The organism is Flavobacterium franklandianum (assembly GCF_007097365.1).
Lineage (GTDB): Bacteria > Bacteroidota > Bacteroidia > Flavobacteriales > Flavobacteriaceae > Flavobacterium > Flavobacterium franklandianum.
Map to the genome: position 1 here is coordinate 1 of NZ_VJZR01000006.1, position 115,343 is coordinate 115,343.

Consider the following 115,343-nt stretch of genomic DNA (forward strand, 5'->3'; position numbering starts at 1 on the left):
ATTGCTGGCGACCAAGTTCCAGTCACGCCATTATCAGATGTAGTTGGCAAAGGAGCTAACGTTTGACCCGAACAAATTGGTGCTACTTGCGTAAAAACTGCTATAATTGGGTTTATAATTACAGTCATTGTAGCTGTTGCTGTAGTTGGCGCGCATTGTCCCGAATTTGGTGTAAAAGTATACGTGTTAGTTGATGTATTGTTAAAAGCTGGCGACCAAGTTCCATTTACTCCATTTGTAGAAGTTGTAGGCAAAGGGGAAGTAGTTTCTCCTGAGCAAATGGTTTGTATAGCAGGAATAAAAACAGGTACCAAAGGGTTTATAGCAATATTTACTGTAGTTATTGTGGCACATTGTCCAGCTGAAGGAGTGAAAACATAAGAACCTGAAGCTGTATTGCTAACTGTAGAAGGATTCCAGATTCCGACAATTCCATTATTAGAAACGGTTTGCAAAATAGGCGAAGTATCGCCAGTACAAATGGATGATGGTAAAGTAAATTTTGGATCAACATTATTTAAAACAAAAATGGTAAAGGTTAATGAATTAGCACATTGACCAGAGTCTGGTGTAAAGATATAGGTTGTTGTTGTTGTATTATTTACAATTGCAGGATTCCAGGTTCCTGTAATTCCGTTTGTTGAAGTTGTTGATAAAATAGGAGCAAAACCTCCTTTACAAATAGCTGGTAGAGTTGCGTTAAATTCAGGGTCAGTTTTTACATTAACAATTACAGCTGCTGTATTTTGAATAGTTGAAACAGCATTAAGTGCATCTGTTACAATCAAAGAATAAACTCCTGCTGCCGATGGACTAATATTATTTATTACTGGATTTTCGTCTGTTGAAACATAGTCATTTGGACCAGTCCAACTATAAGTGTAAGGGGCAATTCCTCCGCTTGGATTTGCTCTTAGTGTTAAACTTTCACCTTCACATAATGATGAGGAAGAAGCAGTTGGATTTGATGTTGGATCTGCTAAACTGGTTTTTGGATTATTTATAAGTTTGGATGTTTCAGCATCTAAAAATATAGAAAACACATTGTTTTTTAAGCTAATTGCTGAAGAATTGAAGGAAAAAAAACTAAAAAAGATGGCGATTAACAAGTAATTTTTTTTCATTGACAATGGGGGAATTGGTTAATACATATTTGAAAAAGAATAATTTTTGAGCAGTTAAATAATAACCCAACATTAAGAATAATGAAAAAACAAACTCAATTAATATCAAAAATACAATTAATTTTCAAAATAACTATAGCGAATTTGCCAAAATAAATCCACTCGTCCAAGCGTTTTGAAAGTTAAATCCCCCAGTTACAGCATCAATATTCAAGATTTCTCCTGAAAAATAAAGATTTTCGTGCAGTTTGCTTTCCATAGTTTTGAAGTTGATTTCCTTTAAATCTATACCGCCTGCCGTAACGAATTCTTCCTTGAAGGTACTTTTTCCGTTGACATTAAAACTGGAATTCGTCAATTGATTGGTCAAGTTTTGAAGTTGCATTTTGGATAAATCAGCCCATTTGGTTTCCTCAGAAATATTCGAAGCAAGAACCAAACTTTCCCAAAGTCGATTCGGAAAGTCAAAAGGAGATTTCTTGGAAACCGCTTTTTTGGCGTGTTCTTGTTTTAAGTCTTTTAGGATTTTTTCGGTATCATCGGCATCAAGGTCGTTTAGCCAATTGACGAAAATGGTAAATTGATAATTCTTTTCGGATAAAATTCGTGCTCCCCATGCGGATAATTTCAAAATTGCCGGGCCGCTCATTCCCCAATGTGTTATTAATAAAGGACCGGTTGCCGTTAATTTCGTGTCTTTTACTTTTATTGAAACTATCGCCGAAACGCCTGGCAGTTCTTTTATTCTAGAATCTTTAATATTAAATGTAAACAAGGAAGGAACCGGGTTTATGATGGCGTGACCAAAATTCTGTAGCATTTCCCAAATTTTTGGGTTGCTACCGGTAGCGAGAATTAGTTTTTCGGTAATGTAATTTTCGGTTTGGGTTTCAATTTTCCATAGGTTGTCTTTTTTGAAAATGGATTGCACACTTTGACTAGTCAAAACTGCAATTCCCAATTTCTGGGAGGCTTGGAGAAAACAATCAATGATAGTTTGCGACGAATTCGAAACCGGAAACATACGTCCGTCGTCTTCAATTTTGAGTTCGACTCCGTGATTACTAAACCATTCTACAGTATCTCCAGAACAAAATTGATGAAAAGGCCCACGCAATTCTTTTTCGCCACGAGGATAAAATTTTACCAATTCGTTGGGTTCAAAACAAGCGTGCGTCACGTTGCATCTTCCTCCACCAGAAACGCGAACTTTAGATAATACTTCGCTTCCGCGTTCGAGAATGGCTACTTTTAGTTTCGGATTTTTCTCCACAATGTTGATTGCCGTAAAAAATCCAGCAGCGCCACCGCCTACAATTATAATGTCAAAATTTGAGTTCATTTTTAAACCATTAAGGGAATTAAGATTTATTAAGTTTAGTCATCTGCTAATCTAGTAAAATATTCATTTACTAACGGTTTTGTAGATTTTGTTATATTAGTGGTGTTGAAATTAATTAGTAACCCCTGTGGTACACTCAATAGCTTCATATAAGTCAATAGTTTTGCCTCGTCAATTGGATGGAATTTTTCAACTGTTTTTAACTCGACTATGACACAGTCATTTACTAATAAATCCAATCGCAATGGATTTGATAACTCTAGATCATAATAATCGATTTCAATATTTATTTGTTGTTGAACTTTGTATCCGTTTGTTTCAAGTTCATATTTTAAACATTCCTCATATATTTTTTCTAATAGACCAGGACCTAACTTTTTATGAACTTTTATTGCAAAACCGATTATTGCATAAGACAATTGAGTTATTTCTTTTTTTGTCATAAATGAAATTATTTATTTAATATACTTAATTACCTGGTTCTACTGGAAATGTTGTTCATATTCTTTTTTTTCAAACCATTAAGAAAATTAAGAAAGTTAAGAACACTGCAAATCTTAATTTTATTAATGAGCTTAATGGTTTAATATAATCATATTCTATCAGGGAAATCCGAAATGATTCCGTTTACATTGAATGATTTTATTTTTTGGATGTCTTCAAATGAATTTACTGTCCAAGGAAAAACTTCGAATCCATTTTCCAGCATCAAAGCTACATTTTCTTTGGTTAACAATCTATAATTGGGATGAATGGAAAAGGCTTTTGTTTTTTTGGCGAAAGCCAAAGCGTCTTCAACAGAGGCATCGGTCAAAACACCAATTCGGATTTTCGGATTTAACAACTGAGCTTCTTCCAGCATTTTCCAATCAAAATTGGAAATTAGGAAATTATTGTAATGCCACTTTTTATCTTTAATGTAAAGACTTATTAAGTCTAAAACGGGTTTCGAAGTGCCAATTCCTTTGAGTTCAATATTGATAAAACACTGTTTGTGGACTAGGTTTAAAACTTCTATTAATGTTGGAATTTCTTGAGAATTATTTATTAGGAATGACTTCAATTCTTTTAGAGACATTTTGTTTACTTCCCCTTTTCCGTTGGTGGTTCGGTCAATTGTATCATCGTGAATAACGATTATTTCTCCATCCGAGCTCAAATGTACGTCCAGTTCGATGCCGTCAACTTTCAAATCGATGGCTTTTTGGAAAGAAATTAAAGTGTTCTCGGGTTGATGACCTTTTGCTCCGCGATGACCAATTTTGAGAATGGAATTCATTTACATCAAATTTACCGCAAAGGTAATTAAGAAAAAACGCAAAGTTCTCAAAGCTTAAATATACTTTGAGAACTTTGCGAAAAATTATAAAAATAGTTGCTTACAGTTTTTCTAATAAAACAATGTCAAATTCTGTGTCAATAATTACTTTACCATTTGAAACCACGGCTACTTTCCCAGAATAAACATCTTTCAATTTTGTTCCATCCTTGAAAATAGTTCCCACCGAAATTTCTTTTTGCCCTTTTGGTAAATCCAAACCGACAACTACATTATCAGTGAAATTATCTTTGGTAAAAGTTCTACTAAAAACATAAGGGCTTGCCGAAATTTCTTGATGAATTCCAGCTCCAATTGATATATGATTTTTTCTGAAATTGCCCAGTTTTTGCCAATGCAAAAGCACTTTTTGAGTTTCGTTATTGGTTTTTATGTCTTCCCAATTCATCATCGAACGTAAAGTAGCATCGCCTGTTGTTCCCGGAATGTCTAGAGTACGAGCGCTTTCGTCACCATAATACACTTGCGAAATTCCCGGGGCAAGCAATAGTTTGGTGCCACTTTCGAATGTTTTTTCACGTTTCTTGTCATAAGGAGAACCGTCGTCGTGTGAAGAAACATAATTCATCACCGTATTTCCTTTCAAGTCATTTTGAAGGATTGAATTGTATTTTGAAAACAAAGGTTCATAATTCATTTTGGCTTCGTTTCTAAAGTCAAAATTGATTAAACCAGTAAAACCATTGGCGAAATAATCTACTTTTTTATCTCCAAAATCGTATAGTTTTTTGGCTCCAATATTGTAACCATAGACTTCGCCAACTGTAAAAAAGTCTTGGCTGTCTAATACTTTTTCAGGATTGTTATTCTTGAAATCTTCAAAAGCAACATCACAAACTTTCTTGAAATCAGCCCAAACGTCTTCATAAGTGTGTTTTACTGTATCCACGCGATAGCCATCAATTCCATAATCGGTGATGTAATCCGATAACCATTTCATAATGTAATATTTTGGTGCACGAGGATAACCTGTTTTGGCAAAAAAAGCATCTAATTCGGCTACTTCTTGTTCGTAACGACCTTCTTTTTTCCATTTTTCAATCAAAAAAGGTGGTAGAGCTACCGCTTCATTGCTTTCGGTTTTTACATCAGGAAGGTTTTCTACCAACGTGCAATTAATGTATGTGTCGTATGATTTATAAGTACATTTTGGAGAAGTTCTCACCCAATCATTTGGGTAGGCAGAATCTTCGGCAGTAACGGGTCCGGTGTGATTGATAACGGCATCAAGCATTATCCGAATTCCTTTTGCGTGTGCTTTTTGAATCAATTCGGCCAAATCTTTTTTGGTTCCAAAACTTGGATCCAATGCTGACCAATCTCTTGCCCAATACCCGTGAAACCCATAGCTATAACCAGTTCCTTCATCAACTCCATCGTGAATTTGTTCGACAACTGGCGTCATCCAAATGGCAGTTATGCCTAGTTTTTCAAAATACCCTTCGTCTAATTTTTGAATCACGCCACGAATATCGCCACCTTCAAAACCCCGTAATTTTCCCGTAGGTTTGTTTCGGTTATAAGTGTGATCGTTCGTTTTATCTCCATTGTTGAATCGGTCAATCAAAAGAAAATAGACATTGGCATTTTCCCAAACAAAAGGAGTTTTTGAGGATGATTGTGCTGTTTTAGTTGAGGAACAACTAGCGAAAAGCAGCGAAAGAAATGCGATTGAAAATAAGATATTTTTTTTCATTGGTCTTTTTTTTGAACCATTAAGAAAATTAAGAGACATTAAGTTGACCTTAATTTATTAATGGTTTTTGAATTTTATTATAATTGAATTTTAATTTCAACTCCAGTTCCTTTTTTCCAAGAAATTGGAATTTCTATATTATTTTTAACGGTTTTGAAATCAACAGTTTTTCCGTTTACGATTACTGATTTTACTTTTATATTGTGAACAATTAACGTAACATTTTTATCAGATGATTGAAAGTTTTTCCCAATTTCTGCATTCAATTTAATGACTACTAATTTACCATTGACATTGCCATTGACATTGCCATTGAAATTCAAAATTTCAAATGCTCCTTTTTCGAAAGCGTTTGCTGTTGTTCCGTCATCATTGTATAGTTTTCCTGAACTTTGAGTAGTTTTTGCATCAAAATAATAATGCAAATCGAAGTTTTTTAATGAATATTTGGATGTGTTTTGAATGGTTTTTATCATCGGGATAAAAGCGCTACCACGAACAAAAACAGGAATATGATCTTCGACAACTGCAATGGTTGATGTCGTTCCTGCCAATTGTTTTTTACCGGTATAGAAATCAAACCAATTGTTGTTTTTTGGAAAATAAATGGAAGTTGAAGTCACACCAGCTTTCGTTATTGGTTTAACTAAAAAGTCATTTCCCCAAAGATAGGTTTCGCAAACGGTTAATAATTTTTGATTATTGGGTTCTTCAAAAAATAATGGACGCATTAACGGCGTTCCTTTTTGGTTATTTTCAAAAGCCAAAGTATAATTGTATGGCAAAAGCTGATAACGCAATTCCACTAGTTTCTTGGCTTTTGCTTTGGTTATAATGTCTTTTCGAGCCACTTCTGAAGCGACTTCTTCCTGAGCGTGCGGACGAAATATCGGTTGAAATACTCCGTATTGCAACCAACGAATGTACAATTCATTGTCGAAATAATCGCCTGCAAAACCACCTAAATCCGAGTGCATATACCCCATTCCTTGCATTCCCATCTGTAGGGAAATTTCGGTTTGCGATTGCAATCCTCCCCAAGAACGGCTCACGTCGCCAGACCAAGGCATCATTCCGAATCGTTGCGAACCAGAATATCCGGCGCGCATTAATATAAACGGACGCTGATTTGGAAAATCTTTTTTGTAACCGTCGGCAATTAATTTGGCCCAATTGTGTCCATAAACATTATGGACTTCATCGGCTTTGCCACCAGCAGTTATGGCTTCGGATGGGAAAACTTCGGGTTCACCCAAATCGCCCCAAAGTCCACCAACGCCTTGATTGATTAAGTTTTTATAAATATTCCAAAACCAATCTTTTCCGTCGGGTTTGAAAATATCGATGATTCCCGTGTTTCCAAAGTAGAAATCATAAGTAAAAGGTTTTCCGGATTTATCTGTTGCCACTACTTTTTTGTCCACGGCTTCCTGCCATTTCTTGGAAGTGGTCAGTACAAAAGGTTCGGTAATAAGCACCGTTTTTATGCCTTTTGCATTCAAATCGGACATCATTTTTTCGGGATTTGGGAAGGTTTCCTTTTCCCAATCCAAGTTGCCCATTGTCCCTTTCATTGCTGCGCCAAACCAGTACAAATCCAGAATTATCGCATCGACAGGAATTTTATCGTCTTCGAATTTCTTGATGGTTTTCTCGACTTCTTCTTGTGAATGATAACCAAAACGACTGGAGAAATTTCCCAAAGTCCATCGCGCTGGCAAAGGTTGTTTTCCGGTTAAATCAGTGTAATTCGAAATCAAATCCGTCCAGGAATCACCCACAATTACTTGGTAGGTTTTTCTGCCTGAAATTGTTTCGTACGCCAAAGTATTATCTTTTTTGCTGTCTAAATCCAAGTAACCAATAGCCGAATTATCAAAATGAACAGCATACATTTTCGACGACAACACCATTGGAATACAGAAATTCATTAATTCTGCGTGGGTTTCGTATCCGTATTGGGCTCGGTTGTATAAAGCTAATTTATTGCCACGACGATTCATTCCTAAAGCGCGAGCACCACCGCCGTAAAGCATTTCGTCTGGTGAAATATTAAATTGCAAAACTTCGGTTGAATCCGCTTTTATGTTGCCTTTTACATTCTCAAGTGGAATATGTTTATGTTTGGAGTAGCCGTTTTTTTCGGAAAGAATAAGTTTTTGTTGGTTGAAATAAACTATTTGAAAAGGTGACTTTTGGATAGAAACTACTATTCCTTTAGTGTAAAGGTTTATAGAACTTGGTGTTTCGATAATCTTTGAAATACCCGTTTTTGGAACAGCTACTACTGCTTGAGAAATTGGATTGAAAGTTTCGCCATTTGGAATAAAAGAGGTTTCAATAATTTTATCTGAATAGGCTTTGAAGATATATTGACCATCGGAAGTGTTGATTTCTAAAGCGTTGTTGACTTCTTTGAAACTTTCAAATTTCCTATTTGCATTTTGAGCAAAAGAAAGTGAAGTTATGAATAATAAGAAAAAGAGTTTTTTCATAGTTTTATTTTTTCGACCATATAACGTATTTAAGGCCGTTTAAGTTTTTCTTATTTGACCTTAAATGCCTTATATGGTTCAAGTTTTTTATTTCAATTCCAATATCAAAGCTGATTTTGGTTCCAAAGTAATTTCTTTTGTAACGTCAATTATTTTATCGGTAATGACGTCTTTTCCGGTTTTGAAATTCCCAATATTTTCAACAAATCGATCCGTTTTTAGCGTTTTGGTTTCGCTACTGTTGTTGAATAAAACCATCACGCTTTGCTTCGCCAGTTCGCTAACGCTGGGGTCGGTAGCATTGTATCTGAAATAGACATACGTATTGTCTTCGGGAATGTAGTGCGTCATTTTGCCAAAGTGAACTACCGATTTGTTTTTTCTCCAATTAAAGAGCTTGGAAGTGAAATCGAAATATTCGTTTTGTCCTTGCGTTCTTCCTTCTTTGGTAAAAGCATTTATAGGATCGGCTTCCCATCCACCGGGGAAATCTTGGCGAATAGCGGCATCTCCTCCATCGTCTTTGTTTCCTGCCATTCCAATTTCGGAACCATAATACAATTGAGGAATTCCTCGCACTGTGGCAAGTAAACTCATTGTCATCTTGTATTTTTCAATGTCATTTTTGTAAACGTGATTGATGCGATTTGTGTCGTGATTTTCGGCAAAAATCAATAAATTATTCACATTTGGAAATAGAAAATCATTGGCAAAATTGTTGTAAACTTTTGCCATTCCACTTTCCCAGTTTCCATCTTCGTTGAAAACCGTTAAAAGAGCATCAGATAAAATAAAATCCATTACACTAGGCAAATGAGAATTGAAATTCTGAATTTTACCTATGGGACTGTCTTTTTGCCAATAGGAAAGTTGGGCTTGATCGCGCATCGAAATTTCGCCAACAATATTGAAATTCGGATATTCATCTGTGATGGCTTTGGTCCATTTTGTGATGGCGATTGGATCGGCATAATTGTAAGTGTCCACTCTAAAACCATCTAAATTGGAAGATTCAATCCACCAAATAGCATTTTGAGTAAGATAATTTAAAACCAATGGATTTGTTTGATTCAAATCAGGCATCGATGGAGCAAACCAGCCATCCATACATATTTTGGTATCGCTTTTGGATGCATTTATGTCGTGAATGACTGTTCTTCTATGGTTGGTTTGAGTGAAATTTTCAAACTGATGAATCCAATCTTGAGTGGGTAAATCTTTCATCATCCAATGCTGTAAACCCCAGTGATTGGTTACATAATCCATCACTAATTTCAGGTTTTTTTTGTGCATTTCAGTAGCTAATCGGGTATAATCTTCATTGGTTCCGTATCGAGGGTCTATTTTATAGACATCGGTTTGTGCATAAGAATGATAGGAATAAACCGCTTCGTTATCTTCGCAAAGTGGTGTAATCCAAAGGGTTGTTGCGCCCAATGCTGCGATGTAATCTAAATGATTGATGACGCCTTGAATGTCTCCTCCGTGTCTTCCTTCGGGCAATTCTCGGTTGTATTTTTCGGTGGTCAATTTGTCGCTATCATTCTTCAGATATCCGTTGGCGAAACGGTCTGGCATTATCAAATACATCATATCTGAAGCATCAAAACTTTTGCGCACGGCTGAGTTTTCTCTTCTTTGTTTTAGGGAATATTTTTGTGTAAAAATTACTTTTTCATTTTCTTTAAATAGGAAATAGAAGTCTTTTGGAGGAATATTTTTGGTGTTGATGGTGACAAAAATGTAGTTGGGGTTTTCGGTTCTTTCTACTTTTGTAATTGGAATTGAATTTGAAGTCGAAACGTTATATTTTGATATGTTTTTGCCATATACCATAATTTGTAATTCGGGATTGTGCATTCCGGCATACCAAAAAGGAGGTTCTATTCTTTCGATTTGTGCAAACATTGTTGAAGAAATTAAAAAAAATAAAAGTAGTTTTTTCATTTGACAAATAATTGAATTTATTTCAACTTTATTATTTAAACATATAAGGCATATAAGTTCATTTAAGTTTTCTTATCTGTCCTTATATGCCTTATATGGTATTGACTTTTTAACTAGACGACAACCAAACTATTTGGTTCCACCAAAACCGCATTTCCATTGATAAACACAGTCATTTCTTTCGAACCTTCGAGTGTAAGTTGGGTGTCGTGGTGATTCACAGCAACCTTCAAAATCTGGTTTCTGAAATTGATTTTAAAGGAATAACCCGTCCATTCTTTTGGTATTTTTGGAGAGAAATGTAGCGCATCATTTTTTACGCGCATTCCGCCAAATCCTTCTACAATACTCATCCAAGTTCCTGCCATTGATGTGATATGACAACCTTCTTCGACTTCTTTATTGTAATCGTCAAGGTCCAAACGTGAAGTTCTCAAATAGAACGTGTAAGCCATATCCATTTTGTCCAATTTGGCTGCTTGAATGGAATGCACGCAAGGCGAAAGTGAACTTTCGTGAACGGTAAACGGTTCGTAAAAATCGAAATGTTTTTCTAATTGTTCTCTCGTAAAATGATCTTCAAAAAAATAAAATCCTTGTAATGTATCAGCTTGTTTGATGTATGGCGAACGCAAAACTCTGTCCCAAGACCATTTTTGGTTGATTGGTCGTTGGCTTTTATCTAAATCTTTTACCAAAACCAATTCTTTATCTAAGAAACCATCTTGTTGCAAATAAACCCCGTATTTTTCGGAATACGGGAAGTACATATTGCCTGAAACTTTTTTCCATTCCTGCAATTCAGCATCGGATAATTTTACTTTTTCGATGATGCGTTTGTGGTCTGAAGGATATTCCAAAGACACTTTCAGGATTTGTTCGTGTGCATAATCGATACACCATTTAGCAATATAATTAGTATAGAAATTATTGTTTACGTTATTTTCATATTCGTTTGGGCCTGTAACTCCAAGAATGACATACTGATTTTTGTCTGTCGAAAAATTGGCTCGTTGATGCCAAAAACGCGCAATCCCAATCAACACTTCCAATCCTTTTTCCGGGATATAGCTGTAATCGCCAGTAAAACGATGGTAATTGAAAATCGCAAAGGCAATCGCACCATTTCTGTGGATTTCTTCGTGAGTGATTTCCCATTCGTTATGACATTCTTCGCCATTCATTGTCACCATAGGATACAATGCCGCTCCATTTTTGAAACCCAAATTGTCTTTAGCATTTTCAATGGCTTTGTCCAATTGATTGTAACGATACGTCAATAAATTTCTTGCCACTTGCTGGTCTTTGGTCGCCATATAAAACGGAATGCAATAAGCTTCGGTATCCCAATAAGTAGAACCGCCATATTTTTCGCCAGTGAAACCTTTTGGACCAATATTCAAACGAGAATCTTTACCAGAATAGGTTTGATTGAGTTGAAAAATATTGAAACGTATTCCTTGTTGTGCTTTCACATCGCCTTCAATAGTGATGTCTGACATTTCCCAAATTTTTGCCCAAGCTTCGATTTGCTCTTCTAATAATTGGTTATAACCTTTTGCTAAAGCTTCTTTTATTACGGCTTCTGCTGCTGCTACAGTATTTTCGTGATTTAAAGAAACAGTATAACCACCAATTTTTTGGATAGAAGATTTTTGTCCTTTTGCAATGATAACATCGAAAGAAAATTGAATTTTATCGGTGCCAGTTTTTATGTTAGAAGGAGAAATGTTGCCATTTTTACCATTTATAAAAATGCTGTTTTGCATAAAAGTAGTGGCCTTGAAATGGGTTTTGAAGGTTTGGGCGGTTACAAAAGCTTCGTTTCCGCTTCTTTTTACATCCATTGGTTCCCAGAATTTCTCTTCCCAGTTCGCATCTTCATTGCTTACTCCAGCGTCAACATAAGGTTTGTAAACTATTTTCGTGTCTTTGTTTAGAGCGGTGATTTCATAATTGATAATACCTACTTCGTCTAAATTCATACATAGAAAACGACGAATATTTACGCCAATTTCGGTTCCGTTTTGCAAAACAGCTTCAAAAGAACGGTTGTACCAACCTTCTTTCATATTCAACTCACGACGAAAGTTTTTAACTTCCGTACACGTATTCAAATCTAGGTTTTCATCGTTGATTTCAATGTCAATTCCAATCCAATTTGGTGCGTTTAGGACTTTGGCAAAATATTTTGGATACCCATTTTTCCACCAACCCACTTTGGTTTTATCGGGATAATAAATTCCTGCAATATAACTTCCTTGAAAAGTTTCTCCTGTGTAATTTTCTTCAAAATTCGCGCGTTGTCCCATAGCACCGTTGCCAATGCTGAAGAGACTTTCGGACGATTTTACGCTCTCTGCATCAAATCCTTCTTCAATGATTGACCAATTATCTGGTTTTATATAATCTTGGTTCATTTCTTCTTTTTGTTTAATAGTTGAAAAATTTAAAGAATTCGATTTTTTGAATTCTTTTTTTTCAATCATTTAATTGTTTATTAAATTGTCGATAAAGGTTTTATCCATTTGGGTAAAATCTTTAAATAAATATTTTGCTTCGTGCAAGGTGGAAGCTTCTCCAATTCCTACGCTAATCATTCCGCCAATGTTTGCGGCTTGAACTCCAGCAACCGAATCTTCGAAAACAATTGAATCTTCGGGTTTGGTATTCAATAATTTGGCGGCAAGCAAGAAAACTTCGGGATCGGGTTTGGCGTTCGAAACATCGTTTCCGTCAACAATAGCATCAAAGAAGTCAAGAGTTCCCGTTTTTTCGAGAATAGGTCTAGCGTTTTTGCTGGCTGAACCTAATGCTATTAATTGGTTGCGCTCTTTCAAATAGTTTAAAATAGGCATCACTCCTTGTAAGATTTCGCTTTCGTCCATGTCGACTAAATAGGACAAATAATCTTCGTTTTTTTGAATGAGCCATCTGTTTTTGGCTTCTTGCGAAGCAGTAACTTTCCCTATTTCCAGAATGATATCGAGCGAGCGCACACGGCTTACTCCTTTTAATAATTCGTTGTTTTCGTGTGTAAATTCGAACCCTAATTCATTGGCGATTTTTTCCCAAGCTAGAAAATGGTATTTTGCGGTGTCCACAATTACGCCGTCAAGGTCGAATATAAATGCTTTTGTATTCATTATTATTTTAATTTATTTAGCTGTTGAAATTCTTTCTTTAACAAAAAATACTGCCAAACCGGCTATCAACATTGAAACTCCTGCGATTACAATAATGGCCATTGGAAAACCTCCAAACAAAGCAATAATTGTACTTCCTAATAATCCCGCAGCGATTTGTGGAATGGTAATGGTGGCATTAAACAATCCCATATAAACTCCCATTTTATCTGCTGGAAGTGAGCCAGAAAGCATGGCGTAAGGCATAGCTAAAATGGCTGCCCAAGCCAATCCTACTCCTGAAATGGAAAGTAATAAAATGGTTTTGTCGTGTACAAAATACATCGATGCCAAGCCAATTCCTCCCATTAAAAGTGAAAAACTATAGGTTTTTTTTCTGCCAATTGATTTTGCAATTTTTGGGATTAGGAAAGAAAATAGGGCAGCAACTGCACTATAAAAGGCAAACAATACTCCTGTCCAATCTCCTGCTTCGTTGAAACCAATAGATTTTGGATCTAATGCTTCTGCTCCCCAAACCTGATTGGCAATGGCTCTGGTAGTGTAAACCCACATTAAAAACAGGGCAAACCAAGAAAAGAATTGTACAATTCCCAATTGCCAAAATATTTTTGGAGCGTTTTTTATCAATTTGATAATACTTGTCTTTTCGGTTATAGTTTCGGCTTCTAAGTCGATGTCGTTGTATTCTGCGTGTTCTTTTGGGGCATATTCTCTGGTTCTAAAAACAGTCCAAAGAACAGTTGCTAACAAAATAGCTCCTCCTATATAGAAAGACCAAATTACAGAAGCTGCCACTTTTTCGCCAGCTGCGGGAATATTTGCGACTCCTGCTTTGGCAAGAATCCATGGCAATAAAGAACCAAAAACGGCTCCAAAATTGATTAAAGCACTTTGCAAAGAATAACCTAGATTTTTCTGTTCGTCATTGACCATATCACCAACAAGTGATCTAAATGGCTGCATGGTTACATTAAATGAAGTGTCCATTAAGAGAAGCATTACGGCACCAAAAATTAATGGGGGTAATAAATAAGTAAAATATTCTGCATTTGGCATAAAAAACATTGCCAAAGCCGAAACTATTGCGCCAAAAAATATAAATGGAATTCTGCGTCCAAGACGTGTCCAAGTTTTATCGCTAGACAGACCAATGATAGGTTGAACAATTAGACCTGCGAGTGGAGCTGCCAGCCAAAAGTATCCAATGCTATGAACATCGGCACCGAGGGCTTCTAATATTCTGCTGGTATTACCATTTTGAAGTGAATATCCAATTTGTACTCCCAGGAATCCAAAGCTTAGATTCCAGATTTGCCAAAAACTTAATTTGGGTTTTTTCATTATCGTATATTGTTTTAAATGTACGATAAGCACCTTGCTTATCAAAACTTAACTTATTTTTCGAAGTAAAAGTAACAGTTTTGAATTGTGTAAATATATTAAAAGAAGTTAGAAGTTGGAAGTTAGAAGTTAGAAAAGTATTTATTTCAAAAACTACAACGTAATAGTGTGAATAAGTTTTTAATATCGATGACTATATCAATGAAAATGATAAAAATAAATGTGTTTTACAGCACAATAAAATATTGAAATTGCTAATGAAATTGAATTTTTTTAAAGCGTTGATTCTCGCTCTATTAAATGGGTTTCAATTACAACAGTTTTGTAGACTTCGTCCTTTTCTTCTATTTCTATTCCTTCTTCTTCGGCTTCCAATCTTTCGATAAGTATTTTTGCTGCCACACTGCCCATTTCTAATCCGTTTTGGCTTACTGTCGTTATGGTTGGCGTAGAATATTTAGATATAATTCCATCTGTAAAAGCAATAACTGCGAGGTCTTCAGGAACTTTTATCCCCATTTTATGAGCTATTTTGATGATGGTTACAGCAAATAACTCGTTTACCGCAAAAACAGCATCAAAGGCTTTGTTTTCTAGCAATTGAGCAATTGTGATTTCGCAATTTTCGACATTTTCAATTTTGATGATTAGATTTTCATCGAATGGCAAACCGTTATCTCTCAATGCTTTGATGTAGCCATCTGTTCTAAATTTTCCAACACTCACATAATCGACAGTGGTGACTAGGGCGATTTTTTTACGGCCTTTATCAATCAAATTTTGAACGGCTTCATAAGCGGCCAATTCGTCATTTATAATCACTTTGTCACAAAGGATATCGTTGGTCACTCTGTCAAACATTACGACAGGCATTCCTTGGCTGATTACTTCAGTTATATGGTGGAAATCGCCTTTGAATTGGGTTTCTTTGGAGAGTGACATTATAAATCCGTCGATGCTACCATTGGCTAGCAATTCCATATTTAGCACTTCTTTGTCGAAAGAATCGTCTGATAAACAAATGATGACACTGTATCCTTTTTCATTAGCAACATGTTCGATTCCATTGATGACGGTTGAAAAGAAATAATGCACAATTTCGGGAATAATAATTCCTATGGTTTTTGTTTTCCTGTTTTTTAAACTTAGTGCAATATTATTGGGTTTGTAATGATAAAACTTAGCAAAAGCCTGAACTTTGAGTCTGGTTTCTTCCCCAATTTCAAGACTGTTTCTAAGAGACTTGGAAACGGTAGAAATAGATACATCCAACTCTTTTGCAATTTGCTTTAGTGTTACTTTCTTTTTCATACGTGTAATTTAGTAAAAATCATTTTCGTAATAAAGATAAAATTTTATTTAGATTATGGCAATTTAGGTGTCAAAAATTTAAATAAAACAGAAACTTTTCAACACTATCACGTTTTCGTAACTGTTTTAATTTTTACCTTTGTTGGAACTGTTGATAATTATCTAATTTTGAAGTTCGAAGTAAAGGTAATTACTAACAATAACCTAATTAATTTAAACAAAAAGTATGAAAACAATTTACAAAAAGTTGTTATTTTTATTACTATTCTTGCCTTTTAGTGTTCTTGCACAAGAAACATTGAGCGGTACGGTTGTAGATTCAAATTCGAATCAGCCAATTCCAGGCGTAAATATAGTAATCGCTGGTTCTAATGCAGGGACACAAACTGATTTTGATGGAAAATTCAAATTAGCTAAATTAAACAAAGGCGATAAAATCGTTTTTTCTTTTATTGGATACACTAGCCAAACAATATCTTTTAATAATCAGCAAACATTAAATGTAAGTCTTGCAGAAGATTCTAACGAACTAAAAGAAGTTGTTGTGCAAGTAGGGTATGGTACTGTGAAAAAGAAAGATGCAACTGGAGCAGTTGCTTTGATTACTGCTAAAGACTTTAATAAAGGTGCCATTGTAAGTGTTGATGGTTTGTTAAACGGTAGAGCTGCTGGAGTAGTGGTTACATCTTCAGGAACTCCGGGTAACGATCCTGTGATTAGAATTCGTGGTGGATCTTCATTGCTAGCCAGTAATGATCCATTAATTGTTATTGATGGATTGCCAATAGATGGAGGTTTATCTGCCATAAATCCGAATGATATTGAATCTTTTTCTATCTTGAAAGATGCTTCAGCAACAGCGATTTACGGAAATAGGGGTTCTAATGGAGTTATCCTTATTACTACTAAAAAAGGGTCTAAAAAAGATATGCAAATTTCATTCAACACTTTTACTACCTTGAACACATTGGCAAAAAAAGTGGATGTTTATGGTGCTGATGATTATCGAGCATTGATAAATGAAAAAGCACCTCTAAAAGCAAATCTTTTGGGAACTTCAAATACCGATTGGCAAGATGAAATTTTTAGTGATTCCTATACTTCAGATATAAATTTATCTGTAATGGGTAATCTTTTCGAAACAATACCTTCTAGATTAACTATCGGAAATACGGATAACAGTGGTATTTTAAACACATCAAATTTTAAAAGATCTACGGCGTCTATTGCTTTGAATCCAAGTTTTTTTGATAATCATTTAAAAGTGAACCTAACTGGAAATTATTCTTATACTTTCAGAACTAATGCAAATGAAGGAGCCATAGGAAGCGCTATTTCTTACGATCCAACCCAATCAGTATATGATCCAAATTCAATTTTTGCAGGATATACAGAGTGGGTAGTTGGAGGATTACCAAAAGGAACTTCAAACCCCGTAAGTTTATTGAACGAGACAAGAAATGTTGGAAATCAGTTTCGATTTTTTGGAAATATTAATATAGATTATAAGTTTCATTTCTTGCCTGAATTAAGAGCTATTATAAATGCGGGTATGGATAAACAAGATGGAGACGGAAGTGTAACTGTAAACTCGTTATCTAGATCAGGGTTCAACAATAATCCGAATTTGCCAACTTCACAAATTGGATCTTACTCAGAAACTTGGTTTCGCAACAAGAACGAAAATTTAAATGCACAGTTGAATTATACCAAAGCATTCGGGAAATTAAATGTTGATTTATTGGCGGGTTACGAATACCAACAATTTGATTGGCAAAATTATTATTCAGGAAACAGAAACGTATTTGGTTTAGGAGTAGGAGAAGAAAACAGAGAAGATGTTTATACTGATCCAGGAAATAATTTGCAAGCCTTTTTCGGACGTTTGAATTTAGGATATAACGACAAATATTTGTTGACAGTCAATTTTAGACGCGATGGTTCAACAAGGGTTTCTCCAGTAAATAAATGGGCTAATTTTCCAGGAGTTGCTTTTGCTTGGAAAATAAAAGAAGAAAGTTTCCTTAAAGATTCTAAAACTTTTTCGGATTTAAAACTAAGATTAAGTTATGGTGAAACAGGGCAACAAAATTTAGGAAGTTCATTGGCTTGGATTAAAAAATACAGTACTTCTAATAATAACTATTATCAATTTGGCGATGAATTTGTTATCATTTCTAAACCTGACGGATACAACGAAAGTTTGAAATGGGAAAGAAGTGCAAAATACAATGCAGGATTGGATGTTGCCTTTATTGACAATAGATTGAAAGCTTCTATTGATGCTTATTTTTCTCAAACAACTGATTTGTTTGCTAATACTAAACTGGGTGCGCTTCAAAACTTAGGGGTTTACGGGCCTACAAATATTGGATCGCTTGAATCCAGAGGGCTTGATTTTGGCTTAAATTTTGATGCTGTCGAAAAAGACAATTTCACTTTTGGAATTAATTATAACCTTACTTATAATAAAACCGAAATTACCGATTTGGCAACCGATAACGACCCTCAGGGAAATGTTGGATTAGGCGCTTTTATACAAACACACACTATAGGATTATCTCCTTTTTCATATAGAGTTTACGAACAAGTTTATACTGCCGAAGGAAAACCAATGGAAGGTGTATTTGTAGATAGAAACGAAGACGGAAAAGTAGACAGTAGTGATCAGTATAATTATAACAAACCCCAGGCCGATGTAACGATGGGACTTATGCTGAACGGGACATTCTACAAAAACTGGGATTATTCTATGGCTTTCAGAGCAAGTTTTGGAAATTATGTGTATGATGATGTTAATGCAGGTAGAGCATTCTTGGGAACTATAAATGATACTTTCAATCAAACTATCAATAACTCTCCTGTAGATTATAGCAATACTAGTTTTATAGCAGCATCAAAACAATCGGATTATTACATTAAAGATGCTTCTTTCTTGAAATTAGACAACATTACTTTAGGGTATAATTTTAAATCTTTGTTTAACAACACAGATAATTATTCATTAAGATTATACGGAGGTGTTCAAAATGTTTTGACCATTACCGATTATAAAGGTATTGATCCAGAGGTTTTCAATAATGGAATTGATGGAACAATTTTCCCAAGAGCTAGAATGTTCATGTTGGGTGTGAATGCTAATTTTTAATATTAAAAAATAAATTAAAATGAAAAAATTACTAGAAATAAAGAATTTAAAATGGGTATTTATTTTATCTATCTTGTTTTCATTAAGTTCTTGCTTAGATGATTTAAATATAGCTCCTAAAGATGATGATCAATCCATTAGCGAAGCATTTTTTGCCAGCAATCCGGACTCTTACAAACAGTTTTTGGCAAAAATTTATGCTGGTTTTGTAGTTACAGGACAAGAAGGTCCTTCAGGACAATCTGATTTGGGTGGATCAGTAGATGAGGGATTTTCACAATACATGAGAGGATATTGGCAATGTCAGGAATTAACCACTGACGAAGCAATGATAGCTTGGGGTGAAAGTGATAACAAAACGATCAAAGACTTGAATTTTAATACTTGGGATAAAGACAACGTTTTTACCGAAGCATTTTTTGCCAGAGTATTTTTCCAAATAGGTTTGTGTAACGAATTTTTAAGAGAAACAAGTCCAGAAAAACTAAGCAGTAGAGGAGTAAGTGAAGACTTAAAAACTCAAATTACTAAATTCAGAGCAGAAGTTCGTTTTCTGAGAGCTTTAACTTATTATCACGGAATAGATATTTTTGGAAATGTTCCTTTTATGACAGATGCCGACTTTTTAGGAGTAAAACCTCCAATGCAAAATCGTGAATTTGTATTTGATTTTTTAATAAAAGAATTAGATGCTATTGATGCTGATTTAGCAGCTCCTAAATCTAATGAATACGGAAGAGCCGATAAAGCTGCTGCTTGGATGTTAAAAGCAAAATTATTGCTAAATTCAAAAGTATATACCAATAAAGAAAGAGGTGCCGAAGCACTTACAGCAGTTAATAAGGTAATTAGTTCGGGGTACATTATTATTGCTGATAGAACTAAATTATTCAAAGCTGACAATCATATCAATGGTGCCCAAAATGAAATTATTTTCCCTTTAGTTTCTGATGGTTTGAAATCTCAAACTTGGGGAGGGATGACTTATTTAGTTCATGGTTCCTGTGATAATGCTACTGGGGTATTATTAGGTGTAGATTCAGGATGGTTAGGGTATAGAGTTCGTAAAGAATTTGCTGAAACGGTTGGGACTAGTGACGCTAGAGTTACGTATGTTGCTGGAAATGTTGATCCAGCATCTATTACAAATCCAACGGTTGATACTAATCAAGACGCATTTAAACAAGGAAAAAAATTGACTAAGTTTACTAATGTAAGAGCAGATGGAGCCAAAGCTTCATCGGCAACCTTTCCTGATACTGATTTTCCTTTATTTAGAATGGGAGATGCTTACTTAATGTATGCTGAATTAGCCGCTAACGGTTTTGGTGATAAAACAGTAGCTATGGGGTATATCAATGATTTAAGAAAAAGAGCCAATATAAATGCCGCAACAGTAACTGCTAGCGAAGTAACGCCAGATTTAGTTTTGAACGAAAGAGCCAAAGAATTATACTGGGAAGGTTGCAGACGTCAAGATTTGATTCGATTTGGCAAATACTTAAGCGGATACAATTGGGAATGGAAAGGTGGAGTCCAAGCTGGAACTACTTTGCCTGAGTATAGACTCTTATTCGCTATTCCAGCAAATGAGTTAAGATCAAATTCTAATTTATCACAAAACACAGGCTATTAATATTCCCGTGTATTGATATTAAATAAATATATACAATGAAAAATATTTTAAAGATAACGGCTTTTGCATTTTTGCTTATTTCATTTGCTTCATGCACTGATACAATTGACCCAAAGGTTTCTCCTAATGGGTTCACGCTAAATGCACTGAATCCAACAGGTCCATTCGTTTTGTCTCCTTTAGATGGGGATAATTTATTGGCCACACTAACTTGGGGTCCTGCTGATAGTGGAGTTACTACAGTTTCTCCAAAATACACACTAGAAATTGCAAAAGCTGGTACGAATTTCGAAAAACCAATCGTAGCAAATACTCCTTCAACTGCCCTAACAGTGGTGTGGCAAGAAGGTTATATCAATGCAATCCTTTTAGCCAATGGATTTGTGCCAGATGCAGTGGCAGATATAGATATCAGAGTAAAATCGGTATTAGGAGAAAACACAAATAATTTTGTGCAATATTCTAATACGTTAAATATGAAGGTTACTCCTTTTGCTCAATTATTTTTGGCTTTTACAAAAGTGGGAGACAATCCTGCAAATGCGCCAAAAACAAAATCATCTAGTTTGTACACCAGTGATTGTGAAGGATATGCATGGTTGGAAGTAGGGACTTATAGATTTTACACTTCAGTAGGAGGCGTATTTCAATCATCAAATCCATATTATGGAGATAATGGTAGTGGCGCTTTAGTATTGAATGGAGCTGCTATTAATGTAACAACAGCAGGATTTTATTTGATAAAAGCAGATATTAGCAAAAGCCCAACAACTTATTCTTTGACAGTAAGTGAATGGGGAATATATGGTCTAGCAAAACCTAATCCAACCGGAGTAAATAGAAAAATGATTTACAATACAGCTACCAAAAAATGGGAACTCACTGTACTTTTAAATGGAGGTAAACCTTTCCGATTTAGAAATACAGCTTCTACCTTGATTTTAGGAGCATTTGACGAAACTAAAGTTGGGGCTAACTATGCCGGAACAGTTTTGAGTTACAACGGTAAAGATATTTATTTGGCGGGAACGACTGCTTCTACATATACCGTCACTCTGGATTTAAATACGCCAAGAGGGTATACTTATACGCTCGTTAAACAATAATTAAAAATCATTTAAAAAGGGCTGTTTTTTTGAACAGCCCTTTTTATAATTAAACGAATTTGGATATGAAAAAAATTATTTTTTTCTTTTTACTGATGACTACTGTTGGTTTCTCTCAAACCACAACAGTTCCATCACCTGCTTTGGCCGAAGGCCCAGTAACCATCAATTTTGACAAATCTGGAACTCCATTAGCCGCCACAACGGCTATTTATGCTCACATAGGTGTAAATGTTAATGGCACACGATGGCAAAATACTAAAGGAACTTGGGGAACTACTAATGCACCGCTATTGACTTTAGTATCTGGAACAACATATAAATTGGATTTAACTCCCGATTTATATACTTATTTTGGAGTGCCTACAACAAGTTCAATTACCGAAATTTGTGTAGTGTTCAGAAATGCGAATGGAAGTGTTCAAACATCGCCAGATATATTTATTTCTGTTGGTAATTTTCAAGCTACACTAACTTCGCCTGTTTTGTACAATACTATTATAAACTCTGGAAGCAGCTTAACTGTTGCGGCAAACAATACAAACGGGAATGCTAATTACAATTTATTTGCAAACGGAACAAGCATCAATACTTTTGTTGGTTCTTCGTATTCTTTTACAGATAATAATATACTTGCCAACAAAAGCTATGATTTACGAATCACACAAGGAGCCACCACCTTTTCGAAAAAATTTACAGTAATTGTAAATCCAGGAACTGTTTCTGAGACAATACCTGCAGGTTTAGTCGAAGGAATCAATTACAATACTGTCGACGCTACCAAAGCAACATTGGTTTTAGATGCGCCAGGAAAAGATTTTATTTATGTAGCTGGAAGTTTCAATAACTGGCAACCTGGAGCAACTTACGCCATGAAAAAAGATGCCACAGCAGGTTCAACTAAATTTTGGTTAGAACTCACAGGATTGGTTTCGGGAACAAATTATACTTACCAATATTGGGTGGTTGACGAGTCTCCTGTATCCGGTTCTCCAGTTTTAGTCAAAACAGCCGATCCCTATTCTACTTTGGTGTTGAATAAGGAGGATGATCCTTGGATTCCAGCAGGAAACTATCCAAATCTTCCGGCTTATCCAGCAGGCCAAGACAGAGAAGTTACCGTGTTGCAAACAGGACAAACACCTTATGCTTGGAGTGCTGCAACGACCAACTTTGTAAAACCAGAAAAAGACAAGCTAGTAGTTTACGAAGTATTGGTTCGTGATTTTGACGCCAACAGAAGTTATCAAAACCTGATTAACAAAATTGATTATTTCAAAAATTTAAAAATCAATGCTATCGAATTAATGCCAGTAATGGAGTTTGATGGTAACGAAAGCTGGGGCTACAACACTTCGTTTCATATGGCTTTAGACAAAGCGTATGGTCCAAGTTCTAAACTAAAAGAGCTTGTCGATTTGTGTCATCAAAACGGAATAGCAGTAATTCTGGATGTGGCTTTAAATCATGCTTTTGGAAGAAGCCCCATGGACAGAATGTGGATGAATGATCCTGACGGAGACGGTTGGGGAGGTCCAGCTTCTGATAATCCTTATTTTAATGTGTCTGCAATGCACAGTTATAATGTAGGAAATGATTATAATCATCAACTAACAAGAACGAAAACCTATGTAAAACGAGTAGTCAAACAATGGATCGAAGAATATAAAATTGACGGTTTTCGTTGGGATTTAACCAAAGGATTTACTCAAAATTGTCCCTCGGCTGTTGCTGGAGGTCAAGATAATTGTACAAATACTATTCAGCAAGATAGAGTAGACGTACTAAAGGAATATGTCGATTATTCTTGGAGTTTAGATCCAACTCATTACGCTATTTTTGAACATTTAGGAAATGACAACGAAGAGCAATTATGGGCAAATTATAGAATTGCTGAAACGCCAAGTAAAGGAGTGATGATGTGGGGCAAAATGACCAATGAATACAATCAATTGTCTATGGGGTATAATTCTTCAAACAATATTGAAAGAATGGGTTATGATGCACATGGTTTTACTGGAAAACGAGTTATGGGTTATGCCGAAAGTCATGATGAAGAACAATTAATGTACAAAAACGTAACTTTTGGTTTAAGTTCAAATCCTGCTCATAATGTAAAAAATTTAAATACTGCGCTATCCAGAATGTCAGCAATTGGTGCGGTTTCTCTTCTTGTTCCTGGGCCAAAAATGATTTGGCATTTTGGAGCTTTAGGTTGGGAAAAGTCTATTTGGACGTGTAATAATGGAACTGTAAACTCTGATTATGATGGTGGAGTTCCTCCGGGAGATTGCAAATTAGATACTAAGCCACAGCCTCAATGGGTAAACAATTGGCTGGGTGATATCAATAGAAATAAAATCTATTTTGATTGGGCAAAAATGATTAGCCTGAAAACTACCGAAGCTGTTTTTAATACCAATATTACTGCCAATAGTGGTTTTGATATTCAATCAGGAAATACTTTTACGCCTAAATTATTTATTTGGGATAATTCAATGTCTGCTACTCAATTAAAAAATGTAGTGGTGTTAACAAACTTTGATGTTAATTCTCAAAATGTCATTCCAAATTTTCCTTATATTGGAACTTGGTATAACTTAATGGATAACACTTCGTTTGAAGTGACAAGCACGACGGCAACAATTGCTATTGAAGCCGGTGGATATAGAATTTATGGCAATAAGCCTTCTACGTTAGGAACTGATACCTTCGAAGTAAATGGTGAAATATATTTGTACCCCAATCCAGCCACGAATTATTTTACGCTGAATGCCACTACTTCCAAAGTAGAAATATATTCTATTACAGGACAATTGGTCAAAAGTTTCAATGCAAATCAATCCAAAGAAAATCAATATCCAATTAGTGATTTGAATAGTGGAATCTACCTTGTAAAAGCAGTAGATGAAAACAACGAACAGAAAGTGATGAAGTTGTTAAAACTATAATATTCTTTTCCTCAAAAAATAAGGCTGTCCCCAAAAGACAGCCTTATTTTTTTGCTCTTTTTCGTTATTATTTTTGACAATATTAATAGTTGGTTTTAGATGGCTTATAAAAAAAACCAAAAATTAAAATCTTATCAACACGAAAACGTGGTAGTTGATTTTTTTTTGAAGTATTCATTTTTTATTCAGCTGTTTTTTATACTTTTATAAGATATTAATCTAAAAATAGTATCAATTATGAAAACAAAATTATTTTATTTATTTATTGCTGTGTTTTTATTTAGCTTCAGCGGTAAATCACAAACCTATCCAACAATTACCTTAATAGGTTCTGGAAATGGTGGATGGACTGATACGGCAGAAACACCGTTATTAACATCTGATGGGATTACCTATTCTTTGGTGGATAAAGTACTTACAGATGGGGAATTAAAATTCCGTGAAGGTAAATGTTGGACAACCGGATGTGCTCCTACTGTAACCAATACTTTTGGTTGGGGACCTACAGATGCTCAGTTTACAATTGATGGTGGTTGGCCTTCAGGAACAAATGCTACACCAGCAGATGGAGGAAAAAATATTGTAAGTAAAGCAGGGGTATGGACAATTACATTTGACAGAATAAATGGAACTTGGTCATTTGTACCAGGAACACCACTTCCTGTTATTAAACTTGTAGGAACTTCGGTATCAGCTGCAGGTGGAGCAAGTTTAACAACTGCAGATGGTATCATATTTACTGCAAAAAAAGTTACTTTGGTTCCTGGAACTTGTCAATTTAGTATCGATGCAGTTTTGGCTGGTGGTTTGACTTTCCCAACAGGTGATGCTTTATCGCCTACAGATATGATCCCTGTAAATACAACAGGAATTGATTATGATGTTACTTTTGATTACTCACTTTACAAATATACTTTTACTGTAGCAACTTTTCCTGGTATAAGTATCGTTGGAGATGGTACTGGTGTTGATGGATGGCCAGGTCAAGCTAATAATCCGGGACCTATTGACGTTCACCAAATGACTACAAATGATGGAGTTACTTACACTTTGAATAATCTTCCTATTGTTCCTGGTCAACTTTTGTTCCGAACTAATAATGGTTGGGATGTAAAATATGGAGATGCTCCTTTCCCTACAGGATCTGGAAATGGTGCAAATAATATTGTGGTACCAGCAGGAAATGCAGGGACATACAATGTTACTTTAAATGCAAATACTAAAGCATATGCTTTCACTAAAATTACCTATTCAATTGTTGGTACTGGAGTTGGTGGATGGCCAGGAGAAACTGGAAATCCTGGGCCAATTGATAATCATCAATTATCAACTGTTGATGGTGTAAACTATACTTCAACTGGTTTAGTTGTAATAGCTGGAGGTGCAAAATTCCGTCTAAACAATGCTTGGGCTGGTGGTGACTGGGGAGGAGATGGGTTTCCTGCAGGAACAAAAACTGGAAACAATATACCTACAGTTGCTGGAACTTATAACTTAACAGTTAATGTATTAACTGGAGCTTATGATTTTGGAACAGCTTTAGCTGTTACTAAATTTGATACTAAAAGTTTCAAAGCGTATCCAAACCCAACAAAAGGGAGCTGGAACATCACTTCAAATGACGAAATAACTTCAGTACAAGTATATGATGTACAAGGAAAAGCAGTTTACACAAAATTCGGAGCTTCTAAAGAAGTTTCTGTTAATGCTTCTGAACTTTCAAAAGGAGTTTATTTTGCAAAAGTGGCAACTGCAAATGGTGAATCTACACTTAAATTAGTGAAAGAATAAACCTAACTTAATAATTGAATTAATCCCTTACTGTAAATTACAGTAAGGGATTTTTTTTGGGAGAAACTTTTTAAGGTTTTATTGGTTTGTCAAGTCGAGCGCAGTCGAGACTCAATAACTGCTTTGATTCAATGAGAATTTTTAAAATACAAAAGACATAACAAAAGCAATTCTATCGTTTAAAAAATATTTTTATCACAAACAAAAGCACTATAAAAAGGGCAAAACCAATCAAAATCTTGAAATTCCCTTTGTAGAATACTTGGTGTAATTTGGCATCTTTTCTATAAGCATAAATCATTGCGATTATAAAAACAACAACAAAAAAACCGGCGAACAACATCTGACCTTGACTAAACATAGTATAAATTTTTGGGTAAATTTAGGAATTTGTTTAAGAAAAGTTACTAATTTGCCAACTCATTTAATCAAATAAAATTATGCAAAAACAAATCAACGCAGTCAAAGAGTTTCATACGACTTTCAAAATTGATTATAGTGAAAATCCAATAGCCGATTTGGGCGAAACTAAAAACCTTCTTCGTTACAATTTGATGAAAGAAGAAAACGAGGAATACCTTGAAGCAGTTCAGAATAATGATTTAATAGAAATTGCCGATGCTTTGGGCGATATGATGTACATTCTTTGCGGAACCATTATAGAACACGGATTGCAACACAAAATCGAAGAAGTTTTCGACGAAATCCAACGTTCCAATATGAGTAAATTGGATGAAAACGGAAAACCCATTTATCGCGAAGACGGAAAAGTAATGAAAGGTCCGAATTATTTCAAACCCGATTTCTCGAAAATACTTGGAGGAAGGTAACAGATTGCAGTTTTCAGTTAGCAGTAACAGAAGATTGCAGATAGCAGGAAAAAAAAGGTAGCAGATAGCAGTTTTCAGATAGCAGAAAAAAAGGTTGCAGATTTCAGATAGCAGAAAAAAAAAGTAGCAGATTTTAGATACCAGAAAAAAAGGTAGCAGATTTCAAAAATAAAAAAGCAGTTTAAAAATGAAATCAATCATCTTTAAACTGCTTTTACTATTTGTACTATTTATTAAAATCTGCTACCTGCAATCTGCATCCTGAATCCCTGCAACCTGAAATCTGCATCCTGCATCCTGCAACCTGCAACCTGAAATCTGCAACCTGCAATCTACACTTTAACAGTCCACCCAAAAGTATCTTCGGCGAGTTTGTGTTGAATGTTGGTCAATTTGTCTTTTAGTTGCAATGCAATTGAATTTTCGATTTTTGGTAATTCATAGTACACATCCTGATACGAAAATCCAATGATTGGGTTTACAACAGCAGCTGTTCCTGCGCCAAATATTTCTTTTAAAGTACCGTTTTTAGCACCTTCAACTAATTCTGAAACTAGAACGGGACGAACTTCTACATTGATTCCTTCGCGTTTTGCCAAGTCAATAAGACTTTTTCTGGTTACACCATCCAAAATTCTTTCGCTAGTTGGTGCGGTAAATAAAGTATCGTTTATTCTGAAAAACACATTCATTGTTCCAGCTTCTTCCAGTTTGGTATGCGTGGCGTCATCAGTCCAAATCACTTGTTGGAAACCTGCTTTGTTTGCTAAATTGGTTGGATAAAATTGTGCAGCATAATTCCCAGCCGCTTTTGCAGCTCCAATTCCACCATTGGCAGCTCTACTGAAATGTTCCGCAATCAATACTTTTACTTCACCAGAATAATACGCTTTTGCAGGCGATAAAAGAATCATAAATTTATAATCCTCAGACGGATTGGCAATTACTCCAGTTCCTGTCGCTATCATAAAAGGTCTGATGTACATTGTATTTCCTTTGCCTTTTTGAATCCAGGCTTCATCTAATTTCAATAACTGATGTAACCCTTCCATAAAGATTTCCTCTGGGACTTCTGGCATAGCCATTCTTGTTGCAGAGTTATTAAAACGGTGGTAGTTTTCATCAGGTCTGAATAACCAAACGGAATCATTATCATCTTTGTAGGCTTTCATTCCCTCAAAAACAGCTTGTCCGTAATGAAAAACTTTTGCCGAAGGATCTAATAAAAAGGGAGCATAAGGTTTGATAGTTGGTTTTTGCCATGCTCCATTTTTGAAATCACATTCAAATAAATGGTCGGTAAAAACTTCGCCAAAATGCAAATTATCAAAATCTATATCTTTTATTTTTGAAGTCGAAGCTTTTGTGATTTCTATTTTATTGGTTTGCGTTGCGCTCATAATTAGGTATTCATTTTAAACATATTTTAATAAAAGAGAGATGATTCAACAGGAATGAATCGTTTGCAAAATTAAACAAAAAACATCATATTAGTTATCAAAAAAATTGTATTTATGACATTAAACTGAGATTTATATATATTTCAAAAAAAATATAAAATGTGGAGTTGAATTTACGGAATATCTAATAAATAAGAAACATTAATGGGTATCCTAAATTGGATTTAATTAAATTTGACTTTTTTAAACCTTTACTCAAAACCAAAAAAACAACTAATCTTTGAAAAGAAATATAATTAAAACCCGAGACGGCTCTACAACCATACATATTGAAGAATGGGATGAGTGTTATCATTCTCGATTTGGAGCCATTCAAGAAGCGCAGCATGTTTTTATAAAAAAGGGGCTTTCATTGTTCGAAAACAAGTCGGTTTCTATTTTAGAAATTGGATTTGGAACGGGTTTGAATGCTTTTATCACTTTTTTGGAATATCCAAAATTCAATCAAAAAGTAAATTACGTGGGAGTCGAAGCCTTTCCCGTTTCTATAGAAGAAGCGGAAATGATGAATTATGTAGCGGAATTAAATGCTGAATCCTACAGCTTTATTTTTGAAAAATTACATCAATGCAATTGGGAAGAGCCTAATGATTTGAATGAAGACTTTGTATTTACAAAAAGGAAGCAATTTTTTGCAGACATTGATGATATTCAAAAATTTGACTTGATTTATTTTGATGCTTTTGGTTACGATGTGCAGCCCGAATTGTGGAGTGTGGCAATTTTCAAGAAAATGTTCCAAGCGCTCCAAGTAAACGGAGTTTTAGTTACTTATGCTGCCCGTGGAATAATAAAAAGGAATATGATTGAAGCTGGTTTTGCTGTCGAAAAGCACGAAGGAGCGCCAGGAAAAAGAGAAATGTTTCGTGCAAGAAAAGGGTGATTTTTTATTTTAAATTAAGCTATTTCATACAATAAAACCGCATCACAATTCATTGTTAATTTTTGTGTTTGTCAAAAACAATTGCCTATTTTTACAATGTTCTATTATCAATTCTAATCCTTAATCTATATTAATTATGTCTAAAGTAATGTTTGATTATACTAAAACAGTTCTAGAAAGAGTAAGTTTTGATGTCACACTATTTTGCAAAGAATTAGAAAAAGCAATAAAATCATTGTTACCCTACGAAATGGAGTTGTTGCGAGAATGGTTACTAAACTTCATCATCGAAAAACCAGAATTAAAACAATGTTTACTAATTGTGAACAACTAAAATAAAAAAGGCTGCCTCGAAAAGAGACAGCCTTTGCTTTTGAATTCAATATTTTTTACAATCTACCTTCTTTAATTTCATCTACAATTTCAGGATTTAATAAAGTACTCGTGTCTCCAAAATTTGAGAAATCACCTTCGGCTATTTTGCGCAAAATGCGACGCATAATTTTACCAGAACGGGTTTTTGGCAAGCCTGATACAAATTGAATTTTATCCAGCTTTGCAATTGGCCCTATGTGATCCGAAATATGTTGGTTGATCTCTTTGGTCAAGTTGGCTCTATCTCTATATTCTCCAGATTCTTTTAGGATAACAAAACCATACAAAGCATTTCCTTTGACATCGTGTGGAAAACCTACAACGGCACTTTCGGCAACTGCTGGATGTTCGTTTATCGCATCTTCGATTGGAGCTGTTCCCAGATTATGCCCAGAAACGATAATCACATCATCTACACGACCTGTAATTCTATAATACCCTACTTCATCACGCAATGCTCCGTCTCCAGTGAAGTATTTTCCTGGAAAAGCACTGAAATATGTGTCTTTATACCTTTGATGATCTCCCCAAATAGTTCTGGCAATTCCTGGCCAAGGAAATTTAATACAAAGGCTTCCAGTTACTTGATTGTCTTCTATTTCGTTGCGTTTTTCATCCATTAAAACCACTTGAATTCCTGGTAGAGGCAAAGAAGCGTATGTTGGTTTTGTTGGCGTTATAAAAGCTAAGGCTGAAATCAAAATTCCTCCAGTTTCTGTTTGCCACCAAGTATCAACGAGTGGACAACGTTTTCCGCCAACGTGGTCGTTGTACCAGTGCCAAGCTTCCTCATTGATAGGTTCTCCCACAGAGCCAATAACTTTTAGCGATTTTAGTGGATATTTTTGTACGTAGGACAAATTTTCTTTTGCCAAAGAACGAATGGCGGTTGGAGCGGTGTAAAACTGAGTCACTTTATGTTTTTCTATGATTTCCCAAAAACGACTAAAATCAGGATAAGTTGGAACTCCTTCAAACATGACTGTAGTTGCACCATTCAATAATGGACCATATAAAATATAGGAATGTCCAGTAATCCAGCCAATATCTGCAGTACACCAAAACACATCATTTTCTTCGTAATTGAAAACATTTTTAAAAGAATAAGCGGTGTAAACCATGTACCCAGCAGTAGTATGCACCATTCCTTTTGGTTTTCCTGTGGAGCCAGAAGTATAAAGAATAAATAAGGGATCTTCAGAATCCATTATTTCGGCTATGCAATTGTCTGACGCAGCTTCAGTAAGTGGTTGTAGCCATTGGTCACGACCTTCTTTCATTTTGATAGAAGAGTTGGTTCTTTTGACTACCAATACATTTTCTACAGAAGGACAATTTAGTAGAGCTTCATCGATGATTCCTTTCAAATCGATTGTTTTTTCGCCTCTAAATCCACCATCCGAAGTGATAACCATTTTGCATTCACTATCGTTGATTCTTGTGGCTACAGCCGAAGCTGAAAATCCAGCAAATACAACCGAATGGATGGCGCCAATTCTAGCACAAGCCAGAACCGAAACTGCAATCTCAGGAATCATTGGCAAATAGATACAAACTCTATCGCCTTTTTTTATGCCTTGTTCACGAAGCACATTAGCCATTTTTGAAACCCTTGAATACAAATCGTTATAGGTAATATGTTCCGCTGAATCATTGGGATTGTTGGGTTCAAAAATAATAGCTGTTTTTTCGCCTCGCTTTGAAAGATGTCTATCCAGACAGTTTTTTACAATATTGACCTTGGCATCAACAAACCATTTAATTTTAGCCTCAGCCATATCAAACTCAACTATTTTTTCAGATTCTTGGTACCAAGTAAAGTTTTCTGAAGCAATCTTACTCCAAAATTTTCTTGGCTCTCGAACAGATTTATTATAGTGTTTGAAGTATTGTTCTAAATTCTCGATTTTGTAGTAACTCATTATATTTTTATTTTTGGGTGTAAAAGTCTTAAATTAATTATGTTGGAAACAAATTTAAATTCTATTTCTGTAGAAGAGAAAGTAAAGATACTGATTTAACAACAAATTATGTTCAATATTATAAAGGCAATACTTTTCGCCCTATTTTTTCATTGATTACGATAGCTGCTCCTTCATAAAAAGCAAAAAAGCCACATAGAATCCCTTCGTAACCTGCAATCGTATGAATGGATTCATTACCAGTGAAACTTGCTGCAGAAAGAAGAGCAAACAAAATGACTAATGAGCCAAAAATAAGTTTGCCAATAGTATTTCCATTCAATGTTCCGATAAAGAAGGCTAAAGTAAATAAACCCCAAAGTCCCAAATAACAACCCATAGATGCACCGTCAGGTTTTGTAACTCCCATTAAAGGAAGAATCCAAATGGCAACTAGTGACAACCAAAAGAAACCGTAGGAGGTAAATGCCGCCATCCCAAAACCATTTCCTTTTTTCCATTCCATAATTCCTGCAATGACTTGTTGCGTTCCGCCAAAAAACAGTCCCATTCCCATAATCATTGAGTTGACTTCATAGAAACCCGCATTGTGAATGTTCAAAAGAATAGTAGTCATCCCGAAACCAAAAAGGCCTAATGGTGCTGGATTGGCTGTTGTGTCTTTGATAATTTGTTCCATAATAAAAGTAAGTTGTTTTTTGGTTAGAAATAATATAAATTTTTAAAATCCATCAATCTTTTAAAGATAGATTTCACAAATATATCAAACCTGTTGGATTTTTCGAATATTTTTTTGTAAGCCTTCCTACTTTCGAATTACGATAACAGAGTTGATTTTTAATTAATTTTGAAGTAAAAGAAGTTATGTTCCAAAAAATTTTGAAAATCAAAACGGATGTTATTGGTTTTTTTTGGGTTCTAAAAATTCAAATAGTGGAAGTCAGTTGCCGTAATTTCTAATATGATAATTATCATTTTTTTTTAGTTGTATTGCCTCTACCTTTGAATGAATATAAAAATAACATATAAAATTTAATAAAATGGCAAATGAAACAAAAGCCCCAAAATACGTCTATTCTTTTGGTGGTGGCAAAGCTGATGGCAATGAATCTATGAAAAACTTATTGGGAGGAAAAGGAGCGAATCTAGCCGAAATGGCAGGTCATCCTAATCTTATGTTACCTGTTCCCCCAGGATATACGCTCACTACCGAAGTATGTACCGCATATTACGACAATAAAAAAAAATACCCAGCTGAACTTCAAGCGCAAGCAGTTAAAGCCCTGGCAGCTGTAGAAAAAATAATGGGCAAAAAATTTGGCGATCTAAACAATCCGTTATTGCTTTCTGTTCGTTCTGGTGCTAGAAAATCAATGCCAGGAATGATGGATACCGTTTTGAATATTGGACTCAACGAACAAACTATAGAAGGGGTTATCAAACAGTCGGGTGATGCTCGTTTTGCCTATGATGCTTACCGTCGTTTGATTATGATGTATGCCGATGTGGTGATGGAAAAAGCCGCCGGAATTGAGCCAAAAGACGGAAAAGGAATTCGAAAAGTATTAGACGAAAAATTAGAAAAAGTAAAACACAAACAAGGATATCAATTTGATACCGATTTAACTGTAGCCGAATTAAAAGCATTGGTAAAAGAATTTAAAGCGACCATAATTAAAGTGCTTGGACAACCCTTTCCAGAAGATCCTAATGAACAATTATGGGGAAGCATTGGAGGCGTATTTAGCAGTTGGATGGGAAAAAGAGCTATCGAATACCGTCGCATCGAAAATATTCCACACCAATGGGGAACTGCAGTAAATGTACAAGCCATGGTTTTTGGAAATATGGGAGATTCAAGTGCTACGGGTGTTGCTTTTACTAGAAATCCAGGAAATGGAGAAGATTATTTTTATGGAGAATATTTAATCAATGCTCAAGGTGAAGATGTGGTTGCAGGTATTAGAACTCCAGCTCCAGTAAATGACAAATCTAAAAATGACCATAGCAGACTACTGCCAACTCTTGAAGAAATAATGCCTGTGGCTTACAAACAACTGTTCGAAATTCAAAACAGATTGGAAAATCATTACAAAGACATGCAAGATATTGAGTTTACTATCGAAAAAGGAACGCTCTATATGTTACAATGCCGAATCGGAAAACGTAATGGGGTTGCCGCTGTAAAAATTGCCAGCGATATGTACAATTCTAAATTAATTGATGCCAATACTGCCGTGATGCGAGTGGGACCAAACCAATTAGTCGAATTGTTATTACCGATGTTAAATCCAGAAATTCAAAAAATAACCAAAGCAGTAGCAAAAGGATTGCCTGCTGGGCCAGGTGGAGCAATAGGACGTGTTGTTTTCTCGTCTAATGATGCTGTTGAATGGGCTAGCCGTGGCGAAAAAGTAATCTTGGTAAGAGAAGAAACCTCTCCTGAAGATGTAGATGGAATGCACAAATCGCAAGCCATCTTGACCACAAAAGGAGGAATGACATCACACGCTGCATTAGTAGCCAGAGGTTGGGGAAAATGTTGTATCGTGGGTTGTAATGATATCCAAATAAATAGTGAAACCAAATCGTTTAGAGCCAACGATGGTACTTTTATCAAAGAAGGAGATTGGTTGAGTTTAGATGGAACAAAAGGGCTGGTTTACTTAGGAAGTATGGAATTGGTTGACGTAGATTTAGATAAAAATCAATCGTACAAAAACCTAATGAAATTGGTAGACAAAACCAAAGTAATTGGTGTTCGTACCAATGCTGAAACTCCAGGTGATGCGGAACAAGGTGCAAAATTTGGAGCCGAAGGAATTGGACTTTTCCGAACAGAGCATATGTTTTACGGCGAAGGAAGTGACCAACCTTTATTTTTATTACGCAAAATGATTGTGAGCAAAACCGAAAAAGAAAGAAGAGAAGCTTTGAATGGTTTGTTCAAATTTGTAAAAAAAGATATCAAAAGAACTTTAGGCGTAATGAGTGGTTTTCCAGTGACAATTCGGTTACTCGATCCGCCATTGCACGAATTTGTTCCTCACGATAAAGAAAAATTGATTCAGTTAAGCAAAGAATTAGGAATCAGTATGAGTGTTTTGAACCGAAGAGTTTTGGCGCTACACGAAAATAATCCAATGCTAGGTCATAGAGGTGTTCGTTTAGGAGTGAGTTATCCTGAAATTACCGAAATGCAAATTAGAGCGATCTTTGAAGCCTCGGCTGAGTTGATTCAGGAAGGTAAAAAAGCAATGCCAGAAATTATGGTTCCTGTGACTTGTTCGAAAAATGAATTAAAACATCAAAGAGCAATAGTGGATGCTGTTTACAAAGAAACTTGTGAAAAATTAGGCGTTAAAGAAATACCTTATTTATACGGAACAATGATCGAAATCCCTCGTGCCGCTCTAAAAGCTGATAGTATGGCCGAAGAAGCTGATTTCTTTAGCTTTGGAACCAACGATTTAACACAAATGAGTTTTGGTTTCAGTCGTGATGATATTGGTGGATTCCTTCCTAAATATCTTGACCTTGGAATTCTTCCAGACGATCCTTTCCAAACCATTGACCAAGAAGGGGTGGGAGAGTTGATAAAAATTGGAGTAGAAAGAGGCCGTAAAACCAAACCAAATTTAAAAGTTGGTATTTGTGGTGAACACGGTGGCGACCCTGAAAGTGTTGTTTTCTGTCACAAAATTGGGATGAACTATGTAAGTTGTTCTCCTTTCCGTGTGCCAATAGCACGATTAGCAGCAGCGCAAGCAGCTTTGCAATTTCCAAGAAAATAAATTTTAATTACCTGAATATTTATAATGAATGACGGCATCCTGAAAAGGGTGTCGTTTTTTTGTTTAAATCGGAAATAATTATTTAGGCTCAGGCATTAATTTATTTAAAAACCGTATAATTTAGGAGTAAAATTTAAAATTACCCGATCGCTCTGATATAACAAAATAATCTCTCGAACGATAGCGGATTTGTAACCCTAGCGGTTCGCTTTTATTGTTCTCCACTGACGCTACAATCCAACTAGAAACCTAAAATTTAACAATTATTAATAATAAAAATAAATTAATTAAATTGTTAAAAATATTAATATTATTTATTTTAAAATGATTATATTTGAGAAGTATTAAATTATATCGTTATGAAAACAAGAATTATATATTTTTGTATTGATATTTTTTTAGTTAGCTTTACTGCATCGGCACAATTTACAATCCTCCCGGATTTTAATTTCGAGAAAAAATTAATTGCTCTTGGCATAGATTCTGGTATTCCCGATGGAAAAGTTCTAACTGTAAATGTAAGAACAGTAAGTAATTTAAATGTATCAAGTAATTCAATTAGAGATTTAACTGGAATTCAAGACTTTACGTCATTGAAGGTTTTGTATTGTTACTCCAATCAACTCACTGTACTTGATGTTTCAAAAAATGTAGCGCTGACTGCTTTGTATTGTTACTCGAATCAACTCGCCGAACTTGATTTTGATGAAAATGTAGCATTGAAGTCTTTATATTGTTACTCTAATCAGCTGACCAATCTTGATGTTTCAAAAATTGTAGCGTTGACTTTTTTAAATTGTTCCTTTAATCTACTAAGCACTCTTGATATTACTAAAAATGAAGCTTTGACTGATTTATACTGTCAATCCAATCAACTAGTCACTCTTGATGTAGCAAAAAATTTAGCTTTAAGGGCTTTAGCTTGTCACTCTAATCAACTCAACGTTCTTGATGTTACTACAAATGGAGCATTGACTAATTTAATGTGTAGCTTAAATCAACTCACTACTCTAGATGTTTCTGAAAATGGAGCGTTGACTAATTTAGAGTGTTCTTTAAATCAAATTGCCAATCTTGATATTTCTAAAAATGGAGCATTGACTAATTTGGAATGTGAATCAAATCAACTCACTGCTCTTGATATTTCTAAAAATATAGCGTTGATTAATTTGGAGTGTAGTTCGAATCAACTTACAGCTATTGATGTTACTAAAAATATTGGGTTGACTGCCTTAGAGTGTAACTCGAATCAACTAAAGTATCTGGATGTCTCTAAAAATCTAGCACTAAATACTTTACTTTGCAACTCTAATCAACTCGCCTTTCTTGATGTTTCTAAAAATGTAGCTTTGACTAATTTATATTGTCACTCTAATCAATTAACAGCTCTTGATGTTTCTAAAAATGTAGGTTTGACTAATTTAGAGTTTTCCTCTAATCAACTCACAGCTATTGATATTTCTAAAAATGTAGCGTTAATTAATTTAGAATTTACCTCCAATCAACTCACCGCTCTTGATGTTGTTAAAAATGTAGCGTTGAAGACTTTATATTGTGGCTCCAATCAACTCACGGCCCTTGATGTTACTAAAAATGTAGCGTTGAAGACTTTATATTGTGGCTCTAATCAACTTACCGCCCTTGATGTTACTAATAGTTTAGCGTTGAAGACTTTATATTGTGGTTCTAATCAACTTGCCACTCTTGATGTTTCTAAAAATGTAGCCTTGGCTTATTTATATTGTCACTCTAATCAACTCGCTGCTCTTGACGTTTCAAAAAATATAGGGTTGCGGACTTTATATTCGGGCGCTAATAAACTCACGGCTCTTGATGTTTCTAAAAATGTAGTATTGAAAATTTTATATTGTCACTTTAATCAACTAACAGCTCTTGATGTTTCTAAAAATGTAGCGTTGACTAATTTAAGTTGTAGTTCCAATTCCCTATTGAGTTTGAATTTGAAAAATGGGAATAACACTGTTTTTGACAAAGGATATTTGTATTTCAAAGGTAACCTTAAGCTTACTTGTATACTAGTGGATGACAAAATGTATTCGGATATAAATTGGTCGACTTTAAAAGATACCGGGGCAAGCTATGAAACACTTTGCACAACTTTAGGACTCGAAAACACCTTTTTTAATGCCGTTTCTATCTACCCCAATCCAACCAAAGGAGAAATACATATTGACAATGTTGTTTTGCAAAAATCCAGTGTATATGATGTGTTGGGAAAATTGGTAAAAACGAAATCGTTTGGCGCAGCCACTAACAACACCATCGATTTGGAAAGTTTGACCAAAGGTATTTATTACCTTTATTTGCAAGCTGAAATCGCCAATATAACCAAAAAAATCATTGTAGAATAGTGTACCTCTTTTATATAGGGTGACCCGATCGCTCTGATAAATAAAATATTCTCCCGAACTATACCGAACAGACGAAGTAAATCATTGCTATCGGTATAAGTTTGAAAAGCAGTTTTAATCGTTCTGAAATCATACAGCTATAAAAAACAAAAAACCCACTCGTTTGAGTGGGTTTCGTGGTACCTCCAGTCCCGAAGCTTCGGGAGAACCAGGGACACATGGTTTTTTATTTTTTTGATAAAACATCTCCAAGAATAGAAGGATTGGCAATAATTTTTTTGATAAAATTTTTACTTTTCATTCTCTTAATAAAGTTTTCAAGAAAAACAGCTTCTTCTTTGTTTTGACAATTAAAGAGTAAGACTAATTCCCAATCATTTGCAATTTTTGTAAAAGAACCTGCATGGGAGTGTTGATTATGTTTTAGAATTCTTTCGTTTATATTATATGTTTCACCAACATAAAATTTAGCTGAAGATGGAGAATATAGGATGTAAAGTTGATACATACTCCAAAAGTAGTAATAAAAACAAAAAACCCACTCGTTTGAGTGGGTTTCGTGGTACCTCCAGTCCCGAAGCTTCGGGAGAACCAGGGACACATGGTTTTTTATTTTTTTGATAAAACATCTCCAAGAATAGAAGGATTGGCAATAATTTTTTTGATAAAATTTTTACTTTTCATTCTCTTAATAAAGTTTTCAAGAAAAACAGCTTCTTCTTTGTTTTGACAATTAAAGAGTAAGACTAATTCCCAATCATTTGCAATTTTTGTAAAAGAACCTGCATAGGAGTGTTGATTATGTTTTAGAATTCTTTCGTTTATATTATATGTTTCACCAACATAAAATTTAGCTGAAGATGGAGAATATAGGATGTAAAGTTGATACATACTCCAAAAGTAGTAATAAAAACAAAAAACCCACTCGTTTGAGTGGGTTTTGTGGTACCTCCAGGGATCGAACCAGGGACACATGGATTTTCAGTCCATTGCTCTACCATCTGAGCTAAGGTACCTTGCTAATAGCTCACTTTACTCTTATTTAATTTGGAGTTCACTAAACTTGTTTGCGGGTGCAAATATAGAATGATTTTTAATTTATACAAAACAATTATTAAAAAAAATCTATTCGTATCTTCGCAGCGTTAAATATAAATTATGATTCTAGCTGTTGATGTGGGAAATACCAGAATTAAAGCCGCTGTTTTTGAGGATAATACCCTTTTGGAATCTTTTGTTTTTCTAAAAACAGCGCTTGAAAAAAGTATTGAAAATATTTTAGAAAAGTATAAAAATACAACTCATTTAGTCATAGCATCGGTTTCAGATGTCGAAAAACAAGCATTTATTAGCTTTAAAGATGCGGTAAATATTCATTTTGTGTCACAAACCGATCCCTTTCCTTTTGTCAATTGTTATGAAACACCACAAACTTTGGGTATTGATAGAATGGTTCTAGCTGCGGGTGCAATACTTCAATATCCCAATCAAAATAGATTGGTGATAGATGCGGGGACTTGTGTGACTTACGATTTTATCGACGAAAACGATAATTATCTTGGTGGGGCAATCTCGCCTGGCTTGAGATTACGATACGAATCATTGCATCATTTTACAGCAAAATTACCCTTGCTGACTTTAGAAAAACCCAAACGTTTTATAGGTAAGTCTACCTCAGAATCTATTCATTCAGGAGTCGTTAATGGGTTAGTATTTGAAATTGAGGGTTGCATAGCCGAAATAAAGGGCCAATATTCAAAATTTATAATAATTTTAACGGGTGGAGACTCAGTTTTTTTGGCTAAACGATTAAAAAATACCATATTTGCCAATTCAAATTTCCTTCTTGAAAGTTTGAATCAAACATTTCAATATAAAATCAAAAATGATTAAAAAATTTCTAATAAGCTCTTGTTTATTGTTGTCATTAGTTGTGTTTTCACAAGAGGGTACGTCCTCACCGTATTCATTTTATGGAATTGGGGAGTCTAGGTTTAACGGAAATGTAGAAAGCCGCTCGATGGGAGGAATTTCAATGATTCCTGATAGTACACGAATCAATTTCCAGAATCCCGCTGGATATGGAAACTTAAAATGGACTAATTTCACACTTGCCGCAAGCAGTAGCAATACCAAACAAAAATCAGGAACATCTAGTGCAACCGCTAAAAGAACCACTTTAGATTATTTAGCTTTAGCAGTTCCGCTTGGAAAATTTGGAGCAGGTTTTGGTTTGATTCCCTATTCTTCTGTAGGATATAAAATAGAAAACATCTACCAAGATGGTTCTCAAAATAGTAAACGTTTCAATGGTTGGGGTGGCATGAATAGAGTTTTTTTAGGTACAGGATATAGAGTATTGCCTAATCTAAGTATTGGTGCAACCGCTTATTATAATTTCGGAAAAATTCAAACTAATAGTGTAGAATTCATACCTTATGTTCCAATAGGATCTCGTGAATTGAATGTAAGTGATTTGACAGGTTTAAATCTCAACTTTGGTTTGATGTATCAATACAAATTAAAAGATAAAATAACACTTTTTAGCAGTTTGACATACACTCCAAAAAGTACCTTAGTTTCTAACAACGACAGAACCATAAGCACAGTCACAATTAATTCAGACTTTGATTATACAGATGTTGATTCTTATGATACGGTTACTACCAAAACCGATTTGCAATTACCCCAAAAATGGACTTTTGGTTTGGGTATTGGAGATGTCAAAAAATGGGCTTTTGGGACTGATATTGCGTTTCAAGAAATTGGCAAATTATACAACACCTACAATACTTTAAACAATGTAACGTATAGTAAATATCAAAGATATGGCTTTGGAGGTTTCTACACGCCTACAACAAATCCGTTTTTTAGTTATGCCAAAAGAATCACGTATCGAGGAGGTTTTGTTTACGAAAAAACGGGATTAATAGTCAATTCTACCGCAATAAATGATGTCGGGATGACTTTAGGAGTTGGATTGCCCATTACAGGTTCTTTGTCTAATTTGAACGTTGGTTTTGAATTTGGAAAAAAAGGAACCACTTCAAATAATTTAGTTCAGGAAAACTATTTCATCTTAAACATAGGATTCTCGCTTAACGATAAATGGTTTGTAAAAAACAAATACCGTTAAGAGTTAAATCAAGGGTTAAAATCCTCTAATCTGTTCCCGTTTTGCAAATGAATTTTCTAAAAAAACACTCTTTCCGTTTCGCTGTTTTGCATAGTGCTGTGACACTGTTTTTGGGATGTGAAAGTAATTTTAAAGAAGTTCAAAAAAGTAATTTCTCGGAGTTTGTTCCCAGCGGTGAAGCCGAAAAAATAAATTTAAAATATACTGATTCTGGTCGAATTACTGCTGTTTTGGTCAGTCCAAAAATGATGGAATATGCCAATGTTACTTTTCCTTTTACTGATTTTCCAAAAGGAATAGATGTAACTTTGTATGACAAAAACAACAAAAGAACCATTATTTTAGCTGATTTTGCTACTTCTTACAAATCGACAAATATTATCGATTTGAAAGGAAATGTAAAAATCACTTCACAAGACGGACAAATTCTTGAAACAGACCAATTGTATTTTGACCAAAAAAACGAATGGTTTTTTACGGAAAAAAGCTTTAAATTTACAGATCCAAAAGGCACTTCAAACGGTCAGGGAATCGATTTTAGCAAAGATTTTAAAGTGATTAATTCACAAAAAATTGCTGGGGAAATTGAATCTGACCAATAAATATAACTTTTGCTATTAAAATCGCCATTAACAAAAATTTTGCGCAAGCAAACACGGATAAGTAAAAAGGCGATGCCATATATGACCGCTTAAAAATCAAAATTTACAGATATGAAATATTTAAAATACACTCCATACATTTATTTAGTAGCCGCAATCATTTTTGCAATTCGAGCCATTGAAATTTGGGATAATGAAAAAGATCAGGCGTATCTTTTTTTAGGAATTACAGTCCTTTCTATTTTTATGTTTTTTTTCAGAAGGAGATTTGCCAAAAAATTCGAAGATAGAAACAGTAAGTCCTAAATTATGGAAATTGGTATTATCGTTTGGTGTTTAATACTATGTGCTTTCTTTTCGGGAATGGAAATTGCTTTTGTTTCATCCAATAAAATTTACCTTGAAATAGAAAAAAAACAGGACAATTTCATTTCAAAAATTCTTTCAAAACTTACCGAGAATCCTTCAAAATTCATTGCTGCAATGCTCATTGGCAAAAACATTGCATTGGTTATATATGGATTTTTGATGGGCGATTTAGTGATGATTTGGATAGAAAATATAGGATTTCATTTTTCTGATTTTTGGAATGTTTTACTTCAAACAATTATATCTGCGATACTTATTTTGGCTACAGCCGAGTTTTTGTCCAAGGTCTTCTTCCAGATTTATGCCAATATATTAATCAAAGTTTTTGCACTTCCTGCTTATGGCTTTTACCTTTTCTTCTATTACCTTTCCTCGTCTATCATTTGGATTTCGGATGTTATTTTAATTAAATTCTTTAAAACCAAAGGCGATCAAGTGTCGTTGTATTTTAGCAAAGCCGAACTCGGAAATTATATTACTGAACAAATGAGTACAGTTGAAAAAAACGATGAAATGGATTCTGAAATACAAATTTTTCAAAACGCTTTAGATTTCTCAGGAGTAAAAGCGCGAGATATTATGACTCCCAGAACCGAAATTGTCGCTATGGATTTATTCGATTCTGTAACCGATTTAAAAGATTTGTTTATAGAAACAGGCTATTCGAAAATTGTAATTTTTAGTAACTCAATTGATGATATCGTAGGATATGTACATTCCTTTGATTTATTCAAAAAACCAAAAAACATCAACTCAATACTCATACCGGTTGAATTTGTTCCCGAGACTATTTTTATTAAAGACGCAATGAATTTGCTAACCAAAAAAAGAAAAAGCGTAGCCGTGATTCTAGATGAATACGGTGGGACTTCCGGAATTATTACCATAGAAGATATAGTTGAAGAGCTTTTTGGAGAGATTGAAGACGAACACGATTCAGATGAAGAATTAACTGAAGAAGAAGTAGAAGACGGTATTTATCTTTTTTCAACTCGATTGGATGTGGAGTATTTAAACCAAACCTACAAATTGGATATTCCCGAAAGTGATTCTTATGGAACATTGGGTGGTTTTATAGTAGATTCTACTAAAGAAATCCCTCAAAAAGGCGATATAATTACCATTGGAAACTACCATTTTATCATCGAAGAAGCCACCAACAAAAAAATAGAATTGGTTAAAATGACAATAAAAGAATGATTTTTTTTAGGAAATCAAATTTTCTTGTAAATTATAGCGCGACTATTATAATTATTAACTAGATAATTGTATTTTCGCAACCTGAATATAAAAATTAATAAAAATAAAAATGGCAGTTTTACAAAAAATTAGACAACGTTCCGCATTATTGATAGTAGTTATTGGATTTTGTTTATTTGCATTTATTGCAGGGGATGTTTTTACTAAAGGTAGCTTTGGTAAAAGTTCAAATGATGTAGGTAGTGTTAACGGAAAAGACATTCCATTTGAAGATTTTAGACTTAAAGTGAGCAATGTCGAAAAAAGTCAACAAGGAGTTACTCCTACAGCAGCAGCAAATAGAGTTTGGGACCAAGAAGTATCTATTGCTTTGCTAACCTCAGAATTTGACAAATTAGGTTTGAGAGTGGGAGCCAAGCATATAATGGAGGTTTTGAAATCAGATCAAAACATTGGTAAAAATCCAATGTTTTTGAATTCAGCAGGATTTTTTGACGAAGCTAAATTTAAAGAAGCCATCAAAACAAATCCAGAAATCGCTCAATATGTAAGTGGTAGAGAAAAAGATGCTGAGCTAAACGCAAAATATCAAATGTATGCTACAATGATAAAAGCGGGTACATTCACCACTGAAAGTGAAGGAAAATTCAAATACGAAATGGAAGCAAACAAAGTTAGTTTTGCTTATGTTGCCGGATTGTATTCTACCATAAAAGATAGCGATGTAAAAGTTGCTGACGACGAGATTGTAGCTTTCATGAAAAAGAATGAAAAAAAATACAAAGCAGACGAAAATCGTGAAATCGAATATGTTTTAATCGAAGACAAAGCATCTCCAGAGGACGAAGCTGAGATAAAAGCTAAAATCAACGGATTATTGTCAGGAAGTGTAGTTTACAACACACAAACTGGAAAAAATGATACTTTGTCAAGTTTTAGATCTGCAACAAATGTAATGGAATATGTAAACGCAAATTCTGACATTCCTTATGATTCTACTTATGTTGCCAAAAAAGATTTACCAGCTGTCGATGCTGATAAATTATACAATTTAGCTCCGGGCGAAATCTACGGTCCTTATATGTTCGGAAAATACTATTGTCTGTCTAAATCTATGGGTAGAAAAGTAGGAGTAAATGCAAAAGCAAGTCACATCTTGATTAGCTACGAAGGTACTCAGGTTCCAAATCAAAAAGAAAAAAGAACAAAAGAAGAAGCAAAAGCGAAAGCAGAATCACTTTTGGCTCAGGTAAATGCAAGTCCTGATAGTTTCTTAATGTTGGCTTTCACAGCTTCTGATGATTCCTCTTCGCAGCAAGGTGGTGATTTAGGTTATTTTGGTCCAAACCAAATGGTAAAACCATTCAACGATTTTGTTTTTAGCAATCCTATTGGTAAAGTTGGATTAGTAGAAACTCCTTTCGGTTTTCACATTATCAAAGTTACAGACAAACAAGATGGAATTCGTCTAGCAACAGTTGCTCAAAAAGTAGAAGCATCAGAAGCTACTTCGGACAAAGTATTTACTCAAGCTACTCAATTTGAAATGGATGCCGCCGAAAAAGATTTTGCAAAATCAGCAACAGCAATGAAACTTACAGTTTCGCCTCCAGTTACAGTAAAAGCTATGGACGAAGCTTTCGGACCATTGGGTAACCAAAGAAATATTGTAAGTTGGGCTTTTGAAGACGGAACAGATGTAGGTGCGGTAAAAAGGTTTGAAGTTGCCAATTTAGGTAACATTATTGCAAAAGTTAAAAAAATAAATCCAGAAGGATTAATGGCAGTTGATTTGGTTCGTTCATATGTGGAGCCAATACTTAAAAACAAGAAAAAAGCCGAATTAATCAAAGCAAAAATGACAGGAACTTCATTAGAAGCGATTGCAAAAGCTACTGGTTCAGCTGTACAACAGGCTACTGATGTTACTATGGAAAATCCAGTACTAACAGGTGGTGTGGGTCAAGAACCAAAAGTTGTTGGAAACGCCTTTGCATTAACAACGGGTAAGCTTTCAGCTCCAATCGAAGGAAATACTGGCGTTTATGTTGTGAAAAACACAAACACTGTAAAAGCACCAGCTTTGAAAGATCATACCGCTTATGTAGCCAAATTGAAAACGCAAAGTGCAGGAGATATAAACAGAGTTTTGCCAGCATTAAAAGACAAAGCTGAAATTAAAGACAACAGAAAACAATTCAATTATTAGATTGAAAGTGTAGTGTACTGAAAATTTAAAAACCCGTTTAGGAAACTAAACGGGTTTTTTTATAGAATTACTTCTAGTGTATTTGTCATTCCGACAAAGGAGTAATCTTCCCTTGTTGCTCACATTTGTTAAGATTTCTCCTTTGTTGAAATGACAAATAGCAGAGTTTTTTAATTTACATTTTGAAATTAAACAGGATTACAGAATCATATCTTTATAAGATATTATAGTTTTAAATCCTTTTCCAGTGAAATAATCAACAGGATTTTCTTTAGAAATCGCCAATACAAAATCACCGCCCCAAGCGCCAAGACTTTTTATGATACCATTAAAATCTGGAAACAAGGATTCTTTTATAGTTTGCATTTCGAGAATATTACTCATTTTAGCTTCGTGTTCTTCTAAAGCTATTGCAAATTCACGAATGGTTTTCGCCTTTAAAACAGCTGAGGTTATTTTGTTATTTTCTACAATTTCTTCGGCTAATTCCTTGTTTTTATTGTTATAATAAGAAGCGATAGCCGCTTTGCTGTTTTGCTTTTTATCCAAATAAACGAAGTGTAAATTTTCAGAAAATTTAGGTTCGAAAGTTACTTTTTCGACTATTGGACTGCCATTCTCCAAATGATACAAAATTGGACTGTTATTTTGAGCACAAGCAATATCATATCCGCTACCACCAAAACTATTGTTGAGCAAAACAAAGCCGTCAATCTTTAGCCATTGTGCAATATTATTGATTAAAGTGGAGGAAGTTCCCAAACCCCAATTTCTAGGAAAAGTCAATTGAGTGGTTATTTGATACCCTTCGGAATTGTCAATAAAATCAGGGTTTAACAAATAACTTTGATGTAAAATTCCGATTAAAGTGTTTTTTGCAGACTCAGATTCTTCGAGCGTGTTTTTTTTTAAAATGTCATGAAATGAAAGTTGGAAGTCGAGCCAAATACTGCCGTCAGCATCGTAACTAATCCATTTTATTTCTTTATTTTTTCCTTCTTCAATAATTAGGTTTTGTCCAAATTTGGTAGGCAGCGCGAATGCTTTGGCACCATCAAGAACCAGATATTCTCCCGTGATTAATAGTTTTCCGTTACTGTAAAATTCTTTTTTCATAAGTTTTGCCACGAAGGCTCAAAGTCGCAAATTTTTTTAAACGACTAATTAATTTTAAATAAAATCGGTGTTAATCTGTTGTATCCGTTTAATCTGTGGCCAATTTCTAAACAGTTCTTCTTAAAGTTTCAATATATTCAACAACAGCGCTATGTGAAACCACGTGATGCTTGAAATGTTTCCGAATCAAAACTCTTTCCTCATCATTAGCTTCAAATTGGTTCAGGATATTGTTCAAGTGCATTTTCATATGACCGTCCTGAATTCCGGTAGTAGTTAACGAACGCAAAGCAGCAAAATTTTGTGCCAAACCAGCAACTGCTACAAACTGCATCAATTCCTTTGCCGATGGATTTTCGAGCATTTCTAAAGATAATTTTACCAAAGGATGCAACGAAGTCAATCCGCCAACAGTTCCTAAAGCTAACGGAACTTCTAACCAAAAAGTAAAAATATCATTTTCGATTTTGGCGTGTGACAAACTCGAATAACTTCCGTTTCGAGAAGCGTAAGCGTGAATTCCAGCTTCTACAGCACGGAAATCATTGCCTGTGGCGAGCACTACAGCATCGATTCCGTTCATAATTCCTTTGTTGTGGGTTACTGCTCGAAAAGGTTCTACTTCGGCGATTTGAATCGCTCGAATGAATCTTTCAACAAATGCTTTTGGGTTTTCGATATGCTTTTCGGCTAAATCTTCAACTGGGCAAGAAACTTCGGCACGCACGATACAATTGGGAACATAATTCGAGAGAATGCTCATCACCACTTCGATGTCTTTCTCTTCTTCGGAAAAGGAATCATAATTTTGAGCTTCTTCTTTCAGTGTTTTTGCAAATTGCTCCAAACACGAATTGATAAAATTGGCGCCCATCGAATCTTTCGTTTCAAAAGTAGCGTGTAATTGATAATAATTGGGCAACAAATTAGTTTTGTCTCTCAATTCAATATCAAGAATTCCGCCACCACGTTTTTGCATGTTTTTGGTAATGCTTTCGGTGTTAGTGTAGAATTTTGTTTTAGTTTGGGCAAAGAATGAAGTCAATTTTGTAACATCGCCTTTGAAAATAAAGTGTACTTGTCCAATTTTTTCGGTATTGATAACGGTGGCTTTAAAACCGCCACGAGTGGACCAAAACTTAGCTGCTTTAGAGGCTGCGGCAACTACGGAACTTTCTTCAATCGCCATCGGAATGCTGTTGTATTTTCCGTTAATCAAAAAATTAGGCGCAACACCAAGCGGAATGTAGAAATTGCTTATCGTGTTTTCGATAAATTCATCGTGTAATTTCTGGAGTTTTTCGTCCGAATTCCAGTAGTTTTTTAGGATCGAAATGGCTTCTTGAGGATTAGAAAAGTATGCTGCGGTAATCCAATTTATTTTTTCTTCTTTGGATAATTTTGAAAATCCTGCGATAGTGTTTGGCATTGTGATTTGGTTCTAGTAGGAATATTTGTTTTTGATAATGCCAATAACAATAACTAATTGTTTTGCATCATCAACTTTTAAAGTTATAGTATAACCTTTATGTGTAATCCCGATGAGTATCGTCCTCGAAATAATAAGATTTTTTGTAATTGTATGGAAATTTTAAATCTTTTTTGATGGCAAGAATCAAATCTTTTTTAAATTTCCTAGAAGCTTCTGGTTTGTCTTTCGCTATGAAATTAATTATTTCGTTTAGTAAAAAATAAAATTTTTCAGAAAAATTAATTTTCATATTTAGAAATTGTTTTTTCTAGCATAGCATCTAATTCGTCAATATCGTATAATTTACTTTCTCCCGACTCAATTTTCTTGTCTTCGAGATGCAAGCTATTTCGATATTCATCAAAAGATATGTCCTCTATAATTTGACTATCTTCCTCAATAATATGCAATTCGCTTTTAGAAAAAGAATTCAAAAATTCGATTAGTTTTTCCTTTATGTTAGATTGAAATTCGATTTTGATCGTTTCCATATTCATTTTTTTATAGAATTCAAAATTAGTAAAAAATTGGTTTGTAACTGAGTTTTGCACCTCGTTTCTTTTTTTTAACATTTAACAGTTGGAATGTGAAATAATTGTAAAATTTTCACTAAAATTGGAATCGTTTAAATTAAAATATAATTAATGATTTCAAATAAGATTAACTTACTGTTTTTGTTGCTGTTAACTTCTGTTTTTGCACAACAAAAAATCACCGTCGAAGCTATTTATACCGGACAATTTGAAGCTAAAGGAATGGTCGAATTGCAATCGATGAAAAATACCAATCAATATACGGTTTTAAATTCTGATGAAGCCTCTGGAAGTTTGCAAATTGATGTATTTGATTTTGCTACTTTAAAAAAAGTAAACACATTAATCGAGACCAAAAATCAAAGTAAATTATTCGAAGGAATCGATAGTTATATTTTTAGTTCCGACGAAAAGCAGCTGTTGATTGCTAACAACAAGAATGAAATTTACCGCCATTCCTTTTCTGCCAATTATTTTCTGTATAATCTTGAAACCAAAGAATTAACTAAAATTCTAGAGCAAGTGCAAGAGCCAACTTTTTCGCCCGATGGAAAAATGATAGCGTATGTCAAGGAAAATAATATTTATATTTTCGATGTAGCTTCAAAAACCAACAGCCTAATTACAAGTGACGGAAAGAAAAATGAAATCATCAACGGTATTACTGATTGGGTTTATGAAGAAGAATTTGCTTTTGTGAGAGCTTTCGATTGGAGCAAAGACAGCAAGAAAATAGGGTTTATTCGTTTTGACGAAAGTCAGGTTCCAGAATATTCAATGTCAATTTTTGGAAAAAATTTATATCCAAAAATTGAAACTTTCAAATACCCAAAAGCTGGCCAAAAAAACTCATCGGTTTCTTTGCATTTATACACTGTCGATTCGAAAACCACCAAAAAAGTAGATTTAAGCCAATACAATGATTTTTATATTCCAAGGATTGAATGGACAAATGACGCCAATATTTTATCCGCAAAAATAGTAAATCGCCATCAGGATAATCTGGACTTGCTTTTTGTAGATGGAACAACGGCGGCTACAAAAGTGGTTTTGAACGAAAAAGATAAATCCTACATTGATTTTATCGATAAAGATAATTTGACTTTCCTGAATGACAACAGTTTTATTTGGACCTCAGAACAAGATGGTTTCAACCATATTTATTGGTACGATAAAACAGGTAAATTAATCAATCAGGTGACCAAAGGCAATTGGGAAGTGACCGAATATTATGGTTTTGATGAGAAAACGAGCACTATTTTTTATCAATCGACAGAGAATGGCTCCATCAACAGGGACGTCTATAGAATAAGTTTAGAAGGAAAAAACAAAACAAGATTGTCTCTAAATTTGGGAACAAACGGAGCAACTTTCAGTCCCAATTTTCAATATTTTATCAATTCCCTTTCGACGGCTGCTCAGCCAACGATCTATACTTTGAACGATTCTAAAACAGGAAAACAAATTCAGGTAATTGAAAATAACGAAGCTTTGGCATCCAAATTAAAAGCATCCAAATTGCCGCAAAAAGAGTTTTTTGTACTCAAAACAGAGAAAGGCAATGAACTAAATGCTTGGATTATGAAACCAAAGGATTTTAATCCCAATAAAAAATATCCTGTTTTTATGATTCAATATTCTGGACCAGGTTCGCAACAAGTTGTAAATGGATGGGGGAGTTATAACGAATATTGGTTTATGATGTTGACACAACATGGTTATATTGTAGCTTGTGTTGACGGGCGTGGAACAGGTTATAAAGGCGCTGATTTTAAAAAAGTAACCTACAAACAATTAGGGAAATACGAAGTCGAAGACCAAATTGATGCCGCCAAAATAATAGGAAATTATCCTTATGTCGATAAAGCACGAATCGGAATTTGGGGTTGGTCGTATGGTGGTTTTATGTCCAGTAATTGTATTTTGAAAGGAAATGACGTTTTCAAAATGGCGATTGCGGTTGCTCCAGTAACGAATTGGCGTTTTTACGACAGCGTCTATACCGAAAGATATATGCAAACTCCACAAGAAAACCCTAGCGGATATGACGACAATTCCCCAATAAATTTTGTAGAAAGATTGAAAGGAAAATATTTATTGATACACGGATCGGGTGACGATAATGTTCATGTGCAAAATTCCATGCAAATGATGGAAGCTTTGATCCAAGCCAATAAACAATTTGACTCCCAAATTTATCCCGACAAAAATCACGGAATCTATGGTGGATATACAAGAATACAATTGTTCAATAAAATGACTAATTTTATACAAAATAATTTATAAAATGTCGTCACAGTTTGTGATGATGGATCTAAGAGTAAAAAATAATTTATAACATAACCTTAACCAAAATAAATAATATGAGTGAAGCAGCAGTAAAAACAAGACATCCAAAAGGACTTTGGGTGTTATTTGGAACAGAAATGTGGGAACGTTTCAATTTCTATGGAATGCGGGCAATCCTAACATTATTCCTCGTGAATTCGTTAATGATGAAAGAGGAAGATGCTTCTTTGATATACGGAGGTTTTCTCGGATTGTGTTATTTAACTCCAATGTTAGGTGGTTTTGTAGCAGACCGTTTTTTTGGAAATAGAAATTGTATTTTATTAGGCGGTTTGATGATGGCGATTGGACAATTTTTATTGTTTGCCAGCGCTAGTGTTTTCGGTACGAATATCAGTTTGGCAACCACTTTAATGTGGTCGGCATTGGGAATTATTATTTTTGGAAACGGTTTTTTTAAACCCAATATTTCCAGTATGGTGGGAAGTTTGTATCCAAAACAAGAAAAAAGTAAACTAGATACTGCCTTTACCATTTTCTATATGGGAATTAACTTAGGAGCTTTCTTAGGGCAACTTATTTGTCCAATTGTTGGAGATGTAAAAGACGACGCCGGAATTCGTGATATTCACGCTTTCAAATGGGGATTCTTGGCAGCATCAATAGCAATGTTGATTGGAACTGCTGTTTTTTATGTATTAAAAAATAAATATGTTGTTACTCCGGATGGAAAACCACTTGGCGGATTACCATCAAAAAATGATGCTTCGGATTTTGAAGAGGGTGAATCTCAAAAAGCAGTTTTTTCCCAAAAAGCATTGATAATAGCCGGAATTATGTTTTTGACATTAGGAGCAATAATTCATTTTGTTTTTGACCAAAATTTAATTTACACCTTGATTTATTCTAGTGGTTTAACTTTGGCTGGATTAATTGTTTCGGATACTTCATTGACTAAAATAGAGCGAGATAGAATATTTGTAATATATATTGTTGCTTTCTTTATCATTTTCTTTTGGGCAGCTTTCGAACAAGCGGGGTCTTCTTTGACATTTATCGCTGATAATCAAACCGACAGAAACTTCTTTGGATGGAATATGCCACCGTCAATGGTTCAAATTTTTAATGGATTATTCGTGGTTGCTTTTGCCATTCCGTTTAGTATGCTTTGGGATTATTTGAGAAGCAAAGACAGAGAGCCAATTTCGCCAATGAAACAAGCTTTTGGATTGGCTTTGATTGCTTTGAGTTATTTCATCATCGCTCACAACGTAAAAGATTTAGGAAACAGTGGTCTTCTTGCCATCAAATGGTTGATTCTTTTGTATTTAATTCAAACCGCTGCAGAGTTGTGTTTGTCACCAATCGGATTGTCATTGGTTGGAAAATTATCTCCAAAACGTTTCTCATCCTTATTATACGGAGTTTTCTTTTTGTCCAATGCTTCGGGTTATGCATTGGCGGGAACTTTAGGCTCTATTATGCCAGCAACTGGAGATAAATTCATTAAAGCTAAAGAGCTAGGTATTGATTTGCAAGGTATTTTAGATAAAACGGTTACACCAACTGCGGAACAATTAAAACTCTTGGCAACTAATCAAATTAGTGATCATAATCCAGTTTTTGCAGGATTTGAAATCCACAACTTATTCGAATTCTTTATGGTTTTTGTAATATTGACAGGACTTGCAGCCATAATTTTATTTGCATTGACTCCTTTCTTGAAAAAAATGATGCACGGTATTCGTTAATAAAATTTAAAAAATATTTTTATATCTTTCAAACCTACAAGAGATTCCTGTAGGTTTGTTTTTTAATTGACATCGGATATGGAACAAAAATTAACTATCGAACAAATTCAAAATTTCAAAGGAAAGTCTGTCAAACAATTGGCAATTTATGCCTTGATTGCGGGATTGTTATTAATACTAATTTCGCCTTTGGTAAAAAAATTAATGCAGGAAGTAAAATAAATAATTATGTCTCAAAACACCACCGACCAGTTTTTTAAGAGCCCCGTTTTAGGGCATCCGCCAGGATTATTTATTTTGTTTTTTACCGAAATGTGGGAGCGATTCTCCTTCTACGGAATGCGTTCTTTGCTCATTTTATTTTTAACAGCTTCAGCAATGGACGGAGGTTGGGAATGGTCGCGAGAGAATGCATCCTCACTTTTTGGGTCCTATGTTGGACTTGTTTACTTATCGACTATGATGGGCGGTTATTTTGCCGATAAAAAAATTGGGTATCGATGGGCTGTGGTTATTGGTGCTTGTTTGATGACTTTAGGACACGCATCAATGGCGGTTGAAACTGAGTTTTCTATTTATCTCGGATTGATTTTGCTAGTTTTTGGTAATGGTTTTTTTAAACCGAATATGGTTTCTATTATTTCAGAAATGTACAAAGACCGTCCCGACAAAAAAGATGGTGCTTACACTTTGTTTTATATGGGTGTCAATGCTGGTGCCTTTTTCGGAATATTGCTTTGCGGGTATTTGGGCGAAAAAGTAGGCTGGAGTTATGGATTTGGACTGGCAGGTATTTTCATGTTCTTCGGAATGTTACAGTTTTGGTTGTCTCAAAGCATTTTTGGAGACATTGGCTTAAAGCCAAATGCAGCCAGCAAGGCAAAAATTGAAATATCGGATACCGACAAACGAAATCCGTTTACGCCAATTCAATTGGGATTAATTGGGATAATGGCAACTTTAGGATTGCTTTGGATTTTAAATGCTCCTGTTTCAAAAATTTCTGGTGGAGAAATAGATGTTTTTAGCTTTTTAGGCGAAAACGGAAATTCGATTGCGATTTTAACGGCTTTGATTTTATTTATATTGTTATTGGTTTACAGATTTACCCAATATTCCCAAATCACAAGAGAAAAATTAATGGCGGTTACGTTTTTTGCTTTTCTAACTATTTTCTTTTGGGCCATTTTCGAGCAATCACCTAACAGTTTAACGATTTTCGCTTCGGATTATACGAACCGAGTTTTGGAAGGCAATTGGAGTGTAGCTTTTTTGATAATAAATTCCTTGATGACCATTTTGCCATTAGGGATTATCACTTGGGTTTTAACGTTGTTGTTCAAGCAAACTTTCAAAACATATACCTTGGCTTCGGTGATTTTAAGCAGTAGTTTTGTCATTATTTGGATTATTGCTTTTTGGATGTTGGCCAGAGATTATTACACCGCAGGTTATTTGTCTTTATCTGATGAAACTTTAGCCTTTTTAAGAATCGAAAAAGTGACAGAACCATTAACCGAAGTTCCTGCAACCTGGTTTTCAACCTTGAACTCTTTGTTTATTATTTCATTAGCTCCATTATTTTCGAAATGGTGGGAAAGCAAATACAATCCTTCGGCAAATTATAAATACGGAATCGGAATGGCATTGCTCGCTTTAGGAATGGCGTGCATCGCTTTTGGAGCTAACGGGATTGAGCCTGGAGCCAAGACCGCTTCGGTAAGTATGATTTGGTTGATTTTGGTATATCTTTTCCATACGATGGCCGAATTGTGTATTTCGCCAGTGGGATTGTCTTATGTGAGTAAATTGGTTCCTGCCAGAATGATTGCATTTATGTTTGGAGTTTGGTATCTTGCAGTCGCCATTGGGATGAAAGGAGCCGGAATGTTTGGCGAAAACATCGATAAAATTGCCGATGAACACGGATTGAGTTACTTCTTTTGGATACTGACGCTGATTTCTGTTGTGGCAGGAGTTTTTGCTATTGCAATGAAACCTGTCATCAAAAAATTGATGCATGGAGTGAGATAATGGCATTATTTTTGAAAAGAAAAATGAATTAAATTATATAAAAAATGAGGAAAGTATTTATAATAGTATTAGTAGCTATGGGCTCTTTTGGAGTTCAAGCACAAGGATTAAAATGGGAGACCGACATCAACAAAGCGATATCGGTATCCAATAAAACTAAAAAACCAATGCTGCTGTTTTTCACAGGAAGCGATTGGTGCGGTTGGTGCATTCGTTTGCAAAAAGAGGTTTTGAAAACTCCGGAATTTTTAGCTTGGGCAAAGAAAAATGTAGTTTTAGTCGAATTGGATTATCCAAGAAGAACACCACAATCAGACGCGATTAAAGCTCAAAACAATGGTTTGCAACAAGCGTTCGGAATTCAGGGATTTCCAACCATTTATTTTGCTACGGCAAAGATAAAAGAAGGGAAACCAAGTTTTACGGGTATCGGTAGTACTGGTTATGTTGCTGGCGGACCTACTGCTTGGCTCGCTGTGGCTGATGGAATCCTGAAAACAAAATAATTTTCATTCCAAACTATAAAATCCCTTTTCGCCAGTAGCGTGAAAAGGGATTTTCTCTTTTAAGCAAGTAGCCTTCCATAGTTTTTGAATGTTTCTGTAATTCGAGGCATCAGCGATGACCATTTTGGGTTTGGAAGTTTGCAGAAAACGTTCGAGATTTATTTTGGGAGATTGAGTAAACACCACAATATCGGGACGAATGGCTGTCGGATAAACGCCTAAACTGTCCAAAATAAGGATTTTTTTTCCTTTAAAATAAATCAGGTTTTGAATTCTTTTTTTGGTTTTCAAATTACTAAAATTTCCCATCAAATAGGAGGTGAAAGTTTGATTTTTATTTGCTATTTCTAAAAGACTATCACAAGCATACAAAGTGATGTTGGCTCCATTTCGTTCTGCAATAAGCGTGTTCTTCTTCGAGTTGAAAATGATTAATTCACTTTGGTTTCTAATCGTCCAATGGGTTTGAAAGTAGGTAATTTGGAAAATAATTACAGTAATTAATACAAAAGCCAATCTGTTGAAGTTGGGTTTCTTGAACCAAATAATCGTGGCAATAATCAATAAATACAAACTCAATAGCAACTGCCAATTGAACGAAATATCCCGAAAGATGAATTGCTCTAAGGAAGCTATCGAGTTGATTATTTTATTTAAAATATAAATGCTCCACTCCAATGATTTGGCTAGAAAAACGGGAACAAAATCCAAAGCAGCCAAAACCATTACCAATACTCCCAAAGCCATAATCACACTCAAAAATGGAATAATTACCAAATTAGTCACAAAAAATAATCCTGGAAATTGATGAAAATAGTAAATGCTCAACGGCAAAGTACCAATTTGTGCCGCAAAAGAAACGGTCAATATTTCCCAAAAGTAATTGATGATTGTGTTTTTTGGTTTCCAAAGTTGAGCCAATAAAGGTTGCAACCAAAGTATAAAAAACAAGGCAACATAACTCAACTGAAAACCTACATCAAACAAAAACGAAGGTTGAACTAGCAAAATGAGCAGCATCGACACCAATAAAGTATGAAAAATATTGGTGCTTCTTCGCAGATACATTCCGATAGCGACAAACGAAAACATCGTAACCGAGCGAAGCACCGATGGCGCTAAACCAGCAATCAAACCAAAGGAAAATAATGAAAGCAAAATAATAATGAGCTTGATAAACGAACCACGTCTTGTATTGGGAAAAGGCTTCAAAAGTAACGTTACAAAGAGCAATATAAATCCAATATGCAATCCCGAAACCGACAAAATATGTACCGCGCCGGCAAATTGATAATCCCGGATAATCTCTGGTGAAATATCTTGTTGTTGTCCTAAAATTAAGGCGATGGCAACATTCAATTCGGTTTTGTTGAAATGAGTTTCTTCCAAGTTTCGAATGATTTTTGTTCGTAATTTCGAAGTATAATACCAAACATCTTTTTCGATGAAAGAACCGATTTTGATATTCGAAACATCGGCATACAACTGGGCATAAATTTGTTTGCCTTCAAGGTATTTGCCATAATCAAATTGGTTGGGATTTTTGGATGGACGGTTTTGGTATAAATTAGTATCGATTTGCAAACTAGTCCCAATTTCGAAAGGGTGATTTAAACTATCTTTTCGAATATTCAGTAGCATTCTTCCCGTATTTACTGAATCGTCAATCTTTTTCACAAGCACTATATAACGGTCGTTATAAGCCGAACTTCGCAGTTTTTCTCGAATGGTAACCGAGACCAAATGCGGTTTTTCGAAAATCGTTTTCTGATGAATGTAGTTGCTTTCCTGATAAGAATCCGTGTGGATGATTTGGGTGCTTGTGCCAATAGAAAAAGCAAGAAAATAGGTAGCAAGACCATAATAGAGTGTAAGTATTGCATTCCTTTTCGACCAGAAATAAGTAAAAACAAAAACACAAGTAGCGATAAAAAGAGTTGAAAACGCAAATGCAACATCAGGTTTGAAGTAATATCCAACCAGAATTCCGGCCAAAAAACCAATCGTAATTCTCGCTAAAGGGAATTGTAATACTTTCATATTGATAAAAGTACACATTTTTATTAACCAAAAACACATTCCTTTGCATTTGATGAAAAGTAAAAAGAAAGAGTTTCTTTTTGCAAAAAAATATTTTGAAACACATTCATATTTCCTTTTATCATAATAGTATTGCATTCATTTTAACAATCTGCGAAAAGTATTTACTTAGCACTACATTTCAGTTTCGTTTTATTTATATATCGTTATAAGTTAGCAACTTATCTAAATGAATTGTTAATAATTTAGTAATCTTAAAATTTTTAAATCAGATACTTTAGCCGTAGGTTTGATTCCCCCAACCTCTACTATTTAACCTCTTAATTTTTTTGGTAAAAAATGAAGCGAATTATAAAGCTCTATATACCACTTTATGAAATTAAAATTACTATTGATTGCGATTACGATTGGTTTGTTTGTGGGCTCTGCTGGGGTTTATGGGCAGGTAAACTATGTTAGTTGGAATTTCAACACAAATATTACAAACGCAAATTATTCAACTAATACAACTAATCAAAATGGTGCAAGATCTTCTGCATTAACAACTCCAACACTTTCAACTATTTCAATAAATGGCACTGGAATATCTGGAGCAAATGCATTTACTCTTCACAGATCTACGGGATGGCCAACAACTTTAGAAATTACAAAACACCTAGAATTTTCAATTACTTTAGCTGCTGGTCAAACCTTTAATAATACAACTTTGAATTTGTTAGTAGCTGCTGGTGTGAGTAACATAGGGACAGCACCACGAAATTATTTAGTTCAATATGGTTGGGGTCCTTCTCCAACTTTTGCGGCAGTAACAGGCGCAAATAATGCAAATGCAACACCTACTACCGGCGGAACTGTAACGCTATTAACAGCTGCTCAAACATCTAATAACGCAACAATACCGGCCCCTGGTAATACAACATCTACAATTTTAACTATTAGATTAATTGCTTATGGCTCTACAAGTAGTTCTGGAAATTTACAAGTTGGCTCAATTGCTTTAACAGCAGCTAGTTTACCTTCAACATCAGACACCACCCCACCAACTGTAACTACACTTTCTCCAGCAGACAATGCCACAGGAGTAGCCATTAATAGTAATTTGGTTTTAACTTTCGATGAAAACGTAGTTGTAGGAACAGCAGGAGATATTGTTATTTACAATTCAGACACTACAGTATTTGAAACCATACCCTATAATGATTCTCGAATAGTGTTTAATGGTACAACAGGAGTAACAATCAATCCTTTGGGTATATTTGTAAATAATGCTGGTTATTATGTGCAAATTGCTAACACTGCTATTAGAGATGTTGCATTAAACGCCTATGCAGGAATTAGCAACAATACCACTTGGAATTTTACAGCCGAGGCCCCCACTACAATTATATGGACAAACCCCATAACAGGAACAAATCCAGATACTGCAAATCCATACACAACTGGACAATCTTTTAATGGCAATATTACTGTTTCGGGAATAGGTAGAGGTAGCGGAATAGGCGCAAATAATGCGACCGACCGCTACAACGCAAATGATTGGAATTCTGGAACATTAAACACAAATGATTATTTTGAATTTACTTTAACCCCTAATGCTGGTTATGAAATAAATTTTATTAATTTTGTTTATACATCCGAAAGGAATAATACAAGTATTGCCAACTTTGCTTTTCGCTCAAGTGTTAGTACCTATACCGCAAACATAGGAACACCCACTTTTAATGGTACAACCATCAGTTTGAGTGGAGCAGCCTATCAAAATCGAACTACCGCAACTACTTTCCGGATTTATGCTTGGGGAGCCGATACAAGTACAAGAACATTCAGCATCAACGATTTTATTTTTAACGGAACGGTAATCCAAACCACCCTTGCTACTGATTATTTTAGAAGTAGAGCCTCTGGTACTTGGGCAACAGCTAGTAACTGGGAATCATCCAGAGATAATACTAATTGGATAACATCCACACTAGCCCCTACAAGTGCCGCCAACACTATTACAATTAGAGATCTTCATACAATCACTATTTCTGGCGCAGTTACCGCCGACCAAATAACAGTAGAATCAGGAGGAACACTTGTTTTAAATGGCGCAGATCTAACTTTAAATAATGGTACTGGAACAGACTTAACCATTGCCTCGGGTGGCACTTTTGATAATGGTGGAGAAAATCTAATAACTAGAACGGGTATACCAAGTATTAGTATAGGTGGTACATTTATTACTAGAGACGCTCAAGGTTTTGTGGGATTTAATACTGCGATTCCTGATATATCGACAACATTAAACGCTGGAAGTATTGTGGTATATGGTCTAAACGGCGATCAAGATGTGCAAGGATTAACAGCCCCCACTTATAGCAACGTCACTTTTTCAGGAACTGGCACAAAAACTTTGCTAAGCACAAATGCTGTTACTGGAACAGTTACAATAAAAGACGCTGCTATATTTAATAGCACTAGCTTTACCTTTGGTGGTGCAGAAACTAATTTGACAATGACAGATATAAGTCATTTAATAGTAAGTGGAGCAAGACCAGTACCTGACATGCAAGGAACATACACATTAACAGGCGGGACTATTGAATTCGCAGGAAATAGTAATTCACATACGGCAAGATCCCCAATAACCTATAATAATGTAGTGATATCAGGATCAAATGTAAATGGTAGTGCAGGGAATTATACTCTCAGAAATGGAGCAACTTTTACTGTTAATGCTGGTGGTGTTTTTACCGTATCCGATCAACGCATTATCGCTGGAGGTGCTTCTGCAACAATAAATATAAATGGCAGTTTTGTTACTAAAGATGCTGATGGATTTTATGGACCAGGTTTAACTTCAATTAGTCCAACAAATACAATTTTAAATTTAGGATCGGCCTCAACTATAGAATATGCCGGAGCTGATCAAAGCATCGCAACAGTGCCGGTGACGACAGCATACGCTAACATTACAATATCTGGAACTGAAATAAAAACAATACCAACACAATTGTTCTTAGGGAATAATTTATCAGTATATGCATCAACACTACTAATTGAAAGCGGCAAGGCTTTGACAGTAACCAATAATGTTGTTGTAAGTCTAGGCGCAACAATGACTATAAATGATAAAGGTAGTTTAGTACAAGTAAACAATTATGCTGTGAATACAGGTAATATAACATACGAGCGCAATACTACTGCTGAAGAATTTGATTATACCTATTTTTCATCACCTGTAGCTGGGCAAACATTACTTGCAGTTTCTCCTTCGACAAAATTGGATAAGTTTTTTTCTTTTAATGCTGCTGCAAACGATTGGTTGCAGGAAGATATTTCGGCTATAATGACTATCGGTAAAGGATATATAATAAGGGGGATTCCGCCACCTCCATCACCTGCGATCCCCCCAGGATTTTATACAGCTCCATTTTTCGGAAAACCTAATAATGGAATAATTAATGTGCCAATTTTGTGGGACGGGACATCAATAGACGGAACCTCAAATCTCATAGGAAATCCGTATCCATCAGCAATTGATGCCGACAATTTTTTGCATCTAAACTCAAGCGTTATTGAAGGTACCATTTATTTTTGGACACACAATACCTCTATGCAAAACAGAGACCTTATTGTTGGTAATAATCCAGACGGCACCCCTAAAGCGGGTTCGGGAGCATTAGCATATACAACTGATGATTATGCATCTTATAATTTACTAGGAGGTGTTGGTACTATGGCTCCAAGCGGGTCAAATGGTGGTGTCAACAACAATAAACCAATTGGTAAAATTGCAACAGGACAAGCCTTTTTTACAACTAGTCTTAAAATTAACGCCACTAGCACAGCTACGTTCAACAACAGTATGCGGCTTGACAAAGATTCTAAAATAATGGACAACTCCCAGTTTTTCAAAACTAGAAATCCAAATCCAAAAACTATCACTCTCGAGAAACACCGTATTTGGCTAAATTTAACCAATACTCAAGGCGTTTTCAAACAAACTCTTGTTGGCTACATTACGGATGCAACAAATGAATACGACAGTCGTTTTGATGGAGAGAGTTTTGATGGGAATGAATTTGTAGATTTTTATAGCCTCAGCCAAGACAAGAATTTGGTGATTCAAGGACGTGCGTTACCATTTGACGAAAATGACCAAGTGCCACTGGGTTTCCGAACCACTATCAATGGAACTTTCACTATAAAGATTGATCAGGCGGATGGCGTTCTAACCAATCAAGCAGTTTTTATAGAAGACAAATTGACCAATTCTACCTCTGATTTACGAAGTGGCCCTTTTACTTTCAACACGGCTGCGGGTACCTTCAATGACCGTTTTGTATTGCGATATGCCAACAAAACATTAGGAAATAACGATTTAGAAACATTTGAAAATCAGGTGTTGGTTTCCAATAAAAACAAACAAATAAAAGTTAATTCAAAAGTAGAGCCGATTAATAAAGTAGTTGTTTATGACCTTTTGGGAAGACTACTATTCAAAAAAGATAAAGTCAATAATACCGAATTTTCAATTCTCAATTTGATCTCAAACTCGGAAACTTTATTGGTAAAAGTGACGTTGCAAAATGGAGAAACAGTGACTAGGAAAATATTGTATTAATACCAATCAAGAGTAGTATATTAGCGTATTGCTATATATTCATAGGTCTATTTTTATGATAATGTGGTCAAAAATAGTTGGTAATTTTTCTATTTCGAGATTGTCCTTTTAAATAGGAATCTTTATAAACTCTTTACAATCAACTTAGCAGTTTTCTCACTAGCACCAATACCTCCCAATTTTTCTTCCAATACCTCGTATTTTTCTACAAGGTTTTGGCGATACTTGGCGTCTAAAAGCTTCTCCAATTCTTTGCGAATGTTCTTCTTAGAGCATTTATCTTGAATCAATTCGGTCACCACTTCTTCGTCCATAATCAGGTTAACTAACGAAATGTATTTTAAGGTAATGATCTGTTTGGCTATTTGGTAGGAAATCGAACTCCCTTTGTAACAAACCACTTCGGGCACTTTGAAAAGCGCTGTTTCAAGAGTTGCCGTTCCTGAAGTTACGAGTGCTGCTGTGGCATTACTCAATAAATCATAGGTTTTGTTCGAAACAAATTTGATGTTTTCATTGGTGATAAAACCTTCATAAAAAGAAAATTCTTGACTTGGCGCACCAGCAATCACGAATTGATAATCCGGAAATTCATTGACTATACTCAACATCACCGATAGCATTTTGGTAATTTCCTGCTTGCGACTTCCAGGCAAAATAGCAATGATAGGTTTGTCATTCAATTGATTTTCTTTTCTGAAAATGGCAGCATCCATTGTGGGATGATTGTGTATAGCATCAATCAAAGGATGTCCCACAAATTCAACGGGATAATGATGTTTCTTTTCATAGAAATCTTTCTCGAACGGGAGAATCACATACATTTTATCGACATCGCGTTTGATGTCGGTAATTCTGCTTTCTTTCCAAGCCCAAATTTGAGGTGAAATATAATAATGTGTTTTAAAACCTTCCGTTTTTGCCCATTTGGCAATGCGCAAATTAAAACCCGGATAATCAATAAAAACAATAACATCGGGCTGAAAATCGGCAATATCTTTTTTGCAAATTTTGATGTTATTCAAAATGGTTTTTAAATGAAACAAGACTTCTACAAAGCCCATAAAAGCCAATTTTCGGTAATGTTTGACCAAAATTCCGCCTACGTTTTGCATCAAATCGCCACCCCAAAAACGAATATCGGCATTTGGGTCTTCTTTGTACAAAGCCTTCATTAAATTGGCTCCGTGTAAGTCGCCCGAAGCTTCTCCAGCAATTATGTAGTATTTCATTTTCTGTTTAATCTCTCTAAGTTTAATTCCTCGAAGCTCTACTTCGATATTTTTTGCTATAGATTGCTTCGCCTGTTCGCTTTTGCTCAAGTCACAGATTAAAAAATATTTTTGAAAATCTATGAATCTGTTGCTATTATTTCGTTACAACATAAGTGGCTCTGCCTCGATGTAGTTTAATAAAATTTATGCAAATATCGTAAAAATCGCAATGCAAATTACTGCCAAAACCACACCACGAGCCATAATTTCCTTATTCATTTTTAGCAAAACGCCAAAAGCAACCAAATCAAGAATAGCGCCCAAGGTGATTAATTTGCCCAATTTTCCTTCCGATTTCATGGTTTGGATGCCAGTCATAAAATCAAAATCAGTAAAAAAAGTGATAAAGAGAAAAATCCCTAAAACACAAACCAAAAAGCCTATAAAAAAACCTATCAATATGTCTGTCTTATTCATTCCATTTCCAGGTGTTGAGTTGTTGTATAGCGTGATGTGCAGTCAAATCAAATTGAACTGGCACCACAGAAATATAGCCATTGGCAAGAGCCCATTCATCAGTGTCTTCGCCTTTATCTTCGTTTACAAATTCGCCAGTGAGCCAATAATAATCTCTGCCTTGGGGTGTTTTTCGTTTGTCGAATTTTTCTATCCAAAGTGCTTTTGCCTGACGACATATTTTAATTCCTTTAATATCTTTTTCTTCTAATTTTGGAAAATTGACGTTCAAAACTACACTTTCGGGCAGTCCTTTCTCTAAAACTTCCAAAGTAATCGTCTTTATAAAAGACTTTATAGGTTCGAAATTGGCATTCCAACCATAATCTAAAAGGGAAAAACCTATAGCAGGAACACCCTCGATTCCCGCTTCGACAGCGGCACTCATCGTTCCAGAATAAATAACATTTATCGAGGAATTAGAACCGTGATTGATTCCTGAAACGCACAAATCTGGTTTTCTTTTTAGTATTTCATTCGTGGCTAATTTAACGCAATCAACAGGAGTTCCAGAGGTGCTGTATTCTTGAATAACATCATTATCCTTAGAGATTTTATTGATATACAAAGTGTTGTTTATGGTAATCGAATGTCCTGTGGCGCTCTGAGGACTATCGGGAGCGACAACAACAACGGTTCCAATTTGGGACATAACGGAAATCAACGCGCGAATTCCTGGCGCCGAAATGCCATCGTCATTGGTTACTAAAATTAAAGGTTTGTCTTTTTTCACGGTTAATTTTTTAATAAGAAATTGAAGGGTTTTCTATAAACAAAGAAACAAAATTAATCTAGTTCGAGGATTAAACCCGAAAAAAATATACTATTTTATATCTTTAACAAAAATTTATAGGAGGTTATGCCGTTGTTGGCACAGTTTTTACCGTAATTTGAATTTTAAATATTTATGGATACAATTATTAACTTTATGAAAAGAAATTATAGAATCCTCATAGCAGTTGTGTTACTTTCGGTGACATTATTTGCATTTAAAATTAATTCTGACAGAAGCGATGATCCTGAAAAGGACAAAATGCTATTGGAATTATTGACATTTGTAATAGAAAAAGGGCACTATGATCCAGCTAAAATTGACGATACCTTTTCTAAGGGAATTTACAAGGATTATATTGAAGCTTTAGATCCATCTAAACGATTTTTCTTGCAATCGGATATCGATGAGTTTTCGAAATATGAAACACTTCTCGACGATCAATTATTGAACAAAGAACTAACCTTTTTTAACCTCACCTACAACCGTTTGATGAAAAGAATGTTGGAAGGAAAAGGGTTTTACAAAGATATTTTGAACACTCCTTTCGATTATTCTATTGACGAAACATTCAATACGGATTACGAAAAAGCGCCTTACGCCAAAAACGCTTCGGAATTAAAAGAAAGATGGCGCAAACAAATCAAGTTGTCCACACTTTCATCATTGACGGATCGCTTGAAAATTCAGGAAAACAAAGAAAAAGGAATTGTCGATAAAGACGACAAAAGCACTTTGGAAGTATTGAACCCCAACGAATTTATAGAAAACACAAGTAATGTTGAAAAGGGCAAAGCTAAGGATGATAAACCAAAAACTTTTGAAGAATTAGAGAAAATTACTCGCGAAAGTTCGTTGAAATCATTGGACGAATATTTTGGATTTATGGAAGATCTAACCAGAGATGAATGGTTTTCTGTTTATGTAAATTCTATAACTGCGAGATTTGATCCACATACTAATTATTTTCCACCAGAAGAAAAAGAGCGTTTTGATGTCAGTATTAGCGGAAAATTTGAAGGAATTGGAGCGCGTCTTCAAAAGAAAAATGACTTTACCGAAATTACCGAACTTATTTCTGGAGGACCAGCTTGGAGAGGAAAACTACTTGAAGCAGGCGATGTCATTATGAAAGTGGCTCAAGGAAACAAGGAACCTGTTGACATTGTTGGAATGCGTTTGGATGATGTTGTTAAAAAGATAAAAGGAGCAAAAGGTTCTGAAGTTCGGTTGACTGTCAAAAAAGTAGATGGTTCAATTAAAACCATTTCTATAATTAGAGATATAGTCGAAATTGAAGAAACTTATGCCAAATCGAGTGTTGTTGAAAGAAATGGATTAAAATATGGGGTGATTTATTTGCCTAAATTTTATATCGATTTTGAAAACAAAGACGGCCGTGATGCCGGAAAAGATGTTGCCGCTGAAGTAGAATCATTGAAAAAAGAAGGTGTCAACGGAATTGTACTTGACGTTCGTGATGATGGTGGAGGTTCGCTTTCGACTGTGGTAGATATTGCTGGATTATTTATTGAACAAGGACCAATTGTACAAGTCAAATCAGCTGGAAGGCAAAAAGAGGTTTTGTACGATAGAGATAAAAAAATCGAGTGGGATGGCCCATTGGTTATTATGGTGAATAGTTTCTCGGCTTCGGCTTCTGAAATTTTGGCCGCAGCCATTCAGGATTACAAAAGAGGAATTATCATTGGCAGCAAACAAACTTACGGTAAAGGAACGGTTCAAAATGTAATCGATTTGAATCAGTTTGTACGTAGTAGCGACAAAGGTGATTTGGGCGCTTTGAAAACGACGACTCAAAAATTTTATAGAATAAATGGAGGTTCTACTCAGCTCGAAGGAGTGAGTAGCGATGTAGTCATGCCTGACCGATATGCTTATTTGAAAATGGGAGAACGCGATGTAGATAACGCTATGCCTTGGGATAAAATTGATCCTGCACAATATACTGTTTGGACGAACAACGCAAAATTTAGCAAAGCTATTGCGGATAGTAAAAATAGAATTGCTAAAAATCAACAGTTCAAATTGATTGAAGAAAATGCCAAATGGATTGATGAAAGGAGCAAAGAAAATGATTATAGTTTAAAATTAGAGGAATTCAAAAAGAACCAAAGAGCCATTGAGGAAACCAATAAAAAATTCAAATCTATAGTGGATTATGATTATCATTTAAAGTTTGCGTCTTTGCCTCAGGAAGCCGAAGCTATGAAAACAGATATTTCTCTTAAAGAAAAAAGAGAAAGATGGCACGAAAGTTTATCTAAAGATATTTATGTAGAAGAAGCCTTGAATGTTTTAGATGATTTGCAGTCAAAGGCTGTTGTGAAAAAAAGTGCTCCTGTAGCTATGAAGAAACAAAAACTAGTTAAATCATAAACGAATCACTTTTGATGAATATATTAAAACAGTAATTTGCTGTTAAAACGCTCTGGAAATTCAATAAGAATTTCCAGAGCGTTTTTGGTTTGGGAGTACTTTTGGCCTTGCCTTTCGGATTGTTCTCTGCCTTTGTTTTGTCGAAGGAGGAATCGAAAATTATAAGTCAAAATCACAAACAATATTTTGATTATTGGCCAACATCGACTACCAACCAAATTGTAAAGCACGATTATTATATCTTGTCCTATAACGAAAAATACGAACAAGCAGAATGGGTTGCTTATGAATTAAAAAAAAGCTTTGTGAGAAGCAGTAACTTTGAAAGGCCTTATTTCATTGAAGACCCAAAAGTAAAAACACGCTCAGCCGATTGGAGAAATTATAAAAAATCGGGCTATGACAAAGGACATCTTTGTCCTGCGGGCGATATGGAATTTGCTATCAATGCTTATAATGATACTTTTTTTACTTCGAATATTTCGCCTCAAACACACGATTTCAATGGAGGAGTTTGGAATCGATTAGAACAAAAAGTACGTTATTGGGCGACTAAATATGATGGAGTTTTTGTAATTACGGCGGGAGTTTTACAGCCTAATTTAAAAACCATTGGTCAAGAACAAGTATTGGTTCCCAATTATTTTTATAAATTTTTGTTGGACAATTCCAATGGACAATACAAAATGATCGCTTTTTTGGTTCCAAATGCAAAAAGCAACAAACCACTGTATGATTTTGTAGTTTCTGTGGACAGTATCGAAAAAATGACAGGAATTGATTTCTTTCCAAAACTAGACGATAAGACCGAAAATCGTTTGGAGAAAAACAGCGATTATAAGGCTTGGAGTTTTTAATTCTTTAAAAAACAAAAGCCACATCCTTTTTACGAACGTGGCTTTTTGACTTGTTTTGTTTGCCCCCGATGGCTCGGACATGTAAAATAGTCCTTGTTTGGATAGCGCAGATTTGCAATCTGTGCCCACAAAGCTAATCGATAAACTAACCTAATAGGGCTCTATATAGCAAGATTTCAAAGCTTACCACTCATTCACTTTATTGGCATCCATTTTTATAAAAATAAAAAGCAAAATAGTGAAACCCCAAAGTCCAGAACCTCCATACGAAAAGAAAGGCAATGGCACTCCAATGGTTGGAAAAACACCCAAAACCATAGCGATATTCACAAAGAAATGAATGAATAAAATAGCCGCAACACAATAGCCATACACGCGGCTAAATTTTGTTTTTTGTCTTTCAGCGAGGTAAATTATCCGAAGTAATAATCCAACAAAAAGACCAACTACAAGGAGTGAACCTAAGAAACCCCATTCTTCACCAACCGTTGTAAAGATATAATCGGTGTGTTGCTCGGGTACAAATCCTCCTTTGGTTTGTGTGCCTTCAAGGAATCCTTTTCCAATCCAACCGCCTGAACCAATAGCAATTTCAGATTGATTGGTGTTGTATCCGATGCCTTTCATGTCGACCGCTTTTCCGAGTAAAATGTTAAAGCGATCGCGGTGATGTTGCTTGAAAACGTTTGTAAAAACATAATTTACAGACAGAACAAAACCGGAAATTAAGGCAAAAAGAATACTGCTCATCACGATGTTTCTATCGCCTAATCTGGATTTAAAATAGATTAAAACAATAGCTACTAATGCCAGTAGAATGACATATTGGGGGTCTAATATAAGCGTAAGAACAAATAATACTATGGCGCAAAATCCTGTCCACAAATACCAAGCAGGCAAACCTTCACGATACAACACAATTAAAAATATGGTGTAAATCAATGCGCTTCCAGGATCAGGTTGAGGTAAAATGAGCATCACAGGTAAAAACACAATAGCCAATGCCTGAATTTGACGATTGACATCTTTTAAATTGATTTGCGAATCACTTAAATATTTTGCCAACGCTAATGCTGTTGCAGCTTTTGCAAACTCTGAGGGCTGAATTGTAAAACTTCCAATACCATACCAGCAACGTTGTCCAGCGATGGTTTTACCAAAGGCAAATAAACCTAATAATGATAATAGTCCAATTCCATATATGATACTCGCGTATTTTTCGTAGAATTTTCCGTCAACATAAAGAACAATAAAAATTAATGGAATGGTAAATAGAATAAAAAAGAATTGTTTTTCAGCAGTTCCTTCCATTGAAGAAAGAGAGGAGGAATAAATGTTCAACCAACCCATTAGCACTAATACTATGTATATAGCAATGCATATCCAGTCAATATTGTTGGTTAAACTTTGATTTTTCATTTGGTACTAATTAATTTTTTTAGTAGTGTCAATTTTTACTTTTGGAACTACTATTTTGCTTTTCGCAATAGAATCCTTTTTTCTCATTTCTTTTTTAATCACTTCTGAAAGTCCACCTAACTTGGCATATCGATCTTGCAGACTTCTTTCCAAAGTTCTTTTTTCTAAATCAGTTCTCGTGATTTTTCCTCTAAGGTATTTTTCAATCATCAAACTGGCAATCGGTCCAGCGATGGTTGATCCAAATCCTCCGTTTTCGACTAAAATTGCAATGGCAATTTTGGGATTATCTTTTGGCGCAAAGGCAACAAATATCGAGTGGTCTTCCAGCTGAGTTCTTTTACCATTTATTTTTGCAAAATTCTCGGCGGTTCCTGTTTTTCCACAAATTTCAATTCCTTCCACTCGCAAACCAGCGGCCGTTCCAAAATTATACACATCGAACAAACCTTGAATCATTGGCTTGAAATGGCTTTTGTCTATGGTTGTAACGTGCTTAGTGGTGAATTTTTTATCAATTTTCTCTCCTTCAATTTTTTTGATAATGTGAGGCGTGTAATAATAGCCTTCGTTTGCTACAGTAGCCATCATATTGGCCAATTGAATAGGAGTCAACAAGACTTCTCCTTGACCAATGGCGTTGGATATAATGGTTTTACCGCTGTATCCCCAACCCGGATATATTTTTTTATACGTTTTTGAATTTGGAATATTTCCTTTCTTACCTGTTGGTAAATCATAGCCCATAAATTGACCAAGTCCAAAACTTTTGACATGCTCACTCCACACATCTACAGCATAAGGGGTGTTATTGTATTTGCCAATGGTTCGTAAATAAACATTCGAAAAATAGGCATTACATGATTTATAAACTCCAACATTAAGATCACGCGAACCTCCACCACAATGGCATCTCTGGAATCGTCCAGGTGCATAAGCAAAACCGTGATTACACATAAAGGTTGTATGAGTATCAATCACATTTTCTTGAAGGCCTACAAGTCCAGTCAAAATTTTAAAGGGTGAACCAGGTGGATATTCTGCCAATAATCCCCTGTCGTAAAGTGGTTTTGCAATAGAGTCGTGATATAACATAGTATAATTCTTGGAACGCTGACGTCCTACTAAAATTGCTGGATCATAATTGGGTGCTGTTACTAAAGCTAATATTTCCCCTGTTTTGGGTTCAATGGCAACAATTCCACCTCGTTTATTAATCATTAATTCTTCACCATATTTTTGGAGTTCCATATCTATGGTAAGATTGATGTCTTCTCCCTGAACGGCTATTGTATCGTATTTTCCTTCTTTGAAGGAACCAATTTCACGATTGAATTTGTCTTTTTGAATGTATTTTACGCCTTTAATTCCGCGCAGAATTTCTTCATAGCTTTGTTCTACCCCTTGTTTTCCAATTAAATCCCCGCTGTTGTAATAAGGGTTTTCCTTAATTAATTTTTCGTTTACTTGTGTGATACCCCCAAAAACGTTGGCCCCAAAGTTTACTTGGTAATCGCGTAGGGAACGTTTCTGAAAATAAAAACCTTCGAATTTTCGAATTTTTTCCTGAAATGCCGCAAATTCACTTTTATTCAATTGCGCCAAAAATAAGGAAGGTAATCGTGGACTGTAAACTTTGGCTTTGGCTATTTTTTTTAAAAAATCATCTTTTGTAATATTCAATAATTGGCAAAACTCTAAAGTGTCTAAATTTTTTACATCTCTAGGAATAACCATGATATCATAAGATGGCTGGTTTGCCACCAATAATTTGCCATTTCGGTCGTAAATATAACCTCTTTCGGGATAGTCATATTGTATTTTTATAGCATTATTATCTGACTTTAATTTGAAAGAATCATCGATAACTTGTAAGTAAAAAAGGCGTAATACCAGTAAAGACGCTGCAATAATGATCATTGAAGGAAGCAACACTTTTCTCATCGTCTATTGGGCTTTGTAAGATATATTATAATGATGCAAATGATTAATGTAAAGGCCGAGCTCAACAGGGTTCGAAGTAAAATGTCTAAGACTAAAGTAAATTTGAATACTTCTAAAGTGAATAGAATTAAATGATGAATTAAAACCGAAAACAATAAAAAGGTGAATCTTTCTGGGGTAAGTACATCGTTCAATTTTATGGTTTGATATTCATAACTTAATCCAAAAGCAAACTTAAAAAGATACGGTCTATAATAGGCTAAAACGACACAAGCTGCTGTATGAAACCCTCCTGAATTGCTAAACATATCCATACAAAGCCCAAGGAAAAAACTAGCCGCTAATAGTCCTGATTTATTCCCGTTTACTGGGTATAATATGATAAAAAGAATATAAGGATAGGGACTGATATAGCCCAAAAAGTTCATATTATTGAAAATAATAATTTGAACAGCCAGTAGCAGTATAAAACGAAAAATATTTACGAATAAAGTACTATTCATCTTTTTCTTTCTTTTTTTCTAAATTTATAATTTCGTCGCGGTTTTTACTTTTGATGATATAAACGTGACCTAAACTCGTCATATCATTAAATAATTTAACATCTATTTTATAATAATTGGTTTTATCCTCATAATAAAGTCTGTCAACAGTTCCAATATTAATATTCTCTGGAAAAATAACGGATTGTCCGCCTGTTACTATGGTATCTCCTTTTCTTATGGATGCTAATCTCGGCACATCTGTCAATTGTACAAAACCAGTACTTTTGCCATCCCAAGTTAAAGAACCGAAATGATTTGATTTTTTTAGTTTTGCGTTTATCTGAGATTTTGTATTTAAAATACTGATTACAGTAGCGAAGTTGCTGGAAGTGTTATCAATTACCCCAACAATTCCTAAACTATTAATGACACCCATGTCGGATTTCACACCTTGAAGACTGCCCGAATTAATAGTTAGGTAATTTTCGTGTGTATTAAAAGTGTTGTGAATTACTTTAGAAACTATAATATCTGAGGGAATTACACCTTTCAGGCTGTCTAGTTTTGGAATTGCAGAAGTGTCTTTGGCATTAAAAAGAAGACTTCTTAATTTTGCATTTTCTTGTGCAAGCGCATCGTTTTGAGTTCTTAAATTCAAATATTCACTTACATTATTAATTCTTTCATAGACTCCGCCACTCAAAAAATTAGCCGAACTTATAAGCTTACTTCGATGATACGAATGGGATTGAATAGAAAGCGATAGTGAAATGCCTAAAAGCAGCAAAAACAGCAATCTATTACTGTTTTTATATATAAAATTAAATATTTGCTGCATTTCTTAGCTGTATGATATATGTTGAAAATTTAAACTCGCCACCCCTAAACTAAACATTTTATTTTATTAAAACACTTTTAAATCTAGCAAGATTTTTAAGTGCCATTCCAGTTCCTCGAACCACAGCTCTTAAAGGATCTTCGGCGATATAAACAGGTAAATCTGTTTTTTGTGAAATTCTTTTGTCAAGTCCTCTTAACATTGATCCTCCACCTGCAAGATAAATCCCAGTGTTGTAAATATCCGCTGCTAATTCTGGTGGTGTTTGAGATAAAGTTTCCATCACTGCATCTTCAACTCGTTGTATCGATTTGTCTAATGCTTTTGCAATTTCTCGATAAGAAACGGATACTTGTTTTGGTTTTCCAGTAAGTAAATCCCTGCCTTGAACCGACATATCTTCTGGAGGAGTTTCTAAATCTTCGATAGCAGCTCCTACTTGAATTTTTATTTTTTCGGCAGTACTTTCTCCAACAAAAAGGTTGTGTTGAGTACGCATATAATATACGATGTCATTGGTGAAAACGTCACCTGCAATTTTAACCGATTTGTCGCAAACAATTCCGCCCAAAGCGATTACGGCAATTTCTGTTGTTCCACCACCGATATCTACAATCATGTTTCCTTTAGGTTGCATAATGTCAATACCAATACCAATAGCAGCTGCCATAGGTTCGTGAATCAAATATACTTCTTTGCCATTCACGCGTTCGCACGATTCTTTTACGGCTCTCATCTCTACTTCGGTAATTCCAGAAGGAATACAAACCACCATTCTTAGTGCTGGAGTAAACATTCTTTTTTTCAAAGCGGGAATGCTTTTTATAAGCATGCTTATCATTTTTTCGGAAGCATCAAAATCAGCAATTACGCCATCTTTCAATGGCCTTATCGTTTTAATGTTTTCATGAGTTTTCCCTTGCATCATGTTGGCTTCTTTACCAACAGCAATGATTTTTCCTGAAACTCGATCACGAGCAACAATCGAAGGGCTATCAATAACAACTTTATCATTGTGAATGATTAAAGTGTTTGCGGTACCAAGGTCTATCGCAATATCCTCGGTCATGAAATCAAAAAATCCCATAAGTTTAATAGGGTATAAAAATTTATAAAAAAATAATGTACAAAGCTAAACAAATTAATGTTTGAAATGACGTGTTCCTGTAAATACCATTGCAACTTTATTTTCGTTGCAATAATCAATACTTAATTGATCTTTTATGGAGCCGCCTGGTTGAATAACTGCTGTGATTCCAGCGTTCTTTGCAATTTCTACACAATCCGGAAAAGGGAAAAAAGCATCACTCGCCATTGAAGCACCTTCTAAGCTAAATCCAAATATACGTGCTTTCTCGATAGCTTGCAACAAGGCATCCACTCTTGAGGTTTGTCCTGTTCCTGATGAAATTAAAGTTCCGTTTTTTGCAAATACAATCGTGTTCGATTTGGTGTTTTTACATACTTTAGACGCAAAAATCAAATCTTCTACTTCTTGTGAAGTTGGAGCTGTTACTGTAACGGTTTTTAAGTCTGCTTTAGTATCTGTGATGTTGTTTCTTTCTTGAACTAAAATTCCGTTTAGGCAAGTTCTTACTTGTTTTTGTGGTAATTCTACTTCGTTTTGAACCAATATAATTCTGTTTTTCTTTTCTTGTAAAATAACAAGGGCTGCTTCGTCATAACTTGGAGCAATCACTACTTCACAGAATAATTTGTTGATTTCGGTTGCAGTGGCCACGTCTATTTTTGTGTTCGCAATCAAAACTCCACCAAAAGCAGAAGTTGGATCGCAGGCCAATGCTACGTTATAAGCTTCGCTAATGGTTGGTCTTGTTGCCAATCCGCAAGCGTTATTGTGTTTCAAGATGGCGAATGTTGGTCCGTCATTTTTAAACTCGTTAATTAAATTTACCGCTGCATCAACATCTAATAAATTATTATAAGACAATTCTTTTCCGTGTACTTTTTGGAACATGGCTTCAAAATCACCAAAGAAAAATCCTTTTTGATGTGGATTTTCGCCATATCTCAAGATTTGACCTTTTTCAATACTGGTTTTAAAAATAGTTTCGTCCGTATTGAAATAATTGAAAATCGCTGTATCATAATGAGAAGAAACATGGAATGCTTTTGTAGCAAACATTTTTCTATCTTCTAATGTTGTCGCGCCATTTTGTGTGTTAATCAAATCCAAAAGCAAAGGATATTCAGCTACCGATGGAATAATTACAGTGTCCTTGAAATTTTTTGCAGCAGCACGAATCAACGAAATACCACCAATATCAATTTTTTCGATAATGTCTTCTTCGCTGGCTCCGGAAGCAACCGTTTTTTCGAAAGGATACAAGTCCACAATCACCAAATCGATTTGTGGAATGTCGTATTCTTTCATTTGTTGCACATCTCTTTCATTGTCTTGACGATTCAAGATTCCTCCAAAGACTTTTGGATGCAAGGTTTTTACTCTTCCTCCAAGGATAGATGGATAAGAAGTAACATCTTCTACGGGAACAACTGGAATACCTAGATTTTTAATAAATTCTTCAGTTCCTCCAGTGGAATAAAAGATTACATTTTGCTCGTGTAATTTCTTTATTATGGGTTCTAAACCTTCTTTTGAAAAGACAGAAATTAATGCTGATTGAATTGTTTTTGTGGTGCTCATTGTGTAGTTAGAATTTTGTGGTGCAAAAGTAGTTTTTTTGATGATAAAATTCAAATCTATTTCTGTAACAATATTTTAAAAAAAGCTACTTATGAGTTATTGAATTTTCATTAGGATTATGAATTATATTTTTGGAATTTTACAATAACATTAAACCCCGTTTTATGCTAGTTTATTTTCGACTATTATCTGAGAGTTTCCGTTTTGCGATGAATGCTTTGCGAAACAATAAACTGCGTACATTATTGTCGTTGCTTGGAGTAACCATTGGGATTTTTTCGATTATTGCAGTGCTCGCTGCCGTGGATTCATTGGATAGAAAAATCACTAAGGATTTGAGTTCTTTAGATAAAAACACCATTTATTTGATGAAAATGTCTTTTGGGCCTTCAGAAATTCCACAGTGGAAAAGAGAACAATTTCCGAATGTAAAATACGATGAGTACCTGTATATGAAAGGTGCAATGACCAACACCGATCAAATGGGTTACCAAATATTTACCAAAAGCGAATCCATAAAATACGGCTCGAATACCGTTACCGATGTCAATGTCGTTCCTGTTTCGCACGAGTTTATTGACATACAAGGGTTGGAATTTGAGGAAGGTAGATTTTATAGCGAGTCCGAAGCCAATTCGGCTGCTCCCGTTGCGGTAATTGGAAGTGATATTGCGAAATCTTTGTTTGAAGATGCCGATCCCATTGGAAAAAAAATCCGAATGTATGGACAACGCTTTACCGTTATTGGAGTTTTGAAAAAACAAGGTGCAGGAATGTTTGACAACAATGACAGTTCCGCTTTTATTCCGGTAAATTTCATCCGACAACGTTTTGGTGATAATAATAAAGGTTTAATTAATGTGATCATTTTTAAACCAACAAAAGGAGTAGATATGGATGCTTATAAAGCTGAAATATCTCAAAAACTAAGAGCCTTTCGCGGTGTGAAAGCAGGAGAAATCGATAATTTCTTTATAAATGTTTTCTCAGGACTTACGGATTTAATAGACGGAATTATTTCTCAAATGAATGTAGTAGGGTGGATCATCAGCGGATTTTCCTTGCTTGTAGGCGGTTTTGGTATTGCCAATATTATGTTTGTTTCGGTTAAAGAAAGAACCAATTTGATAGGAATCCAAAAATCTCTTGGAGCCAAAAACCGATTTATATTATTTCAATTTTTGTTTGAAGCCATTATTCTTTCGGTAATTGGTGGAATTATTGGTTTGTTGATGGTTTGGATTATTGCTATGGTTTTGACCAAGGCATTGGATTTTGAATTTGTTTTGGGAATGGGCAACATTCTTTTAGGAACAGGACTTGCCGCAATAATTGGTCTGATTTCAGGAATTCTTCCTGCAATCGCCGCTTCAAATTTAGATCCTGTGGAAGCGATTAGAACTGGATTTTAGTATTAAGGTTGCAGTTTTCAAAAACAATGTTTCTTTTTTTATTGACATTCCTAATTCTTTATATTTGTCACACTGTAAGCGTCTCAGAGCGCTTAAGCAATTAGTGACAAATAGAAAGAATGTTTACTTGTGAGCAATATTGTTACATTAAAAATGTTAAGAATATTATAATAAGACAATTGAAATTTAAAATGGTTTAATGTACTTTAGCTTTAGTTTAAAACATTCTTTTTAATGACCAACTCAGTGGTAAAAAAAACAATAAATGTGTAAAAAAATAATACTCTTTTTTTTTGTTTTTCAACTCGTTTCAGTGTTTGCCCAAGAGCAGAAAATTGTCGCAAAACAAATCGAAATACTACAAAAAGACATCGATATTTTTGTTGGTTTTGATGGTATGGGGAATCTATATTACATCAAGAATAATGTTTTTTATAAAAAAAATAAGCAGGAATTGTGGCAGTATAAAAATGTTTCATTAGGTAAAATCACTAAAATAGACTTCCAAAATCAATTGAAAATAATGTTGTTTTATGAGAATTTCAATACCATAATACTTTTAGACAATCAATTGAATGAAACACAAAAGATTAATTTTTCTGAAAATGAGATTCCAATAATAGTGGAAGCAACAGGAATAGCCTCTCAAAACCGACTTTGGATTTATAACAGTTTGACTCAAGAAATTGGTTTTTTTGATTATTTAAAAAATACTTTTCAATCGATAACGCCCTCTTTTCGAGGAAATTTAAAACACTATGAATCCGATTTCAATACTTTTCAATGGATTGATGATAAATTGAATTGGTATGCAGTAGATATTTTTGGAAAAATCACAACAAAGGGAAAAATATCTGATTTTGACCAAATTCAATTTGGTACCAACCAAGAAATTTTTTTTTCGAAGGACGGAAAATTATTTCTACAAGATTTAAATAAGAATAGTTTTTACACTATTGAGAATGTGGATAAATCATTTAAAAATTTCTTCTACAAAGACCAAATTTTGTCTATTTTTACCGACCAAGGAATTACGAATTATAAAATCACAATACCATAATGCACATAGCAGTAGCAGGAAACATAGGAGCCGGAAAAACGACATTGACCCGTTTATTGGCGAAACATTTTAAATGGGAACCGCATTACGAAGACGTTGTCGACAATCCTTACTTGGATGATTTTTATCATCAAATGGAACGTTGGTCTTTTAATTTACAGATTTATTTCTTGAATAGTCGTTTTCGTCAGGTATTGCAGATTCGCGAAAGCGGTAAAAAAATCATTCAAGACAGAACGATTTATGAAGACGCCCATATTTTTGCGCCCAATCTTCACGCCATGGGATTGATGACTAATCGTGATTTTCAAAACTATTCTTCTTTGTTTGAATTGATGGAATCTAAAGTTGAAGCGCCCGATATGCTTATTTATTTGCGCAGTTCTATTCCTAATTTAGTTGGGCAAATTCACAAACGTGGTCGCGAATACGAAAACACCATTTCTATAGATTACCTCAACCGATTGAACGAGCGCTACGAAGCTTGGATTCAAACGTATACTAAAGGAAAATTACTGATAATCGATGTAGATAACATAAATTTTGTCGATAATCCCGAAGATTTAGGAATGATTATCAATAAAATTGATGCGGAGTTGAATGGATTGTTTTAGAATTCAAATTTCTATAAATTATAAAATATGCCTTTCGAAAGTGAGGCTTTTTTTTTAATTTAGTCTTTTTTAAAACCATATTTCCCAAATAGGGAATTTTATACTATCTTTGACAATCAAAATCATCTATGAGAATAATTGCTAAAAGAACCTTGCAAAATTTTTGGGAGCAATATCCAAACTCCAAACAGCAATTATTGGCTTGGTATCAGGTTTTCGATAAAAATATATTTGAGAATTCGAATGCTATAAAATCTGTTTTTGGTTCAGCTGATTTTGTTGGCAATAATAAAGTTGTCTTTAATATTTGCGGCAATCATTATCGATTAATCGTAAAAATTAATTATTTGACACAAATTGTCTATATTTTGTTCGTAGGAACGCACACTGAATATGATGATTTGAAAGACATTAAAAACTTATAAAAATGGAAATACGTCCTATAAAAACAGAAAAAGATTATGACTTGGCTTTAGAAAGAGTAAACACTCTTTTTGATGCTAAACCCAATACTAATGAAGGAGATGAATTGGATATTTTAGTTACGCTCATAGAAAAATACGAACAAATTAATTACCCAATTCCCGAACCAGATCCTATTGAAGCGATTAAATTTATGATGGAACAAAACGGACTTACAGATGCGGATTTGGGTGTTATTTTGAATAGCCGTTCAAGAGTAACTGAAATATTCAAACGCAAAAGAGCATTAACAATTAGACAAATTCGTTTGCTTACTGAAAGTCTTCATATTCCAGCTTCTACTTTAATTAAAGAATATGCTTTAAAACAATAGTTTTCAATCCTTATTTACACAAAAATGTCCCGAAATTTTCGGGACATTTTTGATTTTATACAGAAACTAAAATAACTATTTCAATGCTTCTACTTTAGATTTTACTTCATCTAATGAACCTTCAAAAACTTGAACATTTTCAGTCCCATTTTCAGAAGTGGTAACAGTGGCTTTTGCTTTTCCATCATTGTTGATAAGCTCGACTTTAATATTTTTGTTTGCAGCTCCTTTTACTGCACAACATGCTTTTTGTTCATGATTTGTTATGAACTTACCATTGGCATCATAATGTGACATACACATTTCTTTTTGCTCAGGTGTACATCCTTTTTCATCACACATTTTGGCACATTTTTCTTTGGTCATAGTGGCACATTTAAACATATCGCAATTGCCCATCATTCCTCCAGATCTCATTTCCATTTTGCTATATGTTTGGTTTTCAGAGGTGCTTCCGTTACCTAAAATTGGAGCAATTACCAATCCTATCAAGCAAGTCAATTTTATCAAAATATTCATTGATGGCCCAGAAGTATCTTTGAATGGATCTCCAACAGTATCTCCGGTTACAGCTGCTTTGTGTGCATCAGAACCTTTGAAACTCATTTCGCCATCAATTAAAACTCCGGCTTCAAAGGATTTTTTTGCATTGTCCCAAGCTCCGCCAGCATTATTTTGGAAAATAGCCCAAACTACACCTGAAACTGTAACACCAGCCATATATCCACCAAGCATTTCGGCTACCATAGAGTTGGCATTGGCATCGCCCATATAAACAAGTTTGCCTAACAATACAATTCCGATAGGGAAACCAATGGTCAGAACTCCTGGCAACATCATTTCGTGCAAAGCGGCTTTTGTAGAAATATCAACACATTTTGCATATTCTGGTTTTCCAGTTCCTTCCATAATTCCTGGAATTTCTCTGAACTGACGACGTACTTCTTGGACCATATCCATGGCGGCTTTTCCCACAGAATTCATTACCAAAGCGGAGAAAACTACCGGTATCATAGCACCCACAAATAACATTGACAAAACGGGTGCTTTAAAAATATTGATTCCGTCGATTCCCGTAAATGTGACATAAGCAGCAAACAATCCAAGCGAAGTCATTGCAGCCGAAGCGATAGCAAATCCTTTTCCGGTTGCAGCAGTAGTATTTCCAACTGAATCTAAAATATCGGTTCTGGTGCGAACTTCTTTTGGTAGTTCACTCATTTCTGCAATTCCACCTGCGTTGTCCGATATTGGACCGAAAGCATCGATTGCTAATTGCATTGCAGTTGTTGCCATCATTGCAGAAGCGGCAAGTGCTACTCCGTAAAAACCAGCAAATGAATACGATATCCAAATGGCCGCAGCCAAAACAATAACTTTTGGGAAAGTAGAAATCATTCCTGTTGATAAACCTGCAATAATATTGGTTCCAGCACCAGTTGAAGATTTTGCAACAATTGCCAGAACGGGTTTTGTACCCAAACCTGTATAATATTCGGTAACAGATGATATTATGGCACCAACAACTAATCCGACCATTGAAGCATAGAAAACTCGCATTGATGAAATTTCTTTTAAGCCTTCGCCAAAGAAATTCATTTTCATGGTTTCTGGCAGCATATATTTAATTAATACGAAACAAGCAATAGCTGTAAGCAAAATAGAAATCCAGTTCCCAATATTTAATGCTCTTTGTACTTGTGCTTCTTTTGCATTATTATCCGAGATTTTTACAAGCATGGTTCCAATAATAGAGGAAACTATTCCAAAACCGGCTATTGCCATTGGTAATAAAATAGGACCAATTCCACCAAAGATATCTTGAATGTTTCCACCCATATCTTTAATCACATAATTCCCTAGAACCATTGTAGCAAGAACTGTTGCCACATAAGAACCAAATAAATCGGCACCCATTCCAGCTACATCTCCAACATTGTCTCCAACATTGTCGGCAATGGTAGCAGGATTACGGGGGTCGTCTTCTGGGATTCCAGCTTCTACTTTACCTACTAAATCTGCTCCAACATCAGCCGCTTTGGTATAAATTCCACCACCAACTCTTGCAAATAATGCAATAGATTCCGCCCCAAGGGAGAATCCGGCCAATGTTTCCAATACCGTTGTCATATCTTCGGTTGAAGTCCAAACTCCACCCATATATACATTAAAAAGAATAATGAAAAATCCTGTAAGGCCTAAAACAGCTAATCCTGCAACGCCTAATCCCATTACTGTTCCACCGCCAAAAGACACTTTTAGTGCTTGTGGCAAACTTGTTCGAGCAGCTTGTGTGGTTCTAACATTCGTTTTTGTTGCTATTTTCATTCCCAAATTTCCAGCCAAAGCCGAAAAAATGGCGCCAAAAATAAAAGCAACTACAATTAATAAATGTGATGAATTTCCTGGTAAAAAGGTAAGACCCGCCAAAACAATACTAGCTATGATAACAAATACAGTCATTAATCTGTATTCTGCATTTAGAAAAGCCAAAGCACCTTCGTGGATATATTCTGAAATTTCTTTCATTTTACCATCTCCAGCATCTTGTTTTAATACCCAGGCTCTTTTTATTGCCATAAAAACTAATCCTACTAATGCTAGAATTATTGGAACATAAATCATTATTGTGTTCATAATATCAATTTTAATAAATTCAATGTTAATAAATTACTAATGTTTGATTGCAAACGTACTATATTGAAACTGAAAAAGCAATATTCAAACGAATGAATATTGCTTTATAGAAAAAAAATTGTGATAGAATTTATTAAATCTTAAATAAATCGTCCGGTTTATTCTCAATATTGTTAAATCGTTCTGTACATTCATCAATGATTGCCAAGGCTTGAGTAAGATCTCCCCAACCTTCTACATCAACTACTTTGTTTTCAAGGTCTTTGTAAACTTGAAAGAAATGTTCGATTTCTTTTAATAAATGTGGATTTATATCTCCCAAATCGGTCAAGGAATTCCAAATAGGATCTGAAACAGGTACACATATTATTTTTTCGTCTGGACCTTTATCATCAGCCATGTGGAAAACACCTATTGGCTTCACCTCCATAACACATCCAGGAAAAGTCGGCTCATTAATTAAAACCAAAACATCTAGTGGATCTCCGTCCAACGCTAATGTTTGCGGAATAAAACCGTAATCTGCAGGATACATCATCGAAGAAAATAACATTCTATCAAATCGAATTCTTTTCAATTTGAAATCATATTCATACTTGTTTCTACTTCCTCTTGGTATCTCAATCAGTACATCAAAAGTTTTGTATTTTTCTCTAGCCATTTTATTTTTATTTTTATTGTCGCAAAAATACACAAACAAAATTCTTTTACAATATAAAATAGGCATATTCCTCAGACTGTCATCTTAATAAACCACTTTCCTGTTTCTTTTGCTTAAATAATAATGCCATAAAAGATAAGTGGCTACAGATTTATGTGGACTCCATTTGGAAACATAATTTTCCATTTCTTGTTTGTCTTGAATGTCAAGGAGTTCTTTGATGGTATTTATTACAGCAATATCTCCAAGCGGAATGATGTCTGGTGCTTGAAGCGAAAACATCAAATAAATGTCGATTGTCCAGTTGCCAATACCTTTGATTTTGATTAATTCCTCCCGAACTTGCTCAGAAGATTTGGTTGCCAAGCTATCTAAATCAATATGATTATTTATAATTGAATGCGATAAAGCCTTTATATAAGAAGTTTTTTGTCGGCTTACGCCAATGTTCCGAAAGGCATCATCTGAAAATAAAAGCAACGATTCTGGATTAAAATGAGGTTGTTTTGTTTTTAATTTTAGAAAAGTGGCTTTGGCCGAATCGATGGAAACTTGCTGTTCGAGAATTAATAACACTAAGGTCTCGAATCCTTGAGGACGTTTGGGAAGTATCGGCAAACCATATTTTTCAATAATAAAATTGAAAACAATGTCTTTTTCTTTCAGATATTGGATGGCTTCTTGCATACTAAAAATAAAACCCAAAGGAAATTTTTGTTGCAAATTTATTGGCATCGGGCATATTGAGATAATTGCCTCTCCACGAAAAATCAATACGCCAAAATTTGAAAATGTTACCAATTCCTGTGCTGTATTCCCAATACACTTTGTCGGGTGCATTATACACTAATCCCGAAGCGTTTATGGTTCTATTTTCGTTTGAAACGGTTCCGTAAACTGATTTTACGCCAATATTTTCGCGCCAATTGAGTTTTCGCATAAAAGGAATTCTAGCAAAAAATCGCCCTTGAAAATCGTGGTCCCAATTCAAAGTTACGTATTGATCGGCAACAAATTCATAAAATTGAAGGTTGTTGAATGTGTTCGAAATGCGGAAAAGTGATTGATTTCCTGGTACAATGCTCATTAAACCGAGTGGAATGTAACCAAATGTTTTCCCTATTTCGACGGTAATATCTGTTCTCCCTAGTGGGCCAATTATAATGGGTTGTTTGTAGTATAATTGTAATTTTTTATAATTGAAATCACTCGAAAACAAGTTTTTGAATCCCTGACTGTACGTGACCAAAAGACTTGTAAAAGGACTATCGGTATTGTATCTTTCGACACCAAAAGCAATAGGAATCCTTTTTGGAGTATATTCGACTTGAAAATTTATTTCAGACTGTTTTACTTGACTTTGGATTGTCGTTTGGGATAAATCGGTATAATAATCTAGGCTGAATTCTGGTGATGCCGATAGCAATGTTCGATAGGAAACACCAGTTGAAAAAGTTAAGTTTTTTACAGGTTCAATTTCAACTTGAACGTTGCTCAAATTGACATTCGTAAGTTTGTTGTTACTGCCAAAAGTAAATAATCCCGAAGAAGCATAATTTCGTCCAACAATATCATTTGTTGTGGTGAGCGATGCGCCAATTTGCTCGATGTCTCTTCGATTCCCAGCAGAAATGATTACTCGTTTTTTGGGTTCCAGCATCCATATACCAGTAACTCCATATTTGAATTTTTCATCTTTAAACCCATAGGCTATATATCCTTGCAATCGCCACGGGTCATTAGGGTCAGTATAAGTTCTTACTCCAGTTCGCAATCGCAAACCTTCGACAGAATTTTGTCCAATTACAGAATAAATAGGACCATAATCTAATTCGCCAAAATGAATGTAACCACTATCAACTATTTCGACCAGGCTATATAACTGTTGGAATTTTTTGACAGTCTGTAAGGTGTCAAGCATTTTATACACTCCTTTTTCGTCTTTGGTGAGGTTTTCAAATCGGTTTTCATCCCAATAGGCCTCGGATTTGTTATAGACGTCTTTGTCTAAATAATTGACTTCATCTTTATAAAACTTCTCTGGCTTTTCGGTATTGAATTTATGATCTCTGTATAAGGAAGTTCGTTTTCCGTAAACACCTTTGGAGTTTTCTTTCTTGTTTAAAGCAAAATCCGTCATCATATAATCTTTGGTCATCAGGAAAATAGAATCATTCATAACTTCAAATTCCTGTTCGATATAAATGTCTTTTACCCAGTTAATATTGGCGCTTCTGGTGGCAGCCAAATTAATTTTTTTGATGGCAAAAGTGGTATCGCTCACCCAGAAATCGCCTTTGAAAGTCAATTCGTTTTTTCTCCTTGGATAGAAAACAATGTTAAAACACTTTTTGTTATCGATGTAAGCACTGTCCCTTAAAATATAATTATAAACATCGACTCCGGTTGTCGAAAGTGGGCTTGTGAAACTTTTGTCAAAGAAAGTAAGGTGATTGTCATAAATGTCGAAATCGGTATATAAATCATTTACAAAAGCTAAAATTTGCTGATTCCCGTTAAAGCCTGAGGTTTTGTTGGCTTTTGTTTTGACTTTAACTTTTTTTAATTTGTTGTCACCATAAACGTCTGACAAGGCTTCATTAATAAAAATAGGCAAATAGGTTTTTCCTGTTATCTTCGAGGTGTCTACCTGCTTGAAAATAAATTCCATTCCGTTGAACAACTTATTTTTCATATAAGCACTATCAATAGTATTCATGTCAAATTCTATTTTTTCGTACTTTTCCATTTGGTATTGGTCAAAAAGGTACAAACCGTTTTTGCGTCTTCTTTCCCAAATTTTTCTAAGAATATCTAATGCTGGATTGTCTTTTTTGGAAGTTTTTCCTCTGTAAATCACAACTTCATTTAAAGTTTCAATTTCTTTTAATTGAATCTTGAAATTATAATTGATTGCTTTTTCTAAATCAATTTCCTTGTCGGAATAGCCCACCGAGGAGATGATAATGGTTTTATAAGTTTTTGAAGATTCTAAATAAAAAACACCATCTTCACTAGAAACAACCCCTTCACTTGAGTTTTTGAAAGCAATATTCGCAAAAGGAATGGGTTTGCTTTGCTTGTCTAAAACTACACCGCTAACTTTTGTTTGAGAGAAAACGGAAGTTGTAAAAGCAATTAAAAAAAGCAAATAATTCAAAAAATTCTTTATCATAATCAAAAAAAAACTCCATCAAATTTAGATTCTGATGAAGTTTCAAATTTAGTTGATTTCAGACATTAGTTTTCTTAAAGTGACTAATATTCAGAAAAGTTTAACAGCTTATTTATTCAATACCTTTTTTACTGCTTTGATAACATCATTAGCATTTGGCAACCACTCTTTTAGTAAAACTGGCGAATATGGTGCTGGTGTATCTGCTGTGGTAATACGTTGAATTGGCGCATCAAGAAAATCAAAAGCTTGCTCTTGAACGATATAAGTTATTTCAGAAGAAACACTTGCAAATGGCCAAGCTTCTTCAAGAATTACTAATCTATTTGTTTTTTTAACCGAAGTTAAAATAGTTGCATTATCCATTGGGCGAACTGTTCTCAAATCGATAATTTCACAAGAAATACCTTCTTTGGCTAATTCATCAGCAGCGATAAATGCTTCTTTGATTATTTTTCCAAAAGATACTATGGTAACATCTGTTCCTACTCTTTTTACATCAGCAACGCCAATTGGAATGGTGTATTCTCCTTCAGGAACTTCTCCTTTGTCGCCATACATTTGTTCTGATTCCATAAAAATTACAGGATCGTTATCACGAATAGCCGATTTCAAAAGCCCTTTGGCATCATAAACATTCGATGGAACTACCACTTTAAGACCTGGTGTATTGGCAAACCAATTTTCCAAAGCTTGAGAGTGTGTTGCTCCAAGTTGTCCTGCTGAAGCTGTTGGACCGCGAAAAACGATAGGAACATTAAATTGTCCACCAGTCATTTGACGCATTTTGGCAGCATTATTTATAATTTGGTCAATTCCAACCAAACAAAAATTGAAAGTCATATATTCAACAATAGGTCTGCAACCATTCATCGCCGATCCTACAGCAATTCCGGTAAAACCAAGTTCAGCGATAGGAGTGTCAATCACTCTTTTTTCGCCAAATTCAGCAAGCATACCTTTAGAGGCTTTGTAGGCACCATTATATTCAGCAACTTCTTCACCCATTAAGTATATTGATTCATCGCGTCGCATTTCTTCGCTCATCGCCTCACAAATGGCTTCTCTAAATTGTATTGTTCTCATAGTTTTCATGTTGTTCTGTAAATTTCGAATCGCAAAAATAATTATTTTAAACCACTTAAATGCAAAAATTATGTTTAAAATAACAAGGGGCGAATCCCGCTAATCGCTATATTTTTATTTACTTAAGGAAAGCAAGTAATAGATTCCGCTTTTATCAGGGCTATTAAAACTATGCAAGAGAGCCAGTTTAAACTAAGTTATGAATCCAACAATCAAAATTATCTTCCTATTTTTTTTACAATCAAGGTTCTATTTGCAACAAAATGACTTTATTATGAAGGATTTATAACAAATACAAATACAAAAACAATTATGAATTAGTTATTTTTTCAAGAGCTTTCTTGTTGTTGTACTCATACTCGTTTTAACCTTCAAAATATATAAACCCTCATTTAAATGAGCAACCTCAATTTTTCCGTTTTTAGGAACGCCATTAAATACCAACTTTCCATCAATGCCATAAATGGATACCATTTTTATTTCGGTACCACTATTGGTCGCAAATTTCAAATTTTCCGAGAATGGATTTGGATAAATTAAAATATCATTAGTAGCATCCAAATCAAACTCTTCACTATCCAAAGGGGAGGTGACTTCATAATTTTTAATGTTTTTAGCCATAATTACTTTGTTTCCGCATAAAATTGCAATGTCAATCCGTCCATCATTATCGAAATCTCTAGCCCTCATACTTGCCACATTATTTCCGCTAGGAATTGTCAAAATATCACTAGCATCAATAAAGTTTGCATTTCCGGTATTAAAAAAAAGTTTAGGTTGCGGACTAAAATGAGATGTACAGGCAAAATCTATTTTGCCATCATTATTAAAATCTCCAGCCTCAATCCATTTAATCCAATTGTTAGATGCTGTTCCCCAGTTTTGCGGAATATTAGCGGTTGCATCTGTGAATGTTCCATTTTGATTATTGATTAACAATTGGATTTGGCACTTTTGATATTGATACAGGGTCGACATTAACAAGTCAGGCCAAGTGTCATTATTAAAATCTGCAACTGCCATTGAAACTGTCCCCCAAGTACTACTTCCATGTCGATCTGGAAGAGGGATTCCGCTTGTAAAAGTTCCAGTACCATTATTTAATAATATTAGATCTTTAGCAATTCCACCACCATCAATGGCTCCTAAAATCAAGTCTTGATCATTGTCTTTGTCAATATCAACAAACCTACTTGACATATATACTGATGATAAATTAGCAATTTCACTAGGGAAATTTGTTGTGGACACATAAAAAACACCACTGCCGTTATTGATTAAAAATCTTGGCCCCACACTAGTGCTATTATAAATATTACAAACATAAATATCTAAATCCCCATCATTATCTATATCGGCTGTTGCGGTATTATGGCTAAAATCAAGAACATTCGGAATATTTCCTGCTACATCTTGCAACTCTCCATTACTATTTTGAGTATAAAATCTATTCTGGCCTCCTGGGAATGGCGATACGTCAGTTCCATGATCTGCAATAAAAAGATCCGTTTTATTATCCCCATTAAAATCACCAATGCAATAATCTCTTGGATGAACCACCTGATTTGAACCTAAAATTGAATTTGTATTCGTAAAATTCATATCGCCATTATTAGAGAATGTCAATAATGGTGCGGAAGATGCCGGAATTGTTGGTGGCCATATAAGAGACGAAACTAAAAAATCCTCGTTGCCATCATTGTTAAAGTTTATGACATAAATATCTTCGTAACTATGAGAAATAGTAGGTAAATTTATTACTGAAAATTCGAAAAAAGGTCCTAAGTCAGAAATTAAACCAGAAACGGGGTCTTGCGACTCTGTATTCGAGGTGATACCTCTTATGAGATGATTTGCATTCGGAGAAAAATCGGTTATTATTTGACCCAAGTTTTCGTTCATGGGATAACAAGCTAAAAGTCCCGCCTCATTCCCTGATAAATTTACTTCTTTATTCGATAAAATTTCAGCAGAGGTTCTTTCTACATTCCAAACTCTAACTTGTTTTATGGCTCCATTTATACCGCAACATGTAGTTTGTGAGGCAGGAGTCGCTCCTGACCCAATACTAAAAGGGACATTTGGAGAAGCGTTTGGAAAACCTGGACTGTTTTGTGTAGCTACTAAAACGCCGTTTACATACAATCTCAAAACACCTAAATTTAAAGTAGCTGCCAGATGAGTCCATGTGTTTAGAGCAATTTCATTTGGACTTGTTGCCGTGGCATAGGACCCAGCTAATCCTGTGGTTTGAACAAATTCAGGCTTTAGACCAGTTCCATCAAAAGCAATTACATAGTTTTGAAATGGGTCGTTGCTTCTTGGATCTAGAGTTTTGCCCATTACGATTCCATAAGCCGAAGCTGATTTAAGAAAAATCCAAGCTTCCATGGTAAAAACATTTCCTAAATTTAAAGTTGAATTTGTACTGCTCAAAAAAATCTGGTCACCGTTGAATTTTTGTGTGTAATCTTGAGCCGGCTGCGCTAATGATGAAATAACAAATGAAAAGAAAACGAGTAAAATTTTAAAATTAGATAGGTAATTATTTTTCATGTTATTAAAGATTTGGTTAGTCAATAATTATAAGTAACAAGTATACAAATTTTAACAATAAAAAAAAATACCTACAATGAGGTATTTTTTAAACCAAAATGATTTCATTTTCTTAAAAGTGGAAATAAAAAAGGATCGATTTCAAAGTAAAAAGAATGTTCTAAAAATTATTGATCTGACTTCCAATATAAAATGACATCTTAATTCTCTGCAAATATCTTTTTTACGAAATCGATATAATTGTTAAAAAATATTATGCGCGCATAGTATATTATTCAAAATAATATTATAATTTTGTAAAAGAATTTTAGAAAATTAAATATCAACATATGAAAATATTAGTTTGTATAAGCCACGTTCCCGACACTACTTCGAAAATTAATTTCACCAATGAGGACTCCCAATTTGATACTAATGGAGTTCAGTTTGTGATTAATCCAAATGATGAATTTGGATTGACCCGTGCCATTTGGTTTCAAGAACAGCAAGGTGCAACTATTACTGTTGTTAATGTTGGCGAAGCTGAAACAGAACCAACCTTAAGAAAAGCACTAGCTATTGGAGCCAATGATGCCATTCGTGTAAACGCGAATCCAACAGACAGCTTCTTTGTTGCCAAACAACTTGCCGAAGTCATAAAAAATGGAGGCTACGACATCGTCATTGCAGGAAAAGAATCTTTGGATTATAATGGCGGAATGGTACCAGGAATGATTGCGGGAATTTTAGGATATAATTTTATAAATTGTTGTACCGATTTAATTATAGATGGCTCTAATGTAAAAGCAAATCGTGAAATTGATGGTGGAAGAGAAACTGTTTCAACCACATTACCTATTATAATTGGTGGTCAAAAAGGATTGGTCGAAGAAAAAGACTTACGCATCCCGAATATGAGAGGAATTATGACTGCTAGGGCAAAAACCTTAACCGTAGTAGAGCCAGTCGAAGCTTCGGTCAATACTAAAGCTGTCAAATTTGAAAAACCAGCTCCAAAATCGGCTGTTAAATTAATTGCTGCTGATAATTTGGACGAATTAATCAATTTATTACACAACGAAGCGAAGGTTATATAGCAATCAGTGTTCAGTGTCCAGTATTCAGTGCGCAACTTGAAACTTTAAACCTGAAACTTTAAACAAAAAAATTATGTCAATATTAATATATGCAGAATCCGCAGAAGGAAAATTCAGAAAAGTAGCTTTCGAATTGGCTTCCTATGCAAAAAAAGTAGCTGAATCTTTAGGAACAACAGTTACAGCAGTAACCATAAATGCTGGAGACACTTCGGAATTATCAAAATATGGAGTTGATAAAGTCCTTAAAGTTACCAATGATAAATTGTCTGGTTTTTCAGCAAAAGCGTATGCCGATGTCATCAAACAAGCTGCTCAAAAAGAAAGTGCAAAACTGATTTTATTATCCTCAACTACAGACAGCATTTACCTTGCTCCATTAGTTGCCGTTTCGCTCGAAGCTGGATTTGCTTCAAATGTAGTGGGATTGCCAGTGAGCACTTCGCCTTTTCAAGTTCGAAGAAGCGCTTTTTCAAACAAAGCATTCAATATTACCGAAATAAGTAGTGATGTAAAAATTATTGGCCTAGCCAAAAACTCTTATGGAATTTTCGAAAACACATCTAACTTAGCCGAAGAAGATTTTAATCCAACTATTGGAGATAATGATTTTGGGATAAAAGTAGCATCTGTTGAGAAAGTTTCAGGAAAAGTTTCCATCGCCGATGCTGACATTGTTGTTTCAGGAGGTCGAGGATTGAAAGGTCCTGAAAACTGGGGAATGATCGAAGAGTTAGCCGAAGTTCTGGGCGCAGCAACTGCTTGTTCAAAACCAGTATCCGATTTAGATTGGAGGCCTCATTCAGAACACGTAGGTCAAACCGGAAAACCTGTTGCCGCAAATTTATATATAGCCGTTGGGATTTCGGGAGCCATTCAGCATATTGCAGGTATCAATTCGTCGAAAGTAAAAGTGGTTATCAATTCAGATCCTGAAGCTCCATTTTTTAAAGTTGCCGATTATGGAATTGTTGGAGATGCCTTTGATGTTGTTCCTAGATTAATTGAAAAACTAAAACTTTTTAAAGAGCAGAATTAAAAATTTTATAATTCTAATACCAAAATAGCTGCCTAAAAATAAGATAATTGTATCTTTGCTTTAGGTAGCTTTTTAGTTCCGCTTTTTTTGATTAAAATTGCACATTATTTTAATTAAAAATAACTTTATATAAACAAGCACATTCTGCTTTTTCTCTTAAAAACATGAGTTTAGTCAAATTATCAATAAAAGGAATATCCTACAGTCAAACTCAAAATGGAGCTTATGCCTTGATATTGAACGAAGTCGATGGTGATAGGAAATTACCAATCGTTATAGGGGCTTTCGAAGCACAATCGATAGCTATTGCTTTAGAAAAAGAAATAAAACCACCTCGTCCTTTGACTCACGATTTATTCAAAAATTTTGCCGACCGTTTCGATATTGTGGTCAAACAAATTATCATTCATAAACTAGTTGATGGTGTTTTTTACTCCAGCATCATTTGCGAAAGAGATAAAATCGAAGAAATAATTGACGCCAGAACTTCAGATGCAATTGCGTTGGCTTTGCGATTCAATGCTCCAATTTTTACTTATAAAAACATATTAGATAAAGCTGGGATTTTCTTAAAATCAAACCCTTTGAATCCCGAAAAAGATTCTCAAGAAATAGACGATGTGCTTTCAAATCCTGAAACTTTCAAACAGAATGAGGAAAGCAATACATCGGGCGAAACCTATTCAAAACACAGTTTGCAAGAATTAAATGAACTGTTGGAACAGGCTGTAGAACACGAAGATTATGAAAAAGCCGCCAAAATTAGAGACGAAATTTCAAAAAGATAGTTTTATATCAGATTTCAGAATAAAAAACAAAACTTTAAAAACGAACAGATTGCTTCGTTCCTCGCAATGACATGAAACAATATTTAGATTTAGTAAAACACGTTTTAGAAAACGGAAATCAAAAAGGAGACCGAACAGGAACTGGAACAAAAAGTGTTTTTGGTTACCAAATGCGGTTTGACTTAGCCGATGGTTTTCCGATGGTGACCACCAAAAAGTTACATCTAAAATCAATTATTTATGAATTGCTTTGGTTTCTCAAAGGCGATACAAATACAAAATATCTTAAAGAAAACGGTGTAAAAATCTGGGATGCTTGGGCAGATGAAAATGGGGATTTAGGTCCGATTTATGGTCACCAATGGCGCAATTGGAACAGCGAAGAAATAGATCAAATTGCGGATCTTATCAAAGAACTCAAAGCCAATCCCAACAGTCGTAGAATGTTGGTTTCAGCTTGGAATCCGAGTGTTTTGCCAGATACTTCAATATCATTTGCCGAAAATGTAGCCAATAATAAAGCGGCTTTGCCACCTTGTCACGCCTTCTTTCAATTTTATGTATCCGACGGAAAATTGTCTTGCCAATTGTATCAAAGAAGTGCCGATATTTTTCTTGGCGTTCCTTTCAATATTGCTTCTTATGCTTTGCTAACTATGATGATTTCGCAAGTTTGCGATTTGCAAGTGGGCGAATTCATTCACACTTTTGGCGATGCACACATTTACAACAACCATTTTGAGCAACTCGAATTGCAATTGTCGCGCAAACCAAAAGCATTGCCAAAAATGATTTTGAATCCTGCTGTAAAAGACATTTTTGAATTTACTTATGAAGATTTCACACTAGAAAATTACGAGCCTCACGACGCTATAAAAGGAAGTGTTGCGGTGTGATTATGTAACTAGACAAAGTAACTTAAATAAGGGGTGAATTAAAATGATTTTCAAAGTCCAACATGCAAGTTGTTTGCAGTTTTGTAAAAACCGAAACTAATTTTTTTAATGAATTATAGATTAACTGAATATATATTTTATCTTTTTTACATTCTAGCAATTGCATTTCTATTCCTAACTACAAAAGCCATTTTAAAAAAGCGTTATCAAAAAACAAAGTACTTAAATCTGAAAGCAATTGGTATAGTTTTGATAATTGAATTGCCTTTAATTTTTTTAATGTTTTGTTTGGTTGCTTGGTATTTATTAAAAGATCAGCCTTTTTAAACAAATTAAACCCCGATAGACAGATTTTCAAACTTTACCAATAAAAATAGGCAAACAAGTATAAAATTATTTACATAAAAATAACACCATGCCAACCCCAGTTTCAGAATGTTTGTATTGTCAAAACAACGAAACCTTACACCATTTAATGATTAAAATTTGTGATTTAGAAGTATCACAATTGTTCTTGTTTAAAGAGCAATCTTACAAAGGTCGCTGCAATGTAGTTTACAAAGATCACGGCGTCGAATTTCACGAATTGAGCGATGACCAGCGCAATGCCTTCATGCGCGATGTGGCAACAACGGCAAAAGCTATTGCTGCTGCATTCAACCCAGATAAAATAAACTATGGTGCTTATGCAGATACTATTTCACATCTTCACATGCACGTAGTTCCAAAATACAAAGACGGTTATGGTTTTGGAGGCGTTTTCGAAATGAACCCACAAAAAACCACACTATCTGATACAGAATATACAATGGTAATAGCAAAAATTAAAGCGGGATTATAAAATTCGCTTTTTGAATGCTAATACATAAAAACAAAAAATCCGCTGAATAGGAATTCGTATTAAGATTAAACCTCTAAGACACCGTTCTCAGCGCCAGCAAATTCGTTCCATTTGAAAGAATCCGATTCAGGCTCGTTAATGAAAGCACCATCAATTACATACTTAAATTCATAAGAGGCATCCTTTGGTATATCAAAAACACCTTTGAAAGTGCCGTTTTTCAGTTTAGACAACTCGCCTTCAGATGGATTCCAATTGTTGAAATCTCCTACTACTGATGCGGTGTTTGATTCTTTTGCCTCAACCGAAAATGTAACTTTACAAACTGGTTTTGTTTTTATAAATTGTTTTTTAATAGACATAACTATTTCATTTTTAGAATTATGGAACAAATGTAAATTAGATATTTGAGCTTTCAATGTTTAAAGTGAAGTTTTATGAGTATGATAAATTTTTTCATAAAATTAAAATGCATTCTTAATTTTAAATTAAATATATTTCTAAATTCAAAATTCTAAAACGTTTTCTCTTTTAATATTATTCAATTAAAAATAATGAAATTGCAAAATTATTTTTATCTTTATAATCTAAATCTTTCATTGTGGAAAAAGAACAACACGAACAATACGAATACGCCAGAAAAAGATTAAAACAAAAAAAAGGACTATATTTTCATTTTGTCCTACTAATTTTGGGAAGTATATTTATGTTTATTTCCAATCATTTTGCAATTTTTGGAATAACTTCAAATTGGTGTATTTGGGTAATTACATTTTGGTTTTTCCTTTTTATTTTACATTTTATAAAAGTGTTTATTACAGATCGGTTTATGAATAAAAATTGGGAAAGGGATCAAATTGATAGGCTAGTTGCCAAACAAAAACATAAAATCGATCAGTTGCAAAACCAAATAGAAGAAGATTCTTCCAAAAACCCTCAATAACAAATGATTATTTTGATTGCGGCTGTTGCCGAAAACAATGCTCTTGGCAAGAACAATGACTTACTTTGGCATTTGCCCAAAGATTTCAAACGATTTAAGGAAATTACTTCTGGGCATCATATTATTATGGGGAGAAAAACTTTTGAAAGTTTCCCCAAACCACTTCCAAACCGAACTCACGTGATTATTACTCGACAAAAAAATTATGTTTGCGAGGGTTGTATTGTGGTTCAAGATTTAGAAACAGCACTCTCAATTTGTCCCAAAAACGAAGCTGTTTTTGTTATTGGAGGTGGCGAAATCTACTCACAATCCATTCATTTAGCCGATCAACTTGACATTACAAGAGTGCACCATTCGTTTGAAGCCGATGTTTATTTTCCGGAAATTAACCCCAATATCTGGGAATTAACTTCGGAAGTATTTAATCCAAAAGACGAAAAACACCTTTATGATTACACTTTTCAAACATTCGTTAGAAAAATATAAAAAACTTATTTTTAAGGTTTATTTGCAGAGTTTGTCAAGAATATTTGGAAAACACTTATAACTTAATCTCGCTAATTATTGAGTCGAATTGACAAAGTAATTTTCAGTTAAATATTTAATATTCAAAAATCTAGTTTACCTTTGCCTCAAATTTTAGAAAATGTCAAAAAATATTACGCCCTATAAGGATTCTACGTTAAGCAAAAAGGAACAAGTTGCCTCAATGTTTGATGCTATTTCAGGAAATTATGATAATCTTAATCGGGTTATTTCTTTTGGAATTGATGTGAAATGGCGCAAAAAAGTTTTGAAAATGGTAGCCGATACCAATCCAAAAACCATTTTGGATATTGCAACTGGCACGGGAGATTTGGCAATTTTGATGGCGCAAACTAAAGCTGAAAAAATTATAGGATTAGATATTTCAGCTGGAATGCTGGAAGTGGGGAAGCAAAAAATTCTAGATAAAAACTTATCTCAAAGAATTGAAATGGTTTTGGGCGATTCTGAGAATATGGCTTTTGATGACCACTATTTTGATGCGATAACGGTGGCTTTTGGGGTTAGGAATTTTGAAAATTTAGAAAAAGGATTGGCTGAAATTTTAAGAGTTTTAAAGCCAAATGGAATTTTTGTTATCCTCGAAACTTCTATTCCAGAAAAAACACCATACAAACAAGGTTATACTTTTTATAGTAAAAATATACTTCCTATCATTGGAAAATTATTTTCAAAGGACGACGCTGCTTACGGTTATTTATCAGAATCGGCGGCGGCTTTTCCTTACGGTGAGGCTTTGAACAATATTTTGAAAAAAATTGGGTTTATAGATATAGTAGCTTTGCCGCAAACATTTGGCGTTGCTACAATTTATTCAGCTTCCAAAAAATAATATGAAAAAAATAGTTGTTTTAATTTTATTAGTCGTTTCCGCCAAAGGGTTTGCACAGAATCCTAATAAGCTATTTGGTAAAGACCCCATTATAAATTTAGAAAATTTTCAGCAGCAAAGATTGTATTTTGGATTTTATTTAGGCTTTAATTCCTATGATTTCAAAATAGATTATAAAACGGTTGGCGAAGACATTCAAGTCAAAAAAAATACGGGTTTCAATGTGGGTCTTATCGCTGATTTGAGGCTTCATGAACACGTCAATTTGAGGTTTGAGCCAGGTTTATACTACACAAAAAGAGATTTGCAGTACCCTTCAAGTTATTTTCAGACAACACCTTCCTATTCAGATTTGATACGAGAAGTAAACAGTACAAACCTTCATTTTCCGCTGTTACTCAAATTTTCTTCACTCAGAACCGGAAATGTTAGACCTTATATATTGGGGGGTGTTTCGGCAACCTTAAACCTTTCTAGTAATGCCAAATCGATAGACGACAATTATGAAGACCGTTTTAGAGTAAAATCTTGGACAACTAATTATGAGTTGGGTTTTGGTATCGATATTTTTTCGGAATATTTTATTTTCTCCCCTTCAATTCGAGGCGTTTTTGGACTAAATGACGAATTGATTCGTGATAATAATCTTGAAAGTCCTTGGACTGGCAACATTGAATCTATGAAAACGAGAGCGGTTTTTATTAATTTTTCTTTTCACTAGTGATAAATTAGAAGTATTCTGTCGATAGTTTGTAGTCCCAAAAGCTTTCGGGATGAAGCCTTTTTAAGACAATCTCCTAAATTCACTCAAAATAATAGCAGTCGCAGTAGCCACATTCAAACTTTCAGTTTTTTGAAGTGATCCAAAACGCGGAATGGTAAGTCTGTTTTTGACTAATTTTTCTATTTCTGGCGAAATTCCATTGGCTTCATTGCCCATAATAATAATTCCTTCTTGCGGCAAATTAGTTTTATAAATGTTGGTTCCATCCATAAAAGTTCCAAAAACAGGCAAATTAGTTTGGCTTATAAAAGGCACTAAATCAATATAATTTACATTGACTCTAGCAATAGAACCCATTGTGGCTTGAACTACTTTTGGATTGTAAATATCAACAGTTTCTTTGGAACAAATTAATTGACTGATGCCAAACCAATCACACAATCGCAAAATGGTTCCTAAATTGCCCGGATCACGAATAGAATCGAGAGCAAGAATTAATCCAGATTCGGTTATTTTTTTTTCGCTAGGGATTTTGAACACTGCCAAACATGTATTTGGTGTTGCCAAAGCGGTGATTTTTTTCAACTCAGTTTCGTCTATGACTACTTTTTTTTCATTCGAAACTGAATCGAAATCGTTTTGTGTGGTGTATAAATGAACCAATTCGAAATTGGATTCCAGTAATTCTTGAATCCCTTTTATACCTTCGGCAAAAAACAGTTGGAGGGTAAGTCGCTGTTTTTTTTGTTGCAAACTCGTAATTAGCTTTATTTGGTTTTTACTAAGCATAAAATAATGTACTTTTGAATTAAATATCTCTCAGCACTTGAAAAAGATTAGCACAAAAATAGCAACATTTATTGTAATTGGAATAATTATCTCGGCTTGTGATGCCGAAAAACGAATTCCAAACGGCAAGCAACGTTTAACTAAAAACGAAATTTTAGTAAATGGCAAAGCCTCAAAGAGCGAAGATATTACCAATCAATTGTATCAGAAACCCAACTCAACTTTTCTGGGGTATAAATTGAGATTGAATTTATTTAATCTGGCTACTCCAAATCCAGATTCTGTTTTTCAAGCTAAATTTATAAATCACCCTGAAAAATATGAACAAATGTCTAAATGGTTATCGGCAAAACAAGTCGATCGTTTGGGTCAATCTTTTTGGTATCTGGGAATCGATAATTTTTTAAAGAAAACAGGCGAACCTCCTGTTATTGTTGATACAGTAAGATCTAGCAAATCTATTTCGAAAATTGAATATTATTATTTTAATAAAGGTTTTTTTGATGTAAAAGCGAGCTACAAATTAGATAGCATAAGTGTAAAAAAGGCCAAAATAAAATATACTATTACAACCGGAAATCCTTTTTTTTTAGACACATTAACGACTTCAATTAAAACACCTGCTTTAGATTCATTGTATAAAACAAGGGTTTCTAGCAGCGTTTTAAAATCGGGAAAACAATATAATACAAAAGATTTTGAGGATGAAAAAGAACGAATTACTACACATTTCAGGAATCAAGGAGTGTATAATTTTCAGCCCAATTATGTAACTTTCGATTTAGACACCTTAAACAATAACAAAAAAGTAAATGTCAATTTAATTATCAACGATTATTCCTTTCAAGAAAAGGACAGTACAAAAACTGAGCCTTTCAAAATTTTTAAAATTAGCGATGTAAATATTTATACAGATTATTCAGCCACCAATAATAGCAATGTTTTTGCCGACAGTACAACCTATAATAATTTCAATTTGTACAGTCACTCCAAGTTAAAATACAAGCCAAAAGCTATTGCCGATGCAGTTTTTATTACAAAAGGAGGTGTCTTTGCCGATTTCAAAACTGTTTTAACAACACGATATTTGAATAATCTCAAGATTTTCAATTATCCTACTATTCTTTATAAAATAGATGAAAGAGATTCGACAGCAAATTCTTTAATTGCGAATGTGTATTTGTCTCCTCGAAAAAAGTACGGTTTAGGAACTACTTTCGATGTAACGCATTCGAATATTCAAGATGTAGGAATTGCAGGAAGCATATCAGAAACCATACGAAACGTATTTAGTGGAGCCGAAACACTAGAGCTTTCGGCCAGAGGAAACATTGGATCCTCAAAAGATTTGGCCAATCCAGAAAGCAAATTTTTTAATGTATCTGAATACGGAATGGATTTAAAATTGAATATTCCTCGAATTTGGTTTCCATTTGCCACAGAAAAAATTATCCCTAAAAGTATGATTCCCTCGACACTAGTTTCTACGGGGTTGTCTAATCAAAAAAATATCGGTCTCGACAAACAAAATGTCACGGGTGTATTAGCTTATAATTGGAATCCGAAAAGAAACAATACAGCACGATTTGATATTTTCAACATTCAATATGTTCGAAATCTAAATCCTGAAAATTATTTCAACGTGTATGAGTCTTCCTTTACCGAGTTAAATAATTTAGCGAAAACTTATAACACAAATCCAGATTATGTCGATGTAAACACAGGTGATTTAATAATAGAAGAAGGAACCTCTGGGTTTGCCAATGATGTCAAAAATGGAACAATAGTCGTCCCAGACCCTGATTATTCAATAATAAGTAGTATCGAAGAGCGAAGAATACGACTTACCGAAAATGATTTTATTCTCTCTACGAGTTATTCTTTTTCGAAAACTACTAAAACAGATCTAGAAGATAATACCTTTTATCAATTTAGAACAAAAATAGAATCGGCTGGTTCACTTTTATCTTTGGTTTCAAATGCAGCAAATTTGCCCAAAAACAAAAACGGTAATTATGATATTTTCAACTTAGAATATTCCGAATATGTAAAAACCGAATTCGATTATGTAAAATATTGGGATCTCTCTAAAGAAAAAGTAATAGCCGTTCGGTCCTTTTTTGGCATAGCTATTCCATACGGTAATTCAAATAATATTCCGTTTTCAAGGAGTTATTTTGCTGGAGGTTCAAATGACAATAGAGCTTGGGAACCATATCGTTTAGGGCCAGGAAGTACAGGAGCGGTAAATGATTACAACGAGGCCAATATGAAAATTGCCTTAAGTGCCGAATTCAGATTCAAAATATTAGGAAGTGTAAAAGGCGCCTTTTTTGCGGATGCTGGTAACATATGGAATGTCTTTGACAACATTACTGATACAAGAGCCACTTTCGATGGTTTTAAAGATTTAAAAGAAATAGCATTAGGAACGGGTTTTGGTCTTCGCTATGACTTAGATTTTTTCGTAGTACGATTTGATTTAGGATTTAAAACCTTCAATCCGGCTAATGAAATGGGTAAACGATGGTTTTACGATTACGATTTCGCACATTCTGTGTTTAATTTTGGGATAAATTATCCATTCTAATGCTAATTAATTCTTATTTTTGCTAACTGAAATACAACTTATAAAAACAATTTAAATAATTTACAATGGCACACAATATTAAACCAGGCGTAGCTACAGGAGATCAAGTACAAGAAATTTTCAACTATGCAAAAGAAAAAGGTTTTGCATTACCAGCAGTAAACGTTATAGGTTCAAGCACAATAAACGGAGTTTTAGAAACTGCTGCAAAACTAAATGCGCCAGTTATCATTCAATTTTCGAATGGTGGAGCACAATTTAATGCTGGAAAAGGACTTTCTAACGTAGGAGAAAAAGCTGCTATTGCTGGTGGAATTGCAGGAGCAAAACACATTCATACTTTAGCAGAAGCTTATGGAGCTACTGTAATATTACATACTGACCACTGTGCAAAAAAACTTTTGCCTTGGATTGACGGATTACTTGATGCATCAGAAGTTCATTTTGCTGCAACTGGAAAACCATTGTTTTCATCACATATGATCGATTTATCGGAAGAGCCAATCGAAGAAAATATCGAAATCTGTGCAGCATATTTGGCTAGAATGAGCAAAATGGGAATGACATTAGAAATCGAACTTGGAATTACTGGTGGTGAAGAAGATGGCGTTGACAACTCTGACGTTGATAGCTCAAAATTATACACACAACCATCTGAAGTTTCTTATGCTTACGAAGAATTATTAAAAGTTAGTCCAAGATTCACAATTGCTGCTTCTTTTGGTAACGTTCACGGTGTTTACAAACCAGGAAACGTAAAATTAACTCCAAAAATCTTGAAAAATTCTCAAGATTATGTTCAACAAAAATTCAACACAGGACACAATCCTGTTGATTTCGTTTTCCACGGTGGATCTGGATCTACTTTAGAAGAAATTAGAGAAGGTATTAGCTATGGTGTTGTAAAAATGAATATTGATACTGACTTGCAATTTGCATTTACTGAAGGCATTCGCGACTCAATGGTAAATAATATTGACTATTTGAGAACTCAAATTGGAAACCCAACAGGTGCAGATGCTCCTAACAAAAAATACTATGATCCAAGAAAATGGTTGCGTGAAGGTGAAGTAACATTCAATGCAAGACTTGAACAAGCATTTGCTGATTTGAATAACGTAAATACTCTATAAAGTACGAAATACAATATACGAAGTACGAAGTGAAATAAAATACTAATAAGAATTTAGAAATGGATTTCACTTCCAACTTCTAACTTCTAACTTCCAACTTAATTATGGCTTGGTTTAAAAGAACAGAAAAAGGAATTACTACTGCTACCGAAGACAAAATGGATATTCCAAAAGGACTTTGGTACAAGTCGCCAACTGGAAAAGTTATCGATTCGGATGAATTAGCGCGCAACTTATATGTTAGTCCAGAAGATGGTTTTCATGTAAGAATTGGAAGCAAAGAATATTTCGAAATATTGTTTGACAACAACGAGTTTAAGGAATTGGACGCAAAAATGACTTCTAAAGACACTTTGCATTTTGTCGATACCAAAAAATATTCGGATAGATTGAAGGACACCATTTCTAAAACCAATTTGAATGATGCGGTTAGGACAGGTGTTGGGAAATCTAAAGGAAAAGATTTGGTGATTTGTTGTATGGATTTTGCTTTTATTGGCGGTTCCATTGGTGGAGTTGTAGGCGAAAAAATAGCTCGTGGAATAGATTATTCTATCAAAAATAACATTCCATTTGTAATGATTTCAAAATCAGGTGGAGCTAGAATGATGGAAGCTGCTTATTCGTTGATGCAATTAGCAAAAACCTCTGCAAAACTAGCCCAATTAGCCGAAGCAAAAATCCCTTATATTTCTTTGTGTACCGACCCAACTACGGGTGGAACGACAGCTTCGTATGCGATGCTTGGAGATATTAATATTTCTGAACCGGGAGCATTAATAGGCTTTGCCGGACCAAGAGTTGTGAAAGACACTACAGGGAAAGATTTGCCAGAAGGTTTTCAAACAGCCGAATTTGTTCTTGAACATGGATTTTTAGATTTCATTACACCAAGAAAGGAATTGAAAGATACTATCAACTTGTACATCGATTTGATTCAGAATATAGACGTAAGATAGTTTTCATAAACATATAAATACCAATAAAAAAAACCCTGACAAAGTAAAATTTGTCAGGGTTTTGTGGTTTATGATTCTTCGCTCTCCTCTCCTTTGGAGAGGGGCTGGGGACTACAATCCAAAAGCAGCTTTCACTTGATCTACAAAATCTAATTTTTCCCAAGTAAATAAATCCACAGTGACAGTTTTTGTTAATCCACCAGGAGCAGAAAAAGTTTTAGTTACCGTTTCTGGTGTACGACCCATATGTCCGTATGCAGCAGTTTCACTATAAATAGGATTTCTCAGTTTCAAACGTTGCTCGATAAAATAAGGACGCATGTCAAAAATAGCTTCCACTTTTTTAGCAATTTCACCATTGGTCAAATTCACTTTCGAAGTTCCATAAGTATCAACAAAAATTCCCATAGGTTGTGCAACACCGATAGCATATGAAACTTGAACCAAAATCTCGTCGGCAACTCCTGCTGCTACAAGGTTTTTAGCGATGTGTCGCGTTGCATAAGCTGCACTTCTATCTACTTTACTTGGATCTTTTCCAGAGAAAGCTCCACCACCGTGTGCTCCTTTTCCGCCGTAAGTATCCACAATAATTTTTCTACCTGTCAATCCAGTATCTCCGTGAGGTCCACCTATTACAAATTTCCCAGTTGGATTGATGTGATACGTGATTTTATCATTGAATAAATGTGCATATTGAGGATATTTGGCTTTAATTCTAGGAATCAAAATTGAAACTAAATCACTTTTGATTTTTGCCAACATTTCAGCTTCTGGAGCGAAATCATCGTGTTGAGTCGAAATTACAATCGCATCAATTCGTTGTGGTTTGTTATCGTCAGAATATTCTAAGGTTACTTGCGATTTTGCATCAGGACGCAAATAAGTGATTTCAGAACTTTCTCTTCTTATATTCGCCAATTCAATTAATAATGCGTGAGCAATATCCAAAGCAAGAGGCATATAGTTTTCAGTTTCATTAGTAGCATAACCAAACATCATACCTTGGTCACCAGCACCTTGATCTTCTGGATTTGCTCTTTCTACACCTTGATTAATATCGGCCGATTGTTCGTGAATAGCCGAAAGAACTCCACAAGAATTGGCTTCAAACATATACTCGCTTTTAGTGTAACCAATTTTCTTGATGACATCTCTCGCAATTGTTTGAACGTCTAAATAAGTGTTCGATTTTACTTCACCAGCAAGAATAACCTGTCCGGTTGTAACTAAAGTTTCACAAGCTACTTTCGACTCGGGGTCAAATGCCAAGAAATTGTCGATTAGTGCGTCTGAAATTTGGTCAGCAACTTTGTCTGGATGTCCTTCACTAACTGATTCTGACGTAAATAAATAAGCCATAATAAAATAATTTTAAGTTAAGCGAGAAAGAAAAAAACAATTGCAGGGAAATACTAAAGGAGAGTTTCTGCTTTAGCATTTTTTTAACGAGGTTGCAATCAGTTCAAATTTTTCCTCTAATATTTGAGTGCAAATGTATGAAACCAAATTGAATTCCAAATTAATCTTAACTTTTTTTTGATGTTAATAATCAAAAATGTCATTTCAAGAATTTAATCGAATCTTTAAGAAATTGTTAACTTGTGTATATTTTTTTAAAATTTATTTGGATTTCTAAATAAAAGTTTAGACATTTGTCAAACAAAAGAAAGAAAATGAATTTTAATGTTTGCAATATTTCAAAGTCGATGCAGGAAAAATCCTGTGGGTCGTTTATTGCTTAAATTTTAAATCTAAATAATATAGCAAAAGCCTCCCACAAAACGGGAGGCTTTTTTTTTGAATTATAGTAGAAACTAATTACACATATAAAATGAACAACTTACAGCAAAAACTAATGAACAAGTGCAATGTCAAATCGATGATTTGCACAAAATCCATGATGTTTATTTGCGTCTGTTGATTCCGAAAGTATAAGTTATTACAAAACTTAAAACCCTTTTGGATACCTGTCTAAAAGGGTTTTTTGTTTTTTAAGTTCAAAAACATAAAAATATTAAAAAGTCAAAACAAACAAATCTAAAATCTAAATTCAATTCATTATGAGTACTCCAAAATTTGCAACAAACGCATTACACGCAGGACACGACGTTACTAAAACAGCAGGAACCAGAGCGGTCCCAATCTATCAAACTAGTTCTTATGTATTTAATAATTCAGATCACGCTGCCAATTTATTTGGACTTGCCGAAGCGGGATTTATATATACAAGATTAAATAATCCAACAAACGATATACTAGAACAACGATTGGCAGCCCTCGAAGGTGGAATAGCAGCAGTAGTTACAGCCTCGGGAACGGCAGCCATTGCAACATCATTATTGGTTTTGCTCAAGACAGGCGATCATATCGTGGCCTCCAATAGTTTATATGGTGGAACCTATAATTTGTTAAAAGTGACTTTGCCAAGATTAGGAATCACAACTACGTTTGTAGATCCATCAGATGCAAGCAATTTCACCAAAGCCGCCAATGAAAACACAAAAGTATTTTTTGCAGAGAGTTTAGGAAATCCAAAATTAGACGTATTGGATTTGAAAGCCATTTCAGCGGAAGCCAAAGCTTTTAAAGTTCCTTTTATTGTGGACAATACGGTTCCTTCTCCTTATTTATTGAACCCAATCGAATACGGAGCCAATATTGTGATTCATTCCTTGACCAAATATATTGCAGGAAACGGAACATCACTCGGAGGAGCCGTTATCGATGCAGGAACTTTCGATTGGAGCAGCGGAAAATTCCCTGAATTTACGGAGCCCTCGGCAAGTTACCACGGATTGGTTTATCACGAAGCGCTAGGAAACGCTGCTTTTATTGCTAAAGTTCGTATCGAAGGTTTAAGGGATTACGGAGCAGCCTTGAGTCCATTCAATGCTTTCCAGATTATTCAGGGATTGGAAACCTTGCCAGTTCGAGTCCAGAAACATAGCGAAAACGGATTGGCTTTGGCCAAATGGTTAGAAAGTCAAGACGAAGTAGCTTGGGTCAATTATCCGGGTCTAAAGTCTAGTAAATATTACGATTTGGCAACACAATATTTACCTAAAGGGCAAAACGGATTGCTAACTTTCGGACTTAAAGGAGGCTTTGAAGCCGCCAAGAAAGTGGCCGATGAAACGAAGTTATTCTCGCTTTTGGCCAATATTGGTGACACAAAATCTTTGATAATCCATCCAGCAAGTACCACGCATCAGCAGTTGTCAGACGCAGAGCAGGTCGCGACAGGAGTTACCAAGGATTTAATCAGACTCTCGGTCGGTCTAGAGGATATAGAAGACTTGAAAGCCGATTTAAAGGCCGTTTTTAAAAATTTAAAAGTATAAAAAGTAACATATTTGAACTTAGGGAAACTGAATTCAATATGTTTTAAAATAATAAAAGTATAACATCAAAAATAAAACATTTATGAAAACTCTAAAATATAGTATAACCACAATAATTCAGTTTTTCAAAAGTTTAAATAGTAAAACAAATGAAAATACTGCCAATTCAGACGACTTTGAATTCACTCATGCCAAATTTGGTGTGAATTTAAAACACGATTCAGATTCAGGCAAAGGTCAAAATTCTTTGTTTCACCAAATGTATTCTGAAGAAAACGAAACACTTTTTATCTGATGAAAATTAGAATAAAAAGTAAAAATAAACTAGCAACGACGAGAGTCTTAAAATAGACTCTTTTCGATGCTGTTTTTAATTTTAATAAAAAACCAAACAGCCTAAAATTTGGTTGTTACAAAAAATAGTGGTTAATTTGTGCCTTTAAGTTCACAAACGTATTGAAATGTTATAAAGAAAGCTCGAGGGAATAGACCCGATGAAAGCTTAGCAACCTACGCCACAAACGAAAGGTGCTACATTCTATCCCAATTAATCGGGAGAAGATAACAACAAGAATCCTCCTAGTTTACTTCTAGTTTTCTTTCTAATATTTCCAGACACAAATCAAAAAATCTTTAAAGATTTGAAAATTGGAAAATAAACCAACATCAATTAAACTACAAAATTTCACCACCGAAAGTGGCGTACTCATTCTTTCTATAAACTTAAGTTATCAGGTTTTTGGGCAAGTTTTGAATACAGCTCCAATCGTTTTGGTTAATCACGCTTTGACCGGAAATTCGCAAGTGGTTGGCGAAAACGGTTGGTGGAATAATCTTATTGGCGACAATAAAACCATCGATACCAATAAATACACCATATTAGCATTTAATGTTCCTGGAAATGGATTCGATAAAACGTACATTGAAAATTACTTAGATTTTACAGCTCGCGACATCGCCAGACTTTTCTTGGAAGGCATTCGATTGCTGAAAGTCAAAGAATTATTCGCTATAATTGGAGGTTCTGTAGGTGGCGGAATTGCATGGGAAATGGTCGCTTTAGAACCTAAATTGACCCATAATTTTTTCCCGATTGCTTCCGATTGGAAATCGACCGATTGGTTGATCGCCAATTGTTATTTGCAAGAAAAAATTCTTTGCAATTCGTCAAAACCTATCGAAGATGCTCGAATTCACGCCATGTTGTGTTACAGAACGCCAGAATCTTTCAAGGAGAAATTCCAAAGAACTTCGACCGATTCGACCGATTCTTTTCAAGTAGAAAGTTGGCTGAATTATCACGGCGACAAATTGCAAAAACGGTTTGAGCTTTCGGCTTACAAAATGATGAATCAGTTGCTTAAAACCATTGATATCACTCGCGGAAGAACCTCTTTCGAAAATTTAATTTCCGAAGTTGATGCCAATATTTATATCATCGGAATCAATTCGGATTTGTTTTTTACAGCGAATGAAAACAGGGAAACCTACCACGAAATAAAAAAGTTTAAGCACAATGTTTTTTATAGCGAAATCGAATCGCAGCACGGACACGATGCTTTTTTAATGGAATACGAACAATTGAACAATTTATTGGATGTTGTTTTTAAAAATAAAAAAAATAGGATGAAAATATTAAAATTTGGCGGAAAATCATTGGCCAACGGAGAAGGAATCAACAAAGTTTTAGATATTATTATCGATAAAAAAAGCAAAGGCGAAAACATTGCCGTTGTAGTTTCGGCACGAGGAAATGCAACGGATGAATTAGAAGATATTTTGACCATTGCGACCAAAAATGGCAATTATAAACCTTTGGTTGAAAGTTTCAAAAACTATCAACAAGATATTTATACAAACGTAGATTTGTCGGAAGAATTTGCATTATTAGACAAGCTTTTCGAAGGTGTAAGTTTGATTGGCGATTATAGCGAAAAAATTAAAGATCAAGTTTTAGCTCAAGGCGAATTGCTTTCGGCAAAATTAATTACTGCGATTTTGAATGGAAAGGGTATAAAAGCTCGTTTTACAGATTCCAGAGAATTGATAAAAACCGATTCAAATTATGGTGATGCTCAACCATTAGAGCAAATTTCTAAGAAAAATGTAGTCCATTATTTCAAAGAAAATAACGATACAATAAATATTATTACAGGTTTTATTGGGTCAAATAATAGTGGAGACACCACGACTTTAGGCCGAAACGGCAGCAATTATACCGCTTCGTTGATTGCCAATTATATCGATGCCGAAGAATTGCAAAACTATACCCACGTTGACGGAATTTACACCGCCAATCCAGATTTAGTTCCCGATGCCAAAAAAATTGACCGTTTGTCTTTTAACGAAGCGAACGAAATTGCCAATTTTGGAGCCACAATTTTGCACGCCAAAACGATAATTCCATTGTTGGAAAAAAACATTCCATTACGAATTTTAAACACATTCAACCACGAAAACCAAGGAACATTGATCACTTCTAAATCCAATAAAGAAGGAATTAAAACACTTTCGGTTCTCGAAAATGTAGCTTTAGTAAACCTTGAAGGAAGAGGATTACTAGGAAAAACAGGTGTCGACGCTCGAATTTTTAAAGTTATGGGCGACAATGATATTAGCGTAAGCATCATTTCACAAGGTTCTTCTGAAAGAGGAATAGGACTTGTAGTAAATTCAAATCAAGCGACAAAAGCGATGATCGAATTGGAGAAAGAATTCGAAAGTGATTTCTATTCGAAAGACGTGAATAAAATTTCGATTACCGATGATGTTTCGGTGATTTCGATTATTGGTCAAGATTTGAGTACTTTCCACAAACCTTACACTTCGTTGATAAAAAACAAGGTTGTGCCAATTCTTTTTAATAATACGGTTACGGGTAAAAACGTGAGTTTGGTGGTCAAAAAATCACAATTGAGCAAGGCTTTAAACGTGATTCACGGAGAGATTTTTGGAGTTTCTAAGAAAATAAATATTGCCGTTTTTGGTCACGGATTAGTTGGCGGAACTTTGATTAACCAAATTTTGGAATCCGCTGCAGCTATCGAAAAAAGAAAAGATATTAAACTAAATGTTTTTGCGATTGCGAATTCTAAGAATTTGCTTTTAAACAAAAACGGAGTTTCTCCAAATTGGAAAAACGAAATTCAAACCAACGGTTTCTCTTATACGATTGATGATGTTATTGCTTTCGCCAATGAAAATAATATGGAGAATCTAATTGCTATTGATAACACGGCAAGTGCTGCATTTGTCGAACATTATACGACTTTGGCAGAAAATAGTTTCGACTTGATTTCTTCGAATAAAGTAGCGAATACATTGAGTTATAAATTCTACAAAGATTTGAGAAAAGTATTGGCTGAGAACCAAAAGAATTATTTGTACGAAACTAATGTTGGCGCAGGTTTACCATTGATTGACACCATAAAATTATTGCATCTTTCGGGTGAAAATATTACCAAAATAAAAGGGGTTTTCTCTGGGACTTTGAGTTATTTATTCAATAATTTTTCAGCAAAAGACGTTCCGTTTAGCGAAATTCTGAAAGAAGCAATTGATAATGGTTATACCGAACCTGATTCTAGAGAAGATTTATGCGGGAATGATGTGGGTAGAAAATTATTGATTTTGGCAAGAGAATTGGATTTGCAAAACGAATTCGAAGAAATCAGCATTCAAAACCTAATTCCAGAACATTTACGTGAAGGAAACGTTGCCGATTTCTTGAATAAATTGAAAGAATTCGATCCAATTTATACTAAAATAAAAGAAGATCAAGAACCCAACCACGTGTTGAGATACATTGGTGAATTGTCGGGAGATTTACAAAACGATAAAGGAAATCTCGAAGTAAAATTAGTTTCCGTACCTTCGGATACCGCTTTGGGTGGATTGAAAGGTTCGGATTCTTTCTTCGAAATTTACACCGAATCCTACGGAGATAGACCTATTGTAATTCAAGGAGCTGGCGCAGGATCTGCAGTAACAGCGAGAGGCGTTTTCGGAGATTTATTGAGATTGTCGGAGAAAGGGTAAAAAAAAAGTACTCAGTGTTCAGTTTTGAGTGTTCAGTAAAAAATATAAAATCCGCGTTTGAAATCCGTTTCATCCGCGTCCAAAAAAATAAAAAAATGAAAGTAACATTAGACAGAGTAAACGAAAACTTCCACTTCGAATTGAAAAACGAACGTGGACATATTGTAAATGTAGATGCGCGTCCTGATTTTGGAGGTAATGATATGGGCCCAAGTCCGATGGAATTAATCTTAATGGGTGTAGCAGGTTGCAGCGGAATTGATATGATTTCGATTTTGAAAAAACAACGTCAGGAAATCACCTCTTTCAAAGCAGAAGTAGAGGGAGTTAGGGAAGAAGTTGGCGATGCCAAACCTTTCAAAGATATTCACGTAGTTTTTTATTTGGAAGGAACTATTAAAGAAGACAAAGCTTCGAAAGCAGCACAACTTTCTTTTGAAAAATACTGCTCAGTTGCCAAAACAGTGGAACCAACAGCAACAATACATTATAAAGTAGTTTTGAATGGAGTGGAATTAGCTAAAATCTAATTCCACAACTTTAAACTTTAAACAATTTTAAACTTTTTAAATGAACGAACAAGAATTCGGTTTCGAAACCCAAGCCATACGCACTCAATTAGAGCGCACCCAATATTTAGAGCATTCCGTGCCTTTGTACTTAACTTCTAGTTTTGTATTTGAAGATGCCGAAGATATGCGTGCCTCATTTGCCGACGAAAAAGATCGAAATATTTATAGCCGTTACAGCAATCCGAATACCAACGAGTTCGTGGATAAAGTATGTCAAATGGAAGGCGCAGCAGCTGGTTTTGCTTTTGCATCCGGAATGGCGGCGGTCTATTCGACCTTGGCGGCTTTGTTGAATTCAGGCGATCATATCGTTTCGGCAGGAAGTGTATTTGGTGCAACACATTCTTTGTTTATTAATTATTTTCCAAAATGGGGAATTGAAACAACCTATTTCGACATCAACAAACCCGAAACTATAGAAAGTTGTATCAAGCCAAATACCAAGATTCTTTTTGCTGAATCGCCAACCAATCCTGCGGTAGATATTATTGATTTGGAATTGTTGGGAGCTATTGCCAAAAAGCACAATTTGATTTTGATCATCGACAACTGTTTTGCTACGCCATATTTACAACAACCTATAAAATGGGGAGCGGATTTGGTGATCCATTCAGCTACAAAGTTAATGGACGGTCAAGGTAGAGTTTTGGGTGGAATTACTGTTGGCGATGCCGAATTGATTCAAAAAATCTATTTGTTTTCTCGATTGACAGGACCAGCTTTATCGCCGTTTAATGCTTGGGTATTGTCTAAAAGTTTAGAAACTTTGGCGATACGTTTGGACAGACATTGCGAAAATGCAATGAAAGTAGCTGTGTTTTTAGAACAACATCCGAATGTAAGTTTGGTAAAATATCCGTTCTTGAAATCGCATCCTCAATATGAAATTGCCAAAAAGCAAATGAAATTGGGAGGTAATATTGTGGCATTCGAAATCAAAGGTGGAATTGAAGCAGGAAGAGCGTTTTTGGATAAAATAAAATTATGTTCGTTGTCCCCAAATTTAGGAGATACTAGAACTATTGTAACACATCCAGCATCAACAACACACAGTAAATTGTCTGTCGAAGAACGTTTGGCAGTAAGCATTACTGATGGTTTGGTGCGTGTTTCCGTAGGATTGGAAACCGTGAAAGATGTAATTGCTGATTTGGAGCAGGCTTTGGGTTAAAATTTATAATTATTGATTCATATATAAATAGCCCACGGTTTTTGATCGTGGGTTATGTGTTAAATTTCAGATTAATTATTTTATACTAAATATGATAGAAGAATTCATAACATTTCAAAAATTTAATGATCAAAATTCTGCCTCTGAATTGGGGGATTTTTTCAAAGAAAAAAAACTAGAATATGTACTTGAGGATAATTCATTGAGTTTTGATCCCACTTTTGCAAATAATGGATTTGGTAAAGAATTTTGTATCAAGCTCAAGAAAAGTGATTTTGAAAAAGGAAACGCATTTTTAAATGAAAAGGCAGAAAAAGAAATTGTTGAAATAGACAATGATTACTATCTATTAAGTTTTACAGATAAGGAATTATTTGAATTAATCGCAGCGAGTGATGAATGGAACCCATTTGATGTTTCTTTAGCTGAAAGATTATTAAAAGAAAGAGGAAAAGAAGTTACTCAAGAGGAAATAGAAAAAATAAAGACTAATAGAATATTTGAACTTTCAAAACCAGAAAAAAGTCAAAGAACTTATATTATTATTGGTTATATTACTGCAATTTTTGGTGGTTTTCTAGGTATATTTATTGGTTGGCACTTGTTGACATTCAAAAAAACATTACCAAATGGAAATAGAATTTATGTTTATTCCAATAATGATAGAAAACAAGGGAATCGTATTTTGATAATAGGTGGAATTTTTTTAGTAATTTGGCTATTATATAGGTTTCTAAAATAATTCAATTCTTAAAAAAATGCTCTCAAAGAAAACAAAATACGGAATCAAAGCACTGACTTTTTTAGCTCGCCAGAAAGACAATACGCCAGTGCAAATAGCTGAAATTGCCAAAGCGGAACATATTTCGCTAAAATTTTTAGAAAGTATTTTGTTGCTCCTGCGTCATTCCGGCTTTTTGGGTGCCAAAAAAGGAAAAGGGGGAGGATACTATTTGATCAAAGAGCCCAAAGATATTAATATGGCTAAAGTCTATCGCATTCTCGAAGGCCCAATTGCTTTGTTGCCTTGTGCCAGTCACAACTTCTACGAAAAATGCGACGATTGTACCGATGAATCTTTGTGCGCCGTTCGCAAACTAATGATGGAAGTTCGCGACAACACCTTGATGATTCTAGAAAACAACTCCCTCGCTGACATTGCATTTTAATCAACATTTTTTTTGAATATTATTTTGTTATTTAGAATAAATTAGTATTTTTGCATATTAATCTATTAAACCGATAGGGTAGTAGATAAAAATATAAAAATTTATGATTAAGAGATTTGTAAAAAATTTTAATGATTCTGTAGGTGTAGCGCAAAATAGTTCGTTCGCCAAGAATCTTTGGGTTTTTGTTCCAGTGTTTTTGATTTTGGTATTATTAACAGTTTTGATATACAATCATTATGCGGATTTTACGTGGAGTAATTTCGTAGCTGGATTTAACCAAGAGTTTTTGGTGTTTTTTGCTATTGGTGTTTTTGCACAATTGGTCGATGGCACTTTAGGAATGGGTTACGGTGCGACTTCTACTTCTTTTTTGTTGGCTTATGGTGTTCCGCCAGCGGTTAGCAGTACAGGAGTTCACGTTGCCGAAATGTTTACAACAGGAGCATCAGCAGTTTCCCATCATAAATTTGGAAATATTAATAAAAAACTGGTAAAACATCTTTTAATTCCTGGCGTTTTAGGATCGATTACAGGAGCGTATTTGTTGTCGGATGTAATAGATGGAGACGTGATCAAGCCTTTTATAGCAGTATATATGATGATATTAGCTGTCGTTATCATCAAAAAAGCATTAGTAAAGAATATTGTAAAAAAGAAAACCAAAAGATTAGATCTTTTAGCCTCTTTTGGTGGTTTTATGGATTCTGTTGGCGGTGGTGGTTGGGGGCCAATTGTAACTTCAACCTTGCTAGGACGTGGTAGGGATCCTCGCTACACTATTGGTTCTGTAAATGCCGCGGAGTTTGCGGTTTCTTTTGCTAGTGGAGTTACCTTTATGATTTTTGGAGGAATAAGCGGATGGCAAGTAATCATAGGATTGATTTTGGGAGGCGTTATAGCTGCTCCTCTTGCTGCTTTTTTGGTGAATAAAATTCAAAGAAAACCAATGATGATTGCTGTAGGAATCTTGATTATTATTTTAAGTTTAAGAACTTTGTCTAAATTAATATAAATCCACTTTTCTCCCTCTCCTTTGGAGAGGGTTGGGGTGAGGAAAAAATTATTATAATGAGTGTATCAATAGTAAATACTTTATTAGAAAAAACCAAAGGATTTTCCATCGAAGAAACTTTAGCTTTTATAGCGACTGAATATCAAGGGAAAGTTGTTTTTTCAACTTCTTTCGGACAGGAAGACCAAGTAATTACGGCTTTAATTGCCAAAAACGATTTGCCAATAACCATTTTTACTTTGGACACAGGGCGTTTGTTTCAGGAAACCTACGATGTTTTTCATAAAACGTTGAAAAAGTATAAAAAAGAAATAAAAGTCTTTTTCCCAGAAGCTGTTTCGGTTGAAAAATTATTGGAGACCAAAGGGCCAAACAGTTTTTACGATTCAGTCGAAAACCGAAAAGAATGTTGTTTTATTCGAAAAGTAGCGCCTTTGACTAAAGCTTTGAAAGGAAATGCCATTTGGATTACTGGTTTAAGAGCCGAACAATCCGAAAATAGAAATAGTTTGGATTTGTTTGAATACGATGCTCATTTTGATATCATCAAATTCAATCCATTATTAAAATGGACTTTAGAAGAGGTTCAAAAATATATTGATGATAATAATGTACCACAAAATGCTTTGCACAAACAAGGATTTGTTAGCATTGGTTGTGCACCTTGTACCAGAACAATTGCCGAGGGAGAAGACATAAGAGCTGGAAGATGGTGGTGGGAATCTAGTCATAAAGAATGCGGTTTGCACCAGAAATAGAGAATAGAATAAAGAGGTTGGAATTTAGAAGTTCAGTTCCGTAGGAACGATTCATTTTGTAGCAACGGATTTCAATCCGTTGAAATGTAGGAACGATTCATTTTGTAGCAACGGATTTCAATCCGTTGAAATGTAGGAACAAATTATAGCAACGGATTTTAATCCGTTGAATTAAATTAAAAATAAAATATGAGTACATTATTAAAAACAAATGCTTTAGAAAGCGAAGCGATTTACATATTTAGAGAAGTAATATCTCAATTTGAAAAACCAGTTCTGCTCTTTTCTGGAGGAAAAGATTCGATTACATTGGTGCGTTTGGCGCAAAAAGCATTCTTTCCAGCAAAGATTCCTTTTCCATTGTTGCACGTTGATACTGGGCATAATTTTCCTGAAACCATCGAATTTAGAGATAGATTAGTGGCTGAATTAGGATTAGAATTAATCGTTCGTAACGTTCAAGATTCCATCAATGAAGGAAAAGTAATTGAAGAAACAGGTCGTTATTCAAGCCGAAATATGTTGCAAACGACAACACTTTTAGACGCCATTGAAGAATTCAAATTTGATGCTTGTATTGGTGGTGCTCGTCGTGACGAAGAAAAAGCTAGAGCTAAAGAACGTATTTTCTCTGTTCGTGATGATTTTGGTCAATGGGACGAAAAAAATCAACGTCCAGAATTATTCGATTTATTGAACGGGAAAATTGAGAATGGGCAAAACGTTCGTGTTTTTCCAATTTCAAACTGGACTGAATTAGACGTTTGGAGTTATATTGAACAAGAAAAAATTGAAATTCCATCCATTTATTTTTCACACAAAAGAAAAGTTTTCATAAGAGACGGTATGATTTGGTCACATTCTCCTTTTGTTTACCAAGAAGAAGATGAAGCAATCGAAGAAAGAATTGTGCGTTTTAGAACTGTTGGAGACATGAGTTGTACGGCCGCTGTTGATTCTTATGCAGCAACAATTGCAGAAGTAGTTGGCGAAATCAGAACTTCGACAATCTCCGAAAGAGGTGCCAGAATCGATGACAAACGATCGGAAGCCGCAATGGAAAAAAGAAAACAACAAGGATACTTTTAAAATCCCTACCCAGCCCTCCCCGAAGGGGAGGGAGTTGAAAC

Annotated in this window: 91 protein-coding genes, 1 tRNA gene and 1 riboswitch; of the genes, 51 read left to right on the plus strand and 41 right to left on the minus strand. The window is 34.7% G+C overall.

Annotated elements, in window-relative coordinates:
- The 11 genes from FNW17_RS08620 to FNW17_RS08670 all read right to left on the minus strand — a co-directional run.
- Positions 1-1,124: immunoglobulin domain-containing protein (locus FNW17_RS08620; RefSeq protein WP_185965284.1), on the minus strand; the 1,124-nt coding region annotated here is incomplete at its 3' end.
- A gap of 133 nt (positions 1,125-1,257) precedes the next feature.
- The gene (locus FNW17_RS08625; RefSeq protein WP_143389643.1) at positions 1,258-2,466 is read right to left on the minus strand and encodes a BaiN/RdsA family NAD(P)/FAD-dependent oxidoreductase; all 1,209 of its coding nucleotides are present in this window, start codon (positions 2,464-2,466) and stop codon (positions 1,258-1,260) included.
- Between the two features lie 35 nt (positions 2,467-2,501).
- On the minus strand, positions 2,502-2,909 hold the full coding sequence (locus FNW17_RS08630) for a GxxExxY protein (protein ID WP_143389644.1): 408 nt from the start codon (positions 2,907-2,909) through the stop codon (positions 2,502-2,504).
- A gap of 149 nt (positions 2,910-3,058) precedes the next feature.
- The gene (locus FNW17_RS08635; RefSeq protein ID WP_143389645.1) at positions 3,059-3,745 is read right to left on the minus strand and encodes a glycerophosphodiester phosphodiesterase; all 687 of its coding nucleotides are present in this window, start codon (positions 3,743-3,745) and stop codon (positions 3,059-3,061) included.
- A 100-nt stretch (positions 3,746-3,845) separates the two neighbouring features.
- On the minus strand, positions 3,846-5,501 hold the full coding sequence (locus tag FNW17_RS08640; protein WP_143389646.1) for an alpha-amylase family glycosyl hydrolase: 1,656 nt from the start codon (positions 5,499-5,501) through the stop codon (positions 3,846-3,848).
- A 77-nt stretch (positions 5,502-5,578) separates the two neighbouring features.
- Positions 5,579-7,996: a glycoside hydrolase family 31 protein gene (locus tag FNW17_RS08645; RefSeq protein WP_144071434.1), complete on the minus strand. Its 2,418-nt coding sequence runs from the start codon at positions 7,994-7,996 to the stop codon at positions 5,579-5,581.
- An 87-nt stretch (positions 7,997-8,083) separates the two neighbouring features.
- Entirely contained in the window at positions 8,084-9,943 is a 1,860-nt protein-coding gene (locus tag FNW17_RS08650; protein WP_144071435.1) for a glycoside hydrolase family 13 protein, read from the minus strand.
- Between the two features lie 113 nt (positions 9,944-10,056).
- Entirely contained in the window at positions 10,057-12,363 is a 2,307-nt protein-coding gene (locus FNW17_RS08655; RefSeq protein WP_144071489.1) for a glycoside hydrolase family 65 protein, read from the minus strand.
- A gap of 69 nt (positions 12,364-12,432) precedes the next feature.
- On the minus strand, positions 12,433-13,089 hold the full coding sequence (pgmB, locus tag FNW17_RS08660) for a beta-phosphoglucomutase (protein WP_144071436.1): 657 nt from the start codon (positions 13,087-13,089) through the stop codon (positions 12,433-12,435).
- Positions 13,090-13,101: 12 nt separating this feature from the next.
- Positions 13,102-14,433 carry an MFS transporter gene (locus tag FNW17_RS08665; RefSeq protein WP_185965285.1) on the minus strand — a complete coding sequence of 444 codons (1,332 nt, stop codon included), beginning with the start codon at positions 14,431-14,433 and terminating at the stop codon, positions 13,102-13,104.
- Positions 14,434-14,706: 273 nt separating this feature from the next.
- Positions 14,707-15,744, minus strand: a complete 1,038-nt coding sequence (locus FNW17_RS08670; RefSeq protein WP_143389650.1) for a LacI family DNA-binding transcriptional regulator — start codon at positions 15,742-15,744, stop codon at positions 14,707-14,709.
- A 226-nt stretch (positions 15,745-15,970) separates the two neighbouring features.
- Between FNW17_RS08670 and FNW17_RS08675 the strand changes: the two genes are divergently transcribed.
- The 5 genes from FNW17_RS08675 (at position 15,971) to FNW17_RS08695 (ending at position 26,376) form a co-directional block, all read left to right on the plus strand.
- Positions 15,971-18,892, plus strand: a complete 2,922-nt coding sequence (locus FNW17_RS08675; protein WP_144071437.1) for a SusC/RagA family TonB-linked outer membrane protein — start codon at positions 15,971-15,973, stop codon at positions 18,890-18,892.
- A 19-nt stretch (positions 18,893-18,911) separates the two neighbouring features.
- On the plus strand, positions 18,912-20,528 hold the full coding sequence (locus tag FNW17_RS08680; protein WP_143389652.1) for a RagB/SusD family nutrient uptake outer membrane protein: 1,617 nt from the start codon (positions 18,912-18,914) through the stop codon (positions 20,526-20,528).
- A gap of 35 nt (positions 20,529-20,563) precedes the next feature.
- On the plus strand, positions 20,564-21,634 hold the full coding sequence (locus FNW17_RS08685; RefSeq protein WP_143389653.1) for a SusE domain-containing protein: 1,071 nt from the start codon (positions 20,564-20,566) through the stop codon (positions 21,632-21,634).
- A gap of 65 nt (positions 21,635-21,699) precedes the next feature.
- A complete protein-coding gene (locus tag FNW17_RS08690) occupies positions 21,700-24,585 on the plus strand; it encodes an alpha-amylase family glycosyl hydrolase (protein ID WP_143389654.1) in 2,886 nt (961 codons plus the stop codon).
- A 237-nt stretch (positions 24,586-24,822) separates the two neighbouring features.
- Complete coding sequence (locus FNW17_RS08695) at positions 24,823-26,376, plus strand: T9SS type A sorting domain-containing protein (protein WP_144071438.1); 1,554 nt, start codon at positions 24,823-24,825, stop codon at positions 26,374-26,376.
- 172 nt (positions 26,377-26,548) lie between these two features.
- On the opposite strand, the gene FNW17_RS08700 is transcribed toward FNW17_RS08695, so the two are convergent.
- Entirely contained in the window at positions 26,549-26,737 is a 189-nt protein-coding gene (locus FNW17_RS08700; protein WP_143389656.1) for a hypothetical protein, read from the minus strand.
- Between the two features lie 79 nt (positions 26,738-26,816).
- Between FNW17_RS08700 and FNW17_RS08705 the strand changes: the two genes are divergently transcribed.
- Positions 26,817-27,206, plus strand: a complete 390-nt coding sequence (locus FNW17_RS08705; RefSeq protein ID WP_143389657.1) for a pyrophosphohydrolase domain-containing protein — start codon at positions 26,817-26,819, stop codon at positions 27,204-27,206.
- A 332-nt stretch (positions 27,207-27,538) separates the two neighbouring features.
- Here FNW17_RS08705 and FNW17_RS08710 read toward each other — a convergent pair whose 3' ends face one another.
- The gene (locus FNW17_RS08710) at positions 27,539-28,606 is read right to left on the minus strand and encodes a branched-chain amino acid aminotransferase (protein WP_144071439.1); all 1,068 of its coding nucleotides are present in this window, start codon (positions 28,604-28,606) and stop codon (positions 27,539-27,541) included.
- A 280-nt stretch (positions 28,607-28,886) separates the two neighbouring features.
- On the opposite strand from FNW17_RS08710, the gene mnmD reads away from it, so the two are divergent.
- Positions 28,887-29,549, plus strand: coding sequence for a tRNA (5-methylaminomethyl-2-thiouridine)(34)-methyltransferase MnmD (gene mnmD / locus FNW17_RS08715; protein WP_144071440.1), 663 nt, complete (start codon positions 28,887-28,889; stop codon positions 29,547-29,549).
- Between the two features lie 136 nt (positions 29,550-29,685).
- Positions 29,686-29,883: a hypothetical protein gene (locus tag FNW17_RS08720; protein WP_144071441.1), complete on the plus strand. Its 198-nt coding sequence runs from the start codon at positions 29,686-29,688 to the stop codon at positions 29,881-29,883.
- 55 nt (positions 29,884-29,938) lie between these two features.
- Here FNW17_RS08720 and acs read toward each other — a convergent pair whose 3' ends face one another.
- Positions 29,939-31,849, minus strand: a complete 1,911-nt coding sequence (gene acs, locus FNW17_RS08725) for an acetate--CoA ligase (protein ID WP_262710847.1) — start codon at positions 31,847-31,849, stop codon at positions 29,939-29,941.
- A gap of 115 nt (positions 31,850-31,964) precedes the next feature.
- Positions 31,965-32,525 (minus strand): acetate uptake transporter, encoded by a 561-nt coding sequence (locus tag FNW17_RS08730; RefSeq protein ID WP_143389662.1) that lies wholly within the window; start codon positions 32,523-32,525, stop codon positions 31,965-31,967.
- A gap of 361 nt (positions 32,526-32,886) precedes the next feature.
- Between FNW17_RS08730 and ppdK the strand changes: the two genes are divergently transcribed.
- Positions 32,887-35,640: a pyruvate, phosphate dikinase gene (gene ppdK, locus FNW17_RS08735; protein ID WP_144071442.1), complete on the plus strand. Its 2,754-nt coding sequence runs from the start codon at positions 32,887-32,889 to the stop codon at positions 35,638-35,640.
- Between the two features lie 359 nt (positions 35,641-35,999).
- Entirely contained in the window at positions 36,000-38,012 is a 2,013-nt protein-coding gene (locus FNW17_RS08740; protein WP_144071443.1) for a T9SS type A sorting domain-containing protein, read from the plus strand.
- Positions 38,013-38,238: 226 nt separating this feature from the next.
- Here FNW17_RS08740 and FNW17_RS08745 read toward each other — a convergent pair whose 3' ends face one another.
- The 3 genes from FNW17_RS08745 to FNW17_RS08755 all read right to left on the minus strand — a co-directional run bounded on the left by FNW17_RS08745 (position 38,239) and on the right by FNW17_RS08755 (position 39,028).
- Positions 38,239-38,520 (minus strand): GIY-YIG nuclease family protein, encoded by a 282-nt coding sequence (locus FNW17_RS08745; RefSeq protein ID WP_144071444.1) that lies wholly within the window; start codon positions 38,518-38,520, stop codon positions 38,239-38,241.
- Between the two features lie 101 nt (positions 38,521-38,621).
- Positions 38,622-38,903 carry a GIY-YIG nuclease family protein gene (locus FNW17_RS08750; RefSeq protein ID WP_143389666.1) on the minus strand — a complete coding sequence of 94 codons (282 nt, stop codon included), beginning with the start codon at positions 38,901-38,903 and terminating at the stop codon, positions 38,622-38,624.
- Positions 38,904-38,955: 52 nt separating this feature from the next.
- Positions 38,956-39,028: transfer RNA gene (locus FNW17_RS08755), tRNA-Phe, on the minus strand.
- A 142-nt stretch (positions 39,029-39,170) separates the two neighbouring features.
- Here FNW17_RS08755 and FNW17_RS08760 point away from each other — a divergent pair.
- The 6 genes from FNW17_RS08760 (at position 39,171) to FNW17_RS08785 (ending at position 45,528) form a co-directional block, all read left to right on the plus strand.
- Entirely contained in the window at positions 39,171-39,905 is a 735-nt protein-coding gene (locus FNW17_RS08760) for a type III pantothenate kinase (RefSeq protein ID WP_144071445.1), read from the plus strand.
- The gene (locus tag FNW17_RS08765; protein ID WP_144071446.1) at positions 39,898-41,148 is read left to right on the plus strand and encodes a hypothetical protein; all 1,251 of its coding nucleotides are present in this window, start codon (positions 39,898-39,900) and stop codon (positions 41,146-41,148) included. The genes FNW17_RS08760 and FNW17_RS08765 overlap by 8 nt, the downstream gene beginning before the upstream one ends.
- Positions 41,149-41,195: 47 nt before the next feature.
- The gene (gene lptC, locus FNW17_RS08770; protein ID WP_143389668.1) at positions 41,196-41,750 is read left to right on the plus strand and encodes an LPS export ABC transporter periplasmic protein LptC; all 555 of its coding nucleotides are present in this window, start codon (positions 41,196-41,198) and stop codon (positions 41,748-41,750) included.
- 111 nt (positions 41,751-41,861) lie between these two features.
- Complete coding sequence (locus FNW17_RS08775) at positions 41,862-42,056, plus strand: hypothetical protein (RefSeq protein WP_143389669.1); 195 nt, start codon at positions 41,862-41,864, stop codon at positions 42,054-42,056.
- 3 nt (positions 42,057-42,059) lie between these two features.
- Positions 42,060-43,319, plus strand: coding sequence for a hemolysin family protein (locus FNW17_RS08780; protein WP_143389670.1), 1,260 nt, complete (start codon positions 42,060-42,062; stop codon positions 43,317-43,319).
- Between the two features lie 109 nt (positions 43,320-43,428).
- Positions 43,429-45,528 (plus strand): peptidylprolyl isomerase, encoded by a 2,100-nt coding sequence (locus FNW17_RS08785; protein ID WP_144071447.1) that lies wholly within the window; start codon positions 43,429-43,431, stop codon positions 45,526-45,528.
- A gap of 198 nt (positions 45,529-45,726) precedes the next feature.
- Here the strand turns inward: FNW17_RS08785 and FNW17_RS08790 are convergent, their stop codons facing one another.
- From FNW17_RS08790 to FNW17_RS08805, 4 genes are all read right to left on the minus strand, one after another.
- Positions 45,727-46,644 (minus strand): GYDIA family GHMP kinase, encoded by a 918-nt coding sequence (locus FNW17_RS08790; protein WP_144071448.1) that lies wholly within the window; start codon positions 46,642-46,644, stop codon positions 45,727-45,729.
- A 106-nt stretch (positions 46,645-46,750) separates the two neighbouring features.
- The gene (locus tag FNW17_RS08795) at positions 46,751-48,073 is read right to left on the minus strand and encodes a hydroxymethylglutaryl-CoA reductase, degradative (RefSeq protein ID WP_144071449.1); all 1,323 of its coding nucleotides are present in this window, start codon (positions 48,071-48,073) and stop codon (positions 46,751-46,753) included.
- 97 nt (positions 48,074-48,170) lie between these two features.
- Positions 48,171-48,365: a hypothetical protein gene (locus FNW17_RS08800; protein ID WP_144071450.1), complete on the minus strand. Its 195-nt coding sequence runs from the start codon at positions 48,363-48,365 to the stop codon at positions 48,171-48,173.
- On the minus strand, positions 48,355-48,606 hold the full coding sequence (locus FNW17_RS08805) for a hypothetical protein (RefSeq protein WP_143389675.1): 252 nt from the start codon (positions 48,604-48,606) through the stop codon (positions 48,355-48,357). Before FNW17_RS08805 ends, FNW17_RS08800 begins: the two co-directional genes overlap by 11 nt.
- Before the next feature lie 153 nt (positions 48,607-48,759).
- Between FNW17_RS08805 and FNW17_RS08810 the strand changes: the two genes are divergently transcribed.
- The 5 genes from FNW17_RS08810 to FNW17_RS08825 all read left to right on the plus strand — a co-directional run bounded on the left by FNW17_RS08810 (position 48,760) and on the right by FNW17_RS08825 (position 55,228).
- Entirely contained in the window at positions 48,760-50,934 is a 2,175-nt protein-coding gene (locus FNW17_RS08810) for a S9 family peptidase (RefSeq protein WP_144071451.1), read from the plus strand.
- A 77-nt stretch (positions 50,935-51,011) separates the two neighbouring features.
- Complete coding sequence (locus FNW17_RS08815; protein ID WP_143389676.1) at positions 51,012-52,688, plus strand: peptide MFS transporter; 1,677 nt, start codon at positions 51,012-51,014, stop codon at positions 52,686-52,688.
- A gap of 78 nt (positions 52,689-52,766) precedes the next feature.
- On the plus strand, positions 52,767-52,910 hold the full coding sequence (locus FNW17_RS16315) for a hypothetical protein (protein WP_185965287.1): 144 nt from the start codon (positions 52,767-52,769) through the stop codon (positions 52,908-52,910).
- Between the two features lie 6 nt (positions 52,911-52,916).
- Complete coding sequence (locus FNW17_RS08820) at positions 52,917-54,722, plus strand: peptide MFS transporter (protein ID WP_144071452.1); 1,806 nt, start codon at positions 52,917-52,919, stop codon at positions 54,720-54,722.
- A gap of 44 nt (positions 54,723-54,766) precedes the next feature.
- The gene (locus FNW17_RS08825) at positions 54,767-55,228 is read left to right on the plus strand and encodes a thioredoxin family protein (protein WP_144071453.1); all 462 of its coding nucleotides are present in this window, start codon (positions 54,767-54,769) and stop codon (positions 55,226-55,228) included.
- 3 nt (positions 55,229-55,231) lie between these two features.
- Here the strand turns inward: FNW17_RS08825 and FNW17_RS08830 are convergent, their stop codons facing one another.
- Positions 55,232-57,268, minus strand: a complete 2,037-nt coding sequence (locus tag FNW17_RS08830) for a ComEC/Rec2 family competence protein (RefSeq protein WP_143389679.1) — start codon at positions 57,266-57,268, stop codon at positions 55,232-55,234.
- A 373-nt stretch (positions 57,269-57,641) separates the two neighbouring features.
- Between FNW17_RS08830 and FNW17_RS08835 the strand changes: the two genes are divergently transcribed.
- Positions 57,642-61,877 carry an Ig-like domain-containing protein gene (locus tag FNW17_RS08835; protein ID WP_144071454.1) on the plus strand — a complete coding sequence of 1,412 codons (4,236 nt, stop codon included), beginning with the start codon at positions 57,642-57,644 and terminating at the stop codon, positions 61,875-61,877.
- Positions 61,878-61,999: 122 nt separating this feature from the next.
- Here FNW17_RS08835 and lpxB read toward each other — a convergent pair whose 3' ends face one another.
- From lpxB to surE, 3 genes are all read right to left on the minus strand, one after another.
- Positions 62,000-63,109: a lipid-A-disaccharide synthase gene (lpxB, locus tag FNW17_RS08840; RefSeq protein WP_143389681.1), complete on the minus strand. Its 1,110-nt coding sequence runs from the start codon at positions 63,107-63,109 to the stop codon at positions 62,000-62,002.
- A gap of 186 nt (positions 63,110-63,295) precedes the next feature.
- The gene (locus tag FNW17_RS08845) at positions 63,296-63,568 is read right to left on the minus strand and encodes a hypothetical protein (RefSeq protein ID WP_143389682.1); all 273 of its coding nucleotides are present in this window, start codon (positions 63,566-63,568) and stop codon (positions 63,296-63,298) included.
- Positions 63,561-64,340 carry a 5'/3'-nucleotidase SurE gene (surE, locus tag FNW17_RS08850; RefSeq protein WP_143389683.1) on the minus strand — a complete coding sequence of 260 codons (780 nt, stop codon included), beginning with the start codon at positions 64,338-64,340 and terminating at the stop codon, positions 63,561-63,563. Before surE ends, FNW17_RS08845 begins: the two co-directional genes overlap by 8 nt.
- A gap of 174 nt (positions 64,341-64,514) precedes the next feature.
- Between surE and FNW17_RS08855 the strand changes: the two genes are divergently transcribed.
- Both FNW17_RS08855 and FNW17_RS08860 read left to right on the plus strand, forming a co-directional pair.
- Positions 64,515-66,779: a carboxy terminal-processing peptidase gene (locus tag FNW17_RS08855; RefSeq protein ID WP_144071455.1), complete on the plus strand. Its 2,265-nt coding sequence runs from the start codon at positions 64,515-64,517 to the stop codon at positions 66,777-66,779.
- Between the two features lie 137 nt (positions 66,780-66,916).
- Positions 66,917-67,636, plus strand: a complete 720-nt coding sequence (locus FNW17_RS08860; RefSeq protein ID WP_235893263.1) for a DNA/RNA non-specific endonuclease — start codon at positions 66,917-66,919, stop codon at positions 67,634-67,636.
- 183 nt (positions 67,637-67,819) lie between these two features.
- Here FNW17_RS08860 and rodA read toward each other — a convergent pair whose 3' ends face one another.
- The 6 genes from rodA to purH are packed head-to-tail and all read right to left on the minus strand — an operon-like array spanning position 67,820 to position 74,990.
- Positions 67,820-69,055 (minus strand): rod shape-determining protein RodA, encoded by a 1,236-nt coding sequence (gene rodA / locus FNW17_RS08865; RefSeq protein WP_144071457.1) that lies wholly within the window; start codon positions 69,053-69,055, stop codon positions 67,820-67,822.
- A gap of 6 nt (positions 69,056-69,061) precedes the next feature.
- Positions 69,062-70,999 carry a penicillin-binding protein 2 gene (mrdA, locus tag FNW17_RS08870; protein WP_143389686.1) on the minus strand — a complete coding sequence of 646 codons (1,938 nt, stop codon included), beginning with the start codon at positions 70,997-70,999 and terminating at the stop codon, positions 69,062-69,064.
- Entirely contained in the window at positions 70,996-71,502 is a 507-nt protein-coding gene (locus tag FNW17_RS08875; protein WP_143389687.1) for a rod shape-determining protein MreD, read from the minus strand. The genes mrdA and FNW17_RS08875 overlap by 4 nt, the downstream gene beginning before the upstream one ends.
- A complete protein-coding gene (gene mreC / locus FNW17_RS08880) occupies positions 71,495-72,322 on the minus strand; it encodes a rod shape-determining protein MreC (protein WP_143389688.1) in 828 nt (275 codons plus the stop codon). The genes FNW17_RS08875 and mreC overlap by 8 nt, the downstream gene beginning before the upstream one ends.
- Before the next feature lie 58 nt (positions 72,323-72,380).
- On the minus strand, positions 72,381-73,409 hold the full coding sequence (locus FNW17_RS08885; RefSeq protein ID WP_143389689.1) for a rod shape-determining protein: 1,029 nt from the start codon (positions 73,407-73,409) through the stop codon (positions 72,381-72,383).
- 54 nt (positions 73,410-73,463) lie between these two features.
- Positions 73,464-74,990 (minus strand): bifunctional phosphoribosylaminoimidazolecarboxamide formyltransferase/IMP cyclohydrolase, encoded by a 1,527-nt coding sequence (purH, locus tag FNW17_RS08890; protein WP_144071458.1) that lies wholly within the window; start codon positions 74,988-74,990, stop codon positions 73,464-73,466.
- Positions 74,991-75,154: 164 nt separating this feature from the next.
- Between purH and FNW17_RS08895 the strand changes: the two genes are divergently transcribed.
- From FNW17_RS08895 to FNW17_RS08915, 5 genes are all read left to right on the plus strand, one after another.
- Positions 75,155-76,402, plus strand: a complete 1,248-nt coding sequence (locus tag FNW17_RS08895) for an ABC transporter permease (protein ID WP_143389691.1) — start codon at positions 75,155-75,157, stop codon at positions 76,400-76,402.
- Positions 76,403-76,667: 265 nt separating this feature from the next.
- Positions 76,668-77,462, plus strand: a complete 795-nt coding sequence (locus FNW17_RS08900) for a hypothetical protein (RefSeq protein WP_144071459.1) — start codon at positions 76,668-76,670, stop codon at positions 77,460-77,462.
- Entirely contained in the window at positions 77,462-78,076 is a 615-nt protein-coding gene (locus FNW17_RS08905; protein ID WP_143389693.1) for a deoxynucleoside kinase, read from the plus strand. Before FNW17_RS08900 ends, FNW17_RS08905 begins: the two co-directional genes overlap by 1 nt.
- Before the next feature lie 128 nt (positions 78,077-78,204).
- The gene (locus tag FNW17_RS08910) at positions 78,205-78,501 is read left to right on the plus strand and encodes a type II toxin-antitoxin system HigB family toxin (RefSeq protein WP_143389694.1); all 297 of its coding nucleotides are present in this window, start codon (positions 78,205-78,207) and stop codon (positions 78,499-78,501) included.
- Between the two features lie 2 nt (positions 78,502-78,503).
- Positions 78,504-78,872 (plus strand): helix-turn-helix domain-containing protein, encoded by a 369-nt coding sequence (locus FNW17_RS08915; RefSeq protein ID WP_143389695.1) that lies wholly within the window; start codon positions 78,504-78,506, stop codon positions 78,870-78,872.
- 75 nt (positions 78,873-78,947) lie between these two features.
- Here the strand turns inward: FNW17_RS08915 and FNW17_RS08920 are convergent, their stop codons facing one another.
- From FNW17_RS08920 to FNW17_RS08945, 6 genes are all read right to left on the minus strand, one after another.
- The gene (locus FNW17_RS08920) at positions 78,948-81,509 is read right to left on the minus strand and encodes a sodium-translocating pyrophosphatase (protein WP_144071460.1); all 2,562 of its coding nucleotides are present in this window, start codon (positions 81,507-81,509) and stop codon (positions 78,948-78,950) included.
- A 133-nt stretch (positions 81,510-81,642) separates the two neighbouring features.
- Positions 81,643-82,170, minus strand: coding sequence for an inorganic diphosphatase (locus FNW17_RS08925; protein WP_143389697.1), 528 nt, complete (start codon positions 82,168-82,170; stop codon positions 81,643-81,645).
- Positions 82,171-82,254: 84 nt separating this feature from the next.
- A complete protein-coding gene (locus FNW17_RS08930) occupies positions 82,255-82,893 on the minus strand; it encodes a DNA-3-methyladenine glycosylase family protein (RefSeq protein ID WP_317129774.1) in 639 nt (212 codons plus the stop codon).
- A complete protein-coding gene (locus FNW17_RS08935; RefSeq protein ID WP_143389698.1) occupies positions 82,859-85,345 on the minus strand; it encodes a DUF5686 and carboxypeptidase-like regulatory domain-containing protein in 2,487 nt (828 codons plus the stop codon). Before FNW17_RS08935 ends, FNW17_RS08930 begins: the two co-directional genes overlap by 35 nt.
- 108 nt (positions 85,346-85,453) lie before the next feature.
- Positions 85,454-86,431, minus strand: coding sequence for a pyruvate dehydrogenase complex E1 component subunit beta (locus FNW17_RS08940; protein ID WP_143389699.1), 978 nt, complete (start codon positions 86,429-86,431; stop codon positions 85,454-85,456).
- Between the two features lie 321 nt (positions 86,432-86,752).
- Positions 86,753-88,987 carry an FG-GAP-like repeat-containing protein gene (locus FNW17_RS08945; RefSeq protein ID WP_143389700.1) on the minus strand — a complete coding sequence of 745 codons (2,235 nt, stop codon included), beginning with the start codon at positions 88,985-88,987 and terminating at the stop codon, positions 86,753-86,755.
- Between the two features lie 329 nt (positions 88,988-89,316).
- Here FNW17_RS08945 and FNW17_RS08950 point away from each other — a divergent pair, with 329 nt between their 5' ends.
- From FNW17_RS08950 to FNW17_RS08970, 5 genes are all read left to right on the plus strand, one after another.
- Positions 89,317-90,063 (plus strand): electron transfer flavoprotein subunit beta/FixA family protein, encoded by a 747-nt coding sequence (locus FNW17_RS08950; RefSeq protein WP_143389701.1) that lies wholly within the window; start codon positions 89,317-89,319, stop codon positions 90,061-90,063.
- Positions 90,064-90,136: 73 nt separating this feature from the next.
- Positions 90,137-91,102 carry an electron transfer flavoprotein subunit alpha/FixB family protein gene (locus FNW17_RS08955; protein ID WP_143389702.1) on the plus strand — a complete coding sequence of 322 codons (966 nt, stop codon included), beginning with the start codon at positions 90,137-90,139 and terminating at the stop codon, positions 91,100-91,102.
- 164 nt (positions 91,103-91,266) lie between these two features.
- Positions 91,267-91,890, plus strand: a complete 624-nt coding sequence (locus tag FNW17_RS08960; RefSeq protein WP_143389703.1) for a bifunctional nuclease family protein — start codon at positions 91,267-91,269, stop codon at positions 91,888-91,890.
- A gap of 71 nt (positions 91,891-91,961) precedes the next feature.
- A complete protein-coding gene (locus FNW17_RS08965) occupies positions 91,962-92,786 on the plus strand; it encodes a thymidylate synthase (RefSeq protein WP_143389704.1) in 825 nt (274 codons plus the stop codon).
- Positions 92,787-93,201: 415 nt separating this feature from the next.
- Positions 93,202-93,627: an HIT family protein gene (locus tag FNW17_RS08970; protein WP_143389705.1), complete on the plus strand. Its 426-nt coding sequence runs from the start codon at positions 93,202-93,204 to the stop codon at positions 93,625-93,627.
- 65 nt (positions 93,628-93,692) lie between these two features.
- Here FNW17_RS08970 and FNW17_RS08975 read toward each other — a convergent pair whose 3' ends face one another.
- Positions 93,693-93,989 carry an isoamylase early set domain-containing protein gene (locus tag FNW17_RS08975; RefSeq protein WP_143389706.1) on the minus strand — a complete coding sequence of 99 codons (297 nt, stop codon included), beginning with the start codon at positions 93,987-93,989 and terminating at the stop codon, positions 93,693-93,695.
- A 239-nt stretch (positions 93,990-94,228) separates the two neighbouring features.
- Between FNW17_RS08975 and FNW17_RS08980 the strand changes: the two genes are divergently transcribed.
- From FNW17_RS08980 to porT, 4 genes are all read left to right on the plus strand, one after another.
- Positions 94,229-94,570, plus strand: a complete 342-nt coding sequence (locus FNW17_RS08980) for a 2TM domain-containing protein (RefSeq protein WP_143389707.1) — start codon at positions 94,229-94,231, stop codon at positions 94,568-94,570.
- A gap of 3 nt (positions 94,571-94,573) precedes the next feature.
- Complete coding sequence (locus FNW17_RS08985) at positions 94,574-95,059, plus strand: dihydrofolate reductase (protein ID WP_143389708.1); 486 nt, start codon at positions 94,574-94,576, stop codon at positions 95,057-95,059.
- A gap of 160 nt (positions 95,060-95,219) precedes the next feature.
- A complete protein-coding gene (gene ubiE, locus FNW17_RS08990; RefSeq protein WP_144071461.1) occupies positions 95,220-95,951 on the plus strand; it encodes a bifunctional demethylmenaquinone methyltransferase/2-methoxy-6-polyprenyl-1,4-benzoquinol methylase UbiE in 732 nt (243 codons plus the stop codon).
- A gap of 1 nt (position 95,952) precedes the next feature.
- A complete protein-coding gene (gene porT, locus FNW17_RS08995; RefSeq protein ID WP_144071462.1) occupies positions 95,953-96,672 on the plus strand; it encodes a type IX secretion/gliding motility protein PorT/SprT in 720 nt (239 codons plus the stop codon).
- A gap of 63 nt (positions 96,673-96,735) precedes the next feature.
- Here the strand turns inward: porT and FNW17_RS09000 are convergent, their stop codons facing one another.
- Positions 96,736-97,464 (minus strand): TrmH family RNA methyltransferase, encoded by a 729-nt coding sequence (locus FNW17_RS09000; protein ID WP_143389711.1) that lies wholly within the window; start codon positions 97,462-97,464, stop codon positions 96,736-96,738.
- A gap of 37 nt (positions 97,465-97,501) precedes the next feature.
- Here FNW17_RS09000 and tamL point away from each other — a divergent pair, with 37 nt between their 5' ends.
- The 3 genes from tamL to accD all read left to right on the plus strand — a co-directional run bounded on the left by tamL (position 97,502) and on the right by accD (position 102,146).
- Complete coding sequence (gene tamL / locus FNW17_RS09005; RefSeq protein WP_143389712.1) at positions 97,502-100,054, plus strand: translocation and assembly module lipoprotein TamL; 2,553 nt, start codon at positions 97,502-97,504, stop codon at positions 100,052-100,054.
- 65 nt (positions 100,055-100,119) lie between these two features.
- Positions 100,120-101,187 (plus strand): class II fructose-bisphosphate aldolase, encoded by a 1,068-nt coding sequence (gene fbaA, locus FNW17_RS09010; protein WP_143389713.1) that lies wholly within the window; start codon positions 100,120-100,122, stop codon positions 101,185-101,187.
- A gap of 104 nt (positions 101,188-101,291) precedes the next feature.
- The gene (gene accD / locus FNW17_RS09015) at positions 101,292-102,146 is read left to right on the plus strand and encodes an acetyl-CoA carboxylase, carboxyltransferase subunit beta (RefSeq protein WP_143389714.1); all 855 of its coding nucleotides are present in this window, start codon (positions 101,292-101,294) and stop codon (positions 102,144-102,146) included.
- 111 nt (positions 102,147-102,257) lie between these two features.
- Here the strand turns inward: accD and metK are convergent, their stop codons facing one another.
- Complete coding sequence (metK, locus tag FNW17_RS09020) at positions 102,258-103,508, minus strand: methionine adenosyltransferase (protein WP_143389715.1); 1,251 nt, start codon at positions 103,506-103,508, stop codon at positions 102,258-102,260.
- 701 nt (positions 103,509-104,209) lie between these two features.
- On the opposite strand from metK, the gene FNW17_RS09025 reads away from it, so the two are divergent.
- The 10 genes from FNW17_RS09025 to cysD all read left to right on the plus strand — a co-directional run bounded on the left by FNW17_RS09025 (position 104,210) and on the right by cysD (position 115,302).
- Positions 104,210-105,490: an O-acetylhomoserine aminocarboxypropyltransferase/cysteine synthase family protein gene (locus FNW17_RS09025; RefSeq protein WP_143389716.1), complete on the plus strand. Its 1,281-nt coding sequence runs from the start codon at positions 104,210-104,212 to the stop codon at positions 105,488-105,490.
- 82 nt (positions 105,491-105,572) lie between these two features.
- Entirely contained in the window at positions 105,573-105,785 is a 213-nt protein-coding gene (locus FNW17_RS09030; RefSeq protein WP_143389717.1) for a hypothetical protein, read from the plus strand.
- Positions 105,786-105,951: 166 nt separating this feature from the next.
- A riboswitch (SAM riboswitch) is annotated at positions 105,952-106,058 on the plus strand.
- 80 nt (positions 106,059-106,138) lie between these two features.
- Positions 106,139-109,528, plus strand: a complete 3,390-nt coding sequence (thrA, locus tag FNW17_RS09035; RefSeq protein WP_143389718.1) for a bifunctional aspartate kinase/homoserine dehydrogenase I — start codon at positions 106,139-106,141, stop codon at positions 109,526-109,528.
- Positions 109,529-109,623: 95 nt separating this feature from the next.
- Entirely contained in the window at positions 109,624-110,058 is a 435-nt protein-coding gene (locus tag FNW17_RS09040; RefSeq protein ID WP_143389719.1) for an OsmC family protein, read from the plus strand.
- Between the two features lie 40 nt (positions 110,059-110,098).
- A complete protein-coding gene (locus FNW17_RS09045; protein WP_143389720.1) occupies positions 110,099-111,271 on the plus strand; it encodes a trans-sulfuration enzyme family protein in 1,173 nt (390 codons plus the stop codon).
- Between the two features lie 91 nt (positions 111,272-111,362).
- On the plus strand, positions 111,363-112,013 hold the full coding sequence (locus FNW17_RS09050; protein WP_144071463.1) for a hypothetical protein: 651 nt from the start codon (positions 111,363-111,365) through the stop codon (positions 112,011-112,013).
- A gap of 16 nt (positions 112,014-112,029) precedes the next feature.
- On the plus strand, positions 112,030-112,440 hold the full coding sequence (locus FNW17_RS09055; RefSeq protein WP_143389722.1) for an RrF2 family transcriptional regulator: 411 nt from the start codon (positions 112,030-112,032) through the stop codon (positions 112,438-112,440).
- Positions 112,441-112,543: 103 nt separating this feature from the next.
- Positions 112,544-113,455: a sulfite exporter TauE/SafE family protein gene (locus FNW17_RS09060; RefSeq protein ID WP_143389723.1), complete on the plus strand. Its 912-nt coding sequence runs from the start codon at positions 112,544-112,546 to the stop codon at positions 113,453-113,455.
- A 56-nt stretch (positions 113,456-113,511) separates the two neighbouring features.
- Positions 113,512-114,213: a phosphoadenylyl-sulfate reductase gene (locus FNW17_RS09065; RefSeq protein ID WP_143389724.1), complete on the plus strand. Its 702-nt coding sequence runs from the start codon at positions 113,512-113,514 to the stop codon at positions 114,211-114,213.
- A gap of 189 nt (positions 114,214-114,402) precedes the next feature.
- On the plus strand, positions 114,403-115,302 hold the full coding sequence (cysD, locus tag FNW17_RS09070; protein WP_143389725.1) for a sulfate adenylyltransferase subunit CysD: 900 nt from the start codon (positions 114,403-114,405) through the stop codon (positions 115,300-115,302).
- Positions 115,303-115,343 lie beyond the last annotated feature (41 nt).

Coding starts and splice junctions, on each gene's coding strand:
- FNW17_RS08625 (WP_143389643.1), bottom strand. CDS start 2,466: ATGAACTCAAATTTTGACATTATAATTGTAGGCGGTGGCGCTGCTGGA.
- FNW17_RS08630 (WP_143389644.1), bottom strand. CDS start 2,909: ATGACAAAAAAAGAAATAACTCAATTGTCTTATGCAATAATCGGTTTT.
- FNW17_RS08635 (WP_143389645.1), bottom strand. CDS start 3,745: ATGAATTCCATTCTCAAAATTGGTCATCGCGGAGCAAAAGGTCATCAA.
- FNW17_RS08640 (WP_143389646.1), bottom strand. CDS start 5,501: ATGAAAAAAAATATCTTATTTTCAATCGCATTTCTTTCGCTGCTTTTC.
- FNW17_RS08645 (WP_144071434.1), bottom strand. CDS start 7,996: ATGAAAAAACTCTTTTTCTTATTATTCATAACTTCACTTTCTTTTGCT.
- FNW17_RS08650 (WP_144071435.1), bottom strand. CDS start 9,943: ATGAAAAAACTACTTTTATTTTTTTTAATTTCTTCAACAATGTTTGCA.
- FNW17_RS08655 (WP_144071489.1), bottom strand. CDS start 12,363: ATGAACCAAGATTATATAAAACCAGATAATTGGTCAATCATTGAAGAA.
- pgmB (WP_144071436.1), bottom strand. CDS start 13,089: ATGAATACAAAAGCATTTATATTCGACCTTGACGGCGTAATTGTGGAC.
- FNW17_RS08665 (WP_185965285.1), bottom strand. CDS start 14,433: ATGAAAAAACCCAAATTAAGTTTTTGGCAAATCTGGAATCTAAGCTTT.
- FNW17_RS08670 (WP_143389650.1), bottom strand. CDS start 15,744: ATGAAAAAGAAAGTAACACTAAAGCAAATTGCAAAAGAGTTGGATGTA.
- FNW17_RS08675 (WP_144071437.1), top strand. CDS start 15,971: ATGAAAACAATTTACAAAAAGTTGTTATTTTTATTACTATTCTTGCCT.
- FNW17_RS08680 (WP_143389652.1), top strand. CDS start 18,912: ATGAAAAAATTACTAGAAATAAAGAATTTAAAATGGGTATTTATTTTA.
- FNW17_RS08685 (WP_143389653.1), top strand. CDS start 20,564: ATGAAAAATATTTTAAAGATAACGGCTTTTGCATTTTTGCTTATTTCA.
- FNW17_RS08690 (WP_143389654.1), top strand. CDS start 21,700: ATGAAAAAAATTATTTTTTTCTTTTTACTGATGACTACTGTTGGTTTC.
- FNW17_RS08695 (WP_144071438.1), top strand. CDS start 24,823: ATGAAAACAAAATTATTTTATTTATTTATTGCTGTGTTTTTATTTAGC.
- FNW17_RS08700 (WP_143389656.1), bottom strand. CDS start 26,737: ATGTTTAGTCAAGGTCAGATGTTGTTCGCCGGTTTTTTTGTTGTTGTT.
- FNW17_RS08705 (WP_143389657.1), top strand. CDS start 26,817: ATGCAAAAACAAATCAACGCAGTCAAAGAGTTTCATACGACTTTCAAA.
- FNW17_RS08710 (WP_144071439.1), bottom strand. CDS start 28,606: ATGAGCGCAACGCAAACCAATAAAATAGAAATCACAAAAGCTTCGACT.
- FNW17_RS08720 (WP_144071441.1), top strand. CDS start 29,686: ATGTCTAAAGTAATGTTTGATTATACTAAAACAGTTCTAGAAAGAGTA.
- FNW17_RS08730 (WP_143389662.1), bottom strand. CDS start 32,525: ATGGAACAAATTATCAAAGACACAACAGCCAATCCAGCACCATTAGGC.
- ppdK (WP_144071442.1), top strand. CDS start 32,887: ATGGCAAATGAAACAAAAGCCCCAAAATACGTCTATTCTTTTGGTGGT.
- FNW17_RS08740 (WP_144071443.1), top strand. CDS start 36,000: ATGAAAACAAGAATTATATATTTTTGTATTGATATTTTTTTAGTTAGC.
- FNW17_RS08745 (WP_144071444.1), bottom strand. CDS start 38,520: ATGTATCAACTTTACATCCTATATTCTCCATCTTCAGCTAAATTTTAT.
- FNW17_RS08750 (WP_143389666.1), bottom strand. CDS start 38,903: ATGTATCAACTTTACATCCTATATTCTCCATCTTCAGCTAAATTTTAT.
- FNW17_RS08760 (WP_144071445.1), top strand. CDS start 39,171: ATGATTCTAGCTGTTGATGTGGGAAATACCAGAATTAAAGCCGCTGTT.
- FNW17_RS08765 (WP_144071446.1), top strand. CDS start 39,898: ATGATTAAAAAATTTCTAATAAGCTCTTGTTTATTGTTGTCATTAGTT.
- lptC (WP_143389668.1), top strand. CDS start 41,196: ATGAATTTTCTAAAAAAACACTCTTTCCGTTTCGCTGTTTTGCATAGT.
- FNW17_RS08775 (WP_143389669.1), top strand. CDS start 41,862: ATGAAATATTTAAAATACACTCCATACATTTATTTAGTAGCCGCAATC.
- FNW17_RS08780 (WP_143389670.1), top strand. CDS start 42,060: ATGGAAATTGGTATTATCGTTTGGTGTTTAATACTATGTGCTTTCTTT.
- FNW17_RS08785 (WP_144071447.1), top strand. CDS start 43,429: ATGGCAGTTTTACAAAAAATTAGACAACGTTCCGCATTATTGATAGTA.
- FNW17_RS08790 (WP_144071448.1), bottom strand. CDS start 46,644: ATGAAAAAAGAATTTTACAGTAACGGAAAACTATTAATCACGGGAGAA.
- FNW17_RS08795 (WP_144071449.1), bottom strand. CDS start 48,073: ATGCCAAACACTATCGCAGGATTTTCAAAATTATCCAAAGAAGAAAAA.
- FNW17_RS08800 (WP_144071450.1), bottom strand. CDS start 48,365: ATGAAAATTAATTTTTCTGAAAAATTTTATTTTTTACTAAACGAAATA.
- FNW17_RS08805 (WP_143389675.1), bottom strand. CDS start 48,606: ATGGAAACGATCAAAATCGAATTTCAATCTAACATAAAGGAAAAACTA.
- FNW17_RS08810 (WP_144071451.1), top strand. CDS start 48,760: ATGATTTCAAATAAGATTAACTTACTGTTTTTGTTGCTGTTAACTTCT.
- FNW17_RS08815 (WP_143389676.1), top strand. CDS start 51,012: ATGAGTGAAGCAGCAGTAAAAACAAGACATCCAAAAGGACTTTGGGTG.
- FNW17_RS16315 (WP_185965287.1), top strand. CDS start 52,767: ATGGAACAAAAATTAACTATCGAACAAATTCAAAATTTCAAAGGAAAG.
- FNW17_RS08820 (WP_144071452.1), top strand. CDS start 52,917: ATGTCTCAAAACACCACCGACCAGTTTTTTAAGAGCCCCGTTTTAGGG.
- FNW17_RS08825 (WP_144071453.1), top strand. CDS start 54,767: ATGAGGAAAGTATTTATAATAGTATTAGTAGCTATGGGCTCTTTTGGA.
- FNW17_RS08830 (WP_143389679.1), bottom strand. CDS start 57,268: ATGAAAGTATTACAATTCCCTTTAGCGAGAATTACGATTGGTTTTTTG.
- FNW17_RS08835 (WP_144071454.1), top strand. CDS start 57,642: ATGAAATTAAAATTACTATTGATTGCGATTACGATTGGTTTGTTTGTG.
- lpxB (WP_143389681.1), bottom strand. CDS start 63,109: ATGAAATACTACATAATTGCTGGAGAAGCTTCGGGCGACTTACACGGA.
- FNW17_RS08845 (WP_143389682.1), bottom strand. CDS start 63,568: ATGAATAAGACAGACATATTGATAGGTTTTTTTATAGGCTTTTTGGTT.
- FNW17_RS08855 (WP_144071455.1), top strand. CDS start 64,515: ATGGATACAATTATTAACTTTATGAAAAGAAATTATAGAATCCTCATA.
- rodA (WP_144071457.1), bottom strand. CDS start 69,055: ATGAAAAATCAAAGTTTAACCAACAATATTGACTGGATATGCATTGCT.
- mrdA (WP_143389686.1), bottom strand. CDS start 70,999: ATGAGAAAAGTGTTGCTTCCTTCAATGATCATTATTGCAGCGTCTTTA.
- FNW17_RS08875 (WP_143389687.1), bottom strand. CDS start 71,502: ATGAATAGTACTTTATTCGTAAATATTTTTCGTTTTATACTGCTACTG.
- mreC (WP_143389688.1), bottom strand. CDS start 72,322: ATGCAGCAAATATTTAATTTTATATATAAAAACAGTAATAGATTGCTG.
- FNW17_RS08885 (WP_143389689.1), bottom strand. CDS start 73,409: ATGGGATTTTTTGATTTCATGACCGAGGATATTGCGATAGACCTTGGT.
- purH (WP_144071458.1), bottom strand. CDS start 74,990: ATGAGCACCACAAAAACAATTCAATCAGCATTAATTTCTGTCTTTTCA.
- FNW17_RS08895 (WP_143389691.1), top strand. CDS start 75,155: ATGCTAGTTTATTTTCGACTATTATCTGAGAGTTTCCGTTTTGCGATG.
- FNW17_RS08900 (WP_144071459.1), top strand. CDS start 76,668: ATGTGTAAAAAAATAATACTCTTTTTTTTTGTTTTTCAACTCGTTTCA.
- FNW17_RS08905 (WP_143389693.1), top strand. CDS start 77,462: ATGCACATAGCAGTAGCAGGAAACATAGGAGCCGGAAAAACGACATTG.
- FNW17_RS08910 (WP_143389694.1), top strand. CDS start 78,205: ATGAGAATAATTGCTAAAAGAACCTTGCAAAATTTTTGGGAGCAATAT.
- FNW17_RS08915 (WP_143389695.1), top strand. CDS start 78,504: ATGGAAATACGTCCTATAAAAACAGAAAAAGATTATGACTTGGCTTTA.
- FNW17_RS08920 (WP_144071460.1), bottom strand. CDS start 81,509: ATGAACACAATAATGATTTATGTTCCAATAATTCTAGCATTAGTAGGA.
- FNW17_RS08925 (WP_143389697.1), bottom strand. CDS start 82,170: ATGGCTAGAGAAAAATACAAAACTTTTGATGTACTGATTGAGATACCA.
- FNW17_RS08935 (WP_143389698.1), bottom strand. CDS start 85,345: ATGATAAAGAATTTTTTGAATTATTTGCTTTTTTTAATTGCTTTTACA.
- FNW17_RS08940 (WP_143389699.1), bottom strand. CDS start 86,431: ATGAGAACAATACAATTTAGAGAAGCCATTTGTGAGGCGATGAGCGAA.
- FNW17_RS08945 (WP_143389700.1), bottom strand. CDS start 88,987: ATGAAAAATAATTACCTATCTAATTTTAAAATTTTACTCGTTTTCTTT.
- FNW17_RS08950 (WP_143389701.1), top strand. CDS start 89,317: ATGAAAATATTAGTTTGTATAAGCCACGTTCCCGACACTACTTCGAAA.
- FNW17_RS08955 (WP_143389702.1), top strand. CDS start 90,137: ATGTCAATATTAATATATGCAGAATCCGCAGAAGGAAAATTCAGAAAA.
- FNW17_RS08960 (WP_143389703.1), top strand. CDS start 91,267: ATGAGTTTAGTCAAATTATCAATAAAAGGAATATCCTACAGTCAAACT.
- FNW17_RS08965 (WP_143389704.1), top strand. CDS start 91,962: ATGAAACAATATTTAGATTTAGTAAAACACGTTTTAGAAAACGGAAAT.
- FNW17_RS08970 (WP_143389705.1), top strand. CDS start 93,202: ATGCCAACCCCAGTTTCAGAATGTTTGTATTGTCAAAACAACGAAACC.
- FNW17_RS08975 (WP_143389706.1), bottom strand. CDS start 93,989: ATGTCTATTAAAAAACAATTTATAAAAACAAAACCAGTTTGTAAAGTT.
- FNW17_RS08985 (WP_143389708.1), top strand. CDS start 94,574: ATGATTATTTTGATTGCGGCTGTTGCCGAAAACAATGCTCTTGGCAAG.
- ubiE (WP_144071461.1), top strand. CDS start 95,220: ATGTCAAAAAATATTACGCCCTATAAGGATTCTACGTTAAGCAAAAAG.
- porT (WP_144071462.1), top strand. CDS start 95,953: ATGAAAAAAATAGTTGTTTTAATTTTATTAGTCGTTTCCGCCAAAGGG.
- FNW17_RS09000 (WP_143389711.1), bottom strand. CDS start 97,464: ATGCTTAGTAAAAACCAAATAAAGCTAATTACGAGTTTGCAACAAAAA.
- fbaA (WP_143389713.1), top strand. CDS start 100,120: ATGGCACACAATATTAAACCAGGCGTAGCTACAGGAGATCAAGTACAA.
- accD (WP_143389714.1), top strand. CDS start 101,292: ATGGCTTGGTTTAAAAGAACAGAAAAAGGAATTACTACTGCTACCGAA.
- metK (WP_143389715.1), bottom strand. CDS start 103,508: ATGGCTTATTTATTTACGTCAGAATCAGTTAGTGAAGGACATCCAGAC.
- FNW17_RS09025 (WP_143389716.1), top strand. CDS start 104,210: ATGAGTACTCCAAAATTTGCAACAAACGCATTACACGCAGGACACGAC.
- FNW17_RS09030 (WP_143389717.1), top strand. CDS start 105,573: ATGAAAACTCTAAAATATAGTATAACCACAATAATTCAGTTTTTCAAA.
- FNW17_RS09040 (WP_143389719.1), top strand. CDS start 109,624: ATGAAAGTAACATTAGACAGAGTAAACGAAAACTTCCACTTCGAATTG.
- FNW17_RS09045 (WP_143389720.1), top strand. CDS start 110,099: ATGAACGAACAAGAATTCGGTTTCGAAACCCAAGCCATACGCACTCAA.
- FNW17_RS09050 (WP_144071463.1), top strand. CDS start 111,363: ATGATAGAAGAATTCATAACATTTCAAAAATTTAATGATCAAAATTCT.
- FNW17_RS09055 (WP_143389722.1), top strand. CDS start 112,030: ATGCTCTCAAAGAAAACAAAATACGGAATCAAAGCACTGACTTTTTTA.
- FNW17_RS09060 (WP_143389723.1), top strand. CDS start 112,544: ATGATTAAGAGATTTGTAAAAAATTTTAATGATTCTGTAGGTGTAGCG.
- FNW17_RS09065 (WP_143389724.1), top strand. CDS start 113,512: ATGAGTGTATCAATAGTAAATACTTTATTAGAAAAAACCAAAGGATTT.
- cysD (WP_143389725.1), top strand. CDS start 114,403: ATGAGTACATTATTAAAAACAAATGCTTTAGAAAGCGAAGCGATTTAC.